Annotated in this window: 110 protein-coding genes and 2 tRNA genes (2 of these 112 running past the window's edge); 67 read left to right on the forward strand and 45 right to left on the reverse strand. The window is 71.5% G+C overall.

The window, feature by feature from the left end; genetic code table 11:
• Positions 1-2,173, reverse strand: partial view of a BTAD domain-containing putative transcriptional regulator gene (locus ACRAKI_RS01140; RefSeq protein WP_447005188.1) — the 5' portion only. The gene continues 1,085 nt to the left of window position 1, outside the view; the window shows 2,173 of its 3,258 coding nt (coding positions 1-2,173); the start codon lies at positions 2,171-2,173; its stop codon lies off the left edge, out of view.
• Between the two features lie 229 nt (positions 2,174-2,402).
• Between ACRAKI_RS01140 and ACRAKI_RS01145 the strand changes: the two genes are divergently transcribed.
• The 5 genes from ACRAKI_RS01145 to ACRAKI_RS01165 are packed head-to-tail and all read left to right on the forward strand — an operon-like array spanning position 2,403 to position 8,201.
• The gene (locus ACRAKI_RS01145) at positions 2,403-4,085 is read left to right on the forward strand and encodes an ABC transporter substrate-binding protein (RefSeq protein WP_447005189.1); all 1,683 of its coding nucleotides are present in this window, start codon (positions 2,403-2,405) and stop codon (positions 4,083-4,085) included.
• 37 nt (positions 4,086-4,122) lie between these two features.
• Entirely contained in the window at positions 4,123-5,127 is a 1,005-nt protein-coding gene (locus ACRAKI_RS01150; protein WP_447005190.1) for an ABC transporter permease, read from the forward strand.
• 6 nt (positions 5,128-5,133) lie between these two features.
• Entirely contained in the window at positions 5,134-6,066 is a 933-nt protein-coding gene (locus tag ACRAKI_RS01155) for an ABC transporter permease (RefSeq protein WP_447005191.1), read from the forward strand.
• Positions 6,067-6,069: 3 nt separating this feature from the next.
• The gene (locus tag ACRAKI_RS01160) at positions 6,070-7,065 is read left to right on the forward strand and encodes an ABC transporter ATP-binding protein (RefSeq protein ID WP_447005192.1); all 996 of its coding nucleotides are present in this window, start codon (positions 6,070-6,072) and stop codon (positions 7,063-7,065) included.
• Positions 7,062-8,201 (forward strand): ABC transporter ATP-binding protein, encoded by a 1,140-nt coding sequence (locus tag ACRAKI_RS01165; protein ID WP_447005193.1) that lies wholly within the window; start codon positions 7,062-7,064, stop codon positions 8,199-8,201. Before ACRAKI_RS01160 ends, ACRAKI_RS01165 begins: the two co-directional genes overlap by 4 nt.
• Before the next feature lie 419 nt (positions 8,202-8,620).
• Here the strand turns inward: ACRAKI_RS01165 and ACRAKI_RS01170 are convergent, their stop codons facing one another.
• On the reverse strand, positions 8,621-9,328 hold the full coding sequence (locus ACRAKI_RS01170) for an SDR family oxidoreductase (protein WP_447005194.1): 708 nt from the start codon (positions 9,326-9,328) through the stop codon (positions 8,621-8,623).
• Positions 9,329-9,448: 120 nt separating this feature from the next.
• Positions 9,449-10,024, reverse strand: a complete 576-nt coding sequence (locus tag ACRAKI_RS01175; RefSeq protein WP_447005195.1) for a TIGR03086 family metal-binding protein — start codon at positions 10,022-10,024, stop codon at positions 9,449-9,451.
• A 73-nt stretch (positions 10,025-10,097) separates the two neighbouring features.
• Between ACRAKI_RS01175 and ACRAKI_RS01180 the strand changes: the two genes are divergently transcribed.
• Positions 10,098-10,718 carry a TetR/AcrR family transcriptional regulator gene (locus ACRAKI_RS01180; RefSeq protein ID WP_447005196.1) on the forward strand — a complete coding sequence of 207 codons (621 nt, stop codon included), beginning with the start codon at positions 10,098-10,100 and terminating at the stop codon, positions 10,716-10,718.
• Here the strand turns inward: ACRAKI_RS01180 and ACRAKI_RS01185 are convergent.
• Positions 10,682-11,242, reverse strand: a complete 561-nt coding sequence (locus ACRAKI_RS01185) for a DedA family protein (protein WP_447005197.1) — start codon at positions 11,240-11,242, stop codon at positions 10,682-10,684. The two genes, ACRAKI_RS01180 and ACRAKI_RS01185, sit on opposite strands and share 37 nt — an antisense overlap.
• 372 nt (positions 11,243-11,614) lie before the next feature.
• Between ACRAKI_RS01185 and ACRAKI_RS01190 the strand changes: the two genes are divergently transcribed.
• The gene (locus tag ACRAKI_RS01190; protein ID WP_447008297.1) at positions 11,615-12,022 is read left to right on the forward strand and encodes a peptidase inhibitor family I36 protein; all 408 of its coding nucleotides are present in this window, start codon (positions 11,615-11,617) and stop codon (positions 12,020-12,022) included.
• Here ACRAKI_RS01190 and ACRAKI_RS01195 read toward each other — a convergent pair.
• On the reverse strand, positions 12,009-12,968 hold the full coding sequence (locus ACRAKI_RS01195; RefSeq protein WP_447005198.1) for a helix-turn-helix transcriptional regulator: 960 nt from the start codon (positions 12,966-12,968) through the stop codon (positions 12,009-12,011). The genes ACRAKI_RS01190 and ACRAKI_RS01195 overlap by 14 nt on opposite strands.
• 62 nt (positions 12,969-13,030) lie before the next feature.
• Between ACRAKI_RS01195 and ACRAKI_RS01200 the strand changes: the two genes are divergently transcribed.
• Positions 13,031-14,227 carry an epoxide hydrolase family protein gene (locus tag ACRAKI_RS01200; RefSeq protein WP_447005199.1) on the forward strand — a complete coding sequence of 399 codons (1,197 nt, stop codon included), beginning with the start codon at positions 13,031-13,033 and terminating at the stop codon, positions 14,225-14,227.
• A 74-nt stretch (positions 14,228-14,301) separates the two neighbouring features.
• Here ACRAKI_RS01200 and leuA read toward each other — a convergent pair whose 3' ends face one another.
• A complete protein-coding gene (leuA, locus tag ACRAKI_RS01205; protein WP_447005200.1) occupies positions 14,302-16,092 on the reverse strand; it encodes a 2-isopropylmalate synthase in 1,791 nt (596 codons plus the stop codon).
• 226 nt (positions 16,093-16,318) lie between these two features.
• Here leuA and ACRAKI_RS01210 point away from each other — a divergent pair, with 226 nt between their 5' ends.
• Entirely contained in the window at positions 16,319-16,618 is a 300-nt protein-coding gene (locus tag ACRAKI_RS01210; RefSeq protein ID WP_447005201.1) for a hypothetical protein, read from the forward strand.
• A gap of 53 nt (positions 16,619-16,671) precedes the next feature.
• On the opposite strand, the gene ACRAKI_RS01215 is transcribed toward ACRAKI_RS01210, so the two are convergent.
• Together ACRAKI_RS01215 and ACRAKI_RS01220 are read right to left on the reverse strand one after the other, a co-directional pair.
• The gene (locus ACRAKI_RS01215; RefSeq protein ID WP_447008298.1) at positions 16,672-17,241 is read right to left on the reverse strand and encodes a nitroreductase family protein; all 570 of its coding nucleotides are present in this window, start codon (positions 17,239-17,241) and stop codon (positions 16,672-16,674) included.
• Positions 17,241-18,440: a hypothetical protein gene (locus ACRAKI_RS01220; protein ID WP_447005202.1), complete on the reverse strand. Its 1,200-nt coding sequence runs from the start codon at positions 18,438-18,440 to the stop codon at positions 17,241-17,243. Before ACRAKI_RS01220 ends, ACRAKI_RS01215 begins: the two co-directional genes overlap by 1 nt.
• A gap of 101 nt (positions 18,441-18,541) precedes the next feature.
• Here ACRAKI_RS01220 and ACRAKI_RS01225 point away from each other — a divergent pair, with 101 nt between their 5' ends.
• From ACRAKI_RS01225 to ACRAKI_RS01235, 3 genes are read left to right on the forward strand one after another with little or no spacing between them, the layout of a single operon-like run.
• The gene (locus tag ACRAKI_RS01225) at positions 18,542-19,807 is read left to right on the forward strand and encodes an aspartate kinase (protein ID WP_447005203.1); all 1,266 of its coding nucleotides are present in this window, start codon (positions 18,542-18,544) and stop codon (positions 19,805-19,807) included.
• Positions 19,804-20,892: an aspartate-semialdehyde dehydrogenase gene (locus ACRAKI_RS01230; protein WP_447005204.1), complete on the forward strand. Its 1,089-nt coding sequence runs from the start codon at positions 19,804-19,806 to the stop codon at positions 20,890-20,892. The genes ACRAKI_RS01225 and ACRAKI_RS01230 overlap by 4 nt, the downstream gene beginning before the upstream one ends.
• 27 nt (positions 20,893-20,919) lie before the next feature.
• Positions 20,920-22,347 carry a gluconokinase gene (locus tag ACRAKI_RS01235; protein WP_447005205.1) on the forward strand — a complete coding sequence of 476 codons (1,428 nt, stop codon included), beginning with the start codon at positions 20,920-20,922 and terminating at the stop codon, positions 22,345-22,347.
• On the opposite strand, the gene ACRAKI_RS01240 is transcribed toward ACRAKI_RS01235, so the two are convergent.
• Positions 22,330-23,502, reverse strand: coding sequence for an MFS transporter (locus ACRAKI_RS01240; RefSeq protein WP_447005206.1), 1,173 nt, complete (start codon positions 23,500-23,502; stop codon positions 22,330-22,332). The genes ACRAKI_RS01235 and ACRAKI_RS01240 overlap by 18 nt on opposite strands.
• An 85-nt stretch (positions 23,503-23,587) precedes the next feature.
• Between ACRAKI_RS01240 and ACRAKI_RS01245 the strand changes: the two genes are divergently transcribed.
• Positions 23,588-24,019 (forward strand): Fur family transcriptional regulator, encoded by a 432-nt coding sequence (locus ACRAKI_RS01245; protein ID WP_447005207.1) that lies wholly within the window; start codon positions 23,588-23,590, stop codon positions 24,017-24,019.
• Positions 24,016-25,464, forward strand: coding sequence for a catalase (locus tag ACRAKI_RS01250; RefSeq protein WP_447005208.1), 1,449 nt, complete (start codon positions 24,016-24,018; stop codon positions 25,462-25,464). The genes ACRAKI_RS01245 and ACRAKI_RS01250 overlap by 4 nt, the downstream gene beginning before the upstream one ends.
• Before the next feature lie 84 nt (positions 25,465-25,548).
• On the opposite strand, the gene ACRAKI_RS01255 is transcribed toward ACRAKI_RS01250, so the two are convergent.
• The gene (locus ACRAKI_RS01255) at positions 25,549-26,631 is read right to left on the reverse strand and encodes an alpha/beta hydrolase (RefSeq protein ID WP_447005209.1); all 1,083 of its coding nucleotides are present in this window, start codon (positions 26,629-26,631) and stop codon (positions 25,549-25,551) included.
• Between the two features lie 80 nt (positions 26,632-26,711).
• On the opposite strand from ACRAKI_RS01255, the gene ACRAKI_RS01260 reads away from it, so the two are divergent.
• The 3 genes from ACRAKI_RS01260 (at position 26,712) to ACRAKI_RS01270 (ending at position 28,302) form a co-directional block, all read left to right on the forward strand.
• Positions 26,712-27,272, forward strand: coding sequence for an NADPH-dependent FMN reductase (locus tag ACRAKI_RS01260; protein ID WP_447005210.1), 561 nt, complete (start codon positions 26,712-26,714; stop codon positions 27,270-27,272).
• A 115-nt stretch (positions 27,273-27,387) separates the two neighbouring features.
• Positions 27,388-27,810 (forward strand): organic hydroperoxide resistance protein, encoded by a 423-nt coding sequence (locus ACRAKI_RS01265; protein ID WP_447005211.1) that lies wholly within the window; start codon positions 27,388-27,390, stop codon positions 27,808-27,810.
• Between the two features lie 15 nt (positions 27,811-27,825).
• On the forward strand, positions 27,826-28,302 hold the full coding sequence (locus ACRAKI_RS01270) for a Dps family protein (RefSeq protein ID WP_447005212.1): 477 nt from the start codon (positions 27,826-27,828) through the stop codon (positions 28,300-28,302).
• Between the two features lie 112 nt (positions 28,303-28,414).
• On the opposite strand, the gene ACRAKI_RS01275 is transcribed toward ACRAKI_RS01270, so the two are convergent.
• Together ACRAKI_RS01275 and ACRAKI_RS01280 are read right to left on the reverse strand one after the other, a co-directional pair.
• Complete coding sequence (locus tag ACRAKI_RS01275; protein WP_447005213.1) at positions 28,415-30,223, reverse strand: prolyl oligopeptidase family serine peptidase; 1,809 nt, start codon at positions 30,221-30,223, stop codon at positions 28,415-28,417.
• Entirely contained in the window at positions 30,220-31,026 is an 807-nt protein-coding gene (locus tag ACRAKI_RS01280; protein WP_447005214.1) for a class I SAM-dependent methyltransferase, read from the reverse strand. Before ACRAKI_RS01280 ends, ACRAKI_RS01275 begins: the two co-directional genes overlap by 4 nt.
• 244 nt (positions 31,027-31,270) lie before the next feature.
• Here ACRAKI_RS01280 and ACRAKI_RS01285 point away from each other — a divergent pair, with 244 nt between their 5' ends.
• The 3 genes from ACRAKI_RS01285 to ACRAKI_RS01295 all read left to right on the forward strand — a co-directional run bounded on the left by ACRAKI_RS01285 (position 31,271) and on the right by ACRAKI_RS01295 (position 33,676).
• Positions 31,271-31,471, forward strand: a complete 201-nt coding sequence (locus ACRAKI_RS01285) for a hypothetical protein (RefSeq protein ID WP_184927101.1) — start codon at positions 31,271-31,273, stop codon at positions 31,469-31,471.
• A gap of 778 nt (positions 31,472-32,249) precedes the next feature.
• Positions 32,250-32,609: a MerR family transcriptional regulator gene (locus tag ACRAKI_RS01290; protein ID WP_447005215.1), complete on the forward strand. Its 360-nt coding sequence runs from the start codon at positions 32,250-32,252 to the stop codon at positions 32,607-32,609.
• 443 nt (positions 32,610-33,052) lie between these two features.
• The gene (locus ACRAKI_RS01295; RefSeq protein ID WP_447005216.1) at positions 33,053-33,676 is read left to right on the forward strand and encodes a DUF6518 family protein; all 624 of its coding nucleotides are present in this window, start codon (positions 33,053-33,055) and stop codon (positions 33,674-33,676) included.
• 297 nt (positions 33,677-33,973) lie between these two features.
• Here ACRAKI_RS01295 and ACRAKI_RS01300 read toward each other — a convergent pair.
• Positions 33,974-34,047, reverse strand: a tRNA-Pro gene (locus tag ACRAKI_RS01300).
• Between the two features lie 23 nt (positions 34,048-34,070).
• Positions 34,071-35,030, reverse strand: coding sequence for a metallophosphoesterase (locus ACRAKI_RS01305; RefSeq protein WP_447005217.1), 960 nt, complete (start codon positions 35,028-35,030; stop codon positions 34,071-34,073).
• A 64-nt stretch (positions 35,031-35,094) separates the two neighbouring features.
• Here ACRAKI_RS01305 and ACRAKI_RS01310 point away from each other — a divergent pair, with 64 nt between their 5' ends.
• A complete protein-coding gene (locus ACRAKI_RS01310; protein ID WP_447005218.1) occupies positions 35,095-35,562 on the forward strand; it encodes a GatB/YqeY domain-containing protein in 468 nt (155 codons plus the stop codon).
• An 18-nt stretch (positions 35,563-35,580) separates the two neighbouring features.
• Here the strand turns inward: ACRAKI_RS01310 and ACRAKI_RS01315 are convergent, their stop codons facing one another.
• Complete coding sequence (locus tag ACRAKI_RS01315) at positions 35,581-36,009, reverse strand: hypothetical protein (protein WP_447005219.1); 429 nt, start codon at positions 36,007-36,009, stop codon at positions 35,581-35,583.
• A 144-nt stretch (positions 36,010-36,153) separates the two neighbouring features.
• The gene (locus tag ACRAKI_RS01320; protein ID WP_447005220.1) at positions 36,154-38,628 is read right to left on the reverse strand and encodes a transglycosylase domain-containing protein; all 2,475 of its coding nucleotides are present in this window, start codon (positions 38,626-38,628) and stop codon (positions 36,154-36,156) included.
• Between the two features lie 256 nt (positions 38,629-38,884).
• On the opposite strand from ACRAKI_RS01320, the gene ACRAKI_RS01325 reads away from it, so the two are divergent.
• Entirely contained in the window at positions 38,885-39,178 is a 294-nt protein-coding gene (locus ACRAKI_RS01325) for a WhiB family transcriptional regulator (RefSeq protein WP_033441945.1), read from the forward strand.
• Positions 39,179-39,247: 69 nt separating this feature from the next.
• On the opposite strand, the gene ACRAKI_RS01330 is transcribed toward ACRAKI_RS01325, so the two are convergent.
• From ACRAKI_RS01330 to ACRAKI_RS01340, 3 genes are read right to left on the reverse strand one after another with little or no spacing between them, the layout of a single operon-like run.
• The gene (locus ACRAKI_RS01330) at positions 39,248-40,363 is read right to left on the reverse strand and encodes an ArsA family ATPase (protein ID WP_447005221.1); all 1,116 of its coding nucleotides are present in this window, start codon (positions 40,361-40,363) and stop codon (positions 39,248-39,250) included.
• Positions 40,360-41,352 carry an ArsA-related P-loop ATPase gene (locus tag ACRAKI_RS01335; RefSeq protein ID WP_447005222.1) on the reverse strand — a complete coding sequence of 331 codons (993 nt, stop codon included), beginning with the start codon at positions 41,350-41,352 and terminating at the stop codon, positions 40,360-40,362. The genes ACRAKI_RS01330 and ACRAKI_RS01335 overlap by 4 nt, the downstream gene beginning before the upstream one ends.
• A gap of 55 nt (positions 41,353-41,407) precedes the next feature.
• Complete coding sequence (locus ACRAKI_RS01340) at positions 41,408-41,659, reverse strand: hypothetical protein (protein ID WP_447005223.1); 252 nt, start codon at positions 41,657-41,659, stop codon at positions 41,408-41,410.
• A 126-nt stretch (positions 41,660-41,785) separates the two neighbouring features.
• Here ACRAKI_RS01340 and ACRAKI_RS01345 point away from each other — a divergent pair, with 126 nt between their 5' ends.
• The 4 genes from ACRAKI_RS01345 to ACRAKI_RS01360 all read left to right on the forward strand — a co-directional run bounded on the left by ACRAKI_RS01345 (position 41,786) and on the right by ACRAKI_RS01360 (position 44,496).
• Positions 41,786-41,941, forward strand: coding sequence for a hypothetical protein (locus tag ACRAKI_RS01345; protein WP_106616451.1), 156 nt, complete (start codon positions 41,786-41,788; stop codon positions 41,939-41,941).
• Positions 41,938-42,396 carry a RidA family protein gene (locus ACRAKI_RS01350; protein WP_447005224.1) on the forward strand — a complete coding sequence of 153 codons (459 nt, stop codon included), beginning with the start codon at positions 41,938-41,940 and terminating at the stop codon, positions 42,394-42,396. Before ACRAKI_RS01345 ends, ACRAKI_RS01350 begins: the two co-directional genes overlap by 4 nt.
• Position 42,397: 1 nt before the next feature.
• Positions 42,398-43,000: a hypothetical protein gene (locus ACRAKI_RS01355; RefSeq protein WP_447005225.1), complete on the forward strand. Its 603-nt coding sequence runs from the start codon at positions 42,398-42,400 to the stop codon at positions 42,998-43,000.
• An 86-nt stretch (positions 43,001-43,086) separates the two neighbouring features.
• Entirely contained in the window at positions 43,087-44,496 is a 1,410-nt protein-coding gene (locus ACRAKI_RS01360; RefSeq protein ID WP_447005226.1) for a hypothetical protein, read from the forward strand.
• A 123-nt stretch (positions 44,497-44,619) separates the two neighbouring features.
• On the opposite strand, the gene ACRAKI_RS01365 is transcribed toward ACRAKI_RS01360, so the two are convergent.
• Positions 44,620-45,510 carry a Gfo/Idh/MocA family protein gene (locus ACRAKI_RS01365; RefSeq protein ID WP_447005227.1) on the reverse strand — a complete coding sequence of 297 codons (891 nt, stop codon included), beginning with the start codon at positions 45,508-45,510 and terminating at the stop codon, positions 44,620-44,622.
• Positions 45,511-45,527: 17 nt separating this feature from the next.
• The gene (locus ACRAKI_RS01370) at positions 45,528-45,884 is read right to left on the reverse strand and encodes a hypothetical protein (protein WP_447005228.1); all 357 of its coding nucleotides are present in this window, start codon (positions 45,882-45,884) and stop codon (positions 45,528-45,530) included.
• 28 nt (positions 45,885-45,912) lie between these two features.
• On the opposite strand from ACRAKI_RS01370, the gene ACRAKI_RS01375 reads away from it, so the two are divergent.
• Complete coding sequence (locus ACRAKI_RS01375; protein ID WP_447008299.1) at positions 45,913-46,719, forward strand: NUDIX hydrolase; 807 nt, start codon at positions 45,913-45,915, stop codon at positions 46,717-46,719.
• Positions 46,716-47,504: an MBL fold metallo-hydrolase gene (locus tag ACRAKI_RS01380; protein ID WP_447005229.1), complete on the forward strand. Its 789-nt coding sequence runs from the start codon at positions 46,716-46,718 to the stop codon at positions 47,502-47,504. Before ACRAKI_RS01375 ends, ACRAKI_RS01380 begins: the two co-directional genes overlap by 4 nt.
• 83 nt (positions 47,505-47,587) lie before the next feature.
• On the opposite strand, the gene dnaN is transcribed toward ACRAKI_RS01380, so the two are convergent.
• From dnaN to ACRAKI_RS01400, 4 genes are all read right to left on the reverse strand, one after another.
• Positions 47,588-48,691 (reverse strand): DNA polymerase III subunit beta, encoded by a 1,104-nt coding sequence (gene dnaN, locus ACRAKI_RS01385; protein WP_447005230.1) that lies wholly within the window; start codon positions 48,689-48,691, stop codon positions 47,588-47,590.
• A gap of 48 nt (positions 48,692-48,739) precedes the next feature.
• Complete coding sequence (locus ACRAKI_RS01390; protein WP_447005231.1) at positions 48,740-49,978, reverse strand: MFS transporter; 1,239 nt, start codon at positions 49,976-49,978, stop codon at positions 48,740-48,742.
• 436 nt (positions 49,979-50,414) lie between these two features.
• A complete protein-coding gene (locus ACRAKI_RS01395) occupies positions 50,415-51,089 on the reverse strand; it encodes a Crp/Fnr family transcriptional regulator (protein ID WP_033441932.1) in 675 nt (224 codons plus the stop codon).
• A gap of 201 nt (positions 51,090-51,290) precedes the next feature.
• Positions 51,291-51,542, reverse strand: coding sequence for a hypothetical protein (locus tag ACRAKI_RS01400; RefSeq protein ID WP_015097743.1), 252 nt, complete (start codon positions 51,540-51,542; stop codon positions 51,291-51,293).
• Positions 51,543-51,804: 262 nt separating this feature from the next.
• On the opposite strand from ACRAKI_RS01400, the gene nth reads away from it, so the two are divergent.
• The 4 genes from nth to ACRAKI_RS01420 are packed head-to-tail and all read left to right on the forward strand — an operon-like array spanning position 51,805 to position 55,014.
• Positions 51,805-52,572 carry an endonuclease III gene (nth, locus tag ACRAKI_RS01405; protein ID WP_447005232.1) on the forward strand — a complete coding sequence of 256 codons (768 nt, stop codon included), beginning with the start codon at positions 51,805-51,807 and terminating at the stop codon, positions 52,570-52,572.
• Positions 52,569-53,162, forward strand: a complete 594-nt coding sequence (locus ACRAKI_RS01410) for a TlpA family protein disulfide reductase (protein ID WP_447005233.1) — start codon at positions 52,569-52,571, stop codon at positions 53,160-53,162. The genes nth and ACRAKI_RS01410 overlap by 4 nt, the downstream gene beginning before the upstream one ends.
• Positions 53,159-53,830: an NUDIX hydrolase gene (locus ACRAKI_RS01415; protein WP_447005234.1), complete on the forward strand. Its 672-nt coding sequence runs from the start codon at positions 53,159-53,161 to the stop codon at positions 53,828-53,830. Before ACRAKI_RS01410 ends, ACRAKI_RS01415 begins: the two co-directional genes overlap by 4 nt.
• A complete protein-coding gene (locus ACRAKI_RS01420; protein WP_447005235.1) occupies positions 53,827-55,014 on the forward strand; it encodes a MarP family serine protease in 1,188 nt (395 codons plus the stop codon). The genes ACRAKI_RS01415 and ACRAKI_RS01420 overlap by 4 nt, the downstream gene beginning before the upstream one ends.
• A 34-nt stretch (positions 55,015-55,048) precedes the next feature.
• On the opposite strand, the gene ACRAKI_RS01425 is transcribed toward ACRAKI_RS01420, so the two are convergent.
• The 5 genes from ACRAKI_RS01425 to ACRAKI_RS01445 form a co-directional block, all read right to left on the reverse strand.
• Entirely contained in the window at positions 55,049-55,972 is a 924-nt protein-coding gene (locus ACRAKI_RS01425) for an alpha/beta fold hydrolase (RefSeq protein WP_447005236.1), read from the reverse strand.
• Positions 55,973-55,980: 8 nt separating this feature from the next.
• The gene (locus tag ACRAKI_RS01430) at positions 55,981-56,457 is read right to left on the reverse strand and encodes a phage holin family protein (protein WP_447005237.1); all 477 of its coding nucleotides are present in this window, start codon (positions 56,455-56,457) and stop codon (positions 55,981-55,983) included.
• A 79-nt stretch (positions 56,458-56,536) separates the two neighbouring features.
• Complete coding sequence (nhaA, locus tag ACRAKI_RS01435) at positions 56,537-57,736, reverse strand: Na+/H+ antiporter NhaA (RefSeq protein WP_447005238.1); 1,200 nt, start codon at positions 57,734-57,736, stop codon at positions 56,537-56,539.
• A gap of 124 nt (positions 57,737-57,860) precedes the next feature.
• Positions 57,861-59,837, reverse strand: coding sequence for an acetate--CoA ligase (gene acs, locus ACRAKI_RS01440; RefSeq protein ID WP_447005239.1), 1,977 nt, complete (start codon positions 59,835-59,837; stop codon positions 57,861-57,863).
• Between the two features lie 203 nt (positions 59,838-60,040).
• Entirely contained in the window at positions 60,041-60,610 is a 570-nt protein-coding gene (locus ACRAKI_RS01445; RefSeq protein ID WP_447005240.1) for a GNAT family N-acetyltransferase, read from the reverse strand.
• A gap of 93 nt (positions 60,611-60,703) precedes the next feature.
• Here ACRAKI_RS01445 and ACRAKI_RS01450 point away from each other — a divergent pair, with 93 nt between their 5' ends.
• Entirely contained in the window at positions 60,704-61,429 is a 726-nt protein-coding gene (locus ACRAKI_RS01450) for an oxidoreductase (protein WP_447005241.1), read from the forward strand.
• 41 nt (positions 61,430-61,470) lie between these two features.
• On the opposite strand, the gene kynU is transcribed toward ACRAKI_RS01450, so the two are convergent.
• Together kynU and ACRAKI_RS01460 are read right to left on the reverse strand one after the other, a co-directional pair.
• Positions 61,471-62,601, reverse strand: coding sequence for a kynureninase (kynU, locus tag ACRAKI_RS01455; protein WP_447005242.1), 1,131 nt, complete (start codon positions 62,599-62,601; stop codon positions 61,471-61,473).
• Positions 62,598-63,413 (reverse strand): tryptophan 2,3-dioxygenase, encoded by an 816-nt coding sequence (locus tag ACRAKI_RS01460; RefSeq protein WP_447005243.1) that lies wholly within the window; start codon positions 63,411-63,413, stop codon positions 62,598-62,600. Before ACRAKI_RS01460 ends, kynU begins: the two co-directional genes overlap by 4 nt.
• A gap of 106 nt (positions 63,414-63,519) precedes the next feature.
• On the opposite strand from ACRAKI_RS01460, the gene ACRAKI_RS01465 reads away from it, so the two are divergent.
• Positions 63,520-63,969 (forward strand): Lrp/AsnC family transcriptional regulator, encoded by a 450-nt coding sequence (locus tag ACRAKI_RS01465; RefSeq protein ID WP_447005244.1) that lies wholly within the window; start codon positions 63,520-63,522, stop codon positions 63,967-63,969.
• 48 nt (positions 63,970-64,017) lie between these two features.
• Here ACRAKI_RS01465 and murQ read toward each other — a convergent pair whose 3' ends face one another.
• The 6 genes from murQ to ACRAKI_RS01495 all read right to left on the reverse strand — a co-directional run bounded on the left by murQ (position 64,018) and on the right by ACRAKI_RS01495 (position 72,056).
• Positions 64,018-64,953, reverse strand: a complete 936-nt coding sequence (gene murQ, locus ACRAKI_RS01470) for an N-acetylmuramic acid 6-phosphate etherase (protein ID WP_447005245.1) — start codon at positions 64,951-64,953, stop codon at positions 64,018-64,020.
• Complete coding sequence (locus tag ACRAKI_RS01475; protein WP_447005246.1) at positions 64,950-65,867, reverse strand: MurR/RpiR family transcriptional regulator; 918 nt, start codon at positions 65,865-65,867, stop codon at positions 64,950-64,952. Before ACRAKI_RS01475 ends, murQ begins: the two co-directional genes overlap by 4 nt.
• A 108-nt stretch (positions 65,868-65,975) precedes the next feature.
• On the reverse strand, positions 65,976-67,643 hold the full coding sequence (locus ACRAKI_RS01480; protein WP_447005247.1) for a serine hydrolase: 1,668 nt from the start codon (positions 67,641-67,643) through the stop codon (positions 65,976-65,978).
• Between the two features lie 12 nt (positions 67,644-67,655).
• Entirely contained in the window at positions 67,656-68,924 is a 1,269-nt protein-coding gene (locus ACRAKI_RS01485; protein WP_447008300.1) for an exo-beta-N-acetylmuramidase NamZ family protein, read from the reverse strand.
• The gene (locus tag ACRAKI_RS01490) at positions 68,924-70,591 is read right to left on the reverse strand and encodes a glycoside hydrolase family 3 protein (RefSeq protein ID WP_447005248.1); all 1,668 of its coding nucleotides are present in this window, start codon (positions 70,589-70,591) and stop codon (positions 68,924-68,926) included. The genes ACRAKI_RS01485 and ACRAKI_RS01490 overlap by 1 nt, the downstream gene beginning before the upstream one ends.
• Positions 70,592-71,243: 652 nt before the next feature.
• Complete coding sequence (locus tag ACRAKI_RS01495) at positions 71,244-72,056, reverse strand: HAD-IB family hydrolase (protein ID WP_447005249.1); 813 nt, start codon at positions 72,054-72,056, stop codon at positions 71,244-71,246.
• Between the two features lie 491 nt (positions 72,057-72,547).
• Here ACRAKI_RS01495 and ssd point away from each other — a divergent pair, with 491 nt between their 5' ends.
• From ssd to ACRAKI_RS01540, 9 genes are all read left to right on the forward strand, one after another.
• Positions 72,548-73,606 (forward strand): septum site-determining protein Ssd, encoded by a 1,059-nt coding sequence (gene ssd / locus ACRAKI_RS01500; RefSeq protein ID WP_447005250.1) that lies wholly within the window; start codon positions 72,548-72,550, stop codon positions 73,604-73,606.
• A gap of 67 nt (positions 73,607-73,673) precedes the next feature.
• Positions 73,674-73,841 (forward strand): hypothetical protein, encoded by a 168-nt coding sequence (locus tag ACRAKI_RS01505; protein WP_447005251.1) that lies wholly within the window; start codon positions 73,674-73,676, stop codon positions 73,839-73,841.
• The gene (locus ACRAKI_RS01510) at positions 73,838-74,968 is read left to right on the forward strand and encodes a TadA family conjugal transfer-associated ATPase (RefSeq protein ID WP_447005252.1); all 1,131 of its coding nucleotides are present in this window, start codon (positions 73,838-73,840) and stop codon (positions 74,966-74,968) included. The genes ACRAKI_RS01505 and ACRAKI_RS01510 overlap by 4 nt, the downstream gene beginning before the upstream one ends.
• The gene (locus ACRAKI_RS01515) at positions 74,965-75,732 is read left to right on the forward strand and encodes a type II secretion system F family protein (RefSeq protein ID WP_447005253.1); all 768 of its coding nucleotides are present in this window, start codon (positions 74,965-74,967) and stop codon (positions 75,730-75,732) included. Before ACRAKI_RS01510 ends, ACRAKI_RS01515 begins: the two co-directional genes overlap by 4 nt.
• Positions 75,729-76,283 carry a type II secretion system F family protein gene (locus ACRAKI_RS01520; RefSeq protein ID WP_447005254.1) on the forward strand — a complete coding sequence of 185 codons (555 nt, stop codon included), beginning with the start codon at positions 75,729-75,731 and terminating at the stop codon, positions 76,281-76,283. Before ACRAKI_RS01515 ends, ACRAKI_RS01520 begins: the two co-directional genes overlap by 4 nt.
• 64 nt (positions 76,284-76,347) lie before the next feature.
• Positions 76,348-76,503 carry a DUF4244 domain-containing protein gene (locus tag ACRAKI_RS01525; RefSeq protein ID WP_447005255.1) on the forward strand — a complete coding sequence of 52 codons (156 nt, stop codon included), beginning with the start codon at positions 76,348-76,350 and terminating at the stop codon, positions 76,501-76,503.
• A complete protein-coding gene (locus ACRAKI_RS01530) occupies positions 76,500-76,841 on the forward strand; it encodes a TadE family type IV pilus minor pilin (RefSeq protein ID WP_447005256.1) in 342 nt (113 codons plus the stop codon). Before ACRAKI_RS01525 ends, ACRAKI_RS01530 begins: the two co-directional genes overlap by 4 nt.
• A 287-nt stretch (positions 76,842-77,128) precedes the next feature.
• Positions 77,129-77,461 (forward strand): Rv3654c family TadE-like protein, encoded by a 333-nt coding sequence (locus tag ACRAKI_RS01535; RefSeq protein WP_447005257.1) that lies wholly within the window; start codon positions 77,129-77,131, stop codon positions 77,459-77,461.
• Positions 77,462-77,726: 265 nt separating this feature from the next.
• Positions 77,727-78,350, forward strand: a complete 624-nt coding sequence (locus ACRAKI_RS01540) for a bifunctional DNA primase/polymerase (protein ID WP_447005258.1) — start codon at positions 77,727-77,729, stop codon at positions 78,348-78,350.
• Here the strand turns inward: ACRAKI_RS01540 and ACRAKI_RS01545 are convergent.
• The gene (locus tag ACRAKI_RS01545) at positions 78,320-80,743 is read right to left on the reverse strand and encodes a DEAD/DEAH box helicase (protein ID WP_447005259.1); all 2,424 of its coding nucleotides are present in this window, start codon (positions 80,741-80,743) and stop codon (positions 78,320-78,322) included. The genes ACRAKI_RS01540 and ACRAKI_RS01545 overlap by 31 nt on opposite strands.
• 270 nt (positions 80,744-81,013) lie before the next feature.
• On the opposite strand from ACRAKI_RS01545, the gene ACRAKI_RS01550 reads away from it, so the two are divergent.
• The 8 genes from ACRAKI_RS01550 to ACRAKI_RS01585 all read left to right on the forward strand — a co-directional run bounded on the left by ACRAKI_RS01550 (position 81,014) and on the right by ACRAKI_RS01585 (position 92,199).
• The gene (locus ACRAKI_RS01550) at positions 81,014-83,317 is read left to right on the forward strand and encodes a sodium-translocating pyrophosphatase (RefSeq protein WP_447005260.1); all 2,304 of its coding nucleotides are present in this window, start codon (positions 81,014-81,016) and stop codon (positions 83,315-83,317) included.
• A gap of 116 nt (positions 83,318-83,433) precedes the next feature.
• Positions 83,434-84,015: a hypothetical protein gene (locus ACRAKI_RS01555; protein WP_447005261.1), complete on the forward strand. Its 582-nt coding sequence runs from the start codon at positions 83,434-83,436 to the stop codon at positions 84,013-84,015.
• A gap of 41 nt (positions 84,016-84,056) precedes the next feature.
• Positions 84,057-84,680 (forward strand): hypothetical protein, encoded by a 624-nt coding sequence (locus tag ACRAKI_RS01560; RefSeq protein ID WP_447005262.1) that lies wholly within the window; start codon positions 84,057-84,059, stop codon positions 84,678-84,680.
• 102 nt (positions 84,681-84,782) lie between these two features.
• The gene (locus tag ACRAKI_RS01565) at positions 84,783-85,364 is read left to right on the forward strand and encodes a hypothetical protein (protein ID WP_447005263.1); all 582 of its coding nucleotides are present in this window, start codon (positions 84,783-84,785) and stop codon (positions 85,362-85,364) included.
• A 126-nt stretch (positions 85,365-85,490) separates the two neighbouring features.
• Positions 85,491-88,292: a type I DNA topoisomerase gene (gene topA, locus ACRAKI_RS01570; RefSeq protein WP_447005264.1), complete on the forward strand. Its 2,802-nt coding sequence runs from the start codon at positions 85,491-85,493 to the stop codon at positions 88,290-88,292.
• Positions 88,293-88,367: 75 nt separating this feature from the next.
• Complete coding sequence (locus ACRAKI_RS01575) at positions 88,368-88,865, forward strand: hypothetical protein (protein WP_447005265.1); 498 nt, start codon at positions 88,368-88,370, stop codon at positions 88,863-88,865.
• Between the two features lie 83 nt (positions 88,866-88,948).
• The gene (locus ACRAKI_RS01580) at positions 88,949-90,979 is read left to right on the forward strand and encodes a bifunctional MFS transporter/dTMP kinase (RefSeq protein ID WP_447005266.1); all 2,031 of its coding nucleotides are present in this window, start codon (positions 88,949-88,951) and stop codon (positions 90,977-90,979) included.
• Positions 90,980-90,999: 20 nt separating this feature from the next.
• On the forward strand, positions 91,000-92,199 hold the full coding sequence (locus ACRAKI_RS01585; RefSeq protein WP_447005267.1) for a DNA polymerase III subunit delta': 1,200 nt from the start codon (positions 91,000-91,002) through the stop codon (positions 92,197-92,199).
• A 75-nt stretch (positions 92,200-92,274) separates the two neighbouring features.
• Here ACRAKI_RS01585 and ACRAKI_RS01590 read toward each other — a convergent pair whose 3' ends face one another.
• Positions 92,275-93,879: a hypothetical protein gene (locus tag ACRAKI_RS01590; RefSeq protein ID WP_447005268.1), complete on the reverse strand. Its 1,605-nt coding sequence runs from the start codon at positions 93,877-93,879 to the stop codon at positions 92,275-92,277.
• 125 nt (positions 93,880-94,004) lie between these two features.
• On the opposite strand from ACRAKI_RS01590, the gene ACRAKI_RS01595 reads away from it, so the two are divergent.
• Positions 94,005-94,078: transfer RNA gene (locus ACRAKI_RS01595), tRNA-Thr, on the forward strand.
• A 197-nt stretch (positions 94,079-94,275) separates the two neighbouring features.
• The gene (locus ACRAKI_RS01600; protein ID WP_447005269.1) at positions 94,276-94,446 is read left to right on the forward strand and encodes a hypothetical protein; all 171 of its coding nucleotides are present in this window, start codon (positions 94,276-94,278) and stop codon (positions 94,444-94,446) included.
• Here ACRAKI_RS01600 and ACRAKI_RS01605 read toward each other — a convergent pair.
• The 3 genes from ACRAKI_RS01605 to ACRAKI_RS01615 are packed head-to-tail and all read right to left on the reverse strand — an operon-like array spanning position 94,433 to position 96,682.
• A complete protein-coding gene (locus ACRAKI_RS01605) occupies positions 94,433-95,383 on the reverse strand; it encodes a TIGR03617 family F420-dependent LLM class oxidoreductase (RefSeq protein WP_447005270.1) in 951 nt (316 codons plus the stop codon). The genes ACRAKI_RS01600 and ACRAKI_RS01605 overlap by 14 nt on opposite strands.
• 27 nt (positions 95,384-95,410) lie before the next feature.
• Positions 95,411-96,172: a thermonuclease family protein gene (locus tag ACRAKI_RS01610; RefSeq protein WP_447005271.1), complete on the reverse strand. Its 762-nt coding sequence runs from the start codon at positions 96,170-96,172 to the stop codon at positions 95,411-95,413.
• Positions 96,173-96,229: 57 nt separating this feature from the next.
• Positions 96,230-96,682 carry a DUF4442 domain-containing protein gene (locus tag ACRAKI_RS01615; RefSeq protein WP_447005272.1) on the reverse strand — a complete coding sequence of 151 codons (453 nt, stop codon included), beginning with the start codon at positions 96,680-96,682 and terminating at the stop codon, positions 96,230-96,232.
• A gap of 126 nt (positions 96,683-96,808) precedes the next feature.
• Here ACRAKI_RS01615 and ACRAKI_RS01620 point away from each other — a divergent pair, with 126 nt between their 5' ends.
• Positions 96,809-97,339: a MarR family winged helix-turn-helix transcriptional regulator gene (locus tag ACRAKI_RS01620; RefSeq protein WP_447005273.1), complete on the forward strand. Its 531-nt coding sequence runs from the start codon at positions 96,809-96,811 to the stop codon at positions 97,337-97,339.
• The gene (locus ACRAKI_RS01625; RefSeq protein ID WP_447005274.1) at positions 97,339-99,021 is read left to right on the forward strand and encodes an MDR family MFS transporter; all 1,683 of its coding nucleotides are present in this window, start codon (positions 97,339-97,341) and stop codon (positions 99,019-99,021) included. The genes ACRAKI_RS01620 and ACRAKI_RS01625 overlap by 1 nt, the downstream gene beginning before the upstream one ends.
• Positions 99,022-99,092: 71 nt before the next feature.
• Here ACRAKI_RS01625 and ACRAKI_RS01630 read toward each other — a convergent pair whose 3' ends face one another.
• On the reverse strand, positions 99,093-99,596 hold the full coding sequence (locus ACRAKI_RS01630) for an inorganic diphosphatase (protein WP_033443217.1): 504 nt from the start codon (positions 99,594-99,596) through the stop codon (positions 99,093-99,095).
• 115 nt (positions 99,597-99,711) lie between these two features.
• Here ACRAKI_RS01630 and dacB point away from each other — a divergent pair, with 115 nt between their 5' ends.
• The 4 genes from dacB to hpt all read left to right on the forward strand — a co-directional run bounded on the left by dacB (position 99,712) and on the right by hpt (position 103,946).
• Positions 99,712-101,319 carry a D-alanyl-D-alanine carboxypeptidase/D-alanyl-D-alanine endopeptidase gene (gene dacB, locus ACRAKI_RS01635; RefSeq protein WP_447005275.1) on the forward strand — a complete coding sequence of 536 codons (1,608 nt, stop codon included), beginning with the start codon at positions 99,712-99,714 and terminating at the stop codon, positions 101,317-101,319.
• 122 nt (positions 101,320-101,441) lie between these two features.
• A complete protein-coding gene (locus tag ACRAKI_RS01640) occupies positions 101,442-102,455 on the forward strand; it encodes a zinc-dependent metalloprotease (RefSeq protein WP_447005276.1) in 1,014 nt (337 codons plus the stop codon).
• Between the two features lie 10 nt (positions 102,456-102,465).
• The gene (tilS, locus tag ACRAKI_RS01645; protein WP_447005277.1) at positions 102,466-103,377 is read left to right on the forward strand and encodes a tRNA lysidine(34) synthetase TilS; all 912 of its coding nucleotides are present in this window, start codon (positions 102,466-102,468) and stop codon (positions 103,375-103,377) included.
• Between the two features lie 17 nt (positions 103,378-103,394).
• Positions 103,395-103,946 (forward strand): hypoxanthine phosphoribosyltransferase, encoded by a 552-nt coding sequence (gene hpt, locus ACRAKI_RS01650; protein ID WP_184929558.1) that lies wholly within the window; start codon positions 103,395-103,397, stop codon positions 103,944-103,946.
• Positions 103,947-104,061: 115 nt separating this feature from the next.
• On the opposite strand, the gene ACRAKI_RS01655 is transcribed toward hpt, so the two are convergent.
• On the reverse strand, positions 104,062-105,762 hold the full coding sequence (locus tag ACRAKI_RS01655; protein WP_447005278.1) for a substrate-binding and VWA domain-containing protein: 1,701 nt from the start codon (positions 105,760-105,762) through the stop codon (positions 104,062-104,064).
• A 419-nt stretch (positions 105,763-106,181) separates the two neighbouring features.
• Here ACRAKI_RS01655 and ftsH point away from each other — a divergent pair, with 419 nt between their 5' ends.
• The 8 genes in view from ftsH to ACRAKI_RS01695 are tightly spaced (at most 54 nt apart) and all read left to right on the forward strand, a layout consistent with a single transcriptional unit that may run on beyond the window.
• Positions 106,182-108,521 carry an ATP-dependent zinc metalloprotease FtsH gene (gene ftsH, locus ACRAKI_RS01660; protein ID WP_447005279.1) on the forward strand — a complete coding sequence of 780 codons (2,340 nt, stop codon included), beginning with the start codon at positions 106,182-106,184 and terminating at the stop codon, positions 108,519-108,521.
• 20 nt (positions 108,522-108,541) lie between these two features.
• Positions 108,542-109,165, forward strand: coding sequence for a GTP cyclohydrolase I FolE (folE, locus tag ACRAKI_RS01665; RefSeq protein ID WP_447008301.1), 624 nt, complete (start codon positions 108,542-108,544; stop codon positions 109,163-109,165).
• Between the two features lie 29 nt (positions 109,166-109,194).
• Positions 109,195-109,983, forward strand: coding sequence for a dihydropteroate synthase (gene folP / locus ACRAKI_RS01670; RefSeq protein ID WP_447008302.1), 789 nt, complete (start codon positions 109,195-109,197; stop codon positions 109,981-109,983).
• Between the two features lie 19 nt (positions 109,984-110,002).
• Positions 110,003-110,374: a dihydroneopterin aldolase gene (gene folB, locus ACRAKI_RS01675; RefSeq protein ID WP_447005280.1), complete on the forward strand. Its 372-nt coding sequence runs from the start codon at positions 110,003-110,005 to the stop codon at positions 110,372-110,374.
• Positions 110,367-110,852: a 2-amino-4-hydroxy-6-hydroxymethyldihydropteridine diphosphokinase gene (gene folK / locus ACRAKI_RS01680; protein ID WP_447005281.1), complete on the forward strand. Its 486-nt coding sequence runs from the start codon at positions 110,367-110,369 to the stop codon at positions 110,850-110,852. The genes folB and folK overlap by 8 nt, the downstream gene beginning before the upstream one ends.
• 49 nt (positions 110,853-110,901) lie before the next feature.
• The gene (locus tag ACRAKI_RS01685) at positions 110,902-111,558 is read left to right on the forward strand and encodes a maleylpyruvate isomerase family mycothiol-dependent enzyme (protein WP_447005282.1); all 657 of its coding nucleotides are present in this window, start codon (positions 110,902-110,904) and stop codon (positions 111,556-111,558) included.
• Between the two features lie 18 nt (positions 111,559-111,576).
• On the forward strand, positions 111,577-112,029 hold the full coding sequence (locus tag ACRAKI_RS01690; RefSeq protein ID WP_447005283.1) for a DUF3180 domain-containing protein: 453 nt from the start codon (positions 111,577-111,579) through the stop codon (positions 112,027-112,029).
• Between the two features lie 54 nt (positions 112,030-112,083).
• Positions 112,084-113,088 carry the 5' portion of a DUF6779 domain-containing protein gene (locus tag ACRAKI_RS01695; protein ID WP_447005284.1) on the forward strand. 816 nt of this gene lie beyond the right edge of the window, so the window shows 1,005 of its 1,821 coding nt (coding positions 1-1,005); the start codon lies at positions 112,084-112,086; its stop codon lies beyond the right edge, outside the window.

Here is a 113,088-nt window from a genome sequence, read left to right on the forward strand (position 1 = left end):
CCAGCGACGACAGCATCGCCACCTCGCCGACCGCGTCCTGGGCGGCCTGCGCCACGGCCAGCCCGGCCTTGGCGGTCGCCAGCCACTCGGCCGGCAGCCCGATCGTGTAGAAGTACCGCCGCAGCGCGTCGGCCAGCTGCCACACGTCGCGGTCGGGTTGCCGGTCGGCCGCGTGCACGACGAGCGCGACCAGGTTGCCCCGCTCGGCGTCCAGCCAGGCCAGCGCCTCCGCCGACGTGGAGAACAGGCGCGGCGTCACGCCCGCCACGACGTCCGTGCGCGGCAGCCTCAACAGGGTGCTCTTGAACGCGTCGGTGGCGTTGTCGACCGACCGGATGGACCAGTCCAGCAACCGCCGCGCGGCCTGGGCGCTCTCCGCCGGGTCCTCCTCGAACTGCCGCCGTTCGGCCGCGTAGTCCCGCAGCAGGTCGTGGAACTGGTAGCGGCCGGGCGCGTGGTTGTCCACCAGGTTCGCCGTGGCCAGCCGGTCGAGCCGACGCCGCGCGTCCTGCGTGGTCAGCCCGCCCAACGCCGCCGCGACGTCCGGCGTGATGTCGCCCGGCGCCAGCGACAGCAGCCGGAACAGCGACGCCAGCTCCGGCTTCAACGCCGTGTAGGACAGGTCGAACGCCGCGTGCACCGCGGCGCGCTCGTCGCCCTCCACGGCCAACGCCGCCAGCCGGTTGCCCGCCCGCAGCTCGTCCACGTACGACGCGATGGTGATCTCGGGTCGGGACAGCAGGTTCGCCGCCGCGATCCGCAGCGCCAGCGGTAGGTGCGCGCACAGCTCGGCCAGCTCGTCGGCCGCTTCCGACTGCGCCGCCACCACGTCGTCGCCGAGCATCCCGGCCAGCAGCGCCCGCGTCTCGGACCGGTCCAGCACGTCCAGCCGCACGTTCGACGCGGCGTGGCTCACGGCCAGCCCGCGCAGCGTGTCCCGGCTGGTCACCAGCACCGCGCACCCCGGCGAGCCGGGCAGCAGCGGCCGGATCTGCTCGGCGTTGGCCGCGTTGTCCAGCACCAGCAGCACCTGCTGGTCGGTCAGCCGGGACCGGAACATCGCCTCCTGCTCGTCCTGGTCCAGCGGCACGGACTCCGGCGGCACGCCCTGCGCCCGCAGGAACCGCGGCAGCACGTCCACCGCGCTCAACGGCGGGCCCTGGGCGTACCCGCGCAGGTTCACGTACAGCTGCCCGTCGGGGAAGTAGTGCCGCAGCTTGTGCGCCGCGTGCACCGCCAACGCCGTCTTGCCCACGCCCGGCGGCCCGGCCAGCGTCACCACCGGCACGCCCTGGGCCGTCCGCAGCAACGCCTCGATCAGCTGGACGGCCTGCTCACGGCCCACGAAGTCGCCGATGTCGGCGGGCAGCTGCGACGGCACCACCCGGTCGCGCCGGGCCGCCGCCGCGCCCTGCCCCACGTCGAGCGACTGCGCGCCGCCGAGCACCTGCTGGTGCACGCGCCGCAGCTCGTCGCCCGGGTCGATGCCCAGCTGCTCGGCCAGCAGCCCGCCGACCCGCCGGTACGCGGCGAGCGCGTCGGCCTGCCGCCCGGACCGGTACAGCGCGATCATCAGCTGCGACCACAGCCGCTCCCGCAGCGGGTGCTCGCTGGTCAGCCGGGACAGCTCGGGGATCAGCGCGGCGTGCCGGCCCAGCTCCAGGTCCACCTCGACCCGGCGCTCCTCCACGTGCAGCCGCCGCTCGCCGAGCCGCGGCACCTCGTCCCGGTGCAGCACCTCCGACGGCACGTCCACCAGCGCCGGCCCGCGCCACAGCGCCAGCGCCGCGGTGAAGATCGCCGACGCGGACTCCAGCCGGCCGGCGGCCCGTTCCCGCTCGCCCTCCTCGACCAGCCGCTCGAACCGCATCACGTCGATCGTGCGCTCGTCCACGTCGATCAGGTAGCCGTCGGGCACGGTGCGGATCGGCACGGCCGGTCCGAGCACCTGCCGAAGCCTCATCACGTAGGTCTGCAGCGTGCCGCGCGCCCGCGCGGGCGGCTCGGCGCCCCAGATGTGCTCCGCCAGCTCGTCGACCGACACGCCGGCCCCGGCGCGCATGAGCAAGGACACGAGGAGGGACCGCTGCCGGCCCGCCCGCACCATGATCTGTTCACCGTTGACAATGACTTGCAGCGGGCCGAGGACGCGGAACTCGACGACAGGGCTCACCGGCGACCTCCCCTCCGCACACGTGCAGTTTCTGTTGTCCGTTGTACAGCGTAGGAGCGCGTTTGCCCGATCGCCGGTGGTCACGTTGGGTCAGCGGAGATGAGCCGGCCGTATGAGAATGCTGATTCACGTGGCCGGATCGTGACCTGTGTTACGTCGGAAGGGTTGTGGTGACCGGTTAGGGTCCGTGACCACACCGTGAGATCCCGGATTTCCCTAGGGGTGTTTGATGGTTCATTCCCGAACGGCCCGACGCCGTTGGACGGCCGCGATCGGCCTGACCGGCGTCGCTGCGCTCGCACTGTCCGCTTGCGCTGAATCCGCGCGGACGGACGACCCGGGGGCCGGCCAGGTCGGTGGCACGCTCACCTTCGGTGCGGCAGGTGCTCCCAAGCTGTTCGACCCGTTCTACGCCACGGACGGCGAGACGTTCCGCGTCGCGCGCCAGATGTACGAGGGGCTCGTCGGCTTCAAGCCCGGAACCGCCGAGGTGGAGCCCGCCCTGGCGACCAAGTGGGACTCGTCCGAAGACGGCAAGACGTGGACGTTCACACTGAAAGAGAACGTGAAATTCCACGACGACACGGACTTCGACGCCGAAGCGGTGTGCTTCAACTTCGACCGCTGGTACAACCAGAAGGGCGCCGGTCAGTCCGACGCCGTTTCGCAGTACTGGCTGGACAACTTCGGTGGCTTCGCGGACACCCCCGACAAGCCGTCGCTCTTCAAGTCCTGCACGGCCAAGGACACGAAGACCGCGGTCGTCGAGCTGAACGAGGCGACGTCGCAGTTCCCGTCCGTCCTGGGCTTCACGTCGTTCTCGATGTCCAGCCCGGAAGCGCTGAAGAAGTACGAGGCGGACAACGTCGTCGCCGCCGGTGACAGCTTCACCTACCCGCCTTACGCCAACGAGCACCCGACCGGCACCGGACCGTTCAAGTTCGGCAAGTTCGACAAGGCGAACAACGTCGTCGAACTCGTCCGCAACGACAACTACCACGGCGCCAAGGCGAAGCTCGACAAGATCGTCTTCCGGATCATCCCGGACGAGACGGCGCGCAAGCAGGCGCTCGAGGCCGGCGACATCGACGGCTACGACCTGCCGAACGCGGCCGACTGGCCGGGTCTGAAGGAGAAGGGCTTCAACGTCGCGGTCCGCCCGGCGTTCAACGTCCTCTACCTGGGCATCAACCAGAAGAACAACCCGAAGCTCCAGGACCTCCGGGTCCGGCAGGCGCTGATGCACGCGCTGAACCGCGAGCAGCTGGTCAAGTCGCAGCTGCCCGAGGGCGCGTCGGTCGCCACCCAGTTCATGCCGAGCACGGTGGACGGCTACAACGAGGACCTCAAGGCCGTCGGCTACGACCCCGACAAGGCCAAGTCGCTGCTCGCCGAGGCCGGCGCGTCCGACCTGACGCTGAAGTTCTTCTGGCCGACCGAGGTCACCCGGCCGTACATGCCGAGCCCGAAGGACATCCAGGCCGCCATCGCCGGTGACCTGCAGAAGGTCGGCATCACGCTGGAGATCTCCTCCAAGCCGTGGAACGGCGGCTACCTGACCGACGTCGACCAGGGCGTGCCGGACCTGTTCATGCTGGGCTGGACCGGCGACAACGGCACCGCGCACAACTGGATCGGCACGTTCTTCGGCCGCCCCGACAACCGGTTCAACACCGGCGCGTCGCCGTGGGGCGCGGAACTGGCCGCCGAGCTGGGCAAGGCGAGCGCCGAGCCCGACGAGGACAAGCGCCGCGGCATGTACGAGGACCTGAACAAGAAGATCATGGAGGAGTACCTGCCCGCGATCCCGGTGTCGCACTCGCCGCCGGCGCTCGTGCTCAAGTCGGACATCAAGGGCGTCGTGCCCAGCCCGCTGACCGACGAGCGGTTCGGCCCGGCCAGCAAGGGCTGAGTCGCACAACTCCAGATAGAGACCACGGGGTAGCTCAATGCTCCGCTACACGATCCGACGGCTCATCCAGCTGATCGGCGTGGTGCTGGTGCTGTCCCTGCTGCTCTTCGCGTGGCTCCGCGCTCTCCCGGGAGGTCCGGTCTCGGCCCTCCTGGGGGAGCGCTCCACGCCGGAGAAGCGGGAGGCCCTCACCAAACAGCTCGGCTTGGACCAGCCGATCTTCGTCCAGTACTTCAAGTTCATGGGCCGTGCGCTGTCGGGGGACTTCGGCGTGTCCACGGGTGTGCAGCCCGGCGACGACGCTCTCGACATCTTCCTCCAGCGCTTTCCCGCGACCCTCGAACTGAGCTTCCTGGCGATCGTCATCGCCATCGCGCTCGGCATCCCCCTGGGGTACATGGCCGCGAAGCGCCGGGGTGGCTGGTTCGACAACCTCAGCGTCGGCGGCTCGCTGCTCGGCGTCGCCGTGCCGGTGTTCTTCCTGGCCTACGTGCTCAAGGACGTGCTGTCGTCCGCGCTGGGCCTGCCGACCGGTGGTCGCCAGGACGCGATCGACGCCACCCGGGTCACGGGCTTCTTCGTGCTCGACGGCGTGATCACCCAGGAGTGGGACGCGGCGCTGAACGCGCTGGAGCACCTGATCCTGCCCGCGATGGCGCTGGCCACCATCCCGTTCGCGGTGGTCTTCCGGATCACCCGGGCCGCCGTGCTCGACGTGCTCGACGAGGACTTCGTGCGCACCGCCGAGTCCAAGGGCCTCACCGCGCAGACCATCCGGCGCCGGCACGTGCTGCGCAACGCGATGCTGCCGGTCGTCACCACCATCGGCCTCCAGACCGGCGCGCTGCTGGCGGGCGCGGTGCTCACCGAGAAGGTGTTCGCCTTCGCCGGCGTCGGCGAGGCGCTGGCCCTCGGGTTCGAGAGACGCGACTACCCGGTGCTGCTGCTGCTGATCATCATGGCCACGGTCGTGTACGTGGTGGTCAACCTCCTGGTGGACCTCTCGTACGCGCTCATCGACCCGCGGATCAGGACGAGGTAGGCCGCGATGGTCACTCCTACTCGCAAAAAAGACCGAATCGACAAGCTGGCCGCGAGCGGTTCCGACGCGGGCGTGAGCCTCGCCGCGAGCGCGTGGCGGACGTTGCGCCGCAGCCCGGTGTTCCTCACCGGCGCCACCATCATCAGCCTGTTCGTGCTGGTGTCGCTGCTGTCGCCGTGGTTGGCGCCGCACGACCCGTCCGAGGCCATGCTGATCGACCAGGTCATCAAGGCGCGCAACCAGATCCCGCCGGTGCAGGACGGCCACCCGCTCGGTGGCGACCTCCAAGGCCGCGACTTCTTCTCCCGGCTGCTCATCGGCTCGCAGCAGACGCTGATCGTCGGCGTGCTGGCGACGCTGATCGGGCTGGTCGGCGGGTTGACGCTCGGCACGCTGGCGGGGGCGTTCGGCGGCTGGGTCGACTCGCTCGTCATGCGCCTGGTCGACGTCATGCTGTCGCTGCCCAGCCTGCTGCTGGCGTTCAGCATCAGCGCGATGTTCGCCCGGCCCAACCAGTACACCGTGATCGTGGCGGTGGCGGTGGTGCAGATCCCGGTGTTCGCCCGGCTGCTGCGCGGCTCGATGCTGGCCCAGCGGTCCAGCGACCACGTGCTGGCCGCGACCGCGCTGGGCGTGAAGCCGGGGGCCATCGTGTTCCGGCACATGCTGCCCAACTCGCTCGGCCCGGTGATCGTGCAGTCCACCCTGGTGCTGGCCACGGCCATCATCGACGCGGCGGCGCTGTCGTTCCTCGGCCTGGGCAACCCCGACGACCGGATCCCGGAGTGGGGTCAGATGCTCGGCGACGTGCAGACCGTCTTCGACACGCACCCCCAGCTGGCGTTCTGGCCGGCGGGCTGCATCATCGTCGTCGCCCTCGGCTTCACCCTGATGGGCGAAACGCTGCGTGAAGCCCTCGACCCCAAGAGCAGGCGGTGAGTCGTGCCACTCCTCGAAGTACGTGACCTCACCGTGGTTTTCGAGCGCAAGGGGGAGAAGCCCTTCACCGCCGTCGACCACGTGAGCTTCGACGTGGAGCCGGGCCAGACCGTCGGCCTGGTCGGCGAGTCGGGCTGCGGCAAGTCCGTGACGTCACTCGCGATCATGGGGTTGCTGCCCCGGCGCGGCGTGCGGGTGTCCGGCTCGGTGCGGTACGAAGGCGTGGACCTGCTGTCGCTGCCGGACCGCGAGATGCGCGACCGGCGCGGCCGCGACCTGGGCATGGTGTTCCAGGACCCGCTGTCCTCGCTGAACCCGGTGATCCCGATCGGCGTGCAGGTGACCGAGGTGCTGGAACGGCACCGGGACATGGCGCGCAAGAAGGCGATGCTGGAGGCGGCCGAGCTGCTGGACAAGGTCGGCATCCCCGACCCGTCCCGGCGGCTCACCGAGTACCCGCACCAGCTGTCCGGCGGTATGCGGCAGCGCGCGCTGATCGCCATCGCGTTGGCGTGCCGGCCCCGGCTGCTGATCGCGGACGAGCCGACGACGGCGCTGGACGTGACGATCCAGGCGCAGATCCTGGCGCTGCTGAAGGAACTGGTGCGCGACATGGGCACCGCGCTGGTCATGATCACGCACGACCTGGGAGTGGTCGCCGGCCTGTGCGACGAGGTCAACGTGCTCTACGCCGGGCGCGTGGTGGAGAAGGCGCACCGGCACGACCTGTTCGCCGCGCCCCGCCACCCGTACACGCACGGCCTGCTGGCTTCGATCCCGCGGCTCGACGCGCCCCGCGGGGAGAAGCTGAACCCGATCAGGGGTTCGGTGTCGGACAACATCCCGTGGACGGAGGGGTGCGCGTTCGCGCCCCGGTGCCCGAACAAGCTGGACGTGTGCGTGCAGGTGACGCCCGAGCAGGAGGACATCGGCGGCGGCCGGCTGCTGCGCTGCCACAACCCGGTGAAGCCGCCGGTGGTCGAGGAGGTGTCGGTGTGAGCACGGCTGTCACCCCCCAACCCGGGACCGCGGTCGACACGCTGGTGTCCGTCGAGGGCATCAAGGTGCACTTCCCGATCAAGCGGGGCGTCATCCTCGACCGCACGGTCGGCCACGTGTACGCGGTGGACGGCGTCGACCTCACGGTCCGGCGCGGCGAGACGTACGGCCTGGTCGGCGAGTCCGGCTGCGGCAAGTCCACCCTCGGGCGGGCGGTGCTGCGGCTGACCGACCCGACTGCGGGCCGGACCGTCTTCGACGGCACGGACCTCTCCACGCTCAAGGGCGAGGAACTGCGCCGGATGCGCCGCCGGATGCAGATGGTGTTCCAGGACCCGATGTCGTCCCTCGACCCCCGGCAGTCGGTGGAGTCGATCCTGGTCGAGGGCCTGCGGGCGCACGACCTGGACAAGGGCCGCGAGGAGACCGGCAAGCGCTTGCGCTCGCTGCTGTCGGCGGTCGGGCTGGCGACGACGTCGCTGCGCAAGTACCCGCACGAGTTCTCCGGCGGTCAGCGGCAGCGCATCGGCATCGCGCGGGCGCTGGCGGTCGAGCCGGACCTGATCATCGCCGACGAGCCGGTGTCCGCGCTGGACGTGTCGGTGCAGGCCCAGGTCGTGAACCTGCTGGAGGACCTGCAGGAGGAGTTCGGCCTCACCTACCTGGTGATCGCGCACGACCTGGCCGTGGTGCGGCACATCTCCGACCGGGTCGGCGTGATGTACCTGGGCGGGCTGGTGGAGGAGGCGACGTCGGACGCCCTCTACGCCGAGCCGCTGCACCCGTACACGAAGGCGTTGCTGTCGGCGATCCCCGTGCCCGACCCGGTGGTCGAGGACCGGCGGGAGCGGATCCTGCTCACCGGCGACCTGCCGTCACCGGCGAACCCGCCCCGGGGCTGCCGCTTCCACACCCGGTGCCCGTGGAAGCAGGCGACCCGGTGCGACACCGAGCGGCCGGAGATGCGCGAGGTGCTGCCCGGCCACAAGGTCGCGTGCCACTGGGCGGAGGACATCCGCGCGGGCAAGATCCGGCCGCACGCGGTCGAGGCCGTGGTGGTGGAGGAGGACGAGGGCATCTCGCCCGACATCCCGCTGGTCGGTCCGGCTTCCGTGACGGAGGCGATGAACCCGTAGTGGTCGGTCGGGGACGCCCGCTCGTGGCGTCCCCGACCTGCTTTCGGACGGTGACCGCCACCCGCTCGGTGCACCATGATCGGTGTCGTGGACCCGGTCCCAGGGGGGACGACGGCGCCGGGTGCCGCTGCGCGCTGACGGCTTCGTCGGCCGAGGGACCGCCGTCGACCTCGACCTGCTGGTGTGGGTGACCGCGACATCCCCGGAGGCGGTCGTCGGCGACTTCGCCCGCATCGCCGCCCGGCTGACCGGTGAGGGCGACGCCGACTCGGAGGTCGGGGCCCGCCGCCTGCTGGACTGCGCCGACCTCCTCGAAGACCGGCTGGGCGTGAGCGGGCCGGAACACCCGGCCACCCCGTCCGGCCCGGTGAGCGCGCAAGCGCGGGCTGGTCCCCGCGACGTTCCCCGGACCGGGCCGGTCAGACTCCGACGACCTGCGGGTAGAGCGTGCTCGGGTCGGCGGCGAGAGCGGCCTTCAGGGCGACGACCACCTCGTCCGCCAGCACCTCGATCCGGTCCGCCTCGACGCCGTCCAGCGCGGCGCGCACCACGTCGGCGGGGTCGTTCTTCGGCACGTCCAGGCTCGCCGTCATGTCCGTGTCGGTCGGCCCCAGGAGCAGGCCGGTGACCAGCGTGCCCTGCGCCGCCAGTTCCACCCTGACGCCGTTGGTGAGGCTCCACTGCGCCGCTTTCGCCGCGCTGTAGGCGGTGGCACCGTCGTAGGACACCCACGACATCGACGACAGCACGTTCAGGATCGCCCCTCCGCCGTTGGCGGCGAGCACGGGCGCGAACGCGCGGATCACGTCGAGCGTGCCGTAGAAGTTGGTGTCCATCTCCAGCCTGATCGCGGCCGGGTCGCCGGTGACGAGGTTCTCGCCGGTGATGACGCCCGCGTTGTTGACCAGCAGGGTGACGTCGGCGGCGGCGGTGGCGGCAGCAGCGACGGTGGCCGGGTCGGTGACGTCCAGCCGCAGCACCTCGACGCCGGGCAGGTCGACCAGGTCGGGGTTGCGCGCGGTCGCGTAGACCTTGGCCGCACCCCGTTCCAGCAGTTGTCGCGCGAAGTGCCGGCCGATGCCGCGGTTGGCCCCGGTGACCAGGGCCATCGAGTTGTCGATCTTCATGTGCGTTCCCCCCGGAATGTGTCGGTGATGCCAACCTAGCCGGCCCGGGGGTCGGGTGCGTGGCCGTCCGCGCCGGGGGCGCCTCCCCCTTGTCGAGACACCCCCGACGCGGTGATCGGGTTACGCGGACCAGGTCGGCGAGCGGCCGAGCAGGCCCACCAGCCGGTCCGTGATCGGCGCGTCCTCCGGCACGTCGACCGGCAGCGCGAACGCCGCTCCCGGCCCTCGGACGTCCGGCGTCGTCGGATAGTGCCGCGCCATGCGGTGGGCGGCCGTGGCGAGTTCGGCGTCGAGCGTGCTGTCGACGCCGAGGGCGCGGCGCAGGTCCCAGGCGTGCACCAGGTTGTCCACGAAGTGCGCGGCCACCAGCTCCTTGCCCCGGCGGAGGCCGTAGCCGGGGAACTCGGCTTCCCGCTCCAGCACGCCGTCGGCCCGGAACGCCTCGGTGGCCGCGTCGGTCGCCGCCCGGTAGGCGACGACCATGTCGTCGCTCGCCGGCGCCTCGACGGCGGTGCCGCGGACGCTCGCGGTGAACCCCAGCGTGGACTCGACCTGGTGGCGCAGCAGTTCGTAGACGGTCCAGCCGGCGCACGGCGTGGGCAGGTCCAGGTGGGGCTCCTCCAGGTCGGCCATGAGCTTCAGGTTCAGGTCGAGCGCCGAGCGGTTCAGGTCCAGGAGATCCACGTGCTCATCCACCCTTCTAGTTGTACGAACGATCGTACAATTAGTTTGCGGCTCGTCAAGGGGTCGAGGGCGCGAGGGGGATAGCGTGAGCGCTGTGAAGGTCGACGGACGGGTGGAGCGCGGCGAGCAGACGCGCCGGCTGATCCTGCGGCGGGCCGCGGAGATCGCGTCGGTGGAAGGGCTGGAGGGCCTGTCGATCGGGCGGCTGGCCACCGAGCTGGAGGTCAGCAAGAGCGGCGTGTTCGCGCACTTCGGGTCCAAGGAGGAGTTGCAGCTCGCGACCGTGCGCGCGGCGGCGGCGATCTTCGTGGCCCAGGTCGTGGAGCCGGCGCTCTCGCTGCCGCCGGGCCTGGCACGGCTGGAACGGCTGCTCGACGGCTGGCTGGCGTACTCGGAGAACCGGACGTTCCCGGGCGGGTGCTTCTTCTACGCCGTGCAGGCCGAGTTCGACGCCCGACCCGGACGGGTGCGTGACGCGATCGCCGGGTACGGGCGGCAGTGGAACGAGTACGTGCGCGAGACCGTCGCGACGATCCCGGAGGTGGCCGACCCGGACCAGGTGGCGTTCGAGCTGATCGCGTTCCTGGAGATGTCCAACGCGCAGTCCGTGCTGCACGACGACCCGAACGCGTACGCACGAGCCCGGGTCGCCGTGCGGAGATCGCTGGCTCAGGCGGGCACGGCGGCGTCCGCGACCCGGCGCTGAGCCGCTCTCACGGCCATCCCGATCGGCACGCTGACCAGCGTGGCGACCCCGAACGAGATCAGCGTGGCCACCAGCGGGTCACTGAAGATCCGGCCGCCGAAGTAGCCGAGCGTGGCCGTGTAGGCGCTCCACAGCCCGGCCCCCACCAGCGCGATCGGCGCGAACCGCCGCAGCGGCCACCGCAGCGACCCCGCCAGCACCGCCCCCACCAGCCCGCCGCCCGGCACGAACCGCACCGCCACCAGGATCGACTCGCCCCGCGTGGCCAGCCGGGACGCCGTCCACTCCACCACGGCGCGGGGACCGGGCCGCCGGCCGACCTTCGTGAGCGCCCGCATCCCGACGCTCCGCCCGACCCCGAAGTTGATCAGGTCGGACAGCGTGCAGCCGATCGTGGCCACCAGGACCACGGCGGGCAGCGGCAGGTCGCCGGACGCGGCCAGCACGCCACAACCGATCAACACGGCCTCCGTGGGCGCCAACGGCACCACGGCGACGAAGAACAGCACGACGAGCGCGGTCATGATCCGGGAAACGATACGGGGCCGCCGATCGTCTCCAACCTGTCGGTGTCTTCAGGATCCCTCCGGCCGGTGTCCGCGAATCCGCTGGTAGAGCGTCGATGCGCCGGTCGAGCGTGACGCCGGCCACGCCCTGTGCCCGCCCCGTCCACTCGACCGGGTGGTCGACGCCGGCGCAGGTGCGCCCAGTGGTGACGCCGTTGATCGCGGTGCTTTTCCGCGGTAATGGGGTGATGAATACTTTCGTATTCGCTCTTGTGTGTGACTGGTTGGAAGTCGTGCGCCGGAGGTACCGTCACCCGTGGATTTCGCCGCAAGTCGTCACAAGTCGTCGCTGTCGGCGGAATCGTGTCGACAAAGGGGAGGGTGATCTTCATGCGCATTACTTCGTCCACCGGCCGGCTGGTGAAACTGCTCGCTGCGGTCGGCATGGTCGCGTCGGGGGTGGTGGCGGCGGCACCTGCGGCTTCCGCGTCCACGCCGGCTGTGTCCACGCCGGCTGCGTCCACGCCGGCCGCGTGGAGTTGCAGCGCCAACTACATCTGCTTCTACACCGGCTCCGACGGCGGGGGGAAGCGGTGCCAGTACTCGCAGAGCAACGCCCAGGCGGACGAGATCTGCTCGTGGCACCTGGACAAGCCGCGTTCGGTCTGGAACCGGTCGGACAGTCGGGTGCACTATTACGCGAAGCACGATTTCAAGGACCGGATCGGCAGCACCGCGCCGGGTGACCGGGGGAATCTCGCGGGCACCTACAACATCAGGTCGATCAAATTCGGCTGATCGCGCCCAGGCAGCGGTCGGCGTGCTCGCGCAGCGCGTCGACCAACGCCGGCGGACCACTGGCCAGGGTGAAGTCGACGTCCACCGACGTGATCATCCAGACCAGGTCGCGGGCGGTCTCGGCGCCGACGTGCAGCAGGCAGGCGCGGTCGTCCACGGCCTCGACCACGCCCATGCCGGGCCAGATCCGGTCGGCCACGGCGTCCGCGGGCTCGTGCAGCCGGACGGTCGCCCGCACCGGCCACGCCCGTGACGACAGCCGGTGCTCCAGGTAGGCCGCCACGTCGCCGTCGGGTGGTTCGCGGGGTGCGAAGCGCGGGCCGTTCGGGGATCGCAGAGCCAACCGGTCCACGCGGAAGGTGCGCCAGTCGTCGCGGTCGGTGTCCCAGCCGACCAGGTACCAGTGCCGGCCGAAGCTGACCAGGCCGTGCGGCTGCACGGACCGCGTCGTGCCGCCGCCGCGCGGGCTCGTGTGGTCGAACCGCAGTGCCTCGTGCCGGCGGCAGGCGTCCGCGATGGCCATCAGCACGTCCGGGTCGACGCGCGGTCCGCCGACCCCGACCCGGGCGGTGGCCGAGCGCAGGGTGCCGACCCGGTGCCGCAGCCGCGCCGGCAGCACCTGTTCCAGCTTGGCCAGCGCCCGCAACGACGTCTCCTCGATCCCGGTGACCGAACCGCCGGCGGCCGTGCGCAGCCCGACCGCCACGGCCACCGCCTCGTCGTCCTCCAGCAGCAACGGCGGCAGCGACGCCCCCGCGCCCAACCGGTAGCCGGCCGTGCCCCGGGTGGCGTGCACCGGATAGCCCAGGCCGCGCAGCCGTTCGACGTCACGGCGGACCGTGCGCGTGGTGACGCCCAACCGCTCGGCGAGTTCCGCGCCGGACCAGTCGCGCCGGGTCTGCAACAGCGACAGCAGCCGGAGCAGCCGCGCGGACGTGTCCACCATCCGCCCAGCCTGCCCGACGGTTAGGACCGGAACCGTCCCGAGGGCTCCCTAGCGTCCGTGCCATGACAGAGCACGACATCCGCCCGTTCCGCATCGACGTCCCGCAGGAGCAGCTCGACGACCTGCACCGGCGGTTGGCCGACACCCGGTGGCCGGCCGAGCTGCCCGGCGTCGGCTGGAGCCGGGGCGTGCCGGTGGACTACCTGAAGGACCTCGCCGAGCACTGGCGCACCGGCTACGACTGGCGGGCGCACGAGGCGGCGATCAACGAGCACCCGCAGTACCTGGCCACCGTCGACGGGCAGGACGTGCACTTCCTGCACGTCCGCTCGCCCGAGCCAGGCGCCCTGCCCCTCGTGCTGCTGCACGGCTGGCCGGGCGGCGTGGTGGACTTCCTCGACGTCATCGGCCCCCTGTCCGACCCGCGCGCGCACGGCGGCGACCCGGCCGCGGCGTTCCACCTCGTCGTGCCGTCCCTGCCGGGTTTCGGCTTCTCCACCCCGCTGGCCGGTCCGGGCATGAACGCGGCGCGGATGGCCGGCGTGCTGGTCGAGCTCATGGCCGCGCTCGGGTACGAGCGGTACGGCGTCCACGGCTACGACACCGGTTCGTGGGTCGCCCCCGAGATGGGCGGGCAGGCGCCGGACCGGGTGGTCGGCGTCCACGTCAACGCGCTGCTCACGTTCCCGGTCGGCGCGGAGGGCGAGATGGACGGCCTGACGGAGGTGGAGCAGCGGCGGTGGGCGGCCGTGGAGAACTTCAACGACGGCTACCTGCAGTGCAACGCCAAGCGCCCGCAGACCGTGGCCTACGGGCTGCACGACTCGCCGGTCGGCCAGCTCGCGTGGATCGTGGAGAAGTTCAAGGAGCTGACCGATCCGGAGGACGGCCTGCCCGAGGACAGCGTCGACCGCGACCGCGTGCTGACCGACGTGTCGCTGTACTGGCTGACCGGCACGGCCGCGTCGGCGGCGCAGGTCTACTACGAGGAGATCTCCGCGAAGGCGGACGCGTGGAGCGACACGGGCGAGTGGTCGGGGAGCGGGCCCGCGACCGTGCCGACCGGTGTGCTCGTCTCGGCGCACGACGTGACGATCCGCCGTTGGGCCGAACGGGACCACAACGTGGTGCGCTGGACGGAACTGGACCGGGGCGGCCACTTCCTGGCGATGGAGCAGCCCGAGCTGCTGGTGGCCGACGTGCGCGAGTTCTTCGCCGACCTGCGCCGACCCGACCTGCGCCGACCCGACCTGCGCTGACCCGACCCGCGCTGACCCGACACAAGAGCTGGGGTCGCCTCGCCGCTGTGAACCGGCGAGGCGACCCGTCAGCCCTACCGGTTGGCGCGGTTGACGGCGGAGACCAGGGCGCGCAGCGACGCGGCCACGGTGGAGCTGTCGATCCCGACGCCCCACAGCACCCGGTCGGACACGGCGCACTCCAGGTAGGCCGCCGCACGGGCGTCGTCACCGGACGACATGGCGTGCTCGAAGTAGTCCAGCACGCGCACGTCGTACCCGACGGTCGCCAGGGCGTCCACGAACGCCGCGATCGGACCGTTGCCGCCGCCGGTGATCTCCTGCGCCTCGCCGTCCACCACGACCACGGCCTTGATCTTCTCGTGGCCGCTGCCGTCGCCGGACACCTTGTGCCGCAGCAGCTTCAGCGGCACGGTGCCGTCCAGGTACTCGTCCGAGAACGAGTCCCACATGTCCTTGGGGCTGATCTCCCCGCCCTGCGTGTCCGTGACCTCCTGGATGACCCGGGAGAACTCGACCTGCAGCCGGCGCGGCAGGTCCAGGTGGTGCTCGGACTTCATCAGGTACGCCACGCCGCCCTTGCCGGACTGCGAGTTGACCCGGATCACGGCCTCGTAGTTGCGGCCGACGTCCTTCGGGTCGATCGGCAGGTACGGGACCTCCCACGGGAACTCGTCCACGTGCTGCCCGGAGGCCTTGGCGGCGTCCTCCAGGGCTTCGAAGCCCTTCTTGATCGCGTCCTGGTGCGACCCCGAGAACGCGGTGAACACCAGGTCGCCGCCGTACGGGTGCCGCTCGGCCACCGGCAGCTGGTTGCAGTACTCGACCGTCCGCCGGATCTCGTCGATGTCCGAGAAGTCGATCTGCGGGTCGACGCCCTGGCTGAACATGTTCATGCCCAGCGTCACCAGGCACACGTTGCCGGTGCGCTCGCCGTTGCCGAACAGGCACCCCTCGATCCGGTCGGCGCCGGCCAGGTAGCCCAGCTCGGCCGCCGCCACACCGGTGCCCCGGTCGTTGTGCGGGTGCAGCGACAGGATGATCGACTCACGCCTGGCCAGGTTGCGCGACATCCACTCGATCGAGTCCGCGTACACGTTCGGCGTGGCCATCTCCACCGTCGCCGGCAGGTTGATGATCAGCGGCTTCGCGGGCGTCGGCCGGATGATCTCCGACACCGCGTCGCAGACCTCCAGCGCGTACGACAGCTCGGTCCCGGTGTACGACTCGGGCGAGTACTCGTACCGGAACTCGGTCTCCGGGTAGTCCTTCTCCTGCTCCAGCGCGAACGCGGCGGCGTCGGTGGCGATCTTCTTGATGCCCTCGCGGTCGGACTTGAACACGACCCGGCGCTGCAGGACCGACGTCGAGTTGTAGAAGTGCACGATCGCCTTGCCCGCGCCGCGCAGCGACTCGAACGTGCGGGTGATCAGCTCGGGGCGGCACTGGGTCAGCACCTGGATGGTGACGTCGGGCGGGATCGCGCCGTCCTCGATGATCTCGCGGACGAAGTCGAAGTCGGTCTGCGACGCGGCCGGGAACCCGACCTCGATCTCCTTGTAGCCCATCCGCACGAGCAGGTCGAACATCTTGCGCTTGCGCGCCGGCGACATGGGGTCGATCAGCGCCTGGTTGCCGTCACGCAGGTCGACGGCGCACCACAGCGGCGCCTTGGTGATCCGTTTCGCGGGCCACGTGCGGTCCGGTACGTCGACCGCCTCCACGACCTCGTGGAACGGCCGGTAGCGGTGGACCGGCATGGACGTGCCGCGCTGCGGGTTCCACGCGGGCTGGCCGGGGACGGGACGGGCCGGGGGCCGGATGCGGCTCGAACCGGAGGTGTACGCGTCGGGGCTCGTGCTCATGATCGGGGTGCTCCTGCTGCCGGGGACTGGAGACGACCGGCGGCAACGCTCGATCCCGCGACGGGGGGCCGGTCTGATCAGACCCCGTCACGGCGGCGAAGCAGGAGCGCACGTGCCATGCCGCACAGGTTAACCGGATTTCGGCGTGGTGTGGAACCGCACGCCCAGATGGTGGAACTTCACCCGTTAGAGTTTCACTCGATCGTGAAACGGGCACCTTCTTGACATGTCCAGATGGCGAACCTCAACGCGCAGCGGCAACTACACCGCTGCCCGAGTGATCCGCGGCGTCGGTGCCGTTTTCGCGGGCATCGAGGTGTTGTACATCCTCATGCTCCTCATCGGGGTGAACACCGCCAACGCGTTCTTCCGCTTCATCCAGCAGCTCGCGGAGCCGCTGGCACTCTTCTTCCCGGGGTTGTTCCAGACGGGCAACACCAAGCTCGACGTGTTTCTGAACTACGGTCTCGCGGCGGTTTTCTGGCTCGTTGTCGCAGGACTGCTGGCTCGCGTCGTAGCGCGCTGACCCCCCTCCGTCCCGGTCCCCGCCGCCGTCCCCCCTGCGGCGGGGACCGGGCGTCAGTCCGGAAAGGCCGGCCGGCCCCAACGACCCGCGAAGACGGTCTCGGTGAGCGGCTTGCGCACTCGTGGCCGACGCTCCCGCGCTTGCAGGTCCTCGGGCAGGTCCCCGACGTCCCCGAGCACGCCGACCGCGATCACGACCACCGGCCGCACGTCCTCCGGCAGCCCGAACGCCTCGCGCACCGCGTCCGGCGAGAACCCGCCCACCTGGTGCGTGACCAGGCCCAGCTCCACGGCCTGCAGCACCAGGTTCTGCACCGCCAGGCCCAGGCCGAACTCGGTGTTCGGCAGCGGCCCGCGCTCGTCCGACTCGGCCACCGCGCCCACCAGCAGCACCGAGGCCCGTCCCGCCCACGTCTGGTTACCGGGCCGCAGCGCCGTGAAGATGCGCTCGAACGTGTCATCGCCGCGGTAGCCGACCAGGAACCGGGCGGGTTGCGTGTTGCCGTGCGACGCCGCCCAGCGGGCCGCCTCCAGCAGCACGCGCACGGTCGGGGGCGAGACCTCCGCCGTGCCGTCGAACGCCCGCGGGCTCCAGCGCTTCGAGATCAACGGGTTGACGTCCATCAGATCGCGAACTGCCAAGCCGTGATGGCGTAGGCGCCGAACCACGCGCTGAACACCGACACGCCCACCAGCACCGCCACCACCGTCCCCGTCCGCCGCCGCGCCAACGCCAACGCCACCGGCAGGAGCAGCGTGAACGCCGGCACCAGCAGCCGTGCCTTCGAGTTCATCAGCCCGTTCGACCCGAGGTCCATGGCCAGCACGCCGGCGCCGTAGACGATGAGCGGCCACTCCAGCTTGTGCCGGATGCCCACCACCACCAGCGCCAGCGCCACCACCAGCAGCCACACCGTCGCCAGCTCCAGCACCGACCGTGGCTCGCCCAGGATGAGCAGCGCGAACTTCCACGTCGCCGCGCCGCCGTCGAAGCGGGAATCCCACCCGATCTGCTGAACGGCGAACCAGCCGTCCCACCGCCCGGTCAGCACCGCCACGTACGCCAGGTACCCGACCAGCCCGAGCGGCGCGACGAGCCCACCCACCCACGGCCGCCACCCGTCCCGCCGCTGCCACGCGGCCCAGGCCGCCGCCGCGCACACCGCCAGGACCAGCGCCGCCGCAGTCGGCCGCACCAGCCCCGCCGCCGCGCAGCACACCCCGGCCACCAGCCAGCGCCGCTCGACCACACCCACGAGCGACCAGACGGCGAGAGCGCAGAACGTCGCCTCGGAGTACGTCATCGACAGCACCACCGCCATCGGCGACGCCGCGAACAGCACCACCAGGACCAGCCCGGCCCGCCGCGACCCGCCCAGCACCCGCGAGCCCAGCCGGGCCAGCCCGTAGGCGCAGACCACACCGCTGACCAGGCTCACCGCGAACGCCGCGCCCACCACCGGCACGCCCGGCAGCCCGTCCACCCACCGCACCAGCGTCGGGTAGCCGGGGAAGAAGGCAAGGGGCGTCTCGGGCGACCGCCGCCCGAACGCGTCCACCAACCCGGCCGGGACGTCCGCGTAGCCGCCCTCGGCGATGCCCAGGAACCACTGCCCGTCCCACGACGTGAGCACGCCCGTGACGTCCTTGTCCCAGCGGGCCGCCATCAGCTGGAGCACGAGCAGCCCCAACTCCCGCACGACCAGGAAGAGGACGGCCGGCGCGAGCGCGGTCGTGACCCGGTGGCCGGCGAATCGCGCCATGCCGCCACGCGCGCGCGACGCGTCCCCGGGGTGCGCGTCAACGGCCTCAAGGGTGGACACGACGTCGAGAGTAGTGGGGGTCACGGTGACCGCTGTCCGGACCACGGGCCAGGTAGGGTGCCGGGCAAGCTGGGCTTTAAGCACCTGGGAGGAGTGGGTCTGTGGCGCTCGTCGTCCAGAAGTACGGCGGTTCCTCGGTCGGGAGCGCCGAGCGGATCAAACGGGTGGCCGAGCGCATCGTCGCGACCCGCAAAGCGGGCAACGACGTCGTCGTCGCCGTCTCCGCGATGGGCGACACGACCGACGAGCTGCTCGACCTTGCGCGCCAGGTGTCACCGGTGCCGCCCGCCCGCGAGATGGACATGCTGCTCACGTCCGGTGAGCGGATCTCCATGTCGCTGCTGGCGATGGCGATCAGTTCGCTGGGCGCCGAGGCGCGTTCTTACACCGGCTCGCAGGCCGGCGTGATCACCACGTCCGTGCACGGCAAGGCGCGCATCATCGACGTGACGCCGAGCCGCATCCAGGACGCGCTGTCCGAGGGCGCCATCGCGATCGTCGCGGGGTTCCAGGGCGTCAGCCAGGACAGCAAGGAGATCACCACGCTCGGCCGCGGCGGCACCGACACCACCGCGGTGGCGTTGGCGGCTGCCCTGAAGGCCGACGTCTGCGAGATCTACACCGACGTGGACGGCGTGTTCACCGCCGATCCGCGCATCGTGCCGAACGCCAAGCGGCTGGCGACCATCACCTACGAGGAGATGCTCGAAATGGCGGCGTGCGGGGCCAAGGTGCTCATGCTGCGCTGCGTCGAGTACGCCCGGCGGTACGGCGTTCCGGTGCACGTCCGATCTTCGTTCAGCAACAAGCCCGGGACCATCGTGTCCGGGTCAGTGGAGGACCTTACCGTGGAACAGGCGATGATCACCGGCGTCGCGCACGACCGGTCCGAGGCCAAGGTGACCGTGACCGCGGTGCCCGACCTCCCCGGCATGGCGGCGCGCATCTTCCGCGTCGTGGCCGAGGCGGAACTCGACATCGACATGGTCGTGCAGAACGTGTCCCAGGCCGTGTCCGGCCGCACCGACGTGACGTTCACCCTGCCGAAGGACGACGGGCCGCGCGCCGTGGCGGCGCTGGAGAAGGCGCGCGGGGAGATCGGCTTCGACCAGGTGCTCTACGACGACCACGTGGGCAAGGTGTCGCTGGTCGGCGCGGGCATGCGCTCGCACCCCGGTGTGATCGCGCAGTTCTGCGAGGCGCTCGCGTTGGCGGGCGTCAACATCGAGATCATCTCCACCTCGGAGATCCGGATCTCGGTCGTCTGCCGCGACACGCAGCTGGACGACGCCGTGCGGGCGCTGCACGACGCGTTCGAGCTGGGCGGCGACGAAGAGGCCGTGGTGTACGCGGGGAGTGGACGATGACGACGTCGGGTGCGGGTGTCCCGCGCATGCCGGTCCTGGCCCTGGTGGGAGCTACCGGTGCCGTCGGCACCGTCATGATCGACATCATCAACGGCCGGGAGTCCGTGCCGTGGGGTGAGATCCGGCTGATCGCGTCACCGCGCTCGGCGGGCAAGAAGATCACCGTGCGCGGCGAAGAGCTGACCGTGATCGCCCTGTCGGCCGAGGCGTTCGACGGCGTGGACGTGGCGATGTTCGACGTGCCGGACGAGGTGTCGGCCGAGTGGGCCCCGATCGCCGCCGCGCGCGGTGCGGTCGCGGTGGACAACTCGGGCGCGTTCCGGATGGACCCCGAGGTGCCGCTGGTGGTGCCCGAGGTGAACGCCGACCAGATCTCCGCGCGTCCCAAGGGGATCATCGCCAACCCGAACTGCACGACGCTGTCGATGATGGCCGCGCTCGGTGCGCTGCACCGGGAGTTCGGGCTGCGCGAGCTGGTCGTGGCGTCCTACCAGGCGGCGTCGGGCGGCGGGCAGTCGGCGATCGACCGGCTGTACGCGGAGGTCTCGGCGCTGGCGGGCAAGGAAGTCGGCGTGCGCGCGGGCGACGTGCGGGAGACGCTGGAGGCCGCCGGCCTGCCGGTGTCCGACTCGCCGTTCCCCGCGCCGTTGGCGCTGAACGTGGTGCCGTGGGCCGGGTCCTTGAAGGACGACGGGTGGACCAGCGAGGAGCTGAAGGTCCGCAACGAGTCGCGCAAGATCCTGGGCATCCCGGAGCTGAAGGTGTCCGCGACGTGCGTGCGCGTGCCCGTCGTGACGACGCACTCGCTGGCGGTGCACGCCACGTTCGCCCGCGAGGTGACGGTCGAGCAGGCGCACAAGCTGTTCGAGGAGCAGCCGTCGCTGGTGCTGGTGGACGACCCGGCGGAGCTGAGGTTCCCGACGCCGGCGGACGTCGTCGGCGGCGACCCGACCTACGTCGGCCGGGTGCGGCAGGCGCTGGACTTCCCGAACACGCTCGACTTCTTCGTGTGCGGTGACAACCTGCGCAAGGGCGCGGCGCTGAACACCTACGAGATCGCCGAAGAGCTGGTGACCCGACTGTAGGTGGCGGTGCCTGTAGGTTTTCGGCCTATGGCGGAGGTAGTGCTCGCGATCGACCTGGGGACGACGTCGACCAAGGTCATCGCGGTGGACCGGGACGCGGGCGTGGTGGCATCGGCGGAGTACGGCTACCCGATGCGCACCACGCCCTCCGGCGAGGCGACCCACGACCCGGTCGAGGTGTGGGGCGCGGCTCTCCGGGCGTTGCGCGAGGTCGCCTCGCAAGGGCTCGACGTGCGGGCGCTGTCGTTGACCGGCGCCATGCACACCCTCGTGGGTTTGGACGCCTTGGGCACGCCCGTCACGCCGTCCGTGTCGTGGGCGGACAACCGTGCGCAGGAGCAGACGGCGCGGCTGCGCGGCACCGCTGACGGCATCGCGTTGCACCGCGCGACCGGCACCCCGATCCACACCATGTCCCCGTTGGTGAAGCTCGCCTGGTTCCGCGACCACGGGTTCTCCGCCTCCCGGTGGTGCGGGCTGAAGGACTTCGTGGCGTTGAAGCTGACCGGGGTGCTGGCCACCGAGCACTCGTCGGGGTCGGCGACCGGCCTGATGGACATCGTGTCGCTGGACTGGCACCCGGACGCGTTGGCGTTCGCGGGCGTGCGCGCCGAGCAGTTGCCGTCGCTGCACGCTCCGGTGGACTCGCTGCCGTTGACCCTGGACGTCCCCGGGCTGTCCGCCGGCCTGCCGGTCGTGCTCGGCGGCGGTGACGGGCCGATGGCGAACCTCGGCGTCGGCGCGGTCGTGCCCGGGGTGGCGGCGGTGTCGCTGGGGACGAGCGGCGCGCTGCGGGTGGTGCGCTCCGAACCCGCCGTGGACGAGCGGGGACGGGTGTTCTGCTACGCCATCGCCGAAGGGCTGTGGGTGATCGGCGGAGCCGTCAGCAACGGCGGTGTGGTGGCGCAGTGGGCCGCCGAGACGTTCGGCGTCGAGGTGGGCGCGTTGCTGGACGAGGCCGCCGCGGTGCCCGTCGGCGCGGCCGGCGTGACGGCGCTGCCGTACCTGCTGGGCGAGCGCGCGCCGTGGTGGGACGCGGACGCGACGTCGGCGTTGATCGGGCTGCGGCGCGAGCACGGCCGGGCCGAGATCACCCGGGCGCTGGTCGAGGGCGTGTCGCAGCAGCTGGCGCTGGTGCTGGACGCGGTGCGCTCGGTCGCGGACGTGCACGCGGTGCGCGTGACCGGCGGCGCGTTCCGGAGCGACCTGTGGGCGACCGTGCTGGCGTCCGCGCTGGGCCTGGACCTCGAACTGGCCGACGACAGCGAGGGCTCGGGCGTCGGCGCGGCCCTGGTCGGCTGGCGGTCGCTCGGTGAGATCCCGTCGCTGACCGTCGCCGCCGACCTCGTGAAACCGGTCAAGACCGTCGCACCCGACCCCGGGGCGGTCCGCCACTACGCTCGCGCCCGCCCCGCCGTCGACCGCCTCTACCAGGCGCTACGCGACTTCGACTGACGCCTTCGCGCGGCGGCCGAGCACCACCGTGCCGGCCGAGACCAGCACCGCGCCGACACCCGCCACCGCGAAGCCCCACGCCGGTGACGAGAGGTCGATCACGAACCCGCTCACCGGTGCGCCCAACGCCACGCCGAGCGTGAACGCCGACCCTTGAAGGCCCATCGCCACACCGCGTGCGGACGCCGGGGCGTACTTCGTGATCGCCTCACCGGTCGCCGTGATCGTCGGCGCGCACAGGAAGTTCGTCGGGATCAACGCCAGCGCCAGCAGCCACGGCGACCAGTCGACCAAGCCGATCGGGATGGCCAGCACCCCCATCCCGCCCATCAGCGCCCACAGCGGCGGCACCCGGTTCAGGCCGCCGTAGAGGAACCCGCCGACCAGCGACGCCACGCACATCACCACGACCACCGCGCCCGTCCACGACGTGAGGCCCAGGTCGCGCATCACCGCCACGACCGCCACCTCGACGCCCGACAGCACGAACGTGGCACCGCCCGCGCTGATCAGCACGCCGAGCATCCGGCCGTCCAGCCACTCGCGGCGCGGCACCGGGATCCGGCTCTCGCCCTCGCTGCGGACCGGCGGGTCCACCACCCACAGGACCGCGCCGATCAGCACCATCGACACGCCGATCGTCCACATCGCGGTCCGGCTCGACGCCTGCGTGGTGAGCGCGACACCCAGCGCCGGGCCGGCCATGAACGCGACCTCCACGGCCATCGAGTCCATCGCCAACGCGGTGCGCCGGCGTTCGTCCGGCACGAGCGCGGTCAGGATCTGCCTGCCCAACGACATCACCGGCATCACGGTGGTCCCGGAGAGGAACGCCGTGACCAGCAGGAAGTCGTACGGCAGCAACGGCGCGACGAACCAGAAGACGCCCTCCGTCGCCATCGACAGCAGCAGCATCACCCGCAGGCCGCGCCGGTCGACCAGGTGGCCCATCAGCGGCGACCCCACCGCGATCCCGACCGTGCTGACCGCGCCGACCAGGCCGGATGCGCCGTAACCTCGATCCAGCGCGAGGAGGACGTGCAAGGTGACCGTCATGCCCGCGGCGGTCGCCGGCACCCGTGCCAACAGCATCAGCAGCATGAAGCCGGGCACGCGGGGTGTCCGGAGAACAGCCAGGTAGGGAGCGACGTTCACGCGCTTATCTTCACTGGGCAGGGCAACAGGTTTAACCGTTCGTTTTCTTGACTCATTCAAGAAAGAGTGATGGAGTGGTGCAGCCATGACCCCAGGACCACGCGAGCTGCTCAAGGACGCCGGACTGCGCGTCACCGCGCCCCGGATCGCGGTGCTCGAATGGCTCGCGGAACACCCCCACGCCACGGCCGACTCGGTCGCCGAAGGTGTGCGTGCCAGGTTGGGGTCCGTGTCGACGCAGGCCGTCTACGACGTGCTGCACGCGTGCGCGCGGGCCGGGTTGTTGCGCCGGATCGAACCCGCCGGACACCCGGCGCGGTACGAGACGAGGACCGGCGACAACCACCACCACCTCGTGTGCCGCGTGTGCGCGCGGACCGAGGACGTCGACTGCGTCCACGGCGCCGCGCCCTGCCTGGCGCCGTCGGACGCGGTCGGCTTCGCCGTGGACGAGGCCGAGGTCCTGTTCTGGGGGCTCTGCCCTGACTGCCGAAGAACTCAGAAGGAGCAAGCGTGACCGAAGCGCGTCACACCACCAACAACGCAGGCATCCCGGTCGCGAGCGACGACCACTCGCTGACCCTCGGGGCGAACGGCCCGATCCTGCTCCAGGACCACTACCTGATCGAGAAGAACGCCCAGTTCAACCGGGAGCGGGTGCCCGAGCGGGTCGTGCACGCCAAGGGTGGCGGGGCGTTCGGCTACTTCGAGACGACCGAGGACATCAGCCGCTACACCAAGGCGGCGCTGTTCCAGCCCGGTGTGAAGACCGAGGCGCTGCTGCGCTTCTCGACCGTCGCCGGCGAGATGGGTTCGCCCGACACGTGGCGCGACCCGCGCGGCTTCGCGCTGAAGTTCTACACGACGCAGGGCAACTACGACATCGTCGGCAACAACACGCCGGTGTTCTTCCTGCGCGACCCGATCAAGTTCCCGGACTTCATCCGCTCGCAGAAGCGCCGCGCCGACACCGGCCGCCGCGACCACGACATGCAGTGGGACTTCTGGACCCTCCAGCCGCAGACCGCGCACCAGGTCACGTGGCTGATGGGCGACCGGGGCATCCCGAAGACGTGGCGCCACCAGAACGGCTACGGCTCGCACACCTACCTGTGGGAGAACGCGGCCGGCGAGCGCTCCTGGGTGAAGTACCACTTCAAGACCGACCAGGGCATCGAGAACGTGACGTCGGAAGAGGCCGCCCGCATCGCCGGTGAGGACGCCGACGCGCACCGCGCCGACCTGTGGCACTCCATCGAGCGCGGCGAGTTCCCGTCGTGGACGCTGCACGTGCAGGTCATGCCGTACGAGGACGCGGCGACCTACCGCTTCAACCCGTTCGACCTGACCAAGGTGTGGCCGCACGCGGACTACCCGCTGATCAAGGTCGGCAAGCTGGTGCTGGACCGGAACCCGGCGGACTACTTCGCCGAGATCGAGCAGGCCGCGTTCGAGCCGACGAACCTGGTGCCCGGCATCGGCACGTCGCCGGACAAGATGCTGATCGGCCGGATCTTCTCGTACCCGGACGCGCACCGGTACCGGATCGGCACGAACTACAACGAGCTCCCGGTGAACCGGCCGAAGTCGCCGGTGAACTCGTACTCCAAGGACGGCGCGATGCGTTCCGCCAACGCCGCCGACCCGGTGTACGCGCCCAACTCGTACGGCGGCCCCCACGCGGCCGGTGCGGCGGCGGGTGAGGTGGCGTCGTCGTACGGCGTCGAGGACGCGGTCACCCGTTCCGCGTACAGGCTGCACGCGGAGGACGACGACTTCGGCCAGGCCGGCACCCTGATCCGCGAGGTGATGGACGAGGCGCAGCGCGAGCGCCTGGTGCAGACCGTGATCGGGCACGCGTCGAACGGCGTGTCCGAGCCCGTGCTGGAGCGCGTCTTCGAGTACTGGCGCGACATCGACAAGGAGACCGGCGACAAGATCGCCGCCGCCTTCGGCAGGTGATCGAGCTCCACCCCTGACCGGGCCGCCCGTCCTCACGGGTGGCCCGGTTTCGCCTAACCCGTAGGCCGAGCGCTATCCGGCAGGTCAGGCGGTCTCGGGGATGTCCTGGCGGGTGTTGGCCAGCGCCAGCCCGGTGCGCAACGACCCGACCGCCTCCGCCACCGCCTCCCGGAACACGCCGCCGACGCCGAGGATGTTCGCGTACCCGTGGAACAGCCCGGCGTGCCGCCGCAGCACCACCGGCACCCCCTGCCGGGCCAGCTTCTCCGCGAACGCCTCGCCCTCGTCCCGCAACGGGTCGAACCCCGCGGTCGCCAGGTACGTCGGCGGCAGCCCGCTCAGGTCCTCCGCCAGCAGCACCGACAACCGGGGATCGGTGTGCGCCTCGCGCGACGGCACGTAGTGGTCCAGGAACCAGTCCATCTTCTCGTCGGTCAGGAAGAACCCGTTGCCGAACAGGTCCCGCGACCGCCGCCGCACCGACGCGTCCACCGCCGGGTAGAACAGCAGCAGGAACACCGGCTTCACCGCACCCGCGTGCAACGCCGTGACGGCCGCCAGGTTGCCGCCCGCGCTGTCGCCGCCCAGCGCGATGCGGTGCGGGTCGATCCCCAGCTCGGACGCGTGCGACACGGCGTACTCGAACGCGGCCTGCGCGTCGTCCGCCGCCGCCGGGAACGGGTGCTCGGGCGCGAGCCGGTAGTCCGCCGACAGCACCCGCACCCCGCCTTCGAGGGCGAGGAACCGGCACAGGTTGTCGTGGCTGTCCAGGTCGCCGCTGACCCACCCGCCACCGTGGTAGAAGACCAGCAGCGGCGACCCCGTGGCCAGGCCGGTCGGTTCGTAGAACCGCGCCCCGACGGCATGGCCGCCGACGCCGTCCAGCGACAGCGACCGCACCGCCACGCCGCCGATCACCGGACCGCACACCAGCGCGTTGCTGCGGGTCAGCGCGAGGCGGTTCGCGGCGGGCGTGGTCGTCCGCCAGTCCTCACCGCTGAGCTGCTGCAGCCTCAGCAGCAACTGCGCCTCAGGGTGCAGCCGCTGGCCGTCCAGCGTGATCGGGCGGCCGGCGATCAGCCTGCGCAGCGGCGCGGGCAGGCCGAACGCGAAGCGGAGGGCGCCGGCGAGGACACCGGGAGGGATCGAGTCGGCGAGCTTCGACATGCGCCGTACGTTACTTGCCGGTAGGTCCGGAGGCGAGGGACTGGACCTCCAGATAGCTGGAGGTGGCAGGATCGGAAACCATGACGGTCACCGTGGTGGGCATCGGCGGGTCCCTCCGCCCCAACTCGCAGTCCGAACGCGCGATGAGGATCGTGCTGGAGGGCGCGGCCGACGCGGGCGCCGAAGTCGTCGAGATCGCGGGGCCCGACCTGGTGCTGCCCTTCTACGACCCGTCCGACCCCGAACGGCCGGACAACGCCCGCCGGCTCGTCGACGCCCTGCGCCACGCGGGCGGTGTGGTGCTCGTCTCACCCGGCTACCACGGCACGGTGTCCGGCCTGGTCAAGAACGCCTTGGACTACGTCGAGGACATGCGTGGCGACGAGCGCCCGTACCTGGACGGCCGGGCCGTCGGCTGCGTCGCGGCGGCCCAGGGCTGGCAGGCGTCCGTGACGACGCTGACGGCGTTGCGCTCGATCGTGCACGCCCTGCGCGGTTGGCCCACCCCGCTGGGCGCGGCGGTGAACTCGCGCGAGGTCGTGTTCGACCCGGACGGCGGGTGCTCGATGCCGTCCGTGGCCGACCAACTGCGCACGATCGGGCGACAGGTGACCGAGTTCGCCGTGTCGAGGGCGGGCTGAGCGGGTACCTGTCCGGGTGGCGTGAGCTGCCACACCACCTGGGTGTGGTTCGGCTTCGGCCGGGTGTTGGGGTGGTCGTCAGGCCCTTCCTCCAGCTCGAAGGAGTGCGTTCACCATGCAGGTGCTCTACACGGCGGAAGCCGTCGCAGTCGGGGACGGTCGCAACGGCGAGGTCCGCTCCTCCGACGGGGTGATCGACGAGCAGCTGTCCACGCCCAAGGAGCTGGGTGGACCGGGCGGTGACAAGACCAACCCGGAGCAGCTGTTCGCGGCCGGGTACGCGGCGTGCTTCCACAGCGCGCTGAAGGTCGCCGCGAGGCAGACCAAGGCGACGATCGGCGAGACGACCGTCACCGCGAAGGTCGGCCTCGGCTCCAACGGCAGCGACGGCTTCCAGCTGGCCGTGGAGCTGGCGACGCACATCCCCGGTGTGGAGCAGGCCGTGGCCGAGCAGCTCGTGGCCGCAGCGCACCGGATCTGCCCGTACTCCAACGCCACCCGCGGCAACATCGAGGTGGCTCTCACGACCACCGTCTGAAGGAGGCGTCAGACCATGAGCAAGTCTCCGATCACCAGCCCGCTGACCGAGTCCGACAGGGCGTCGGTGGGCACGGTCCTCCAGGCCACCCTGGTCGACCTGATCGACCTGTCCTTGGTGGCCAAGCAGGCGCACTGGAACGTCGTCGGCAAGAACTTCCGCAGCGTGCACCTCCAGCTGGACGAGCTGGTGACCACCGCGCGCACGTACACCGACGAGGTCGCCGAACGCGCCGCCGCGCTGGGCGTCTCGCCCGACGGCAAGGCGCGGACGGTCGCCGACGGCTCCGGCGTGCCGGACTTCCCCGGCGGCTGGCTGAAGGAGGAGCAGGTGATCGCGGCCGTGGTGACCGCGCTGGGTGAGCTGATCCAGCGGCTGCGCGGCCGGATCGACGAGACGGACAAGTCCGACCTGGTCACCCAGGACCTGCTGATCGAGATCACCAAGGCGTTCGAGCAGGCGCACTGGATGTGGCAGGCGCAGCAGGCCTGAGCCGGCCCGCACGACGCGGAGGGGCCACCGGGAGATCCCGGTGGCCCCTGGCCGGTCACCGGCCCACCGCACCGGCCCGGTTACCGCAGTCGGTCGGTCGCAGCACCTGCGGTCACAGCACGCGCTGCACGAACGCGACCTCGGCGGCCGTCTGCCGGATCGTCTCCGCCACCACCAGCGAGCCGTGCCCGGCGTCGTACCGGTACACCTCGTACGTCGCGCTCCGCGCGGCCAGCCGGTCCAGGTAGTTGTCGATCTGCCGGATCGGGCAGCGCGGGTCGTTCTCTCCCGCCAGCACCAGCACCGGCGCGCGCACCGCGTCCACGTAGGTCAGCGGCGAGCACTCGCGGTACCGGTCGGGCAGCTCCTCCGGCGACCCGCCGAACAGCGCCCGGTCGAACGCCCGCAGCGGCTCCATCTCGTCCTCGTACGCGGCCAGGTAGTCCGCCACCGGCACGCCCGCGACCCCGGCCGCCCACAGCTCCGGCTGCGTCCCGAGCGCCAGCAGCGACAGGTAACCGCCCCACGACGCGCCGTTGACCACGCACTTCGCCGGGTCGGCGAACCCCGATCCCACGGCCCAGTCGTGCACCGCGGCCACGTCCTCCAGCTCGGTCAGCCCCGGCCGGCCCTCGATCGCGTCACGCCACTTCGAGCCGTACCCGGTGGACCCGCGGTAGTTCACGTGCACCACGGCGAACCCCGCGTCCAACCACACCGCGCGGTAGGCGGAGAACCGGTCCTCGTCCGCCGCGTGCGGGCCTCCGTGCAGGTGGAACACGGTCGGCAGCGGGCCGTCGGGCGCGCCTTCCGGACGGGCCACCAGCGCGTGCACGTCGCCCACGAACACGTCGGTCAGGTCGACCGACTGGGGCGCCTTGTGGCCGGGCGGCTCCAGCAGCACGCGGTCGTCACCGTCCGCGCCGAGCACACGCACCACACCGGGCCGCGCGGCCGACGACCACGAGTACTCCACCGCGCCGTCCGGACGCACGCCCGCGTTACCGACCGTCCCGTGCGCGGTGTCCAGCGTGGACAGCTCGTTGGTGGCGAGGTCGTAGCGGTGCAGGGTGTTCCGCGCCTGGAACGTGTGCACGACGAGCAGCGACCGGGCGTCCGGGTACCAGTCGGCGCTGATCTCGCCGGGCAGGTCGACCACGACCTCGGTCTCGGTGTCCGCCGCGACGTCCCAGATCAGCAACTCGTCCTTGCCGCGCCGCTCGTGCCCGACGAGCAGCCGGTTGTCGCCGCGCACCGGGCTGAACGCGATCGCGTCCAGACCCTTGCCGGGGCCGTCCCACTTCTCGGCGACCTTCTCGCCGGACGGCGTCACCACGCGCAGCGCGGCGTGCCGGTTGTCGCCGTGCTCCGAGTGCGACAGCACGACCAGCGTCTCGTCCTTGGACAGCGCGGACACGCCGCCGTCGTTCTCGTGCGCGTAGATCACCTCGGCCGGCCCGCCGTCGCGCGAGACGTACACCGTGGTGCCGTCGTCGGAGGACGTGCCGACCGCGACGACCTCGTGCCCGATCTCCAGCCCCGCCGGGTACCCGGCCGGCACGCCGTCCACGGCGGGCTTCGCGTCACCGGCGGGCGCGAACGGCTCGCTGACCCACGTGCCGAACTCGTCGCCGTCGGTGTCGGCGAACCACCAGATGGCCAGGCCGTCCGGGCTCAGCGTGCCGTGCGACGTGCCGTTCGGGCGGTCGGTGACCTTGCGGTGGGTGTCGGTGGCGCGGTCCCAGGCGTAGATCTCCCACACGCCGCTCGAGTTCGACAGGTACAGGCTGCGGTCCGGCGCGTCGTCGGCCCAGCCGGGCAGGCTCACCCGGGGTGCGGTGAAGCGGGCCCTCCAGCGGGCCTCGGCCTCGGGGTCGGCGAACAGCGGGTCGGGCACTTCGGCGGTCGGGTGCGTCGTCACCCCCCCGATCCTGCCGGCTTTCGGGCGGTGACCAGGAAGTAGTCGGCGAGGCCGCGCCCGACGGCCCGGATCCAGTTGCGGCCCCACCCGTCCGGGTGCTCGGTCAGCGCTACCCACTTGTCGAAGCCCGCCCAGACGTGCTCGCCGATGGAGCGAGCGGTGACGTCGGCGAACCCGGCCGCACACAGGTCGCGCAGCACGTCGTCGATCCGGTGGGCCAGGTCCAGACCGGAGGAGAACGTCTTCAGCAGCTCGGCCAGTCGGGGGCCGGCGTCGCCGGTCCTGGTGAAGAACGTGGTGACGGCGACCCGGCCGCCCGGCGCGAGCACGCGTGCGGCCTCGTGCGCGAACCCCGGGACGTCCTCGAAGTGCTGGGCGGCCTCGACGGACAGCAGGGCGTCGAACGAGAGGTCGGGGAACGGGAGGTCGTCGGACGAGCCCCGGGCTAAGGCCACGCGCGGGTCGTCGTTGGCCTCGGTTGCCCGCGCGACCTGTTCCGGCATCAGGTCGACGCCGCGGACCTGCGCCGGGTCGCGGTGGAGGACGCGCCGGGTGCCCACCCCGCGTCCGGAACCGACTTCGAGCACCCGGTCGTCCGGCCCGATCTCCAGCGCGTCCAGGACCACGTCGTACAGGGCTTCCTGGGACGCGATCCGGTGCTCGACGGTCAGGTCGCCGTCCAGCGGGATGTCCGCCCAGTAGCCGAAGTTGATGAAGCCGCCGGCGAAGAGCGGCTTGGCGCCGAGGTCGCCCGTGCCGTACGTCCGCCGCCGCAGTGCCGCGCGTTCCGCCTGGTCTCCCATGCTCCGATCATGGCCGGGCCACGTCGGGGGACGCGGGTCCGGAGGCGCGATCACCCACGATGTCTCGTTACGGAACGTGACTTGAATCGTCAACCTTCACCTGGTTGGGTGAGTCGTACCGGTCGGACGTACGCGTGATCAGCGCTGCTGCGGAATTAAGCAACAGCGAGGAGTAGTTCGTAACGTCCTCGTTCGTCCGAACGAATCACGGGTTACACGCGGGTGGCACAGGGAGGTCTGACCGATGATCGAGAACACGGTTCGGCAGGGCGGTCGCGTCGGGTGCACGGACGCCCTGGGTCGTCGGCGGACGCTGGAGGTGACCCTCACCGAGGAGGGCAACATCTGCATCCACACCCCGCCCGGTGAGTCGGCCAAGCTCGACTGGCAGGAAGTCGGCGAACTCCTCCGCCGCCTGGCCGAACTCCGACCGCACGTGAAGTGACTTCCTGACCTCGCGGCCCGGAGGGTGGAGACACCCGCCGAGGCCGCTTCGTCATGTCCTGGCCAGCTGGGCACACCTCTGCGTCCGCCCAGTCCGGCTCTGCGCCCTCTGTGCCCCGTTCTGCGGCCGCTGCGGCGCCCGCTGTGCCCCCCCCTGCACGCCTCCGCGTCCTCCGTCGTCCCCCGCGACCGCGAGGCGTTCTCCCGTCTGCGCAGGTCAGAAGACGAAGCCACTCGGACGAGTAAATCTATGATCGCTGGAGTAGACATTCGCACGCGGCTGTGTGTAGTGTTCTCCTTGTACGAGAGAGAACGTCCGGTTGGCACGGGAGATGACGAACTACCCGTGACGCAGGGTGAGTCGGCACGTGAAGTACCGGGAACGCAACAGGTTTGTGCGAGACAGCAGTACGCGAGTCCGGAGTCGACCTACCGCGCGTGAAGTGGCAGGACGGTCAGGCGCGCAGGAGCCGATCAGTGGAAGGGGTTCCCGCACGGTGGCCGAGCAGTGCAAGGAAGTCGGTATCCAGAGGAGAAGGGACGGGTTTTACACCATCGGATCGCCTGCCTCGAGCTGAAGTCGAGCCGGGCGGGTACCGCAGTCCAGCACGATGGGAAGGTGGTCTCCGGTTACGCAAGCGCGATCCACGCAGTCTCCGCAGCTCGTGCGGATGACGCGGACACGGTAAACCGGCCTCACGGCCGGGTGGTGGGAACCCATAACCCCGGGGCCCCGGTGCCAGCAATGGCGCCGGGGCCCCTCGTGGCGCGGAGGTGCGATGACCCCAGGGATGAACGAGCCGCATGCTGCGGCTGACAAGTTCGAAGACGACCACTACCCCGCCTACACGATGGGCAGAGCCGCGGAGATGCTCGGCACCACGCCGGGATTCCTGCGCAGCCTGGACGAGGCGAAGCTGATCGAGCCGCAGCGCTCGTCAGGCGGCCACCGCCGCTACTCCCGGTCCCAACTCCGGTTGGCCGCCCGGGTCAGGGAACTGGTCGACCAGGGCACCGGCCTCGACGCCGCGTGCCGGATCGTCACCCTGGAGGACCAGCTCCAGGAAGCCAAGAGCCTCAACGAGCAGAACCGACCGCCCGCACCCGACCAGCCGTACCCACCGCTGCGGGGCGTGTGACCCGAACGGGAGGACCTGTCCGAGGAGGCTCTCGGGCAGGTCTGGACAACCGGGCACGCCGCTGGTGCGAGTGTCCGGAGCGTTCGATCACCGATGCTCCTCCCGGCCTTCCCGCGAAGCGCGATTGCGCGCTGCGGCTGGTGGGGTGCTTGCTGTCAGGGGAGGTGAACGGTCGTCAGGAGGCTCGCGTCCCCTGAGCCTGGCGACCGTGTCGAGGTCGACGCCGTGGCAGCTCTTGCCCGCCTCGTCCAGCACCTGGTCTAGGAACGCGTTCGCGCCGCTGGGACGCGGGTGGGTTGCGCCGGGGTCCGCTCGATGTCCCGTCCACGTGTCGACCGGTAAGCCATCAGAATCGCGATGAGGCACGCGGTCCCCTCCATGGTGTTCGCCACTGGCTGAGCTCGCGATGCGATCCACGTATACACACTATGTATAGTGCACGCATGGTGACACAATCTTCACCCGTCCGTCGCACAGCGTTGCGCGACCCCCTGGTCGTGGTGTCCGTCGGAGTGATCTGTGGTCTGTTGACCAACCTGGGACAGGGTTTGCTCCCGGGTGCCCTGAATCAACTCGCGAACTCCGGCGCCGTGTGGACGGTGTTGGCGTTCGCCGCCGGCGCGTGGTCGTCACGACGGGGCTTGGCAGCCGGGGTCGTCGGCGGTCTGTGCGCCGAGGTCGGACTGGTGGTCGGCTACTACGGGTATGCCGAGATCGGTCGCGACGGCATGGGGGAGTGGTTCTGGCCGGTCGTGTGGTTGGTGATGGCGCTCGTCGCCGGTCCGCTGTTCGGGACGGCCGGCGCGTGGTGGCGGCACGGCCGTCGCCCGGTCCTGCGCGTCACCGGCTTGGCCCTGCTCGCCGGGGTTTTCGGTGCGGAGGGCCTGCACTACGCACTGGTCCTGCAGTACTCCGTTCAGGCATGGGCGTGTGCGGCTTTGTTCGCCGTCGTCCCACTCCTGGCCCGGACCACCTCGGAGCGCATCGCCACCTTGGTCGCCGCCGCGGCGCTCGCACCGCTCGGCTACGCCATCGTGATGGTCACGCTCGGCGGGCTCAGCGCTTGACGGGGTGCTGAACGCCTTCGACTGGTACGACAACCGATGGCCTGACGGCGGGCTCGGCCACGTCTCGCCCGTCGTGCGCGAAGCCGCCTGCTACCGCGAACACGAGCCAGTCCCCGGTGGCGCGATCAACCGGGTCGGCCAGGTCCCGCTCGCCACCAAGCGCACGGCGCACGCACTCCACGCGGCGCGTTCACCCGGGTCGTACGAGACCACGACCTTCTCCCAAGGCACACCGCAACATGCGTCAGGCCCCGTCCACATCTACTGTGGACGGGGCCTGACCTGCATTTACCGGTGTCGGGGTGACAGGATTTGAACCTGCGACCTCTTCGTCCCGAACGAAGCGCGCTACCAAACTGCGCCACACCCCGCTTACGATCGAACGAGGAGAACTCTACCTGACGTTCCCGCCCACTCCGAACCGGGTACCCCTTTCCGTGTCGGACTGGCTCTGACCTGCGTCGACGGGGCGGGGGACCAAGGTCAGGAGGCTCGCCTCCGGCGGGCACGCGAAGCGCACCGGCGCGTACGGCGACGTCCCCAAACCAGCGGACACGTTCAGCCACATGTGTGAACCCCACCGCGACACGCCACGGGCGCGCGAGCGGTCCAGGTCGCAGTTCGTGACGATAGCGCCGTAGCCCGGGATGCGCAGCTGGCCGCCGTGCGTGTGGCCCGCGAGCACCAGGTCGTACTCGTCCGCCGCGAACGGGTCCAGGACGCGCGGCTCCGGGGAGTGCGTGACCCCGAGACGAAGACCCGCCGGCGGGACGGGACCGGCGATCTCGTCGTAGCGGTCCCGCTTGAGGTGCGGGTCGTCCAGCCCGGCGGCGAAGACCTCCACGCCGTTCACCTCGAACCGGCGGCGCACGTGGGTCAGGTCCAGCCAGCCCCGCTCGATCATCGCCGCGCGCAGGTCCCGCCACGGCAGCGGGATGCCGTGCACCCGCTTCGTCTTCGCCGAGGGCAGCAGGTAGCGGACCGGGTTCTTGGGGCGCGGCGCGTAGTAGTCGTTGCTGCCGAACACGAACACGCCGGGACGCGCCAGCAGCGGGCCGAGGGCGCGGACGACGGCGGGCACGGCCTGCTTGTGCGCGAGGTTGTCCCCGGTGTTCACCACTAGGTCCGGCTCCAGCTCGTCGAGCGCGGCGACCCAGCGCTGCTTCGACTTCTGGTCCGGCATCATGTGCAGGTCCGACAGGTGGAGCACCCGCAGCGGGGACGAACCGGGCGCGAGCACCGGCACCGTCGCCTCGCGCAACGTCCACCGCCTGCGCTCGATGCCCGCCGCGTAGGCGAGCGTGGCGGCACCCAGGGCGGTCGTGGCAAGCAGCGTTCGGCCGAGCGTGTTCACGTGGTCGAGAGTAGGGGGTTGACCGATTCGGGGTGCGACGGGCTTCCCGGTACCGTTCCGGCTCATGGCGGAGCTGAAGGCGCGGTTGCAGGCTGATCTGACGGCGGCGATCAAGAACCGGGAGACCGTTCGGGCGGGCGCGCTGCGGATGACGCTGGCCGCCCTCACGACCGAAGAGGTCTCCGGCAAGAGCGCGCGTGAGCTGAGCGACGAAGAGGTGCTGAAGGTCATCACCCGTGAGGTGAAGAAGCGCAAGGAGGCCGCGGAGGCGTTCGCGGGCGCCGGGCGGACCGAGCAGGCCGAGCTGGAGCGGGCCGAGTCCACGGTGCTGGAGGCCTACCTGCCGGCGCAGCTCGACGACGCCGAACTGGCGACGCTCGTCGACGCCGCCATCGAGCAGGTCGCCGAGCAGCTCGGTGAACGGCCCGGCCAGCGGCAGATGGGCCAGGTCATGAAGGTCGTCAACGCCGGGGTCGCCGGGCGCGCCGACGGTGGCCGGGTCGCCGCGGCGGTCAAGGCGAAGCTGGTCTAGTCCACGCCGGGTCGGCTGTCAGCAGGCCCCTCCGTCCCGGCGGGTCACCGCGGCGGTCGCGGGGGAGACCTCGTTGACCGAGCACAGCGTGACCGTCGTGTCGTTGGCGAGCAGGCCGCTCGCGTAGCCGCGCACGTCGAACGTGAGCACGACGCGGTCGGGGTCCCGGCTCACCGCCACCAGCGGGTGGCGCGCCCGGTCCAGGGCCTCGACCTCGGCGTCGTCCAGCCCGCCGTCGGCGACTGCGGCGCGCAGGTCGTCCACGAGCCGGTCCGCGGCCCGGTTCGCGGACGCCTCCGCGACCTCCCGGGCACGGTCCGAAGCGTGGCGCGTGGCGACGAAGTACCAGGTCAGCGCGACACCGATGACGAGCAGGACCCCGGCGAGCGCCCACCGCGACACCACGGTGAGCGCCCACCCGAGGTCCCGTCCACGGGAACCGGTCATGACCCTTGATAGCCGATCCCACCCGGCGTCCGCCGCATCAGCTGCCGGGTGACCCGCGGCGCTGGGCGCGCGTCGGGGTGGAACCCTCCCGGTGGACGCACGGGTTCTCGCTCGCCGGCGCGCCGAGTCCGCGGACCGGACGACCTATCTGGTGGGCTCCGTGGGCAGGGTGATGTGCGGTGGGCCGCCGGGACGGCCGGGTTCACCGGGCTGGTTCGGCGGACCCGGGTCCGGGTTGCCCGGGGCCGGCGTCTCGGTGGTGGTCGGCTCGACCGGCTGCGGAGGCGGGACGTAGCCGGACGAGACCAGCAGCGTCACCACCGTGCCGCGCAGCGCGCTACCGCGCGGCGTCTGGCTGACGACCTGGCCCTTGCGCTGCGGCGAGTTGCGGGTATGCACGGACACCTTGTACCCGGCCTGCTCCAACGTGCGGGTCGCGTCGTTCACGTCGCGCCCCACCACGTCCGGGATGCGGATCTCGGACCCGCCCTTGACGTAGCGCTCCTCCACCGGCGGCAACCCGCGCACCGGCAGTCCGTCGTGGATCTTGGTCATCGTGTCGAACCACGTCCGCGCGGGCACGGTGCCGCCGTAGATGTTGCCCTTCGCGCACAACCTGGGCGGCCCGTCGTCGACGCAGATGCCGCGCGGCTCGACGCCGTCGTTGAACGTCTGCACCGCACCGGCGAAGTCCGGCGTCGCGCCCATGAACGCGGCCGACTTGAACTCCTCCGTCGTCCCGGTCTTGCCGATCATCGGCCGCGCCCAGTCGAACTGCTTCGCCGCGCGCGCCGCGGTGCCGCCGCCCGTGTCGTCCTTGGACATCCCGGCCGCCAGCCCGTTCGCCAATGGCTCGGCCACCACCTGCTCGCACGGGGCTTCGTTGACCTCGACCGGTTTGCCGTCGCGGTCCAGCACCCGGCCGATGGGCGACGGCGGGCACCACACCCCGCCGCTCATGATCGTGGCCGCCACGTTCGCCAGCTCCAGCGTGCTCACCGGCGCCGGGCTCAGCGTGAAGGAGGCGTTGCCGCCGTTGGACTTGTAGAACTCGGTCTGCGAGATCCGCAGCTCCTTGTTCTTCGCCTTCGGGTCCGGCCGCACGCCCGCGATGTTCGTCGCCATCGTCTCGCGCATCCCCAGCCGGGACGCCATGTCCACCACCGGGTCCATGCCCAGCTGCTCCTCCAGGATCACGAAACCCGTGTTGGGGGAGGTCTGCAACGCCGTCTGCAACGACATCTGCGGCGGGTACCGCGAGTTCTCGTTGCCCAGGCAGTACCAGCGCGTGTTCGGCTCGCCCGTGGGCGGGCACTTGTCCCCGCCGCCCTTGAACACCCTCGACACGTACGTGGTGGGCGTGGCCATCGTGCTCTCGATGCCCATGCCCTTCTCCAGCGCCGCCGCCGCCGTGAAGACCTTGTAGACCGACCCGGCGCCGAACTTGTTCTCCACCCCGGACGGCAGGTCGAACTGGGTCTGGTACTGGTCCGCCTTCAACCCGTAGTCCCGGTTCGCCACCAGCGCCACGACCTCGTGCCGCTCCTTGCCCGGCCGCACGACGGCCATCGCGTTCGCGAGCCCCTCGGTGGACTTCGCGACCTGAGCCTCCGCCGCGAGCTTGGCGTGCTGGGTGATCGCGCGGTCCAAAGTGGTCTGGATCGTGTACCCGCCGGTCTTCAGCTGCTCCAGGCTGAAACCGTTGCGCTCCAGGTAGTTCAGCACGTACGAGCAGAAGAACCCGTGCTCCGGCCCCGCGCCGACGCACCCGCTCGTCGGCGTGCGCACCGGCGACGCCAACCCCAGCGGCTCCAGCTTCGCGGCGTCGGCCGCGTCCCGGGACAGCTTGTCGTTCTCGACCATCTTGTCGATCACCTGGTTGCGCCGCGACAGCGCCTTCTCCGGGAACACCTCCGGGTTCAGCGCGGACGGGCTGTTGACCATGCCCGCGAGCATCGCCGACTGCGACACGGTCAACTTGTCCGGCGTGGTCTCGAAGTACGCCTGGGACGCCGCGGCGATGCCGTAGACGGTCGAGCCGAACGGCACCACGTTCAGGTAGCGGGCGAGGATTTCCTCCTTGCCCAGTTTGCGTTCCAGTTGCAATGAGATGCGCGCTTCACGGGCTTTTCGCGCAACTGTCTGCTCTTGGGCCTTTTGTTGTTCGACCTTGTTGTTCCGGGCCACCACGTGCACGAGGTAGTTCTTCACGTATTGCTGCGTCAGCGTGGAAGCACCCTGCGTGACGGTGCCGCTGAACTGGTTGGTCAGACCGGCGCGGATCGTGCCCCGCCAGTCGACGCCCTGGTGTTCGTAGAAGCGGCGGTCCTCCACCGAGACCAGGGCGGCCTTCATGGTGGGGGAGATCTTCTCCGGCGGCACGAGCACGCGGTACTGGTCGTACAGGTAGGCGATCGGCGCGCCGTCCTTGTCCGTGATCGTGGAGATCAACGGCGGGTCGGTGCTGACCAGGTCCGCGGAGATGCTGTCGACCGTGTCGCTGGCTCTGTTCGACACCACCCCGAGCGCACCCACGACAGGGAACAGCATGCCTGCCAGCAGGACTCCCGCCAGCAGACACAGTCCGAGCAGTTTCAGCACGCCGTTCCGGGCTCGCATGCAGGTCAGCGTACGCGGCACCCGAACAGGTGATCCGGACCGCGCACAGTTGATTACACAGGATGAGTACTCGTACTCAAGACAGGTAACAGGTGGGCAACCCAGGCTTGGAGGTGGAACCAGAAGGCTCTACAGTCCGTCACTGTCCAAGACAGCAGCCGACGGCGCGACCACTCGATGGTGAGCCTACGGCATCCGCGGCAGGGGTGTGGCGGATTTAGGAAGTCTGGGCACTGTGTGAACTGAGGTGGGGGCTATGCAGCAGGGGGATTGGCGTATCAAGGCTTCGTGCCGTGACGAAGAGCCGGATCAGCTCTTCGTCCGGGGCGCGGAGCAGCGCAAGGCCAAGGTGGTGTGCCTGGGATGCCCGGTGCGCACCGAGTGCCTCGCCGAGGCCTTGGACAACCGGATCGAGTTCGGTGTCTGGGGCGGAATGACGGAGCGTGAGAGGCGGGCGCTGCTGCGGCGTCGCCCGGACGTCACCTCCTGGATCGAGCTCCTGGACACCGCGCGCCAGGAGCACCACCACGAGGAGTCCAAGGTCGGTTAGGCCAGGTCAGGCCTAGTTCAGGCCGGACCAGACCCGGGCACGGCGGCACGCTGCCGCGCGATCTGCCCGCTACTCGCCCGCCAGTCGCCGACCGATCTCGTGCAGACCGTCCAGGTCGTGCACGTCGGTCGGCAGCGCGGGCACACCGATCAGCGGAACACCGGGGTGCGCGCGGGTGAACCGCGCGAGCAGTCGCTTCTCCCGATCGGCGACCGCGACGCGATCCGCGTGCACCCTCAACACCGCGGCGGCCAGCGGGGCGTCTCCACTGCGCTCCAGCCGGTCCGCCGCCGCCAACGCGCCGGGTGCGGGCAAGGGGGCCAGCACCGGGTGCGTCCGGTTCGCCACCAGACCGGTCAACGGCATCCGCTCCGCGCTCAACCGCTCCACGAAGTAGCTGGCTTCGCGCAACGCGTCCGGTTCGGCCGCCGCGACCACCAGGAATCCCGTGCCGGGTGATCGCAGCAGCTCGTAGGTGGCCTGGGCGCGTTGCCGGAAGCCGCCGAACATGCCGTCGAACGCCTGCACGAACATCGAGGCGTCGTGCAGCAGCTGGCCGCCGACGACCGTCGACACGACCTTGGTGAACACGCCGAAGCCCGCGCCGACGACCTTGCGGATGCCGCGCCCGCCCGCCCGCGCCGGCGCCGACAGCACCCGGATGAGCTTGCCGTCCAGCACCGTCGACAGCCGCTGCGGCGCGTCCAGGAAGTCCAGCGCCGACCGGCTCGGCGGCGTGTCCACGATCACCAGGTCCCACTCGTCCCGCTCCACGAGCTGGCCCAGCTTCTCCATCGCCATGTACTCCTGCGTGCCGGAGAACGACGTGGAGATCGTCTGGTAGAACGGGTTCGCCAGGATCTGCTCGGCCCGCTCGCGGCCGGCGTGCTGCCACACCATGTCGTCGAACGTGCGGCGCATGTCGAGCATCATCGCGTGCAGCTCGCCCTTGAAACCCTCCACGTCGACGCGCCGCGGCTGGTTGTCGAGCTCGCGCAGGCCGAGCGACTGGGCGAGCCGGCGCGCCGGGTCGATGGTCAGCACGACGACCCGCCGGCCGCGTTCCGCCGCGCGCACGCCCAGCGCCGCCGCCGTCGTCGTCTTGCCCACGCCACCCGAGCCGCAGCACACCAGCACCCGCGTCTCCGGGTTGTCCAGCAGCGCGTCCACGTCCAGCCGGTTCACCGCACACCCCGCGCGACCAGCACCTCGGCCAGGTCGTAGACCGCGGCCACGTCCACCCCTTCGGGCAGGTCCGGCAGCTCCAGCGTCGGCAGGTCCGCCTCCGTCAGCTTCTCCTTCGCCCGCTCCTCCATCCGCAGCCGCGCGGCGTGCTCCACGGTCTGCTCGACCAGCCCGTCCAGCACGTCCTCGTCGAAGTCGAGGCCCGAGGCCTCCAGCCCGGCGCGCACCCGGCCGACGTCGATCCGGCCCTCCGCCGCCGCCGCCACCGACCGCGCGGGCAGCCGCGGCGGGCTGACGCGGTTCACGAACACCGCGCCCGGCCTCAGGTCCGCCGCGTCCAGGTCGGCCACCGCGTCCAACGTCTCGCGCACCGGCATCTCCTCCAGCAGCGCCACCAGGTGCACCGTCGTGTCACCGGAGTGCAGCAGCTTCACCACGCCCTCGCTCTGGCCCTTGATCGGGCCGACCTTCGCCAGGTCGGCCATGCCGCGCGTGACGTCCAGGAACCGCACCACCCGCCCGGTCGGCGGCGCGTCGAGCACGACCGCGTCGTACTCGTGCCGCCCGTTCTGGCCCACGCGGCGCACGCACTCCTTGAGCTTGCCGGTGAGCAGCACGTCCCGCAGGCCCGGCGCGATGGTGGTGGCGAACTCGATCGCACCCATCCTGCGCAGCGTCCGACCCGCGAAGCCGAGGTTGTAGAACATCTCGAGGTACTCGAGCAGCGCCGCCTCCGGGTCCATGGCGAGCGCGCGCACCTCGCCGCCACCGGGCGCGGACGCGATCCGCTCCTCGGCGTACGGCAGTGGCGGGCGGTCGAACAGCTGGGCGATGCCCTGCCGGTCCTCCACCTCCACCAGCAGCACCCGCCGGCCTCCGGTGGCCAGTGCCACCGCCAGCGCCGCGGCGACCGTCGTCTTGCCGGTCCCGCCTTTGCCCGTCACCACGTGCAGTCGCGCTCTGGTGAGTTCGTCGGTCCAGCCGTTCACCAGAGCAGCCTATGCGGGCCGCCCTGAGACCCGCTGGCCACACTGCCGGCGGAGGTCAGTCCATCATCGTGACGAACACCACCGCGATGGCCGTCGCCGCGACGATGCCCCACGCCACCACCGAGGGCAGCACGTACGCGATCAGCGCCGCGATCACCGCGACCACCACCGCGCCGACCACCAGCGCCCGCACCACGTCGTACCGCCGCGCCCCCTTGCGATCCCGCGCCTGCGCCATCCCGACCAGGATCATCACCAGCCCGCCCAGCAGGAACGCGCTGGTGGCGACGACCCGCCACGTCTCCACCTGGTCAAGCTAGCGCCGGGTGACCGCCCCGTCACCCGCCGACGCCGTGGTTCACCTGCATCCCCTCACACGAATGGGGGTACTCGACCGGGTGCCCCGATCCCGCCTCCCGCTAGGCTGCGCCCCATGCAGAAGTGGGAGTACGCGACCGTCCCGCTGTTGATCCACGCCACCAAGGCGATCCTGGATCAGTGGGGCGACGACGGTTGGGAGTTGGTCACCGTTCTGCCGAACCCGAGCGGCGAGCAGCACGTCGCCTACCTGAAGCGGCCCAAGGCATGAGCTGGACGGCGCGCCTCGCGGAACTGGGCATCGAACTGCCCGAGGTCGCGGCTCCGCTCGCGGCGTACGTGCCGGCGAACCGCAGCGGGCAGTACGTCTACACGTCGGGCCAGCTGCCGTTCGTCGAGGGCGTGCTCGCGGCCACCGGCAAGGTCGGCGGCGACATCAGCCCCGAAGAGGCCAAGGCGCACGCCCGCACGTGCGGGCTGAACGCGCTGGCCGCCGTGCACGCGCTCGTGGGCATCGACTCCGTCGTCCGCGTCGTCAAGGTGGTCGGCTTCGTCGCCTCCGCCGAGGGCTTCACCGGCCAGCCCGCCGTGCTCAACGGCACGTCCGAGCTCCTGGGCGAGGTGTTCGGCGAAGCCGGGAAGCACGCCAGGTCCGCGGTCGGCGTGTCCGAGCTGCCCCTGGGCGCCCCGGTCGAGGTGGAGCTGATCGTCGAGATCGGGGAGTGAGATGTCCGACACGTGCCACGAGCTGCTGCTGAGGCTGGCCGGGCGGCTCCCCGACGACGTCCTCTGGCGGTTCCGCGACTGGGCCGCGACGGACGCCATCGTGGTGCTCGCACGCACCCTGCCGCGCACGCTGCTGCACGACCGGGTCGGCTTGACCGACCACGAGCAGCGGCTGCTGGCGGACGCCCTCGTGCCGCACGGGGCCGACCGGTCCACGATCAGTTCGGTCAAAGGGCTGGACGAACTGCCCGAATCCGGCTACACCTTCTCCCCGGAATCACCCGATCGGGTGCTGATGAGTGATTCCGCGACCGTGGTGCTCGGAGCGACCTTGCGAGGACGCCTCGGGGTCGGCGAAGTCCGGTCCTCGTGGCGGCTGGGCGGGGACGGACCCAGGCGGCTCATCCTGGTGACCGCCTCGACCGGGGAAGTCCGGCTGACCGGTGAGCTCCAGCGCGTGCTGCGGGCGCTCGGTGAGCACGACCCGTGTGTCGAGGTACTGCCCGCCGGATTGGACCTGCCGCCCTACCACCGGGCGGCGTTGGCGGCATCGGAGCTGGTGTGCGCCGGCGCTGACGCCGACGGGCACCTGGTGCCCGTATAGAGCTCGGCGCTCCCGCGCGGGCCGGAAGGAGAACAGGCGTGACGAACGACGGAGTGGGACTCCCCGTCCGTTTACACGACCTCCTGTTGGCGCTGGCCGGACGCGTCGACGACGACGCGTTGACCCAGGCTCGGGAGCTGCTGGCCGTAGCGGAGCTGGACAGAGCCGTCGAGCTCGTCGTCGGCTGCCTGCTCGCCGGGCGCATCCCGGTGTCGCCGGAGGAGCGCCACGAGATCGGCTGGCTGCTCGGCGAGGTCCGCTCGGACCGCGCGCTGGCGGACCGGCTGTTCGCGGTCGAGCGCGTGCCGGCGGTCAGGCACCGGTTCACCGTCGAGTCCGACCCGGCCGACCGCCTCGGCGAGGTGCTGGGCAAGACCGTGTCGGTGCTGCCGGACGTGCGCGGCGTGCGCGCCACGTGGCGGTCCAGCCCGGCCGGCGCGACACCCGGACCACTGCCGCAGCGCGTCGTCCTCGTGGACATCGGCCCGTCGGGATTCGCGCCCGCCACCGCCTACCGGGTGGACACCGTGCTGCGCAAGGCCGGCATCCGGGCGGCGGTCGAGGTGCTGACCGTCGGCACGCCGCTCAACGAGTACCACGCGGCAGCCGTCACCACGGCCCGCGAGGTGTTCTTCTCGTCCGGGTCGACAAGCCCGCAGCCACCACCCGACTCCGCCGCCTGGTTCGACGGTGAAGTGCGGGACCAGGCACCGGTGGTAGAGCCGGAACCGGTGCCTGTCGAACCGCAGAACGGCTCCAAGTCACGTCGGGCGCGCGCCGAGTCGTACGAGGGCGCCCAGCCGTTCCCACCCAAACCGGTGAGGCGGCTGCCGGTGCGCGAACCGGTCGAGGCCGTTCACGTGGACGACGTGGACGGCGTCCGGGTCGACGACCGAGCCGAGAGCGCGCACTCCGAGAACGCGCATGCCGACGTCCGCGCTGACGTTCGCGGCGACACACGTGCTGACGACGTTCGCGGTGGCGTTCGTGGTGACGTGCGGTCCGACGTTCGCGGTGACGACGTGCGCGCTGACGACGTGCGGGTCGAGGAGCCGCGCGCCGAGGACGTGCGCATCGAGGCCGCGCAGGAGTTCCAAGCCGCGCAGGAGTTCCAAGCCGGGCAGGAGTTCCCAGCCGTGCACGGGTTCCAGGAGGCTCCCGCCGAGCCGCCGTCCGCGGTCGAGCAGCCCCCGCCCGCCGCTTCGCCGGCGTTCGCGTTCGCCTTCCCGGACGACCACCCGTTGTCGCGGGCCGAGGTCACCACCGAACTCGGCCCCGAGGACCTGGCGATGCTCCAGGCGGCGTTGGCGGACGGGAAGGCCCCGGCCCCCGTGCAGCTGCCGCCGACCGTGGACGCCAAGCTCAGCGACCGGGAACGGGCGTTGCTGCAGCAGCTGCACGAGGAGCTGGCGCAGCGCGAGCAGCAGGCGTGGCCGGCCGGGCCCGAGTTCGTGAACGGCGTGCCCAAGCCGTCCAACGGCAAGTACCAGGGCTAGCCGCCCCGGAAGTCCGTCACCGGCTCGAATCCCGTCACCGGCTCGGCCCTGGCATCCGCTCTCCGCGGACGCCAGGGCCGAGCTGCTTCCCGCTCCGGCGGCGGACGGCCCGGTGGTCGGGCTTCAGGCCTCCGACTTGCGCCTGGCCAGGTCGATGATCCGCTGCAGGTGCAGGCCGCGGCGGACGTCCAGCGGGTGCTCGGTCGTGCCGCTGTCGACCATCGCCACGAAGTCGTCCAGCAGGTTCGTGAAGCACTGCTGCGCCGTCGTGCCGCGGTCGGCCAGCACGCGGTGGCCGTGCTCGCCGTACACGATCACCTCGGCGATGCCCGGGTTCAGCGGCAACGTCATGGTCATCGTGGCCACGCTCGTCGCGCCGCCCTCGTGCTGGAACACGATCTGCCACAGGCCGTGCTCGGACTGGTGGGCCGAGATGACGTCGGTGATCGTGCCCAGGGTGGCGTCCAGCAGGTCGAACGCGTGCGGGCCGATGTCGTCCAGCGGGCCGCGCTCGTGCCGCCACGGCGAGTTCGAGAACGGGCCGCCGAGGAGGGCGCCGGTCAGCCACCGCGCGCTGCCGCCGACCCAGCCACCGGCTTCGGCGAGCTGGTCCAGCTGCTCGCGGGTCTCCGGGGCGAACCTCTTCGTGAGCACGACGAGGGACGCGACGCCGTTGCGCTCCACGGCGTCGGCGAGGCGTTCCGCGTCCTTGAGCGTGCCCGCGATCGGCTTCTCCAGGATCAGGTGCTTGCCCAGCTCGGCCGCCTTGGTGGCGATCTCCGCCTGCACGTCCGGCGGCACCGCGAACGCGACCGCGTCGACCTGGTCCAGCAGCTCCTCTGGGCTCTTCGCGACGGTCGCGCCGTGAATCCCGGCGAGTTCGGAGGCCGCTTCCTCCCGGCGGGCCCAGATGGTGGTCAGGCGGGTGCCCGGGTGATCGGCGATGCAGGGTGCGTGCACCATGGTCGCCCACGGGCCGGCACCGATGAGTCCTACGCGCAGCTGTTCGTCCACTCGGCCCATCCTGCCTTTCATCGGCCGCCGATGTAAGTCGATTCGGGCACGAAGATGCGGCCGCCGTTGTCGAACCGCAGTTCCACGCCACCTGGTTGGCGATCGACCTCGGGCGTGGTGTCCCAGCCACCCGGGATCGGGACGTCGTGCCCGTAGTCCGGCGTCCGGCCCAGCCAGACCTCGTGCTCGACGCTGCCGAGCAGGCTGGAGCGCTTCTTGACGTAGACGTTCGGGGTGCCCTCGTCCGTGCTGGTCGTCGTGTAGGTGGGCCAGAAGAGCGCCAACGCGGCCGTCGCGGTCAGGACGGTGCCGACGATCCCGCCCACGACGAAGAGCAGGACGTTGACCAGACAGCCCGTTTTCTTGGTGTCCACGGGGAGAGATCCTCGCCGTAGGCTCGGGATCGTGCGCGAGCTTCCGAAGGAATTGGTGTTGCCGGCGGGTTCGGTCCCGGAGGGGTTCACCGGGCCGCCCGTCGAGCCGCGCGACGCCGCGACGGTGGCGTTGGTGCGGGACGGTGCGGCGGGGATCGAGGCGTTCCTGCTGCGACGGGTGGCCGGGATGGCGTTCGCGGGCGGGATGACCGTGTTCCCCGGCGGCGGGGTCGACCAGCGGGACGCGGACACGTCGGTGGCGTGGAGCGGGCCCGAGCCGTCGTGGTGGGCTTCGCGGTTCGGGTGCTCGGTGGACCTCGCGACGGCGCTGGTGTGCGCGGCCGTGCGGGAGACGTTCGAGGAGTCCGGGGTGCTGCTGGCCGGGCCGTCGGCGTCATCGGTGGTGGCCGATACCGCCGGGTTCGCGGCGGCGCGGGCGGCGTTGGTGGCGCGGGAGTTGTCGTTGGCGCAGTTCTTGGCGGTGGAGGGCTTGGTGCTGCGGGCGGACCTGCTGCGGCCGTGGGCGAACTGGGTGACGCCCGAAGAGGAGCCGAGGCGGTACGACACCCGGTTCTTCGTGGCGGTGCTGCCGGAGGGGCAGCGGGCGGACGGGGCGACGACCGAGGCTTCGGACGCGGAGTGGCAGCGGCCGGTGGACGCGCTGGAGGACTGGAAGGCCGGGCGACGGGCGTTGATGCCGCCCACTTGGGTGACGTTGGCGGAGTTGGACGACTCGGGGACGGTCGCTGCGGTGCTGGACGAGGAACGGGCTGTGTCGAAGGTCGTGCCGAAGGTGGTTCGGGACGGCGACGTGCTGCGGGTGGTCGTGCCGTGAGCGGGTTGGCCTATGGGGTGTTGCGGCAGGTCACGCCCACGGCGGCGGTGTTGCTGGCGGAGAACCCCGGCGTGATGACGTTGGACGGGACGAACACGTGGGTGCTGCGGGCGCCCGGGTCGTCGTCGTGCGTCGTGGTCGATCCCGGCCCGTTGGATGCGGCGCACCTGACCCGGATCGCCGGCCAGGCGCCGGTGGAGGTCGTGCTCCTCACGCATGGTCACCCAGACCACTCGGACGGGGCGCAGGCGTTCGGGCGACAGGTGGACGCGCCGGTGCGCTCCGTGGACCCGGCGTTCCGGCTGGGCGGTCAGGGTCTGGAGGACGGTGAGGTGATCGAGGCGGCCGGGCTGTCGATCCGCGTCCTGTCGACGCCTGGCCACACGGCCGACTCGGTGTGCTTCCGGCTGGACGACGCCGTGCTGACCGGTGACACCGTGCTGGGGCGCGGCACGACGGTCGTGGCGCACCCGGACGGGAAGCTGGGCGACTACCTCGCGTCGTTGCGCCTGCTCGCGTCGTTGCCGCCGAACACGATCGGGCTACCCGGCCACGGCCCCGAACTGCCGGACGTCGTGGCCGCCGCCACTGGGTACCTGGGCCACCGCGAGCACCGTCTGGCGCAGGTCAAGGCGGCGGTGGAGCAGCTCAGCAGCGGGCAAGCGGGCACGCCTACCTCACGCCAGGTGGTCGAGCTGGTGTACGCCGACGTCGACCGTTCCCTGTGGCCGGCCGCCGAGTGGTCCGTCCGGGCACAGCTGGAGTACCTGCTCCACAACCCCTGACGCCCAGCCGTGGCTCCTCCCGGCTGGACGCCGCCCGGAGGTGTTCACCGGCCGGCATCCCGCACGGACGCCGGCCGCCCGGCTCAGGAGACCGTGCGCAGCGGCACCACCAGGTACGTCAGCTCCACCCCGTCGTCCCCCGCCTTCGACGTCAGCACCGTGGACCGCAGCCCGTCCTGGATCCGCAGCTCGACCCGCCGCCCACCGAACGCCCTCAGCGCATCGGCCAGGTACTTCGCCTGGAACGTCTTCGTCACCCTGTTCCCGTCGATCGTCGCTTTGACCGACTCCTCCGACTCGCCGCTCTGCGGATCACTGCCGCGCACCCGCAGCTCGCCGTCGTCCACCTGGATCGTCACCGACCCGTGCGGACCGGCGTAGGGGACCGCTCGGCGGACCGCGCCCGCCAGCACGTCCGCTTCCACCAACACCGTGCTGTCGATGACCGCCTCCAGCAGCTTTCGCACTCGATCGTCGGGGAACGGGGCCGCCAGCAGCGCCGTGCTCACGCTCCCGCCCGCCCATGACAGGGCGATGCGGTCGGCATCGGCGTGCACCGTCACCTCGGCATCGCGCTCCGGCTGCCTGGACGCCTCGGCCAGCACCACCGCGGGCGCCAGGACGTCCAGCTCGCCTGTCGGCACCCACGGTAGCGAAGCGAACGCCATGCGATAACGATCGGTGGCGATCAACTCCAGCCGGCCGCCGGCGCCGTGGATGCGAACGCCGGTGAACACCGGGAGCGCGTCGTCCTTGGAAGCAGCACTGGACACGGGGGTCAGCGCTGCCGTCAGGGTGCGCGCGGGCAGGGAACCGAGAGCGGGTGGCAGCGGTGGGATGCCCGGGTGGGACGCGAGGTCCAGCAGGGGGAGGGCGAAGCGGGCGGTGGACGTACGCACGGCCAGGCGCGAACCCTCCACCACCAGTCTGACCCGGGGGTCGTCCAGGCCGCGCAGGGTGTCGGCGAGCGGTTTGGCCGGCACGACGACCGCGCCGTCCGTGTGCACCGTGGCCGGGCGCGTCAGGCGGACGGCGTGTTCTCGATCACTGCCCGCCAAGGTGACGCCCCGCGCGTCCGCGCGCAGCACCAGCCCGGCCAGCACCGGGTCGTACACCCGCGACGGCAGGAGGCGGGCGACGTCGGCGGCGGCGGCGGCCAGGTCGGCCGTGGTGGCGGTCAGGTCCATGTCGGAGACGCTAGACCCGACCACCGACAATTCCGGCGAACGTGCACGTCAGGGGGACACCAAGGCGACTTCGTCCTGCTTCGGCAGCGGCACGCCGGCCGCCACCGTCCCGCGGAACGCCCACACCAGGACCGCGATCACCAACCCGGACACCGCCGCCGCGACGAACGCCGGACCCGTCCCGTACGTCTCGACCAGCTGCCCGCTCGCCGACTGCCCGATCGCCAACCCCACGGTCACCGCCGTCACCACCCAGCCGAACGCCTCGGTGGCCGTCCCGGCGGGCGCCACCTGCTCGATCGCGGCCGAGTGGGCAGTGGCCTGCGGCGTGATCAACGTGCCCACCACGAGCAGCGCGGCGCCCAGGCCGATCAGCCCGGTGGGCACCGCGAGCAGCAGCGACAGCAGCGCGAACCCGCCGAGCAGCACCGGCAAGCGAACGTGCATCGCCCGGGGGAAGGGCCTCAGCGAGTACAGGACGCCGAACAGCACCGAGCTCACCGACCACAGGCTCAGCAGCAGCCCGCCCACGCCGACGTGACCGGCCTGCGCCGCGGCAGCGGGCACGGCCACCTCGATGAACCCGATCGTCATGCCGAAGCCCAACGCCGCCAACGCCACCGTGCGCATGCCGGGGGACGCCAGCGCCCCGAGCAGGCTCCGGATCCTCGGCGACGGACGAACCCCGCGCACGGTCGGGTCGAGGGCGAACCAGAGCGCACCGAGGACCATCGACCCCGCGCCGATCACCAGACCAGTGCCCGCCCACGGCGCCGTCACCAGCAGCCCGGCCAGACCGGGGCCGAGGATGAAGAACACCTCCATGCTGATCGCCTCGTAGGCGAACCCGGCCAGCCGCGTCGGCCCGGCGGGCAGCACGTGCGCCCACAGCGCGCGGGACGCGGAGCCGACCATCGGTTCGGTGAGCCCGACCGCGAACGCCATGGGCACCAGCACGGCCAGCGCCACACCGGCCTCGATCGCGCCGATCGCCAACGTCACGAACACCACGAACAGCGCCACCGCGGTGAGCAGCGGGCGCGTCGGCCCGTGCCGGTCCATCAACCTGCCCTGCACGATCGACCCGACCGCGACACCCACCAGCGACGACGCCGACACCAGACCCGCCGCGGCGAACGAACCGGTCTCCCGCTGCACGTACAGCAGCAGCGACAGGCCGACCATCGCGATCGGCAGGCGGGCGAGCAGCGACGCGACCACGGGGCCGCGCATGCCGGGCGTGGTCAGGGCAGCGCGGTAGTCGGAGAGGTGGGCAGAGTGGGACATGCGTACCAGTATGCACGCACTGGTACGGCCGTACCAATCATTTTCGGTGAAGTGCCAGTGGGGTTCGTCACCGGCCCCGGTGCGTCCAAGGCCTGGGCAGTGCGTTGCGGTTCGGTTACAACACTGGGATGACTGGGTGAAACCCAACGGCAAAACCGCTGAACAGAGGCCCCTTGAGGGTGAACGGGCTTGAGTCGGCGGGGAGGTGGCGTGCGATCGTTGAGGTAGCAACCGCTGTCGGCGCGGCTCGACGGGGAAACCCGTTTCGGTCGCCGTCGCAGCGGGAACCCAAACCTCCTTCCGGTGCCACGAGGGTCGGGGCCTGCGGGCGCCGGAGGTGTGGAATGCGCGGTCTGTCGGGGGATGGGCCGCGCGACAGCAAGACCGGTGCGCCGCGTCGGGGGCGGCGCCCGGTCTTGCTGTGTTCCCCCTGGGTCTAGCGGGCGCGGCGAGCCAGCCGCTCCGGGTCCAGGATCAGCACGCTCTTGCCCTCCAGCCGGAGCCAACCGCGGTGGGCGAAGTCGGCCAGGGCCTTGTTCACCGTCTCACGCGAGGCGCCGACGAACTGGGCGATCTCCTCCTGCGTGAGGTCGTGGGTGACCCGCAGCAGACCGGCTTCCTGGCTGCCGAAGCGCTGCGCGAGCTGCAACAACGCCTTCGCCACTCGGCCCGGCACGTCGGTGAAGATCAAGTCGGCCAGCATGGAGTTCGTCCGGCGCAGCCTGCGGGCCAAGGCCCTCAGCAGCTGCTCGGCGATCTCCGGCCGGTTGGTGATCCACTGCCGCAGCGCGGGGCGGTCCATGCTGACCGCGCGCACTTCGGTCACCGTGGTCGCGGTGGACGTGCGCGGACCGGGGTCGAAGATCGACAACTCGCCGAACATGTCCGACGGCCCGAAGATCCCCAAGAGGTTCTCCCGCCCGTCCGGCGACTTCCGGCCGATCTTCACCTTGCCGGATTGGATGATGTAGAGCCGGTCACCCGGCTCGCCTTCCGCGAAGATCACGTGGCCGCGCGGGAACTCGACAGACTCCAGCGTCTGCGCCAGTGCCTCCGCTGCGGCCTGTTCGACCCCCTGGAAAATGCCCGCGCGGGCCAGGGTCTCGTCCACCTCGTCCCTCCTGTCGAGACGCGGCGGCATGGTTGAGCGTGTTCCGCCTTCTGGCGGATCAGCGCCTGCCGCCGATCACTGAGTGCAGTCTAAGGGCTGTGGTCTGGATCGCCTTTCGGCGCGCCGTTCCACCGCAGCCCGGACAGCCCGATAAGGCCCGCCGGGGGTTGACCCCGTGGGCCTCGCCGGTCCTTGCCCCGCTTAGCGGCGGGTTCGCCGCTGGCGCAGGTTCCTGGCACGACCGCCCAGCCTGCGCAGCCGGAACAGTTCCAGCGCGCGGCCGATGCCGTGCCCGTAGAGCGCCCTGACCTCGTCGGGGCGCGCCGACTCCAGGAACTCCTCGACCTCGTCCTCCTGCACGGCGACGTGCCGGAGGCGAGCTTCAACGCGCTCCATGAAGAGCGCGAAGAACATGATCACGATCGGAACGGCGATGACGAACCAGGCAGTCATGATGGCTCCGATCTTTGCGCATCCGGTTCGGCGCGCGGTCAAGGGGGGTCACTCTGGCGTGTCGGTTCGTGATCGTCCGGCGGGTGCTCCTAGGACGTGCGCGGTGCGCTGCCGGTTGCTTGCCCTTGATCGTGCGGCACCAAACAGCCTGTCGCCGGGTGGATCGGGCCGACCTCCCCCGGACGGGGGTGGACGCCCGGGACGGCGACTTCCGGACGGCCGAGCGGCCGTCCACCGCGCGGTGGCGATTAACCTGGGCGGCATGGCGAAGAGCGCGGTGAAGCGGCCGGAGACGAGGCTGGGGCTGGTCCGCCGGGCGCGACGCATGGTGCGGGTCCTCGGTGAGGGTTACCCCGACGCGCACTGCGAACTGGACTTCGCCGATCCGCTGCAGCTCCTGGTCGCCGTCGTGCTCTCCGCCCAGACCACCGACGTCCGGGTGAACTCCGTCACGCCCGCGCTGTTCCGCCGCTACCGCACCGCTGCCGACTACGCGTCGGCCGACCGCGCCGAGTTGGAAGAGCTGATCAGGCCGACCGGCTTCTACCGCAACAAGGCGACATCCCTGATCGGCTTGGGATCCGCGCTGGTGGAACGGTTCGGCGGCGAGGTGCCCGGCAACCTCAAGGACCTGGTGACGTTGCCGGGAGTGGGTCGCAAGACCGCGAACGTGGTGCTGGGCGACGCGTTCGGCGTGCCGGGGATCACGGTCGACACGCACTTCGGCCGGCTCGTCCGCCGCTGGGGCTGGACCGAGGAGGAGGACCCGGTCAAGGTCGAGCACGTCGTCGGCGCGCTGGTCGAGCGCAAGGACTGGACCCTGCTCTCGCACCGCACGATCTTCCACGGCCGCCGCGTCTGCCACGCCCGCACGCCGGCGTGCGGCGCGTGCCTGCTGGCGCCGCAGTGCCCGTCCTACGGCATCGGCCAGGTCGACCCGGTCAAGGCGCAGAAGCTGGTCAAGGGCGAGGAAGCGCCGCACCTGATCGAGCTGGCCGAGCGGGTGCGGGCCGGGGAGAAGCCGGCGTGAGCGCCGGAGCGCGGTGGGCCGTCGTCGTCCTGGTGCTGGCGGTGGCGGGCGCCGTCGCGCTGTGGCCGCGCTCACCCGAGGCCGACCGGGCCGTGCCCACCCGGACCGCGCCGACCGCGGACCTGGGCGCCGTACGCGACCAGGCCGCACTGCGACCGTGCTCCCGAGAGGACGATGGCCGAGGGCCGCAGGCGTTGCGCGGCGTCATGGTCACGTGCCTCGGCGACGGCCGGGAGGTGGACGTGGCGTCCGCCGTGCCGGGCCGGGTTCTGGTGAACTTCTGGGCGACGTGGTGCGTTCCCTGTCACGAGGAGCTGAAGGTCCTGGACGCCTACGCGCAGCAGCCGGGGGCGGTGTCGGTGGTGACGGTCCTGGTGGAGAGCAAGGAGGCTGACGGTCTGGAGCTGTTGGCGAAACTCGGCGTGCGCCTGCCGTCCGTCTTCCACCCGGACGACGGCGTGCGCAAGGCCATGCGCGTGCCGCCGAGGCTTCCGGTGAGCTACGTCACCGGTGCGGACGGATCACTGACCGAGGTCGTCGACCCGGTGGTGTTCACGTCGGTCGACCAGGTGCGCGAGGTGGTCGGATGACGGCCCTCGTCGATCCGGACGGCGTGCCGGAGTGGATGGCCGGCTTGGTCAAGGCCACCGCGGACATCGACGCCCGCACGTTCACGCGCATCTCGCCGCCGCCGGACGGCACCGGCCGGCCCGCCGCGGTGCTGATGCTGTTCGGCGATGGCGAGGCGGGCCCGGACGTGCTGCTGCTGCGCCGCGCCGAAACCCTCGGCTCGCACCCCGGCCAGGTCGCCTTCCCCGGCGGCGCGGCCGACCCGACCGACGACGGACCGGTGGACACGGCGCTGCGCGAGGCGTACGAGGAGACCGGCGTGCTGCGCGAAGGCGTCCGGCCGGTGGCCACGCTGCCGCAGCTGTACGTGCCGGTGTCCGGGTTCGTCGTCACGCCGGTGCTGGCGCACTGGGACGAGCCGTCGCCCGTCGCGCCGGTCGACCCCGGCGAGACCGCCGCCGTGGCCCGGGTGCCGATCTCGCACCTGGCCGACCCGGCGAACCGGTTCCGGGTGAGCCACCCGTCCGGTTACGTCGGGCCGGCGTTCGCCGCGCCGGGGATGCTGGTGTGGGGCTTCACCGCCGGTCTGCTCAACGGGCTGCTCGCCCTGGGCGGCTGGGAACGGCCGTGGGACACCGCGGACGTGCGCGACCTCGACCTGGCCTTGCGTGCGACGGAGGTTCCGTGAACTGGGTTGACCTCCTCGTGCTGGCGCTCGCCGCCATCGCCGCCATGTCGGGCGCCCGCCAGGGAATGGTCGTCGCGCTGCCCGCGTTCGTCGGGGTGCTCATCGGCCTGGTCCTCGGCACCCAGCTCGCACCGCTGGTGGTGGCCCAGTTCGAGAACGTGGTGACCAAGGTCGTGTTCGCCGTCGGCATCGTGGTGCTGCTGGTGGCGTTGGGCGAGACGCTGGGCGTGTACGTCGGCCGGAGCATCAAGCCGCGGGTCAACTCCAGTCCGCTGCGCGGGGTGGACAACGCGCTGGGCGCGATCGTGCAGGGCGCGGTGGTGTTCGTGGTGGCGTGGATGATCGCGTTGCCGCTGACCATGGTCGCGGGCCTGCCGTCGCTGGCCAAGGCGCTGAACCAGTCGGTGATCCTGTCCACGGTGGACGACACCATGCCGCAGGCGGCGCGGACGTTGGCCGACGACCTGCAGAACCTGTTCGACGTGTCCGGGTTCCCGGCCGCGGTGGACCCGTTCAACCAGATGCCGCTGAAGGAGGTCGGCCCACCGGACCCGGCGCTGAGCGGGAACCCGATCGTGCAGCAGCTGCGGCCCAGCGTGCTGAAGGTGCGCGGGCGCGCGCCGTCGTGCTCCCGTGCGTTGGAGGGCACCGGATTCGTCATCGCGCCCGAGCGGGTCATGACCAACGCGCACGTCGTCGCGGGCACCACCGAGGTCACGGTGGAGGTCGGGCTCGGGCAGTTCGACGCCACGGTCGTGCACTACGACCCGCAGACGGACATCGCGATCCTCGCCGTGCCGGACCTGCAGGCCGTGCCGCTGGAGTTCCGCACCGACGAGATCGCGCAGGGCGAGGACGGGATCGTGCTCGGCTACCCGCTGGACGGCCCGTACACGGCGTCCGAGGCGCGGGTCCGGGAGCGGATCCCGATGCTGCGGGGACCGGACATCTACGACGCGCAGACGGTGACGCGGGACGTGTACACGGTGCGGGCGAAGGTGCGCAGCGGCAACTCCGGCGGCCCGCTGGTCGACCCGCAGGGCCGGGTGATGGGCGTGGTGTTCGGCGCGGCCGTGGACGACCAGGAGACCGGTTTCGTGCTGACCGCGCAGGAAGTCGAGCAGGAGGTGGCGCAGGCCCGGACGATGGTGCGGCGCGCGTCCACCCAGACGTGCGCGTCCTGATCGGACCGGCGTCCAGATCGGAGCTGTGTCCTGATCAGACCTTGGCCAGGAAGTCGATGACGATCCGGCTCGTGGTCTGCGGCGCTTCCTGGTGCGGGAAGTGGCCGACCTCCGGCACCACCCGGTACGACGAGCGGGCGCCCGTCCAGCTGGCGGAATCGGACGCCGTCGTCTCCAGCATCACCGGGTCGAGCGCGCCCTGGACCTGGAGCACGGGCACCTCCAGCCGGCGGTCGACGGCCTCGGCGAACCGGCGGCCGTCGCTGCGCAGCTGGGACCGCACCGCCCAGCGGAAGTACTCCATCGAGCTGTGCGCGACACCCTGCACCAGGACCGCCTCCCGGTTGCGCCGCACCACCTCGTCGAACTCGGTCGAGACCGTCCACTTCGGACCGCCCCACTTGCCGAGCAGGCCGCCGACCGCCGCGCCGCCGTCCCTGGTCAGCCACCGCTCGGGGTACAGCGGGAGCTGGAACCGGAACAGGTGCGCGCTGGCCCGGCCCTGGCGGCGCGGGTGGCGGCGGATCGCACGGCGCAGGGCCAGCGGGTGCGGGGCGGACACGGCGGTCACCGAGTAGACCAGGCGGGGGTGCATGGCGCCGACCGTCCACGCCAGCATGCCGCCCCACGCGTGCCCGACGAGGTGCGCGCGCGGTTCGCCGAGCGCCTTCACCAGGCCCGCGATGTCACCGGCCAGCGTGAACCCGTCGTACCCGCGCGGTGGTTTGTCGGAGTCGCCGTAGCCGCGCAGGTCCACGGCCACCGCCCGGTACCCCGCCTCGGCGATCGCGACCAGTTGGTGCCGCCACGACCACCAGAACTCCGGGAAACCGTGCAGCAGCAGCACGAGCGGGCCTTCGCCCAGCTCGGCGACGTGCAGGCGGATGCCGTTCGCGGACACGTCGCGGTGCGCCCAGGGACCGGGCACCCGAGCGGTCGACGGGTCGGGCAGCCGCACGGCGCGGCTCAGTGGCCTTCGCCGCGGCGGCGGAGGGCCGCGACGGTGTCCTTGGCCGAGTCGATCGTCCGCTGTGGCGCCCGCAACCGCTTCATCTTCCGCACCCCGAGGATGGTGAACAGCACCGCGGTGAGGATCATGAGCACGAACACGGTCAGGAACGACAGCGACACCGGCCAGCCGAACAGGTCGTGGAACATGTAGGCCAGGGCCATGAAGCCGAAGACGGAGCTGAACAGCAGCACCGCCAGCGCGAGGATGAAGTAGACGCTCCCCTTCACGCCCTTCTTGATCTCGCCGGCCACCTCGGACTTGGCGAGCTCGACCTCGGCCCTGACCAACGTCGACAGGTGGGCCGTCGCATCGCGCACCAAGCCGCCGATGGACGTTTCCTCCGCGATCTTGACCGCGCTCTCCGCGGTCAACGGGATCGACGGAACAGGTGGCAGTCCGCTGCCGTTGGTGTTCTCCCGAGCGCTGGTCACCGGCTCATCGTGCCATGCACCGCCCACCGGGGCTCCACGACTGGCTGATCTCTGCGGATCTCCGTCGATCCGGGCCGGCTCAGTCGACCTCGTCGGCGCGTTGGTGCACCCGGCTGCGCCGCACCAGCAGCACCGCGGCCAGCAGGGAAGCCGCCAACGACGCCAGCAGCACGGCCGCCTTCGCCTGTTCCGCGGCGGCGCCGTCCAGCGCGAGGTCGGAGATCAGCAGGCTCACGGTGAACCCGACACCGCCGAGCATGGCGACCGCGACGATGTCCAGCGGCCCGACTCCCTTCGGCCAGACCGCGGCCTTGAACAGCACCGCCAACGCCGACGCGCCGACGATGCCGATCAGCTTGCCCACCACCAGACCCAGCATCACGCCCAGCGCCAGCCGGTCGGTGAACAGCGCGCCCAACGCCTCGCCGTTCACCGGCACACCGGCGGCGAACAGCGCGAACACCGGCACCGCCACGCCCGCCGACCACGGCTGCAACCGGTGCTCCAGCCGCAGCGCGGGCGCCTCGTGCTCGTACGGGTCCTTGCGCACGCGGGTCAGGAGGGCCAGCGCGACGCCCGCGATGGTGGCGTGCACCCCCGCCGCGTGCACGGCGGCCCACGTGGCGAGCGCGATCGGGACGTACAGCCAGGGTGTCGTGACCCGCTTGTGCTGGAGGTACGCGTACAGCGCCATCAGCGCCACCGCCGCAGCCGCCGCCATGAGGTTGAACGTCGCGGTGAACAGCACCGCGATCAGCACGATCGCGCCCAGGTCGTCCACCACGGCCAGGCTGAGCAGGAACAGGCGCAGGCTGTTCGGCAGGCCGGACGCGGTGATCGCCAGCACGCCCAGCGCGAACGCGATGTCCGTGGCCACCGGGATCGCCCACGCCCGTTCGATGCCCGGCTCGCCCCAGCCGACGCCGATCGCGATCGCCGCGGGCACGACCATGCCGCCGACCGCGGCCACCACCGGCAGTGTCGCCGCCTTGAGGTTGTTCAGCTCGCCGACCACGAGCTCGCGCTTGAGCTCGAGCCCGGCGACGAAGAAGAAGATCGCGAGGAGCCCGTCCTTGGCCCAGTCGCCGACGCTCAGGCTCAGGTGCAGCGACTCAGGGCCGATGTGGAAGTCGCGCAGGGCCGTGTAGGAGCCCGACAGCGGAGTGTTGGCCCAGATCAACGCCACGGCGGTGGCGGCCAGGAGGATCATCCCGCCGACCGTCTCGGTGCGCAGGTAGCGCGCGAACTCGGTGGCGGCGTTCTTCTTGCGGTTGATCAAGATCCACTCCGGTGCGTCGGGTACGGCTCATCCTCGTGCCGACCAGGCTTCCCGGCTCACCTCGGCGACCCTAGCAACGCGAAAGGGGTGTCCACCACCCGGTGGGCACCCCTCGCGTTCCTGCTCAGTCCTCCGAAGCCCCCGAGTTGAGGCCCTTGGAGATGAGATCCATCACCGACGAGTCCGCGAGCGTGGTGACGTCGCCGACCTGCCGGTTCTCCGCCACGTCGCGCAGCAGCCGGCGCATGATCTTGCCCGAGCGCGTCTTCGGCAGCTCCGGCACGACCATGATCTGCCGCGGCTTCGCGATCGGGCCGATCTCCTTGGCCACGTGGTCGCGCAGCGCCTTGATCGCCGCCGCGCCGTCCGAGCCCTCCGCCGCGCCGCCGCGCAGGATCACGAACGCCACGATGCCCTGGCCGGTGGTGGGGTCGGTCGCGCCGACCACCGCCGCCTCGGCCACCGTCGGGTGCGACACCAGCGCGGACTCGACCTCGGTGGTGGAGATCCGGTGCCCGGACACGTTCATCACGTCGTCCACCCGGCCGAGCAGCCAGATGTCGCCGTCCGCGTCGTACTTCGCGCCGTCACCGGCGAAGTAGAAGCCCTGGTCGGCGAACCGCGACCAGTACGTGTCGCGGTAGCGCTGCTCGTCGCCCCAGATGCCGCGCAGCATCCCCGGCCACGGCTGGTCGAGCACCAGGTAGCCGCCGCCGCCATGGGGGACCTCGTTGCCCTGGTCGTCCACGACCTTCGCGCCGATGCCGGGCAGCGGGCGCTGCGCCGAACCGGGCTTGGCGGTCGTCGCGCCGGGCAGCGGGGAGATCATGATCGCGCCGGTCTCGGTCTGCCACCAGGTGTCCACGACGGGCGTCTTGCCCGCGCCGATGGTCTCCCGGTACCAGATCCACGCCTCCGGGTTGATCGGCTCGCCGACGCTGCCGAGCACGCGCAGCGACGACAGGTCGTACTTCGCCGGGATGTCCGCGCCCCACTTCATGAACGTGCGGATCAGCGTCGGCGCGGTGTAGTAGATCGACACGCCGTACTTCTGCACGATCTCCCAGTGGCGCCCCTCGTGCGGCGTGTTGGGCGTGCCCTCGTAGACGACCTGCGTGACGCGGTTGGACAGCGGGCCGTACACGATGTAGCTGTGGCCGGTGACCCAGCCGATGTCGGCGGTGCACCAGTAGACGTCGGTGTCCGGCTTGAGGTCGAACACGTTGTAGTGCGTGTACGACGCCTGGGTGAGGTAGCCGCCCGAGGTGTGCAGGATGCCCTTGGGGTTACCCGTGGTGCCCGACGTGTAGAGGATGAACAGCGGGTGCTCGGAGTCGAACGCCTCCGGCGTGTGCTGGTCGGACTGGCGGTCGACGAGGTCGTGCCACCAGAGGTCGCGCCCCTCGGTCCAGTCCACGTCGCTGCTCGTGCGCTTGACGACGAGGACGTGCTCGACGCTCTTCGCCTTCGACACGGCCTCGTCCACGGCGGGCTTGAGCGCCGCCGGGTTGCCGCGCCGGTACTGGCCGTCGGTGGTGATCACCAGCTTGGCCTGGGAGTCCTCGATGCGGGTCCGCAGCGCCTCGGCGGAGAAGCCGCCGAACACCACGCTGTGCATCGCGCCGACGCGCGCGCACGCGAGCATGGAGAAGATGGCCTCGGGCACCATCGGCATGTAGATGGCGACCCGGTCCTCCGCACCGACACCCAGCTCGACCAGGGCGTTGGCCGCCTTGGACACCTCGCGCTGGAGTTCGGCGTAGGTGATGGCGCGGCTGTCGCCGGGCTCACCCTCCCAGTGGATGGCGACCTGGTCGCCGTGGCCGGACTCGACGTGCCGGTCGACGCAGTTGTAGGCGACGTTGAGCTTGCCGCCGATGAACCACTTGGCGAACGGGGCGTTCGACCAGTCGAGGACCTGGTCCCACTTGGTGTCCCAGGACAGCCGCTCGGCCTGCTTCGCCCAGAACGCCTCGCGGTCGGCGCTCGCCTCCTCGTACAGCGCGGCGGTCGCGTTGGCCTGCGCGGCGAACTCCTCGCTGGGCGGGAACGTCCTGTGCTCGGTCGACAGGTTGTCCAGGGCGGCTTGCGGCTCTGTCATGGTGGGCGGACCTCCTGAATCCGTGGGGGTGCGGCACTGACCGTAGTGCGATTCAGGTCACTGCGCACCCAAAAGGTTCAGACCAATTTCGGCCGATTTCGAAACGCGTGGGTAACTGTGTAACCCGTGGCACGCCCGCTGACCACCGCGATTCCGCCGAACGACACCTAGGTTGCGACCAGCGGCACTTCGCGTGACTCGCGTCACGTGGTCAGAGCCGCCTCCGCGGCCGGCCACTCGGCCGCCGTCATCGAGTACACGACGGTGTCGCGCAGGGTCCCGTCCGGCCGGACGCGGTGCACCCGGAGGACGCCTTCGCGAGTCGCGCCGAGGCGTTCGATGGCGCGCTGGGACCGTTCGTTGCGGAGGTCCGTGTGCCAGCCGACGCGCAGCGCGCCCAAGTCCTCGAAGGCTCGTCGGAGCAGGAGGAGCTTGGCGTCGGTGTTGAGGGCGGTGCGCTGCCAACGCGTGCCGATCCAGGTGTGGCCGATGTAGAGGCCGCGGTGCTGCGGGTCGATCTCGTAGTACGACGTGGTGCCGGCGACCTCGTTCGTGCGCGCGTCGACCTGGGCCCACGCGAGGCGGGTCGGGTCGGCGAGGCTCTGCCCGATGTACGCCCGGGTGTCCTCGACGGTGGCCGGCTGCGGGGTGTTGAACCAGGTCCAGACCTCGGGGTCCTTGCCCGCCTCGTGCAGGCCCTCGGCGTGGTCGGGGGCGAGGGGTTCGAGGCGGACGTGGTCGCCGGTGAGCACGGGGCGGTCGTACCAGTTCATGCCCCGGACGGTAATGGGGTGTAGTGGCTATTTCAGATAGCCAGTTCAAGGTTGTTTCACGATGCCACTTACCGGCGAGTAGTGTTCTGCGTCGTGACCGATCCGCTTGCCCCGCTGCTGGACCTGCCCGGTGTGGCCGACGCCGTCGCCGCCGCTCGTGACGCCGTGTTCCAGGTGCACCGGCACCGGGTGAACCTGCGCGGCTGGGCGACCACCGCGGCCGAGGCTTCCGTGCGTGCCGCCCGTGCGTCGGCGGCGTTGGACGGCGGGCCGACGGCCATCCCCTCCGACGGGTCGGTGACCGATCCCGTGCTGGCCGGTGCGCTGCGGGTGGCGGAGGCGCTGGGCGTGGTGCTGCCGACGTGGCAGCGGGCACCGTTGCAGGCGTTGGCGCGGTTGCACGTGCTGGCGGGGGCGGACCTGGGCGGCGAGCTGGGCCGGCCGCGCGCCGAGCCCGGCATGTCCGAGCGGCTGGACCTGCTGGCGAACCTCGTCGCCGGCGGCACGTCGGTCCCCGGTCCGGTGCTGGTGGCGGTGGTGCACGGCGAGCTGATGTCGTTGGCGCCGTTCGAGACGGCCAACGGCGTGGTCGCCCGTGCCGCGTCCCGCCTGGCCTCGATCGCCACCGGTCTGGACCCGAAGTCCTTGGGCGTTCCCGAGGTGACGTGCCTGCGCCGTCAGAACGACTACGCCGTCGCCCTGCACGGCTTCTCCACCGGCGACCCCGAAGGCGTCACCCGCTGGCTCCTGTTCTGGTGCGAAGCCCTCGAAGCCGGCGCCCGTGAAGCCCGCGGCATCGCCGACGCCGCCACCCCCTGACCCCGCGTGAGTCCTGCGTTCTGGACGTAGGGCTCACGGGGTCAGAGGAGGGTCTTCAGGGTGGCGGCGGCGCGTTCGGCGTCGTCGAAGGTGTTGTAGAGCGGGGCGAAGCCGAAGCGGAGCACGTCGGGCGGGCGGTGGTCGCCGATGACCTGGTGCTCGATCAGCTGGGCGATGATCCGCTTCGCCTCCGGGTGCCGGAACGAGACCTGGTGCCCGCGCCACTCGTCCCGCGGGGTGATCAGCTCAAGGCCCGGCAGGCCGTCCACCAGCGAGATGAAGTGCGAGGTCAGGCGCAGCCCTTTGGCCCGCACGTCGGCCAGGTCCACGTCGTCCCAGACGTCCAGGGCGGCGTCCAGCGCGAGCATCGAGATGATGTCCGGCGTGCCGACCCGGGCCCGGGACACGCCCGGGTCGGGTGTGTACTCCGGCGACATCGCGAACGGCACCTCGTGGCCCGTCCACCCGGTCAACGGCTGGTCGAACACGGGCTGCCCGGCCTTCGGCACGTAGATGAACGCGGGCGAGCCCGGACCGCCGTTGAGGAACTTGTACGTGCAGCCCACCGCCAGGTCGACGCCGAGCGCGTCCAGCTCGATCGGCAGCACGCCCGCGCTGTGGCACAGGTCCCACACGACCTTCGCGCCCACCGCGTGCACCTGCTCCGTCAGCCGCGCCATGTCCAGCAGCCGGCCCGTCCGGTAGTCGACGTGGTTCAGCAGCACGACCGCCGTCGTGTCCCGCAGGTCCAGGTCCTCCGGCGGCGCCGCCCGCAACGCGAGACCCGTCAGCTCCGACACCGACCGCGCGATGTACCCGTCGGTCGGGAACGTGCCCTCGTCCACGACGATCTCCGTGCGGTCGGTGTTGCGCACCGCCCCCATCAGCGCCTTGAACAGGTTCACGCTGGTCGAGTCCGCCACGACGACCTGGCCCGGCGCGGCGCCGATCAGCCGCCCGACCCGGTTGCCGACCCGTTCCGGCGCCTCCCACCAGCCCTCGGACCAGCTCCGGATGAGCCGCCGGCCCCACTGGTTGCGCACCACGTCCTGCACCCGTTCGGCGACGACCTTCGGCGGCGCGCCCAGCGAGTTGCCGTCGAGGTACACCACGTCGTCATCGAGGTCGAACAGGTCGCGGGTGTGCGCCAACGGGTCGGTCATCTGCGTCATACGTGACTCCTGGCCGTCCACAGCTCGGGGAAGACAGAGCGTTGCGTGCGCTTCTCCAGCCACGCAACCCCCGCCGAGCCGCCGGTTCCGGTTTTCGCGCCCATCGAACGGCGCGTGGCGAGCAGGTGGTCGTAGCGCCAGCGGGCGAACTCCTCGGCGATGTCGGTCAGCGCCTCGCCGAGTTCGAGCAGGTCGCGCGACCCGTTGCGGTAGATCTCCGCCCACACGGCCTCCACGTCGGCGTTCGGCTCGTACGGCCGGCTGACGTCGCGTTCCAGCACGTGGGACGGGATCGGCAGGTCCTGGCGGTGCAGGAAGCCGAGCACGTCGTCGTACAGGCTCGGCTCGTTGAGCAGCTTCTCCAGCGCGTCGTGCTGCTGCGGCACGGCGCGGTGCGGCACGAGCATCGACCGGGACTTCTCGCCGAGCAGGAACTCCACCTCGCGGTACCGGCCGGACTGGAAGCCCGAGCCCTCACCGAGGGCGTCGCGGAACGAGTTGAACTCGGCCGGCGTCATCCGGGCGATCGGCCGCCACGCCGCGTTGAGGGCCTGCATGTGCAGGTCGCTGCGGCGCAGGGTGCGGATCGCGGCACGCACGTCGTCGGCGCGCAGTTCCTTCTTGGCGTGCCGCCACTCGAAGCACAGCAGGCCGAAGTACAGCTCCATGACCTGCGTGATCACCAGGAACGACATCTCACGCGGGTCTTCGGACCACTGCTGTTGCAGCGAGTGCAGCACGGAGGCGTGCACGTAGTCCTCGTAGGGAGTCGTGCCGCCGAAGTCGAGTTTGGGTGCGACCGGGCAAGTCATGCCTTCATCATGACCGGGCGTTCGAGTGATCTGAATGGCCGACGGCCAGTGTTTGACCATGAAGTTCTTACGACCGAAAGGCAATGGGCGAGGTAGCTTTGCGGTTGTGAGCACTGAACTGGATCACGTGGATTGGGCCTTGTTGGAGGCCCTCCAGGAGGACGCCCGGCTGTCGTACAACGAGCTGGCACGGCGCGTGCACGTCTCGCCGCCGACGGTCGCGCAGCGCGTGCGGCGGCTGGAGAACGCGGGCGTCATCACCGGCTACCGCGCGACCGTGGACCCCACGGCGGTGGGGCGGTCGGTGGTCGCCCTGGTCCGGATGAAGTGCTACGGGCCGCGGTGCATCACGGTGCACCCGGAGCTGCTGGACGACTGCCCCGAGGTGGTCGAGGTGGTGCGGCTGACCGGCGACATCTGCTCGGTGGTGAAGGCCGTGACCACGTCGATCAGCGAGTTGGAACGGCTCCTGGTGCGGCTGGGCGGCTACGGCGAGACGTCCAGCGCGATGGTGCTGTCGACGCCCATCCCGTGGCGACCGGTGCTGCCCGGCTGAGTGATGGCCGGCTGAGTGATGCCCGGCTGGGTGATGCCCGGCCGGCCTTCAGCCGGTCACGCCCGGTGTCAGTTGGCCGAGCGCGTGCCGGACGTGCCCCTGGGTGCGTTCCAACGCCTCCGCAGCGCGCGCTGCCGGCACGTTGGCCAGCAGGTGCACCAAGGCCACCTTCAGGTCACCGCCCGCGTCGGCCAACGCGGTCGTGCACTCCGACTCGCCGAGACCCGTCGCCTCACGCAGGATGCGCACGGTCCGGCCGCGCAGCTTCGCGTTGGTGGCCCGCATCGACACCATCAGGTTCGAGTACGTGCGGCCGAGCCGGACCATCACGGCGGTGGAGAACGATGTCAGCACCAGCTTCTGCGAGGTGCCCGCCTTCATCCGGGTGGACCCGGCGATCGCCTCCGGGCCGGTGTCGACCGCGATCAGCACGTCCACGTCGACGGGCGCCGGCGCGGTCGTGTTGTTGGACACGAGGACCGTGTGCGCGCCCATCGTGCGGGCCTCTTCCAGCGCGGCCACCACGAACGGCGTGCGACCGGACGCCGTGACGCCCAGCACGAGGTCGCCGGCAGCGGCGTGGCGGCGGATCTCGGCGGCGCCGTCGGACGCCTGGTCCTCCACGTCCTCCACGGCGTTGACCAGGGCGTCCCTGCCGCCCGCGTGGTGGGCGACGAACCAGTCCGGCGGCGCGTTGAACGTCGGCACCAGCTCGGCGGCGTCGAGCGTGGCCAGCCGGCCGGACGTGCCCGCGCCGACGTAGTGCACCCGTCCACCCGCGCGCAGCGCGCCGACGGCGAGGTCCGCCGCACGGGCCAGCTCCGGCAGCACGGCCGCGACCGCGTCCGGGACCAGCCGGTCCTCGGCGTTGATCAGGCGGAGCACCTCCAGCGTGGAGAGCCGGTCGATGTCCTGGGTCCGCTGGTTCCTGGCCTCGGTGGGGGATTCCACGCGGACCGCGACATCGTGCCGGGGCGGCGTCATTTACCGGACTCCCGGCGTCGCCTGCCGTCGGGCCGCGCGCCGAGGCGATGCCCGGCCACCGCGTCGTACGTCGCTTCGAGGGCCATCTTGGCGCTGTCCACGTGCCGCTGGGCGACACCGATGAACAGGCAGTCGATCACGGTCAGCTGGGCGATCCGGCTCGCCATCGCGCCCGAGCGGAACGTGGTCTCGCGGGCCGCCGTGGTCAGCACGTGGTCGGAGACCTCGCTGATCGGCGACCGCGGGAAGTTGGTCAGCGCCACCGTGGTCGCGCCGTGCTCCTTGGCCACCCGCAGCGCCTCGACCGTCTCCGACGTGGAGCCGGTGTGCGAGATGCCGACCGCCACGTCCGCCTTGGTCAGCACGGCCGCGGACGTGAGGGCGATGTGCGTGTCGTTCCACGCGAAGCAGATACGCCCTATCCGGTGCAGCTTCTGCTGGAGGTCGAACGCCACGAAAGCGCTCGCGCCGAAGCCGTAGACGTCCACCCGGCCCGCGGCGGCGACCGCCTCGACCACCGCTTCCAGCGTTTCCACGTTCAGCTGCTCGGCGGTCTCCTCGACCGCTCGAGCGTCCGCGAACGCCACTTTGCCCACCACCTGACGCAGGTCGTCGCCCGGGCCGATGTCTCCGCCCAGGTCGCGGTCGGGGCGCATCGACGTGCGGGCCGTATCGGCCGCAAGCGCTATGCGCAGCTCGGGGTAGCCGCCGACACCGATCGCCTTGCAGAACCGGGTCACCGTTGTCTCGCTGGTGCCCGCGGCCTCCGCGACCTCGGTGATGCTCCGGTGTGCGACGGTCGCCGGGTTTTCCAGCACGACCTTGGCGACCCGCTGTTCCGCGCGGGCGAGGCCCGGCAGGAGCGAGCGGATCTTGACCAGAGGGCTGGAGTCGGCGGTACTTTCGGTGGACACGTGGGAAACTTACTAACCGCTCAACGTAGGGTCAACGTAGGGTCGGCCTAACTCACCCCAAACGTGACCCGATCTCACCATTTGGTGGATCATGCGGTCGGCCTGTCACTAACGGTCCGCGGCCCGCCACCCCTCGGCGAGCAAACCCGCTGGTTCGCGCTCCGCGTCGAGTGCCACGCCCTGGTCGTCGGTGATCCGCACGGCGTCCACGTACACACCGCGCCCGTCGTAACCCGTGCCCCGGACGTACCGCCAGCGGTACTGCACCGCCGACGCCGCCTCGACCTGGACCTTGTGCCACCGCCGCTGCCCGTAGCCGGCCAACACCTGGACATCGCGCCAAGTGACGCCGTCGTCAGTCGCCTCGACCACGACCTTCTCGCCCGGGTCCAGGTCGACGAACGCCCAGAACGACAACCGCTGCGTCTCGGACCGCTGCGGGAGGTCGCGCGTGGTCAGCGTGCCGCCGTTCGCGTCGGGCGTCCACGCCGTGTCGTGCCGAGGCCTGACCGCCAGCGCCTTCGCCAGGCCGTCGGCCACCACCCGCCGGGCCGGGTTGATCGAGCCCCACCTGCGGCTCGGGTGCACCCGGTTGGTCAGCAGGATCGCGATCGACCGCGACAACGGGTCCAGCACCAGCGTGGTGCCCGTGTACCCGGTGTGCCCGGCCGCCTTGGGCGACGTCAGCGCGCCCATGTACCAACGCTGGTCCAGCTCGAAGCCGAGGCCGTGCGCGTTGCCGGGGAACGCCTGGTTGAAGTCGGTGAGCATCAGCTCGACGGTGCCCTCGTCCAGGATGCGGCCACCCGCGTGCACGCCGCCGTTGAGGATCGCCTGGCCGAGCACGGCCAGGTCGCGCGCGGTGGAGAAGACGCCCGCGTGACCCGCGACCCCGCCCAGCGACCAGGCGTTCTCGTCGTGCACCGTGCCGCGGATGATGCCCCGGCCCGCCTGGTACTCGGTGGCCGCGATCCGGTCGAGCTTCGCCGCCGGCGGGTTGTAGCCGGTGTCCACGAGGCCGAGCGGCGCGGTGATGTCGTCGCGGACGAGCTCGTCCAGCTTCTTGCCGGACCACTTCTCGGCCAGCAGGCCGAGCGTGATCAGGTTCAGGTCGGAGTACACGTACGTGGTGCCCGGCGCGCTGCGCGGCTTCGTGTCCATCACGGCTTTGACCCGGGACGAGACGTCCGGGTACTGCGACCACAGCGGCAGCCACGCCACCAGGCCGGACGTGTGCGTGAGCAGCTGCCGGACGGTGATCGACTCCTTGCCGTTCACGCCGAACTCCGGCAGGTGCCGGGCCACCGGGTCGTCCAGCTCGAACCGGCCCTGCTCGTGCTGCCGCATCACCACGATCGAGGTGAACAGCTTGGAGATGGACGCCAGGTCGAAGATCGTGTCCCGGGCCATCGGCACGCGCTCGGCCTCGGGCAGCTCGGTGCCCGCCCCGTCGGAGTAGCGGACCGCCCAGCCCGTCGGCTCGTGCGTGACCACGACGCCGTCGTGCGCCAACAAGGTGACGGCGCCCGCGAACAGCGGGTGGCCGGTCGGGTCCTGGCCAGGAGAAGCGGACACGGTGTAGCGCTGGACCCGCGCCAGGGCGGCGTCCAGCGGGTTCGGGTCGAGTCCCACGTGCTCAGGGGTACCCGGTCGCAGCACGCTGCTCGACCAACCTTCGTGCGGCTGGTCGAAGCGGGCCTCGCGGCCCTCGGCGTGCGCCGGAAGGGTGACGGTCACGGCCAGGGCGGTCGCGATCAGCAGGGCAGGGATGCGCATCGCTGTCTCCCTCTACCGGTAGCTCAGGTAAGGCGCGCGGGTGCGTTCGAACGCGGCCAGTTCGGCGGCCCAGGCCCCGACGACCTCGTCGGTGCCCGCGCCCGCGTCGACCATGCGGCGCAGCCGGTCGGAGCCGCTGAGCTTGTCGATGTAGTGGTCCGGGCGCCACGCGAAGACCTGCGGGTAGCGGGCCTTCGCCGCGACGATCATGGCGACCGCGGTGCGGGGCGCGTCGAAGCTGTGCGGGTCGGTGAGGTGCAGGGTCACCCCGGCGCACAGCTTGTTCGCGAACTTGTTGAACGTCGGCGTGAAGTACGTCTCGCGGAACCGGACGCCGGGCAGGCCCAGCGCGTTGAGGTCCTCGGCCCAGCGCCAGTCCAGGCCCGGCGCGCCGATCGTCTCGAACGGTCGGGTGGTGCCGCGGCCCTCGGAGAACACGAGCCCTTCGAACAGGCACGTGCCGGGGTAGACCAGGGCGGTGTCGTGCGTGGGCACGTTCGGGCTCGGCGGCACCCACGGCAGGCCGGAGTGCAGGTCGCTGCGCTTCCAGCCCTTCACGTCGACCACTTCGAGGCTGCTCACCCGGCCGCCGTCGGTGGGCAGGAACTCTCCGTCGAACAGGCGCGCCAGCTCGCCGATCGTCATGCCGTGCTGCTGGACGATCGGCTTGCGGCCGACGAAGGTCGCGTGGGCCGGGTCGAGCTGCGGGCCGCGGGCCGTGCCGCCGACCGGGTTGGGGCGGTCGAGCACGACGAACCGCGTGCCGGTCGCGGCGGCGGCCTGCATGACCGCGTACATGGTCCAGATGTAGGTGTAGAAGCGCGCGCCGATGTCCGCGATGTCGAACACGAGCGTGTCGACGCCCGACTTGGCGACCATGTCGGCGATCTTGGCGACGTTCGCGCCGTAGGTGTCGTAGACCGGGATGCCGGTGCGCGGGTCGAGGTAGTTGCCCTCCGAGCCGCCGGCCTGGGCCGTGCCGCGGAAGCCGTGCTCGGGCCCGAACGCGGCCTTCGGAGCCAGGCCGGCGGCCACCATCGAGTCCACGATGTGCGTGTGGTCGCGCAGCACGCCGGTCGGGTTGGTGACCACGCCGACCTCGTGGCCCGCGAACCGCCGCCAGCCGTCCTCGGCCAGCTGCTCCGCGCCGGTGTGGACGGTGCGCGGGCGGTCCGGGTGGTAGGGGTTGTCCGTGCTCGCGGCGCTCTCGCCGGCGAGCGCGCCGAGCGCCGGTACCGCGAGTGCCCCTGCGGTGAGGAAGTGCCTGCGGTCCATCGCGATCACCAGTCCAAGCCGTGGCCGAAGGGGTACGGGGTCGGTCCGGGCACCGCGACCGGCAGCCTGCCCGCCGGGGCCACCTCACCGGTGATCACCCGGGCCAGCGATTCCATCGAGCCCGCGCCGTAGGAGTAGGTGGCGAGCCACGTCGGCGCGGCGGTGTGCGCCACGTCGTACGGGTTCCGCACGGCCACCGCGACGACCGGTTTGCCGGTGGCCAGGAGCCTCGTCAGCAGGGCCTGCTGCGCGGGCTGGCCGGACAGCGCGTTGGTGAGCACCACGACCACGTCCGCGTTGGCCGCGGCCTGGACGACGGCGGTGGTCTGGGCTTGCGTCGGCGCGGCGCCGGTGGGCATCGCGTTGCCGCCCAGGACGGTGGCCAGGGTGCGGGTCGTCGTCTCACCCCAGCCGGTGACCAGCGCGGCGGTCGGCTTGGCCGCCAGCGGCAGCACGCCCGCGTCGTTGCGCACGGCGGTGATGGTGCGGTCGGTGATGCGCCGTGCGGCGGCCAGGTGCTCCGGCGTGCCGAGGGCGGCGTCGACCTGGTCGAGGTCCACCTGCCGGCCGTTCAGCATGCCTCGCAGGAACTTCATCCGCAGCACCCGCAGCACGCTCTGGTCGATCCGCTCCTCGGTCAGCTCGCCGCTGCGCACGGCCGCGAGGACGCTGTCGAACGCCTCCTGCAGCTTGACCGGCATCAGCAGCTGGTCGACGCCGGCTTTCAGGGCCAGCACGGGGATCTCGGTGTCCGGGTGGAGCTGCCGCACGCCCGCCATGGCGAGCGAGTCGGTGATGATCACGCCGTCGTAGCCCAGGTCTTCGCGCAGCAGGTCGAGGACCGGCTTCGACAGCGTCGCCGGCTCACCCGACGGGTCGATCTTCGGCATCCGGATGTGCGCGGTCATGATCGAGTCGATGCCCGCGGCGATGGCGGCCTGGAACGGCGGTGCGTCCAGCTCGCGCCACTCGTCGGCGGTGCGGTCGACCTTCGGCAGCGTGGTGTGGCTGTCCTCGGCCGTGTCGCCGTGACCGGGGAAGTGCTTGGCGGTGGCGCTGACCGCGTGCGGCGACAGGAAGCGGCCCTGGTAGCCGCGGACCTGAGCGGCGGTCAACCGGGCCGCCAGCGCCGGGTCGCCGGAGTACGACCGGACGCCGATCACCGGGTTCTGCGGGTTCGAGTTGACGTCCGCGTCCGGCGCGAAGTTCTGGTTGATGCCCATGGCGCGCAGCTCGCGGGCGGTGATCGCGGCGGCCTGCTCGGCGTCCTCGGCGCTGCGGCCGGCGCCCAGTGCCATGTTGCCGGGGAACTGGGTCGCGGGCGGCCCGATCCGGGTGACGATGCCCATCTCCTGGTCGACGGAGATGGCCAGGGGGATGTCGCTCGCCCGCTGGAGGCCGTTGGAGAGCGCGGCGATCTGACGTGGCGTGTCGATGTTGTCGTAGCTGGTGTTGTTGAAGTAGATGACCCCGCCCGGCTGGAACTTCGCCACCACGTCGGCCGGGGTGGCCACCCCGAAGTCCCGCACGTTGCCGGGGTGCGCCTCGTCCGGCGACTGGCCGTGCAGGTAGGTGACGAACAGCTGGCCGACCTTCTGCTCCAGCGACATGCCCCGGAGCAGGGCGGTGACGTTCCGGGCCTGGTCCGGCGCCGCTTGCGCCGGTGTTGCCACTGCTGTCACTGCGGAAGCCGCGGCCAAGGCGACGGCGACGAGCGGACGGAGCACTGCGGCCTCCCCACTGGGAATCTTCCACCACCAAGTGGTGCGGTTCGCAAGTTACCCACGTCACTGTGGTGGGTCAACGGGTCGCGTTCGGTGGTCATTGTGCTGAGGGGCACCGACAGTTCCGGCGGTTCGGGCGTCACCCGATCGGGCGTTGTTCGCGGCGGTTCGGCCTGAAAGGGGTCGGCGGGTCGGTGGAATCGGCAGCACAAAGACGGTGAGGCCCCTCGTGAGGGGCCCCACCGTCGTCAGCGCGGGCTTGCGAGTTACCAAGCGTGCAACTCGTGTCGTATCACCATGGCCTCGGCGTCCGGCGTCCCGGTACGCAGGCCCTAGACGACAAGCCTCCCGCGGCGTGCTGCGCGTGGGTGTCTCGAAGTCCGCGCACGGAGCTCTGCCGGGGTGGACGCCGCTTCTCTTCCGCTTCGTCCCTGGCCGACCCGAGGTCCGCACTTCCTTTGTAGTAGGTGTTCGGCGTCACAGCAAGGGCTCGATGGGGTGCACCGGTCAAGCGACGTTCAGTAGCGGAAAAGCTTTTGTGACAGGGGTTTCGCGTTCCCGCGCGCTGCCGGTACCGCTGACCGGGGCAAGGCCGGGTGAATCAGCTCCGGCGCCGCCGGCGCAGGCCGTACCAGGCCACGCCCGCGGCCGTCGCGGCGCCGAGACCGATCGCGGTGACGGCCACCGCGGTGCCCGACGGGCGGGGGATGCGGGCGCGCAGGGACACCGGGTCGGAGAACGTCAGCGACGGCCACCCGCGCTGCACCGCGACCTTGCGCAGCGCGCGGTCCGGGTTGACCGCGGTGGGGTGGCCGACGGCCTCCAGCAGCGGCAGGTCGCTGATCGAGTCGGAGTACGCGTAGCAGCGGGCCAGGTCGTAGTCGTGCTGCTCGGCGAGCTGCTTGACGGCGATGGCCTTGTTCTCGCCGGCGCAGTAGAAGTCGATCTCGCCCGAGTAGCGGCCGTCGGCGACGACCATCCGCGTGCCGACGCTGTGCGTGGCGCCGACCATGGTGGAAATGGGGGCGACCAGCTCCTCGCCCGAAGCGGACACCACGACCACGTCGTGGCCTTCGGTCTGGTGGTCGGTGATGAGCTGGGTCGCTTCTTTGTAGACGAGGGGGTCGACGATGTCGTGCAGCGTCTCCTCGACGATCGAGCGCACCTGCTCGGCGTCCCACCCCTGGCAGAGCGCGGTGATGTGCGAGCGCATCCGCTCCATCTGGTCGGCGTCGGCGCCCGCCAGCATGAAGACGAACTGCGCGTAGGCGCTCTTGAGCACCGCACGCCGGTTGATCAGGCCCTCTTGGAAGAAGGGCCGGCTGAACGCCAGCGTGCTCGACTTGGCGATGATGGTCTTGTCCAGGTCGAAGAACGCGGCGACTCGACTGCCTTCGGTGGCGTGCTCGGTCACCGGTCCAGCTTAAGGCTGGGCAGCCGGTACCCACCGCCCGCACTAGTTCGCCTCTTTACGAACTGAGTGTGCGGTCGCCGAAATTTCCGTGTCCCTCTAACGTGAAGACACGCAAGACCGTGTCTCGTGGGGATACAGTAGACGCGTCCGGCTCGACCGGACAGGTTCAGTCCGACCCCCCGGGACTGAACCAATGACGACCCCCGTCCCTCCCCCCTGGCGGGGGTCGTCCCATGTCCGGAGTCGGTTTCACCGGGCTGTCGCGCTGGACATCCGCGCACTTGCACCCCTTCTTGCATCACCGCCCGATCTTGTTTCGCCGTGCCCGCGTCCGGCGCGCGCCCTGACCGCGACGGCGCATTCGCACCCTCTCTCGCGACGTCCGGTTGTCCACAGGCCCTCCGGTTGTCCACAACTCGATCATGAACCGTTGTGTCCTTCCTCACCGCTCGACACCGTGGCACCCGTAGATCCACGACGGGGAGTGCGCGATGAAGCGACCGGTGGCCTTGGTGGCCGAAGCGGTTCTGGTGGACGAAGTCCTGCACGCGGCGGCGGTTGTCGGCTGCGAGGTGGAGCGCGTGGTCGACGTGACGGCGTTGCGCGGCCGTTGGCACGGCGCGCCGGTGGTGGTGCTGGACGAAGAGGCCGTGATCGCGTGCGCGGCGGCGGGGTTCCCGCGCAGACCGGGTGTTCACGTCGTCGGTGCGGGTCCACCCGATCCGGGGACGTGGCGGCGTGCGCTGGCGTTGGGCGCGGAGCAGGTGTTGGAGCTGCCGGGCGACCAGGACCGGCTGCGGGCGCTGCTGGCCGACGCGGCGGAGGGTGATCCGGCCGGTGCCGGCAGGGTGCTGGCCGTCCTCGGTGCGCGTGGTGGCGCCGGTGCGTCGGTGCTGGCGGTGGCCGTGGGTCAGGCCGTGCTGTCCGCCGGCGGTCACGGGCTGCTGGTCGACTGCGACCCGTTGGGCGGTGGGCTGGACCTGACGCTCGGCGCGGAGCGGCAGGAAGGGCTGCGGTGGCCGACGTTGCAGCTGACCGGTGGCCGGGTTCCGGCCGCCGCGCTCCGTTCGGCGCTGCCCGGTCGCACGGCCGGGCACGGCAGCCTGACCGTGCTGTCCTGCGGCCGGACGGGTCCGGGGCCCGAGCCGGACGCCGTGGTGGCGGTGATCGAGGCGGGCCGGCGTGCCGGTGGCACGGTCGTGTGCGACGTGCCGCGCCAGCTGACCGGTGCGGCGTGCGCGGCGCTCGACCGGGCCGACCTGGCGGTGCTGGTGGTGCCCGCGGACGTGAAGGCCTGCATGGCGGCCAAGACGCTGGTCGACCAGACCGGTGAGCGCGGGGTGGAGCTGCGAGCGGTCGTGCGGGGGCCGGCGCCGGGCGGGTTGTCCACCGCGCAGGTGGTGGAGGCGGTCGGTGTTCCGCTGCTGACCGCCATGCGTCCGGAGCCGAGGCTGGCGACGGCCCTGGACGAGGGCCGCTTCCCCGGGACCGGTCGCGGGCCGTTGGCGAAGGCGGCCCGGGAAGTCCTGGCGGTGCTCCATGACGTGTGATCCCCGGCCGACCTTGAAGCGGCATCCCGCGTTCCGGCCGGTGCCGGCGTTCCGGACGTGCCGCCCGGTGCTGCTGACGACCCTCCTCCTCGCCGAACTGTCCCTCGCCGATCGGCCGCTGCTCGCTTCGCGCGTTCCCGCGGAGGCGTTGGTCGACGCGGCGCAAGAGGTGTTGGCGGTGCGTGCCAGTGCTTCTCGTGTGCCGCAAGGTGTTGTGGAAGGGGGCGGACCGTGAACGATCTCGTGGAACGCGTCCGGCAGCGCCTGGCCAACGGGCGTGCCGATCTCACGTCGGCGGCCGTCGCGGCGGCGGTGCGGGGCGAGGCCGGCGGGGTGCTGGGTGATGAGGACGTCCAACGCGCCCTCACCGTGCTGCGCCGGGAGTTCGTCGGCGCCGGCCCGCTCGAACCGCTGCTGAGCGACCCGGACACGACCGACGTCCTGGTCACCGGGCCTGACCAGGTCTGGGTCGACGGCCTGACCGGCCTGCGCCGCACGGACGTCACGTTCCCCGACGAAGCCGCCGTGCGCAGACTCGCCCAACGGCTCGCGGTGGCCGCCGGGCGGCGGTTGGACGACGCCGCGCCGTACGTCGACGGGTGGCTGCCCGGTTCGGTCCGGCTGCACGCCGTGCTGCCGCCGATCGCGCCGCTGACGTGCCTGTCGTTGCGCGTCCTCCGTCCGGCCGTGCACGACCTGGACGCGCTGCGCGCCTGCGGCACGTTCGACCAGCCGACCGCCGACCTGCTCCGGGCGATCGTGGTGTCCCGGCAGGCGTTCCTGGTGGTCGGCGGCACGGGGTCGGGCAAGACAACGCTCCTGGCCGCCTTGCTGGGCTGCGTGCCGCACCACGAGCGGGTGGTGTGCGTGGAGGACGCCGGGGAGCTCCAGCCCGACCACCCGCAGGTCGTCCGGCTGGTGGCGCGCGGCCCGAACGTCGAGGGCGCGGGCGAGGTGACGATGCGGGACCTGGTCCGGCAGGCGTTGCGGATGCGTCCCGACCGGATCGTGGTCGGGGAGGTCCGGGGCGCGGAGGTGTGCGAGCTGCTGTCGTCCTTGAACACGGGGCACGACGGGGGTGCGGGCACGTTGCACGCGAACTCGCCGGCCGAGGTCCCGGCCCGGCTGGAGGCGTTGGCCGCGCTCGGCGGGCTCGACCGGCACGCGTTGCACAGCCAGCTCGCGGCGGCGGTGAAGATCGTGCTGCACATGCGCCGTGCGGCTGACGGCACGCGACACCTGGCCGAGGTGGGTGTGCTGGAACGGCGGTCCGGTGAGCTGGTCGTGCGGCCGGCGTGGCGGCACGACGGTGGGCGGCCGGAAGCCGGCGGTGTGCTCAAGTCCCTGGTGGGGCTGCCATGAGCTTCCTGGTGCTGGCCATCGCGCTGCTGGTCCTGCCGTCGTCGGCCGCTCGGCGCCGCCTGGTGGGGTTCCGGCGAGGGCCGACACCGACGTGGAGGCGGCCGAGAGCCAACCAACCGCTCGCCGTCCTGGCCGGTGCGGGTCTGGGCGTCCTGGCGGGAGTGGGCGGGGCGATCGCGGGCGCGTTGCTGGCCGCGACGGTCTGGCGCAGCTACCGGGAAGCGATCGGGCAGCGCGACCACCTCAAGACGTCCACGGCGCTGGCCGACGGACTGAACGCGTTCGTCGCCGAGCTGCGTTCGGGTGCTCATCCGGCCAAGGCCGCAGTCGGTGCGGCCGAGGACGCGGAGCCACCGGCGACGGAGGTCCTGCGGGCGATCGCGGCGACGTCGGATCGCGGCGGGGATGTGGAGGCGGCGCTCGCGGAGTTCCCGGACGCGCACCACCTGGCGCGTGCGTGGCGGCTGTCTGCGGTGCACGGCGTGCCGTTGGCCGAGGTGTTGGACGCAGTGCGGCGAGACCTGGACCGGCGCAGTGCGTTCGCCAGGCAGGTGCACGCCCGCATGGCCGGACCGAGAGCCGGCGCGGCGGTACTGGCCGGTCTGCCGCTCTTCGGCGTGGTGCTCGGCGAACTGGGCGGTGCGGGACCACTGGCCGTGCTGACCGGCACCACGCCGGGGCAGGTGCTGTTGGTGGCCGGGGCGGTGCTGATCTGTGCCGGGTTGCGCTGGAGCGGTCGGTTGACGAGGCACGTGATCGCATGAGCCTGCTGGTGTTGGCCTTGGCGCTGCTCGTGTTCCCGCCGCCACCGAAGGCTGCGTCGAGGCTGAAGCCGAAGCGGGTGCGACAGCCCGAGGTGAAACCGGGGCCGCCCGATCCGTTCGCGCAGGCGGCGACCTGGGACCTGCTGGCCGCTGCCCTCCGAGCGGGCCTGCCGGTGGCGGGGGCGCTGCACGCCGTGCTGGCGGGCGTGCCACCCGGGCCGGCCGAACGCCTCCGGGAGGTGGTCGACCTGCTGACGTTGGGCGCCGACCCGGTGGACGCGTGGGCCAAGGCCCTCGACCACCCGGACACCGCGCCGCTGGCCAGAGCGGCACGCCGCACCGCGCGTTCGGGGGCGGCCCTGGCCGGTGCGGCGGCGGACCTGGCCACGGAGGCGCGGGCGAAGGTGTCCGACCAGGCCGAGGCCCGCGCGCAACGTGCAGCCGTGCTCGTGGCGGGGCCGTTGGCCCTGTGCTTCCTGCCGGCGTTCCTGTGCCTGGGCGTCCTGCCCGTGGTCATCGGGCTCATCGGCAACGTCAGCAGGACCTGGTGACGATCCACAGCAGACAGGAGTGCGGAAAATGCTGGTGCGCAAGAGGTTCTCGAATGTCAGTGTGATGTCGGACGACAGTGGGATGTCGACGGTGGAGTACGCGATCGGCACCCTCGCGGCGGCCGGGTTCGCCATGCTCCTGTACTCGGTGATCACCGGCGACTGGACGCTCGGCCTTCTCCAAGGACTGGTGCAACGGGCTTTCACGGTGAACGTGTGAAAGGCGTGCCGGCGGACGACCGGGGTGGGGTGACCGTCGAGGCGGCGGTGGCGGTGTGCGGGCTGGTCGCCGTCCTGGCGCTCGGGCTCGCGGCCGTCATGGCGGTGGTGGGGCAGCTCCAGTGCACCGACGCGGCACGGGAGGCGGCCCGGTTGGTGGCTCGTGGCGATGACGCGCGGGCCGACCGCGTGGCCGGGGAGATCGCGCCTCGAGGAGCGCGGTGGGCGATCCGAAGAGAGGGCGACACGGCCTGGGTCGAGGTCACCGCCTCACGCCTCGGCGTGCAGCTGCGGGCCCGCGCCTACGCCGTGCTGGAGCCGGGAGTGGCCAGTGGGTGACCGGGCTTCGGCGGCTGCGGGGGCCGCAGCGGCCGGTGGGTGACCGGGATCGGTGGGTGTGGTGGCGGGGCGGCCAACGGGCAACGGGCAACGGGGTCGGAGTGTGCGAAGCCGCGAGTGGTCGGTGGGTGGCTGGATCGGGGTGTGCGGAGCCGCGACCGGCCGGTGGGTGACCGGGTCCGGGTGTGGAGTCGGGAGGCGGTGGGTGACAGCGGTTCGAGGTTCATGGTGTCGGGAGTGGTTGGTGGATGACCGTGGTCCGGCGTGTGTGGAGGTGGGAGGGGCCGGTGGGTGACAGGGGGTCGGCGTCGGTCGTGGCCGTGGCTGTCGCGGGCGTGTGGTTCGCGTTGGTGGTGGTCGGCGTGCGGCTGGGGGAGGCGGTCGTGAGCAGGCACCAGGTGGCCGCGGCGGCTGATCTTGGGGCGTTGGCGGCGGCCGGGCAGTTGGTGTCCGGGGCCGACGAGGCCTGTGGACGGGCGGCGTGGGTGGTCGGGCGGATGGGCGGTCGACTGGCTGAGTGCCAGGTCACGGGCTGGGAGGTGACCGTGACGGTGGTCGGCGAGGCCTCGGTGTTCGGCGCGCCCAGTGCGCGGGCGAGGGCAGGCCCGACTGAAGAATGACCCCGGTCGGCCGCGACGAACGGTTGTCCGTCGGCGGTGAGCGGACTCACACGACCGCAGTTTCGCGGCTTCACGGTGGGTGAACGGCTCCTCCACCGTTCTGCTCTCCACCCCCTGGCCCCGCGCTCACCGGGCCACATCGACCAGTTATCGACAGCCGGTTACCAAGACCCCCGGTCATGTCGTTAGTTCAAGTGAGACACCGACACGGTGTCGAACAACACACGACACGGTGTCGTTGATCGCAAGCAGGAGGCGACGAAAGATGGAGTGGTCGGATAGCTGGCGCGGGGCCTTCCGCATCGAGCTGCGCGCAGAGGCGGTCAACCTCGCGTGGCACGGGTGGCCTGTGCTGCCGGGCACCTATCCGGCGGGCGAGCAGTGGGCCGGGCGCGACGGGGTCGAGGACGACGGCCCGGCGCCGGTGCACCACGACTGGCAGGAGCGCATCGGCACCAAGGCGGAGCAGGTCGCCACCTGGTGGACGGGTCACTCCTACAGCATCCTGCTGGCCACCGGTCACGGCGTGGACGCCATCGAGGTGAGCGCCGACCTCGGCCGCCGCGCCGCCGTCGAGCTGCGCGCCACCGGCATCCCGGTGCCGATCGTGGCGACCCCGGCGGGCCGCTGGATGTTCCTGGTCGCCTCGGACGCGACCACGGCGACCACGGCGACGGACGCCGGGATCGACGCGGACGTCCGGCACTACGGCAAGGGCGAGTACGTCCCGCTGCCGCCGAGCCCCTGCGACGTCGGCGTCGTGCACTGGCGGGTCAAGCCGCAGATCTGCGCGTGGCAGCTGCCGCACGCGAGCGTGGTCCGGGACGCCCTCGTCCAGGCCGCGAACCCCACCCCCGACTACGGCTTGGTCGCCGCCGACCGGTCGTGATCGACGTGGCCGTGCCGGACGTCGTGGATCTTCTCCCCGACCACCCCGAGCACGACGTCCAGCACGGCCACCCCGCCCGCCTTGTCCAGCGGATCGTTGCCGTTCCCGCACTTCGGCGACTGCACGCAGGACGGGCACCCGGCCGGACACGCGCAAGCAGCGATGGCCTCCCTAGTAGCGACCAACCACGGGACTACCGCGTCGAACCCGCGGTCGGCGAACCCGGCTCCTCCGGGATGACCGTCGTGCACGAACACCGTCGCCTCCCCGGTGTCCTGGTGCAACGCGGTCGAGACTCCGCCGATGTCCCACCGGTCACAGGTCGCGAAGAGCGGTAGCAGGCCGATCGCCGCGTGTTCGGCGGCATGCAGTGCGCCGGGGACGCGCGCCGGAGTCAGACCGGCGCCCCCCGGCGCACTGCCCAGCGAGTCCGTGTTCAGCGAGTCCGCGCCCAGTGGGTCCGCGCCCAGCAGTTCGGCCGACACCGTGTACCAGACCGCCCGCGTCACCAGCGTCTGCGCGGGCAGCGCCAGCGGCACCGAGTCGACCACCTGACCGGACGGCAGCTTCCGCAGGTACCCGACGACCTGCGAGGTCACCTCCACCTCGCCGAGGCACACCGTCACCCCGTCGAACGACCTCTGCTCCAGCACCCGCACCACCGTGATGTCCTTGGTGTCACGGGCCGTCGTGGTCCAGTCCGGCTTCTCCGCGTGCACCAGCGCGATACCGCTGTCCAAGTCCAGGTGGTCCACCACGTACGACTCGCCCTGGTGCAGGTAGACGGCGCCGGAGTGCACCTGCCAGCACGCCGAGCCGTGGTCGACCGTGCCGAGCATCCGCCCCGAATCGGCCTCCACCACCACGACCTGCTCGCCGCCGGACCCGCGGATGTCCACGTCGCCGTGCGGCCGGTCGTGTGAGGTCCAGTACCAGCCGTTCGGCCGCCGCCGCAGCACCCGCCGCGCCACCATGTCCTCGACCACCGCGAGCGCCGCGTCACCGCCGAACGAGGCCAGCGACTCGGGCGTCAGCGGCAGCTCCGCCGCCGCGCACGCCAGGTGCGGCTCCAGCACGTACGGGTTCGTCGGGTCCAGCACCGTCGCCTCGACCGGCTTGTCCAGCACCGCCGACGGGTTGTGCACGAGGTACGTGTCCAACGGGTCGTCCCGCGCCACGAACACCACCAGCGCGTCCGTGTCCTCCGTCCGCCCCGCCCGCCCGGCCTGCTGCCAGAACGACGCCAGCGTGCCGGGGAACCCGGCCACCACCACGGCGTCCAGCCCGACGATGTCGACGCCCAGCTCCAACGCGTTCGTCGTGGCGACACCCAGCAGCTCGCCCGACGACAGCGCGCGCTCCAGCGCCCGCCGCTCCTCCGGCAGGTACCCGCCGCGATAGGCCGCGACCCGCGAAGCGAGCGATGGGTCGACCTCCGCCAGCAGCCGCCGAGCGCCCAGCGCGGTCAGCTCCGCGCCCACCCGTGACCGCACGAACGCCAGCGACCGCGCGCCCTCCACCACCAGCTCGGCCAGGATCCGCGCCGTCTCCGCACCCGCCGACCGGCGCACCGGCGCGCCGTTCTCGCCCTCCAGCTCCGCCAGCAGCGGCGGCTCCCACAGCGCCACGGTCCGGCCGGCGCGCGGCGACCCGTCCTCCGTCACCGCCGCGCACGGCAGCCCCAGCAGCGCCGAGGCCGACGCCTCCGGGTCGGCCACCGTCGCCGACGCCAGCACGAACACCGGGTCCGCGCCGTACCGCTGGGCGACCCGCCGCAGCCGCCGCAGCAACAACGCCACGTGCGATCCGAAAACGCCCCGGTACGTGTGACATTCGTCGACCACGACGTACGACAGCCGGCGCAGGAACCTGATCCACCGGGCGTGGTTCGGCAGCACGCCGCGGTGGAGCATGTCCGGGTTGCTGAACACCCAGTTGGCGTGCGCCCGCACCCAATCGCGTTCCGCCATCGGGGTGTCGCCGTCGAACGAGGCGGCCCGGACACCCGGCACGCCCAACGAGTCCACCGATCTCAACTGGTCCGCACCCAACGCCTTGGTCGGCGAGAGGTACAGCGCCGTTGACTTCGGATCAACTGTCAACGCGCTCAGCACCGGCATTTGGTACGCCAGTGATTTGCCCGACGCGGTGCCCGTCGCCACCACGACGTGTGATCCCGACCACGCCAGCGAGGCGGCCTCCGCCTGGTGCCGCCACGGCTCGGGCACACCCCGTTCCACCAGCGCGGACACCACCGGAGGCGCGGCCCACGACGGCCACGGGACGGGTTGCGCCAAGCGCGCAGGCTGGTCCTCGACGTGCGTCAACGGCGATTCGCCCACCGGAACTCCGGCGACGACCCGGTCCAGCAAACGACGTCCCTGGTTCGCCACGGGGCGCAGCTTCGCACACCGCGCCGACAGCGCCGGCGCTCATGGCCGGGCCCCGGCTCGCGGTCGTGGAAACTGCCGGTGTGGATAACGGTGTGTGCACGGATCGGGACTCCTCGTTGCCTACTTGCGGTCTATGAATAGACTCCGCCGCTATCGCATCCAATGAGGGGTGCATCACGTTGTGTCGGGGTTAGACAGTCGCGTGAGTGACCCGCCCCACACCGCGGGGTGGCCCTGCCATTGGGCTTGGAAAACTCACCAGGAGGACGGATGTCCCGGCATTTCCTCGCGGAGGGCCTAGAGCTCTCCGGAGGTGATCGCGGCCTCGTGGCCGTGATCGCCGCGGTCGCCCTGGCTGCCCTGGCCGTGGGCTATGTGCTGCTCCGGGAGGTACTGGCCGCGGGCCAGGGCACCTCCAAGATGCAGGACATCGCCAAGGCGGTCCAAGAGGGCGCAGCGGCCTACCTCAACCGGCAGTTCCGAACGCTCGGCATCTTCGTCGTCATCGTGTTCGTGCTGCTGTTCGCGCTGCCGGCCGAGGACGCGGGTGAGCGCATCGGCAGGTCGCTGTTCTTCATCGTCGGCGCGGTGTTCTCCGCGATCATCGGCTACCTGGGCATGTGGCTGTCGACCCGCGCGAACGTGCGCGTCGCCAGCGCCGCCAGGGAGACCGGTGGCCGGGAGAAGGCCATGCGGATCGCGTTCCGCACCGGTGGCGCGGTCGGCATGTTCACCGTCGGGCTCGGCTTGTTCGGCGCGGCCCTGGTCGTGTTCGTCTACGTCGGCCAGGCGCCGCGGGTGCTGGAGGGCTTCGGCTTCGGCGCCGCCCTGCTCGCCATGTTCATGCGGGTCGGCGGCGGCATCTTCACCAAGGCCGCCGACGTCGGCGCGGACCTGGTCGGCAAGGTCGAGCAGGGCATCCCGGAGGACGACCCGCGCAACGCGGCGACCATCGCGGACAACGTGGGCGACAACGTCGGCGACTGCGCCGGCATGGCCGCGGACCTCTTCGAGTCCTACGCCGTCACGCTGGTGGCGTCGCTGATCCTCGGCACCGCCGCGTTCGGCGCGAAGGGCCTGCTGTTCCCGCTGATCGTCCCGGCGATCGGCGTGATCACGGCGGTCATCGGCGTCTACATCACCAGCGCCAGGACCGGCGAGAACGGCCTCACCGCGATCAACCGGTCGTTCTACATCTCGGCGGTGATCTCGGCGGTGCTGTGCACCATCGCCGCGTTCGTGTACCTGCCGAGCTCGTTCGCGGGTCTCGTGGGCGTGTCCGAGGACGTCGCGGCGACCAGCGGCAACCCGGCCCTCATCGCGTCCGTCGCCGTGATCATCGGCATCGTGCTGGCGGGTGTCATCCTGTGGCTGACCGGCTACTACACCGGCACCGAGCACAAGCCGGTCAAGGAGGTCGGCCGCACCTCGCTCACCGGCGCGGCGACCGTCATCCTGTCCGGCATCTCGGTCGGCTTCGAGTCGGCGGTCTACACCGCGCTGGTCATCGGCGGCGCGGTCTACGGCGCGTTCCTGCTGTCCGGCTCGGTGGTCGTGGCGCTGTTCGCGGTCGCGCTGGCCGGCTGCGGCCTGCTGACCACGGTCGGCGTCATCGTGGCCATGGACACGTTCGGCCCGGTCTCCGACAACGCGCAGGGCATCGCCGAGATGTCCGGCGACGTGGACGGCGAGGGCGCGCAGATCCTCACCGAGCTGGACGCGGTGGGCAACACCACCAAGGCCATCACCAAGGGCATCGCGATCGCCACCGCGGTGCTGGCCGCGACCGCGCTGTTCGGCTCCTACAAGGACGCCATCGACAAGGCGCTGGCCGACGTCCAGGTGGCCGTCGGCGACACGCCGATCTCGTTCACCAACGTGGTGTTCAGCCCGAACGTGCTGGTCGGCCTGATCATCGGCGCGGCCGTCGTGTTCATGTTCTCCGGCCTCGCGGTCAACGCGGTCACCCGTGCGGCGGGCGCGATCGTGTTCGAGGTGCGCCGCCAGTTCCGCGAGAACCCCGGCATCATGGACGGCACGGTCAAGCCCGAGTACGGCCGCGTGGTGGACATCTGCACGAAGGACTCGCTGCGCGAGCTGGCCACCCCCGGCCTCCTCGCGGTGATGGCGCCCATCGCGGTGGGCTTCGGCCTCGGTGTCGGCCCGCTGGCCGGCTACCTGGCCGGCGCGATCGCCACCGGCACCCTGATGGCGGTGTTCCTGGCCAACTCCGGTGGCGCCTGGGACAACGCGAAGAAGCTCGTCGAGGACGGCAACCACGGCGGCAAGGGCTCCGAAGCCCACGCCGCGACCGTCATCGGCGACACGGTCGGCGACCCGTTCAAGGACACCGCCGGTCCGGCCATCAACCCGCTGATCAAGGTGATGAACCTGGTCGCGGTGCTGATCGCGCCCGCGATCGTCGGGTTCTCGGTCGGCGCGGAGGCGTCGGCCGGCATCCGGTACGCGATCGCGTTCGTCGCCGTGGCGGTCATCGTGGCGGCCGTCGTCGTGTCCAAGCGGCGCGGCACGGCCATCGCGGACGCCCCTGCGGAGGCCACCACCTCCGCGTGAGCCCGCGGTGAAGGCGGGGCGTCCCCGGTCGGGGGGCGTCCCGCCTTCGCTTGGTCGGGGTAGGCCGACTGGGTGCACACTGGACGGGGATGAACAGGACTGTTGGGAGCACCCTGATGAGACTTCTGCCGCTGGTCGCCGCGACCGCGCTGGTCGTGGCGGTGACCGGGTGCGGGTCCGGGGGTGACTCCTCCGCGCCCACGACGTCGTCCTCCGCGCCGTCCGACGCCGCGGCCGTGGAGTACATGGACAAGGTGTGCACGGCCGCGGCGTCGTTCGCCTCGGTGCAGAAGACGCCGCCGAGCCTGGACTCGAACGACCCGGCGAAGCTCAAGGCCGAGATGGGCACGTACATGGGCCAGATGGCCGACGCGTTCACCCAGACCGCGACCAGGCTGCGCGGGATCGGGCCGTCTCCGGTGGCCGGTGGTGACGAGCAGGTGGAGAAGATGGCGGCGACGTTCACCGACATCGCGAAGAACTTCACCGACGCGAAGGCGGCCATCGAGGCGGCGGACGCGAACGATCCCGTGGGCGGGTTGCAGGCGGCCGGTGAGGCCATCACGCGGTTGGACGACTTCGTCGCGCCACTGAAGCAGTTGGAGGCGTCCCCGGAGCTGTCCGACGCGGCCAGGAAGGCGCCGAACTGCCAGGACCTGCGAACGGTCACGCCGTCCGAACCCGCACCGACCTCGTAGTAGGTTGCCCTTCGGTTTTTCCACTTCCTCCGGGGGGATCTGTGCAGCACAGCGTGAAGTACCGGGCCGGGCTGGCCGGTGTGTTCGCGGCGGTTCTCGTCACCGCCGCGTGCGGTGGTGGCGGGACGTCGTCGTCCGGCACCTCGACGACGTCCGCCACGACCACGACCACGACGCCGGCGGCCGACGCCGACCCCGTCAAGTGGACCGGCACGTTCTGCGAGGGCATCAGCCCGACGATCGAGGGCGTGATGACCCTCCTCAAGACCATGTTCGAGGGCGGCGCGGAGGACCCGGCCGTGCAGAAGGCCGCGCTGCTCGACTACAGCGGCAAGGCCGGCAAGTCGCTGTCGGAGGCGGGCGAGAAGCTGGACGACCTCGGCGCGCCGTCGGCGGACGCGCAGGAGCTGCACGACGAGCTGGTCACGTTCTTCACCGACTCGGGCAAGACGCTGAACGAGGTCAACGCCGAGCTGGAGAAGCTCGACCCGGCCGACCCCGAGTTCTCGGCCAAGCTGGAGAAGCTGGGCGGCGACCAGGCCGACCCGTCCAAGCTCCAGGAGCAGATCAAGAGGCTCCAGGAGGACCCGGAGCTCGCCGCGGCGTTCAAGCAGGCGCCGGAGTGCGTGGCGATGGCCGAGACGATGAAGGGCCTCGGCGGCTGACCTGCGGTCGAGGTGCGCTGAGGCGCCTGAGGCGGTGGGGGCAGCCGGTTCAGCCCTTCGGGGCCTGGCCGTGGTCGAACGTGTGTTCTACGCTGCCTGTCCGTGGGGCAACTGTCCTTCTTCTCGGCCGAGGCGAGACAGCCTTGCGTCGGTGACCTGGCGGGCCTGCTGTGCGGGCCCGGCCAGGCGCTGGGCTTCGCCCGCGGCCGGGCGGCCAGGGTGTCGGTGACCGTCGACACCCCGGCTCGCGCGGCGGCTGTGGCGGCGGCGCTGGCCGAGCGCGGAGTGCAGGCCAGGACCGATCCGGACGAAGCCGGGTCCGTGCAGGTCACCACCGCTTTCCGGACCGACCTGACCGGCCTGGCCGGGCAGTGGCTGGACGGTTGCCGCAAGGTCGTCCCCGCCGGTTTCACGCTCGACGGCGGCGCGTTGCGGCTGTGGGCGCTCGCGTCCGGGCGCTGGGTGGAGACCGGGTACTTCCTCGGCCTCGACCCGGAATCACCCGGCACCCACGAAGCGTTGCGAAAAGCGTTGGCCACGTCGGGCCTCCCCTCGACACTCTGGACCGGGAAAGAGGGGGGACCGGCGCTGCGCGTCGTCGGCAGGCGGCGGCTCGAACGGCTCGCCGAGCTGGTCGGACGTGCGCCGAGGGGCGTTGCCGAGCGCACCTGGCCGGCTGCGTAGCGCGTCCTCCTGACGGAAGATCAGGCACAGTTGTGTCACCCTGTCCCGACCAGGGCTGCCCAGCGGCGACAAAGGACAGTGCACACTGGCGGGTCGGGACACAGTGTTCGAAGAGAGCGGGACGGCGTGGCTGGATCGACACGGGCGAGGAAGACAAACGGGGGATCAGCGAGCGGAAATCGACGGTTGGTGATCGTCGAGTCGCCCGCGAAGGCGCGGAAGATCGCGTCGTACCTCGGCAGCGACTTCGTCGTGGAGTCATCCAAGGGGCACATCCGGGACCTCCCCCGGGGAGCGGCCGACGTGCCCGCGAAGTACAAGGGCATGCCGTGGGCGCGCCTCGGCGTCGACGTGGACCACGACTTCGAGCCCCTGTACGTCGTCACGCCGGACAAGAAGGCGACCGTCGCGGAGCTGAAAGAGCTGCTCAAGGACGTCGACGAGCTCTACCTCGCGACAGACGGCGACCGCGAGGGCGAGGCCATCGCCTGGCACCTGCTGGACACGCTGAAGCCGAAGGTCCCGGTCCGGCGGATGGTGTTCCACGAGATCACCGAGCCCGCGATCCTCGCCGCCGCCGCGAACCCGCGCGACCTGGACCAGGACCTGGTCGACGCCCAGGAGACCCGCCGCATCCTCGACCGCCTCTACGGCTACGAGGTCAGCCCGGTGCTGTGGAAGAAGGTCATGCCGAAGCTCTCGGCGGGCCGGGTGCAGTCCGTGGCGACCAGGATCGTGGTCGAGCGCGAGCGCGAGCGGATGAAGTTCGTCACCGCCTCGTACTGGGACGTCTCGGCGACCATGGACGCGGGCGAGGAGGCCTCGCCGCGCACGTTCGGCGCCCGCCTGATCGCGGTCGACGGCACCCGCCTCGCCTCGGGCCGCGACTTCGGCTCCGACGGCCGGCTGAAGGCCGGTTCGGAAGTCCGGGTGCTGGACGAGGCCCAGGCGAGGGCCATCGCCGACGGCCTGGTCAACGCCACCATGAAGGTCTCCTCGGTCGAGGAGAAGCCGTACACCCGCAAGCCGTACGCGCCGTTCATGACGTCCACGCTCCAGCAGGAGGCGGGCCGCAAGCTGCGCTTCTCCGCGGACCGCACCATGCGCACGGCGCAGAAGTTGTACGAGAACGGCTACATCACCTACATGCGCACCGACAGCACGACGCTGTCGGAGACGGCGATCTCGGCGGCCCGCGCGCAGGCCACCGAGCTGTACGGCGCGCAGTACGTGGCCAAGGAGCCCCGCCAGTACACCCGCAAGGTCAAGAACGCGCAGGAGGCCCACGAAGCCATCCGCCCGGCCGGCGAGGTGTTCCGCACCCCCGGCGAGGTGGCCCGCGAGCTGGAGTCGGACGAGTTCAAGCTGTACGAGCTGATCTGGCAGCGCACGATTGCCTGCCAGATGGCCGACGCGCGCGGCAACACGACGTCGATCCGGATCTCCGGCACGACCCAGGCCACCCGACCGGGTGGAGCTCCCGGCTCCGCCGGGGCCGGCGGCGAGGCGGTCACCTTCGCCACCTCCGGCCGCACGATCACGTTCGCCGGCTTCCTCAAGGCGTACGTGGAGACGGTCGACTCGGAGGCCGGCGGCGAGTCCGACGACGCCGAGTCCCGGCTCCCGCTGCTGGTCAAGGACCAGGAGCTGCTGGCGGCGGAGCTGTCCGCGGACGGCCACTCGACGTCGCCGCCCCCGCGCTTCACCGAGGCCAGCCTGATCAAGACGATGGAAGAGCTGGGCATCGGCCGGCCCTCCACCTACGCCTCGATCATCAGCACCGTCCAGGACCGCGGCTACGTGTGGAAGAAGGGCTCCGCCCTCGTCCCGTCGTGGGTGGCGTTCGCCGTGGTCGGGCTGCTGGAGCAGCACTTCGGCCGGTTGGTGGACTACGACTTCACGGCGGCCCTGGAGGACGAGCTCGACGGCATCGCCGCCGGCCGCCAGGAGCGGACCACGTGGCTGTCCGGGTTCTACTTCGGCGGCAACGTCGGTCCGGAGTCGTCGGTCGGCCGGTCCGGCGGGCTGAAGAAGCTGGTCGGCTCCAGCGTCGAGGCGATCGACGCCCGCGAGGTCAACTCGATCCCGCTGTTCCCCGACCTGGAGGGCCGCACGGTCTTCGTCCGGGTCGGCCGGTACGGACCGTACCTGGAGCGCGAGGTCGAGGGGCCGGACGGCGGGGTCAGCGCGCAGCGCGCGAACCTGCCCGACGACATGCCGCCGGACGAGCTGAACCGCGAGATCGCGGAGAAGCTGTTCTCGACCCCGCAGGAGGGTCGTTCGCTGGGCAACGACCCGGTGACCGGGCACGAGATCGTGGCCAAGGAAGGCCGGTTCGGGCCGTACGTGACCGAGGTGCTGCCGGAGGCCCCGGAGGGCACGAAGAAGCCGCCGAAGCCGCGCACCGGCTCGCTGTTCAAGTCGATGTCGCTGGACACGGTCACGCTGGACGACGCGCTGAAGCTGCTCTCGCTGCCGCGCGTGGTCGGCAAGGACCCGGAGACCGGCGCGGAGATCACGGCGCAGAACGGCCGGTACGGGCCCTACCTGAAGAAGGGCACCGACTCGCGGTCGCTGACCAGCGAGGACCAGCTGTTCACGGTGACCCTCGACGAGGCGCTGAAGATCTACGCCGAGCCGAAGAAGCGGGGCCGGGCCGCCGCCGCGCCGCCGTTGAAGGAGCTGGGCGAGGACCCGGTGTCCGGCAAGCCGATGGTGGTCAAGGAGGGCCGGTTCGGCCCGTACGTGACCGACGGCGAGACGAACGCGTCGCTGCGCAAGTCGGACAGCGTCGAGGGCCTGTCCGACGAACGGGCGGCCGAGCTGCTGGCCGAGAAGCGGGCCAAGGGTCCGACGACGAAGAAGAAGGCTCCGGCGGCGAAGAAGCCGGCGGCGCGGAAGAAGGCTCCGGCCAAGACCAAGAGCTAGCGGAGGTGGGCGGTGGACGATTTCGGCGCTGGTCCAGTGGGCCGGGACGGAACGGAGGCCCCACCGCCCCCGCGCGTGTTCGAGGACCCGCTCGCGGGCCTGGTGACGGGCGAGCAGCCCTACCGGCGTGAGGCCGTGGCGCCGATCGTCGTGCCGTCGTTGACGCCTCCGCAGCCGCCGAGCGCGCCGTACGTCCCGTCTGCCCGCGGTCCGGTTCGTGGTCCGGCCCGCGCGCAGCGACCCGCCCAGCCGAACCGATCCGCTCAGCCGAACCGACCCGTCCCGTCGCGTCGGCCTGCCCGGTCACAGCGCCCCGTCGAGTCGTACGAGCCCGCCCAGTCGCACGTCGCGAACCCGTACGCGTTCGTGCGGGACCCGCCGGGTCGGCAGGTCGCGCCCAGGCAGCCCGGCCCACCCCGCCGTCAACCCGTGCGGGCGGGAGCGGGACAACAAGCGCCGAAGTTGAACAAGAGCAGCCTGATCGGGTGCTTGGTGGCGCTGGCGGCGGTGAGCGGGCTGTTGTTCAACGTGGTGCGTGAGATCATCCAGGCTGCGGTCGACTTGCTGAAGTGATCTCACTTTGGTCACCCGAATGGCGGCTGCGGTCATGAGGGTGAATAGGCACGGCTACCCTTACGTCCTGCACATCGGCGGGGGTGAGCACAATCCAAGACGGCGGCGCAGCGGCTTCGACCAGCCACCGGATTCGCAGCGTGTTGGCGATCCGGCCGTTCCGCAGGCTGTGGGGTGTCACCTACCTGTGCAGCGTTGGTGACTGGCTGTCACTGCTCGCGTTGACCGGCCTCGTCCGGCAGATGCTGAACGAGAGCTACCAGTGGCAGAGCTTCTCGCTCAGCCTGGTGGTGCTCACGCAGCTGCTCCCCGGCATCCTGTTCGCCCCGCTGGGCGGAGTGCTGGCGGACCGGTTCGACCGCCGCAAGATCATGGTCGCCTGCGACGTGCTGCGCGGTGGCCTGTTCATCTCGATCGCCCTGGTCGGCACCGCGTGGTGGCTGTTCGTGGCGAACTTCCTGGTCGGCTGCTGCGCCATGCTGTGGATCCCGGCCAAGGACTCGGCGGTGCCGAACCTGCTGCGCCGGCCGGACCAGGTGGAGACGGCCAACCAGCTCGGCCTGGTGATGACCTACGGCATCGCGGTCATCTCCGGCGCGGGCCTGTACGCGATCATCTCCGGCATCCCGGGCTACCTGAACGTGCAGAGCTCGGACCTGGAGTTCCGGATCGCCACGATCGCGGTCATGGTCAACGGCGCGCTGTACCTGACCGCGGCGCTGCTGGTCGCCACCCGCGTCCCGGAGCTGTCCGGCCGGATGGCGCCCGTCAACCGGGGGCGAGCGGACGGCGGTGCGCCCGGCTTCTTCGCCATGCTGCGCGACGGAATGCGGTTCGCGGCCCGCACACCGCTGGTCCGCGGCCTGGTCATCGGCATGATCGGCGCGTTCGCCGCGGCCGGCGCGGTGATCGGCACGGCACCGCTCTACGCGGACTCGCTGCTCGGCGGCGAGTCGACGTTCGGCCTGCTGTTCGTCGCCGTGTTCACCGGTCTGGCGATCGGCATGGGGACCGCGCCGCGAATGGCCCGGCGGCTGCCCTACGACCGGCTGTTCGGCGTCACGATCGTGGTCGCCGGCATGAGCCTGGTGGTGGTCGCGTTCGCGCCCCACCTGTGGGTGGCCCTGGTCGCGGTGGCGTTCGTCGGCGCGTCGGCCGGCACGGCGTTCCTGACCGGCCTGACCATCGTGGGCTCGCGGGTCGAGGACGCGATGCGCGGCCGGACGGTGGCCCTGCTCCAGTCCCTGCTCAAGATCGTGCTCGGGGCCGCCGCCGCCGCCGCGCCGCTGCTGGTGTCGCTGGTGCAGAAGCGCACGATCACCGTCTTCAACCACCCGATGCAGGTGGACGGGACCCGGCCGGTGCTGTTCGGCGCGGCGCTGATCGCCGCGCTGCTCGGGCTGATCGCCTACCGGCAGATGGACGACCGGCGCACCGAGCCGCTGTTCCACGACCTGCTCTCGGCGCTGCGCGGGCGGGCGCGGCGGACCACCGGCGTGCTGATCGCCGTCGAGGGCGACACCCGGCAGGACACGTCCGTGCAGGCCAGGAGGCTGGCCGAGGCGTTGCGCGAGACCGGCCGCCAGGTGGTGCTCGCGTCCGACCCGGACCTCGACGAGCAGCGGCTGCGCAACCTGCTGTCCACCGCCGACCTGGCCGGGGTGCGGGCGCACGCGCTGGTCGCCGCCGCGGTGCGGGCGGACGTGGTGGAGCGCGAGGTGCGGCCGGCGTTGGCCGAAGGCCTGCTGGTCGTCATGGAGCGGTACGTCGACAGCCCGCTGGCGCACTTCAGCGCGGCCGGCACGCTGGAGCCGCGGGAGATGGAGGGCCTGGTCGACTGGGCCACCGGACGACTGCGGCCGGACGTGACCGTGCTGCTGGACCGGATGCCGTCCGAGGTGCGGGCGGCCGGCGGCACGCTGGAGACGGTCGAGCACCACTGGCGGGTGCAGAAGCTGCTGACGGACATGGCGTCGGCCGACCCGGAGCGGTACGTCGTGGTCGACGCGGACGGGCCCGAGGACGAGGTGGCCGAACGGGTGCGGGCGGCGGTGGTGCCGCTGCTCGCGCGGCGGGCGGGGATGCCGCCGAAGCCGGTGGCCGAGACGTCCTGACGGATCGGTACGGTCGCCTGGTGAACCGTGGTGTGTGGGGCGACGTCGTCGGTCAGCCCGAGGCGGTCGCGGTGCTGTCGGCGGCGGCGGAGGCCGCCGCGTCGATCGTGGCGGGGGGTACGCCCGCGCCGGGCGCGATGACGCACGCGTGGCTGTTCACCGGGCCGCCCGGTTCGGGGCGTTCGGTGGCGGCACGGGCGTTCGCCGCCGCGTTGCAGTGCATCACCGCCGACGACCGGCCTGGCTGCGGCGGGTGCCCCGGTTGCCACACCGCCCTGGCGGGCACCCACGCCGACGTGCGGGTGGTCTCGCCCGAGGGCTTGTCGATCTCGGTCGGCGAGATGCGGGCGCTGGTGCAGGTGTCCGCGCGCCGGCCGACGTCCGGGCGGTGGCAGGTGGTGATCATCACCGACGCCGACCGGCTCACCGAGGGCGCGGCCAACGCGCTGCTCAAGGCGGTGGAGGAGCCGCCGGACCGGACCGTGTTCCTGCTGTGCGCGCCATCGGACCACCCGGAGGACGTGTCGGTGACCATCCGGTCCCGGTGCCGGATCGTCTCGTTGGCCACGCCCCGGGTCGCCGCGATCGCGTCGGCGCTGGAGTACGAGGGCGTGGCGCCGGAGGTGGCGTCGTGGGCCGCTTCGGTGTGCGGCGGGCACGTGGGGCGCGCGCGGCGGTTGGCCACGGACGAGCAGGCGCGGGCACGGCGCGAGGCGGTGTTGCGGATCCCGCTGGCACTGCGGCGTCCGGCGGACATCTTCACGTGCGCCGACCAGCTCGTGTCGGCGGCCGAGGGTGATGCCGTGGCCGCCAACGAGGGCCGTGACCTGGCCGAGCGCGAGGCGATGGAAATGGCCATGGGGGCCGGCGGCACGGGCAAGGGGACGGCCGCCGCGACCCGTGGCGCCAAGGGCGCGTTGAAGGAACTGGAGAAGCGGCAGAAGTCGAGGGCGACCCGGACCCAGCGCGATTCGCTGGACCAGGCGCTGGTCGACCTGGCCGCGTTCTACCGGGACGTGCTGGTGACGGCGTCCGGCGCGCCGGCCGTGCTGAACCACCCGGACCGGGCGGAGGACGCCCGTTCGGCCGCGGCGGCGTGGACCCCGGAGTCGACGTTGCGCCGGCTGGAGGCGGTGCTGAACTGCCGGACCGCGCTGGAGCTGAACGTGAAGCCGCGGATCGCCGTCGAAGCCATGCTCACCACGCTCCAGCGCGGCTGACGCCGACCGGAGCACCCGCCCAGAACGTGTCCGCCCAGAACGTGTCCGCCCAGCACGTGTCCGCCCGGCACGGGCTCACCCGGCGGGCGGCGGCTCGGTCGGTGCGGCGGTCGGGGACTTGACCGGACGTCGGCGGGCGGGTGCGGGCAGGGCGGCCACCACGACGACACCGATCAGCAGCAGGGCCGTGCCGGTCCAGAAGATCGGGATCGTCTTGTACGCGGCGTTCGTGTAGGCCAGCGGCTGGTCCTGCCGCGGCGGCGCCGGCTGGCCACCACCCCCCGGCGGGGCCTGCGCCGGAGCGCAGACCACGCCGCCGTTCGGGGCGGCCGCGCGCACGATCTGCTCACCCAGGGACACCTGTGCCAGCGCCGACGGCAGGTTCGGCAGCCCGAGGGCATCGGTCGGCAGCAGCTGGAGGTCGAGCAGGCGCGCGGTCGCCCCGAGCATGTACCCCTTGATGGTGGGACCGCCCTGCTGGAGCGGACCGTCGATCACCATGTCCTTCTGGTTGAGCTGGGCGATCTGCAACCGCAGCACGCCGATGTCGAGCAGCGGCAGGCCTTGGGCCAGGTCGCCGACGAGCGGCAGCTCCTGACCCGGGGCGACGCCGATGGGGACGTCCAGCTTCGGGTTGGCCGCGTCGAGCGTGCCCAGCTCCCTGCCGCCCTGGGTGACGCGGAGGACCGGCGCGGTGTACGTGATGCCGGACGTGGCCTCGTCGCCCGTGGAGAGCGCGACCAGCGTCGGCCGGCTGACCACGTCGATGCGGATCTCCCCGGCCGTGCCCGCGAGGAGGCGGACGCTCGCGGCCTGGAGCGTGGACGTGGACCGGACGGCCTTGTTCGCGCTGCCGGGGAGGTCGACCAGTTCGACGGTCGAGTGCGCGCTGAGCGTCTCCGGGAGGCTGAGCAGCGAGCCGGTCGCGCCGCTGTCGGGGCTGCCGGAGAGCAGGCCGCCGAGTTGGCTGAGCGGCGCGCTGAGCTGCTTGACGCTGTCGATCAGGGACTGCTTGGCGGCGTCGTCCAGCTTCGGCGTGTCACCGGTGAGCATGCCGGTGAGGTCGGGGGAGCTGGGCAGGGTCGGGATGGCGTTGAGCACGCTGAGGGTCGCGACGGAGGTCTTGGCGTCCGCTAGCGGCTGCACGCACGGGCCCAGCTCGTCGTCCCAGCGGGCGTGCACGCTGCCGTTGAGGAGACCGACCTTGAGCAGGGTGTCGAGCGGTGTGGCGGGCGGCGTCAGGCCACCCGTGATCGGGGCCGCGTTGTCCGGTGACGCGGTCTGCACCAGCGTGCCGGGTGTCTGCGGCGCGCGGCCCTGCACCGCGAAACCCATCGGCGACGCCTGCGCCACCGCCCGCTCGTACGCCAGGAACGCCTCGGTGTTGGCCTGGGCCGACGCCAGCCCGACCCCGATCTCCGCGGCCGACTGCTTGGGCAGCTGCTCGCCGAAACCGGGCAGGACCGTGCTGGTCGTGGTCGAGTCCGGGGCGATCCTCACCACGGCCAACCCGGTGCCGGCGTCCCCGATCGCGTGGGCCTGGGTGGTCGGCCCGGCGGACACCGGCGGCTGGGCCGGGTCACGCGGTCCGGGCACCGGCGTCGTCGACGGCTGGGCGGACGCGGGAGCGGCGCAGAGCGCGACCAGCACGGCGGCGGCGGGCAGGGCCATCAGGCGCATGTGGTCGGACCTCCAGGACAGCGGCGTCATCGGTGCGGCGCCCGCGTGAGCCCCGTCACTCCTCGTCCAACGAGCCGGCCCCCCGTCGGTGACGGCTGAACCTTCAGCTATAGTTGTCGCGTCTCGCCGCCTTAGCTCAGTCGGCCAGAGCAGCTCACTCGTAATGAGCAGGTCATCGGTTCGATTCCGATAGGCGGCTCCGCGGGACAGGGGCCAGGTCGGTATTTCCGACCTGGCCCCTTCTTCTTTGGCTGCGCCTCTCGGGCGGGCCGCTCACCGCAATGTTGCGCCGTGGGTAGTCGAACGGCGTCGAACGACTGCTCCATCGGAGTGACCTTTTCACCATTGGCGTCAGTCGTGGGCGACCGTGTCGTTGCCACCCTGGAGGTGAGGGCGATGGTCACGATGATCGTGTCGACGGTGCTGGCGTTGCCGTTGGCCGTGCTCGCGGCGCGGGTGGGGCGCCGGCGGTGGGTGCGCCGGCGGACCGTGGCGAGGGTCCGGGCGGAGTTGTTCCGGCACTGGGTCCGCGAAGAGCCGAGCGGGCGGTTCCTCATCCGGTCCTGACGACGGGGGCCGCGATCCTGGTGATCACGTCGCCGTACCGGCGGATCAGCTCGGCCTTCGCCGCCGCGGGCGTGCCCACGACGGCGAAGGCGTCCAGGACCTCGTCGGTGACGGCGGCGGCCATGTCGTCCCACAGCTGCCGCCGCGACATGCGGTGCAGTTCCTCGTGCAGCTCGCCCCACCCGTGCAGGTCGAGCACCTTGCGGTAAGCGGGCGTCGAGCCGTAGAACGCGATCTGGCGACGCACCTCGGCGACGGCCGCCTCATCGCACGCCACCAGCGACGGGCCGCTGACCTCCAGGCCCGCCAACGGCTTCCCGGCCTTCGCCCGGCCCCGTGCCAACGCCGGCAGCGTCACCTCGCGCAGGTAGCGCTCGGTGGTGAAGTTGTGGCACAGGAACCCGTCCGCCACCTCGCCCGCGACCTCGGTCATCAGCTCGCCGACACCCGCCAGCCACACCATGGGCGCGCCGTGCGGGTTCGGGCCCGGCGAGAAGAACGGTGTCATCAACGTGTGCGTGTAGAACTCGCCGCGGAACCTCAGCCGCTCGTCGGTGGCCCAGCTGTGCCAGATGGCGCGCAACGCCAGCACGAACTCGCGCATCCGCGCGGCCGGTCGTGACCACGGCATGCCGAAGCGCTTGGTGATGTGCGCTTCGACCTGCGAGCCCAGGCCCAGGTTGAACCGGCCGCCGGACAGCAGCTGGAGGTCGTTCGCCTGCATGGCCGTGCTCATCGGGTTGCGCGCGAACGCCACCGCGATCGCCGTGCCCAGGTCGACCCGCTCCACCTGTCCGGCCACCACGCCGAGCGCGAGGAACGGGTCGTGCCGGGTCTCCGCCAGCCAGAAGCCGTCGCACCCCTCGGCCTCCGCCGCGCGGGCGGCGTCGACCACGGTCGTCGGGTCGTACGCGATCTCCAGCCGGTCCACCTTCATGGGGACGGTTCTACTACTCCCGGCCGCCTACTTGTCGCAGGCCGTGCCGTCGCCGTCCCGGTCGAGACCGGAGCGGTAGCCGGGCTGACCGGCGTGCAGCGGCGCCTTGCCCGCGGCCCGGACGGCGTCGCAGTTGGCGTAGTGGACGGCGGCCGGCTGCTCGGGCTGCGGCGCGGGCTGCACGGGTTGCGGCGCGGGCGCGGTGTGCACCGGCGGCGGCGCAGGCGCGACGGTGTCCGCGCCGGAGCACGGCGCGCCCCACAGGCCGAGCCCGGTGGACTTCGCGGCGTCCTGGGCCGCGACGAGTGCGGCGGTTGCGCCGGAATCGGCCCGAGCCATGCCCTGGCCCAGCACGTGCACGGCCACGTCGACGCCGTCCGGCAGCAGCACCGTGCCGCCGACGACCTGCAAGTCCTTGCCCGCCAGTGCGGTCTTGAGGAAGTCGACCGCGGACGCGGCCCAGCACTCGCCGGGCTGCGCGAGGCCGGCCAGCTGCACCCGTCCGCCACCGGACACGGTGACCGTGCGCCCGTCGACGACTTCCGCGACCCGCACGGCGGGGGGAGTGGTCGTGGTCGGGGCGGTGGTGGTCACCGGGGTGTCGGTCACCGACGCGGTGGACGGCGTGGTCGTGCCGCCCGCCGCGTCGGGCTTGGCGGGATCTTCACCCGAACAGGCGGCACCGACGAAGAACAGGATCACCACCACGGCGGCGGCGGTGATGACGATCCGGCGCTCGGCGGCAAGCCGGCGCCAGGAGTCCAACGGCCCTGCGGGAGAAGCTGCCATGAACGCCTCATCGCAGGCGTACGCCGGGTGTTACCTGTGTCACCGCGAAGAGCCCTGTCAGCGGTTCGGCCGGAGGGTCCACACGACGGTCATCTCCCCGGTCGTCACGCCCTCCGCGTTCGTGATGGTCACGCTCACCGGGAACTCGGGCCGCGTGCCCGACTCCAGCTCGGCCACCACGTCCGCCGCGGGCCGTCCCAGCACGGCCTCGGCGCGCAGCGGCCCGAGCGCGAGCTTCTTGTAGGCGATCTCCGACCGCACGACCAGGGGCGTGGCCTTGGCCATGTGCGCGCTGAACGCGGCGATCACCACGGCGCCGGACGCGGTCTCCGCGACGCCGAACATCATCGCCGCGTGCGGACCGCCCACGTGGTTGCGCAGGTCCTCGCGGTCCGGCAGTTCGGCGACCACCCGATCGGCCGCCACCTCGGGGAACTCGACGCCCACGGTCTTCACCCAGGGCACGGTCTGCTTCATGGCGTCCGCGACGAACGAGTAGTCAGTGCTCATGCCGGCGATGCTACCGGCCGGTAACCACGAGACGCGAGTCACCGGAAATCCGTTTGCCCCGACCTCTCGCCAGGTGCATGCTTGTACTCAGCAACTAGTTGGTTAACGCAAGCAACGGAGTGTGTGATGGTGACCCCGACCAGTGACCGGCCGGTGGCCGACCCGCCGACGGCCGATCACATCGTGCTGGCCGACCGGCTGGGCATGGCGCTGGTCCGGATGCACAAGATGCACGCCTGCGTCGCCGCGCACATGAGCAAGTCCGGCATGGACAAGGCCTCGTTCGTGCTGCTGGCCAACCTCAACCAGATGGGGCCGTCGCGGGCCGGCGCGCTGGCGGAGGCCGTCTTCTCCGACCCGTCCACGGTCAGCCGCCAGGTGGCGACGCTGGTCAAGGACGGCCTGGTGGAACGCCGGGCGGACCCGGAGGACGGCCGCGCGAGCGTGCTGGCCGTGACCGAGGCGGGCGCCCGCCTGCTCCACGAACGCCGGGCGAAGCGCAACGAGACGCTCGCCCGCCTGTTCACGGACTGGCCGGCCGACGAGCGGACGCGGTTCATCGAGTACTTCGAGCGCTTCGTGGGGGACTACGAGAAGGCGCTGCCGGAATTCATCGCCGAGAGCGGACTCGGGCCGCGCTCCGAAGGGGAGACATGATGTCGGAGACGACAACCCGAGCGGACGCGCCGCCACCCGGCGCCGCCCTGCTCACCCACCGGCAGATCCTGACCATCCTGTCGGGCCTGCTGCTGGGGCTGTTCCTGGCCGCGTTGGACCAGATGATCGTGGCCACCGCCATGAAGACCATCGCGGACGAGCTGCACGGCCAGACCCTGCAGGCGTGGGCGACCACCGCCTACCTGATCACCGCGACGATCTCCACGCCGCTGTACGGCAAGCTGTCCGACATCTTCGGCCGCAAGCCGATGTACCTGACCGCGATCTCGCTGTTCCTGCTGGGCTCGCTGCTCTGCGGCATCGCCGACTCGATGTACGAGCTCGCCGCGTTCCGCGCGGTGCAGGGCCTCGGCGCCGGTGGCCTGATGTCGCTGGCCATGGCGATCCTCGCGGACATCACGTCACCGCGTGAGCGCAGCCGCTACGCGGGCTACTTCATGGCCGTCTTCGGCGTCTCCAGCGTCGCCGGCCCGGTCGTCGGCGGTCTGTTCGCCGGCATGGAGTCGTTCCTCGGCACGGCCGGCTGGCGCTGGGTGTTCCTGATCAACGTGCCGATCGCGCTGATCGCGCTGGTCGTGGTGGCCAAGGTGCTGAACATCCCGCACCAGCGGGTGAACCACCGGATCGACTTCGCCGGCGCCGCCCTGCTCACCGTCGGCCTGGTGCCGCTGCTCGTCGTGGCCGAGCAGGGCCGCGAGTGGGGGTGGGCGTCGGGCACCTCGATCGCCCTGTACGTCGTCGGCGTGCTCGGCCTGATCGGGTTCGTGCTCGTCCAGCAGCGCATGGGCGACGAGGCGCTGCTGCCGCTGCGGCTGTTCAAGAGCCACACGTTCTCGCTCGGCAACCTGCTCAACTTCGTGCTCGGCGTCGGGATGTTCGGCGGCATGGTCTCGTTGCCGCTGTACCTCCAGATCGTCAAGGGCTACTCGGCGACCGAGTCCGGCCTGATGATGCTGCCGCTGACGCTGGGGATCATGATGGCGGCGGCCACGAGCGGCATCCTGACCGCCAAGACCGGCCGCTACAAGGTGTTCCCGGTCGTCGGGTTCGGCGTGATGACCGCGGTGCTGATGCTGTTCAGCACGGTCGGCACCGACACGCCGATCTACCAGCCGCTGGTGCTGATGCTGTTCATGGGCATCGGTCTGGGCCTGTGCATGCAGACCCTCCAGGTGGCCATCCAGAACGACTCCGAGCCGCGCGACATGGGCGTGGCGACCTCGTCGGTCACGTTCTTCCGCCAGATCGGCGGCACGGTCGGCGCCGCGGTGTTCCTGTCGATCCTGTTCAGCACGGTCGGCGAGAAGATCGGCGACGGGCTGCGCACGGCGGCCGGCAACCCGGACTTCCAGGCCGCGCTGGCCCGGCCGGAGAACCGCGAGTTCGCCGCCGGCCTGCAGAGCGGCACGGCCTTCGACCTGGACAACACCGAGTTCCTGACCACGCTCGACCCGGTGCTGGTCCGGCCGTTCCTGGACGGCTTCTCCGGGTCGATCGACCTCGTGTTCATGGTGGGCGGGCTGGTCACGCTGGTCGGCTTCGTGGCGATCTGGTTCCTGCGCGAGCAGCCGCTGTCCACCCGTTCGGGTTTGGAGCGGGTGAAGGACGCCGAGGCGGCCAGGGAAGGCAAGGACGAGTCCGCGCCGATCACGACGCCCTGACGCCCACGCGGTCGGTCACACGGAAGAGGCCCGCTCCCCGATCGGGGGGCGGGCCTCTTCGACGGTTCCGGTCAGTGCTCTTCGCCGCGCGCCACGGCGTCCTTCAGGCGCTGGTACGAACGGACGATCTCGGCCTCGGCCTCGGTGCGGCCGACCCAGGTCGCGCCCTCGACGCTCTTGCCGGGCTCCAGGTCCTTGTAGACCTCGAAGAAGTGCTGGATCTCCAGCCGGTAGAACTCGTTCAGGTGGTGGATGTCGCGCAGGTGCTCGGACCGCGGGTCCTCGGCCGGGACGCAGAGCAGCTTGTCGTCGCCGCCCTTCTCGTCGGTCATCCGGAACATGCCGATCGCGCGCGACTTGATCAAGCAGCCCGGGAACGTCGGCTCCTGGACGATCACGAGCGCGTCGAGGGGGTCGCCGTCCTCACCGAGCGTGTCGTCGACGAAGCCGTAGTCCGCCGGGTACTGAGTGGCCGTGAACAGGGTCCGGTCGAGCCGGATGCGTCCCGTCTTGTGGTCCATCTCGTACTTGTTGCGGACCCCCTTGGGGATCTCGATGGTGACGTCGAACTCCACTGCGCGGTCCTCGCTCGTCTTCGCCGTTCGTTACGCCACTAGTGTGGACTACGACGTCTCGTCAACCCCTTGCCGAGGGTGTGACGTTGCCCGTACTCGACCGCGGAGGACTCACGTGCCCGACGAGCCATCGTGGCCGGTCGTCGACGACGACGAGGTCGACCGCGAGCCGCCGACGGTGCAGGTCAGACAACCTGACCCGGCGACCATGCGAATCCCGGTGCCGAAGCCCGCACGGATCCCGCCGAGGCCCTTCACGCCTCCTCCGGCGGTCCGGCCGGAGCCGGCGACCGAGATCAAGTCGGAACCTGAACCGGTCCCTGAACCGATCACGGAAAGTGAAGCGCCGCCGGCCCGCCGGGGCCGGAAGCCGTTCGTGCTCGGTGCGGCGGCACTCCTCGTGGTCGCCCTCGCCGGCACGGCGGTCGCCGGCACCCGGATGGGGTGGTTCGAGACCACGCCGGTGCCGACGACGCCCGCCCCGCTGCCGCCGGCGCCGGTGGCGTTGGCCATGAAGGGCGTCGGGGCGGACGGCAAGGCGCCCACGGCCGCCGGGGTGCGGGCGGTGCTGGCCGGACCGGTGGCGAACGACATGCTGGACCCGGTGACCGGCGTCGTGGTCGACCCGGTGACCGGCACGGCGCTGTGGAACCAGGGCGAGACGTCGCCGCAGACGCCCGCGTCCACGATCAAGGTGCTCACCGCGGCGGCTGCGCTGCTCGCGCTCGACCACACCGAACGCCTGTCGACCACCGTCGTGCAGGGGCCGCAGCCGGGCACCGTGGTGCTGGTCGGCGGCGGTGACCCGACGCTGTCGTCCCTGCCCGCCGGTCAGACCACGGTGTACCCCGGCGCGGCGACGCTCGACGAGCTGGCCGCGCAGGTGAGCGCCGCCGGGCCGGTGACCAGGGTGCTGTACGACGTGTCGCGGTACGCGGGTCCGGGGATGGCGCCCGGCTGGGACCCCGCCGACGTGCCCGCCGGGTACGTCTCGCCGATCGAGCCGGTGATGCTGGACGGTGGCCGGGGTGACCCGGTGAAGCGCGACACGCCGCGCACGTCCACCCCGGCCGCGACGGCCGCGCAGGCGTTGGCGCAACGGCTCGGTGTGACGGAGGTGGCCGCCGGGACGGCCCCGTCCGGCGCGAAGGTCCTCGGCGAGGTGAAGTCCGCGCCGATGGGCCGGCTGGTCGAGAACATGATGCAGATCTCGGACAACGTGCTGTCGGAGACGATCGCGCGCGAGGTGGCGAAGGCGCGGGGCGCGGAGCCGTCGTTCGCGGGTGCGGCGAAGGCGGTGCGGGACGTGCTGACCGAGCACGGGTTCGACCTGTCGACGGCCACCATCGTGGACGGCAGCGGGCTCTCGCCGAACGACAAGCTGCCCGCGAAGCTGCTGGCGGACGTCCTCGTGGCGGCGGCCAAGCCGGACGCCTCCGACGCGAGGACGGCGAAGCTGCGCCCGCTCCTGACGGCCCTGCCGGTGGCGGGCGGCAGCGGCACGCTGGAGGGTCGCTACGCGGAGCAGGGCGCGGTCGGGCGCGGCTGGGTCCGGGCCAAGACCGGCACGCTGACCGCCGTGAACTCCCTCGCCGGAGTGGTCCTGGACGCCGACGGCCGGCTGCTCGTGTTCGCCTTCATGTCGCTCAGCCCGGACTCCACGTCCGCCGTGCGCGGCGCCTTGGACGAGATGGCCGCCTCCCTCCGGACGTGCGGCTGCTAGCGCGTCCTGAGCGACGAACCCGGGTGTTCCCGAGGTGGGACTCGCGCGTTCCGGGCGTAGGGCTCATCGGGTGCGGCTGCGGAGGTGTTGTCCGCACGGTCCCCGCAGGTAGCGTCAGGAGGGTGAACCCGGCGACGCAGGACCGCAGTGCCCCGGTCGATTGGGCCCTGGCCGTCACCACGGCGACCAGGCTCGTCCGCCCCGGCCCGATCGTGCCCAGAGCCGAGGCGGACATCGCCGTGCACCGGCTCCGCGAGCAGGCCGTGGACGCCGAGGTGCACGTCCGCGAGCACACCGGCCTCGGTCACGGCCTGCCGCTCAAGCGCGGCGAGGTCGTCGACCGGCCCGCGTGGGTGCGCGCCGCCGTGCGTGGGCTCTCCGCCCTGACCGACGACGCGATGCCGAAGCAGTCGGGCGCGTTCAGCGGCGTGCTGGCGGGCACGGCGGGTGTCCAGGCGGGCGTCGTCATCGCGTTCCTCAGCGGCCGGGTGCTCGGCCAGTACGACCCGTTCTCGGAGGGCGGCCGGCTGCTCCTCGTCGCACCGAACATCGTCGGCGCCCAGCGCTCCCTCGACGTGTCCGGCGAGGACTTCGGCATGTGGGTCTGCCTGCACGAAGGCACCCACCGACTCCAGTTCACCGCCGTGCCGTGGCTGGCCGGGCACTTCGCCGGCCTGGTCGCGGACCTGCTCGGCAGCATGGACGAGAGCTCCGCGCCACGCCTGCGCGACCTGCCGAAGCGGCTCCGCGAGTCCGGTGGCCTGATCGAACTCCTGCAGAACCCCGCCCAGCGCGAGGTGCTCGACCGGCTCATCGCGCTGTCGACCCTGCTGGAGGGCCACGCCGACCACGTGATGGACGCGGTCGGCCCGGACGTCGTGCCGTCGGTCCGCGTCATCCGCGAACGCTTCACCGCCCGTCGCCAGGGCGGCGGCATCCTGGACCGGATGCTGCGCACCCTGCTCGGCGTCGAGGCCAAGGTCCGCCAGTACGCGGAGGGCGCGGCGTTCACCGGGCACGTGGTCGACGCGGTCGGCATGGAGCGCTTCAACACCGTCTGGATCAGCCCCGACACCCTTCCCACGCGCGCCGAGATCGCCGACCCGGCCGGGTGGCTGCGCCGCGTCCAGCCGTGAGCGCGGAGCGGTGAACGGCCCGCTGTCCGAAGTCCGCACCGCGGTCAAGCGCTTCCTGGCCGAGCACCGGCCGGAGCAGGTCGCGGTGGCCGTGAGCGGGGGCGCGGACTCGCTCGCCCTGGCCGCGGTGACGGCAGGTCTGACCGACGCGTCCGCCGTCGTGGTCGACCACGGCCTGCAACCCGGCTCCGCCGACATCGCCGAACGGGCCGCCCGCACGTGCCGCGCCCTGGGCCTGGCCGCCGAGGTTCGGCGGGTCGACGTCACCGGACCGGGTGGACCCGAAGCCGCCGCCCGCAAGGCCAGGTACGCGGCCCTGCGGCCGGAACGCGGCCTGGTCCTGCTCGGCCACACCAGGGACGACCAGGCCGAGACGGTCCTGCTCGGCCTGGGCCGCGGCTCCGGCCCGCGCAGCATCGCCGGCATGCGCCCGCACGACCCGCCGTGGGGCCGTCCGCTCCTGCGCGTCTCAAGGGACACGACCGCCGCCGCCTGCGACGAGCTGGGCCTGACGCCGTGGAGCGACCCGCACAACGAGGACCCGCGCTACACCAGGGTCCGCCTGCGCCGTGAAGTCCTCCCGCTGCTCGAAGACGTCCTCCAGGGCGGTGTCGCCGACGCCCTCGCCCGCACCGCTGCCCACCTGCGGGAGGACAACGACGCGCTGGACGAGCTGGCCGAGGCGTTCGACGGCGACTGCCGCTCGGTGGACGACGTCGGCCGGTTGCCCACCGCGCTCCGCCGCCGCGTCCTGCGCCGCTGGCTGCTCCGCGAGAACGTGCCCGAGTTGTCCGACTCGCACCTGCGCCGGGTGGACGCCCTGGTGAACGAGTGGCGAGGTCAAGGCGGTGTGTGGTTGCCCGGCGGCTTTGTGGCACGGCGCGCGCATGGCAGGCTGCGAGTGGAACCAGTGCAGTCATGACAAAAGGGGAACCGTCCGTGTACGACGGCGACATCAGTTCCGTGCTCATCACCGAGCAGGAGATCAGCGACAAGGTCACCGAACTGGCCAACAAGGTCGCGGCTGACTACCCGGCCGACGGAACGAACGACCTGGTGCTGATCACCGTGCTCAAGGGCGCGGTGATGTTCATGACCGACCTGGCCAGGGCGCTGCCGGTGCCGGTCCAGCTGGAGTTCATGGCGGTGAGCTCCTACGGCTCGTCCACCTCGTCCTCCGGCGTGGTGCGCATCCTGAAGGACCTCGACCGCGACATCGCGGACCGCGACGTGATCATCGTCGAGGACATCATCGACTCCGGCCTGACCCTGTCGTGGCTGCTGAAGAACCTGGCGTCGCGCAAGCCGCGGTCGCTGGAGGTGTGCACGCTGCTGCGCAAGCCGGACGCGGTGAAGGTCGAGGTGCCGGTGCGGTACGTCGGGTTCGAGATCCCGAACGAGTTCGTGGTCGGCTACGGCCTCGACTACGCCGAGCGCTACCGCGACCTGCCGTACATCGGCACGCTGGACCCGAAGGTCTACTCCAGCTGACACGCCGACGGGGCGGCCCCTGCGAAAGGGGCTGCCCCGTTCGCGCAAGAAGGCCACCCCGTCCGCGCGGTCGACTTCCAGGCGACCGAGCCGCCATCCGCGGAGCAGGGGCCGTCTAACAACTCGGCCGGCAGCGCCGTTGTGAGATGGCGTCCAGCAGCACGCCGCGGATGTCCTCCGGCTCCAACGCCTGGTAGGCCTTGCCGCCGGTGGCGTCGGCCAGCTGCCGCAGCGCGTCCATGTCGGCGTCACGACCCAGCCCGACCATGATCAGCGGCACCGGTCGGGCCGGGTCCGCCTCCCGCTTCAGCGTGGCCAGCAGGCTGGGCAGGTCGATGCTGGAGATGTCGTCGTTGCTGCCGTCGGTGAACAGCGTCACCGAGTTGATCATCGCCGGTTCGTAGGTCTCCTGCATGTGCCGGAACGCGGCCAGCGCCGTGTCGTTCAAGGCCGTGCCGCCGCCGACCAGCGCGGGCAGGCTCCCCGCGCCCTTCTGCAGCTGCGCCCGGCGGGTCGCGCCGGCGATCGGCTCGCCCAGCGGCCCGACCGGCACCAGCTCGATCCAGTCGTTCGGCGGCTTCTTGTCCGTGGAGAACGCCCACAGGCCGATCTCCGACGTGTCGGGCAGCATGGCCAGCGCGGTCAGCGCCGCCTCCTTGGCCGCGTCCACCCTGGTCTGGCCGTTGCTCATCTTCTCGGCCATCGAGCCGGACACGTCCAGCACGGCCAGCATCCGGGTGTCCAGGCTGACCGCGCCCCACGTGCGCAGCAGCTCGGAGACCTGGTCCGGGTCCGGCGTCTTCAGCACGGCCACGTCGGCGCCGCGCAGGCCGTCCTTCTCGTTCGTCCAGCCGTCCGGCGCGATGCCGTCCGGCGTGCGGAAGCCCGCCTCGGCGAACCGCTGGGCGGTCCGCTCGGTGCGCAACGCCCGCTCGAAACCCACCGCGGCCTCGGCGATGCCTTCCTGCTCGCCTGTCCGGGTGACACGTACGACCGGGTAGTCGAACGCGACCGTGCCCTCTTCGGGGTAGGAGGCGACGACCCGGCGCGACCCGGCGGTCCGGTTCGCGGCCAGCACGGACTGCTCCGAAGCGGTGAACACCGGCGCGTTCTCCGCGCCCTGCACGACCTTGCCGAACGCGTCCCGCACGGACGGCAGCGCGTCCCGGCCGACTCGCAGGAGGGCGCCGATCAGCTCGGGCTTCGGCGTGCCGTCCGGGTTGCCGAGCTGCGCGCGGATGACCGCCAGCGTGGCCAGGCCCTCGGTGGACGTGGTCGGGTCGCTCAGCGCCACGGTCACCTTGGGGTCGAGCAGCTTCGCCCAGCTCACCGGCGTGATCGGCCAGCCGAGCGGGCTCATCGCCTGCTCCGACCCCGCGATCACCACGGGCGACGAGGCCAGCGGGCCGAGGATGTCCAGCCTGGGCGCGTCCTCACCCTGGTCACCGGCCTGGCGCTGGCTCTCGGCGGCCCACATCGACGAGTCCGGGATCCACAGCGCGGGCGGGTTGATCCGGGCGGTGGGCAGGTCGTAGGAGACGTCGGCCGCGCCGCGCGCCTCGACCAGCACCTGCACGCACCTGCCGTCCACCACCGGCTGGGTGCCCTGGTAGTCGTCGGCGGCGCCGCGCACCACTTCCTCGACCGCCGGGGTGACCGCGATCTTGAGCGGTAGGGTGCCCTTGCACTCCGGGCCGCTGGTGGCCTTCAGCGCCACCACCGTGACGCCGGCGGCGGCGATGACGCCGAGCAGCGCGCCGAGGGGCAGGACGAGGCGGCGGAAGCGACCGGGCCGGTCCGGGTTGCCAGCTGACATGCTTCGTACCTTTGGTCGGGTGTTCACCCTTCCGGGTGGGCGAAAGACACGGGTGGTTGCCGAGGATGACACGGACCACTCTTGTGACAAACACTCGTGTTCTAAGTCACCCGTGTGGCCCTGTCATCGTCGCTACCTGCAGCTAATGGGCTACGCCTGGTGAGAGTTACGGCGTCGATCCCGCTCCGGTTCATGCTCGTTCCGGCGATCCGGGCGCACCCGCTTGACCTGGGAGCCGTGTCCGCAGTCACCCCGGGAACACCGGGCGGCCCCCGCCCGTTGGTCCGGCAAGACGCGACAGGGCCCGCACGCGGAGCGCTCCGCCCGCACCGTGGGCGGTAGGCTGGTCGGACGGGTGTGCCCGTCTGCGCCCGTCGACAAGTCAGGGAGGGTCGAGGCCGCCCGCCGGCCGTAAGTGCATGGACCGCAAGCGCCTGCTTCGCAACCCGCTGCTGTGGATCGTGGCGGTGTTGGTGCTCTTTTACGCCTTCAGCGTGCTCTTCGACGAGAACCGGGGTTACACCCCGATCAAGACGTCCCAGGCGCTGCAACAGATCCGGGACGGCAACGTCAAGGAAGCCACGATCGAGGACAAGGAGCAGCTCCTCAAGCTCACCCTCAACGACGGGGTGACCGTCGAGGGCGGCAACCGCGTGCGCGCCCAGTTCCCGGCGAGCTCCACGGACGAGATCTTCACCTTCCTCGACCAGGCGGAGAACAAGCCCGTCGTCGAGACCAAGGTCACGCAGGACTCGTTCCTGATGCAGATGCTGCTGTACATGATCCCGCTGGGTCTGCTCCTCATCCTGCTGATGTGGATGATGAACAACTCGCAGGGCGGCGGCAACCGGGTCCTCAACTTCGGCAAGTCCAAGGCGAAGCAGCTGTCCAAGGACATGCCCAAGACGACGTTCTCCGACGTCGCGGGCGCCGAAGAGGCCGTCGAAGAGCTCTACGAGATCAAGGACTTCCTGCAGAACCCCGGCCGCTACCAGGCCCTCGGCGCGAAGATCCCGAAGGGCGTGCTGCTGTACGGCCCGCCCGGCACCGGCAAGACGCTGCTGGCGCGCGCCGTGGCCGGTGAGGCCGGTGTGCCGTTCTACTCGATCTCCGGCTCGGACTTCGTGGAGATGTTCGTCGGCGTCGGCGCCTCGCGCGTCCGGGACCTGTTCGAGCAGGCCAAGCAGAACGCACCCTGCATCATCTTCGTGGACGAGATCGACGCCGTCGGCCGGCACCGCGGCGCCGGCATGGGCGGCGGGCACGACGAGCGCGAGCAGACGCTCAACCAGCTGCTCGTCGAGATGGACGGCTTCGACTCGCGCGGCGGGATCATCCTGATCGCGGCGACGAACCGGCCCGACATCCTCGACCCGGCCCTGCTGCGCCCCGGCCGGTTCGACCGGCAGATCCCGGTGTCCGCGCCGGACCTGAAGGGCCGCAAGCAGATCCTCCACGTGCACGCCAAGGGCAAGCCGTTGGCGCCCGAGGCGGACCTGGACGGCCTGGCCAAGCGCACCGTCGGCTTCTCCGGCGCGGACCTGGCCAACGTGGTCAACGAGGCCGCGCTGCTGACCGCGCGCAAGAACGGCACGGTCATCACCAGCGTCGAGCTGGAGGAGTCCGTCGACCGGGTGATCGGCGGTCCGGCCCGCAAGAGCCGGATCATCTCCGAGAAGGAGAAGAAGATCACCGCGTACCACGAGGCCGGGCACGCCCTGGCCGCGTGGGCCATGCCGGACATCGACCCGGTCTACAAGGTCACGATCCTGGCCCGCGGCCGGACGGGTGGTCACACCCTGTCCGTGCCCGAGGAGGACAAGGACCTGATGACCAGGTCGGAGATGATCGCCCGGCTGGTGTTCGCGCTGGGCGGCCGCTCCGCCGAGGAGCTCGTGTTCCACGAGCCGACCACGGGCGCGTCCAACGACATCGAGCAGGCGACCAAGATCGCCCGGGCGATGGTCACCGAGTACGGCATGTCCGCCCGGCTCGGCGCGGTCAAGTACGGCCAGGAGCAGGGCGAGCCGTTCCTCGGCCGCACGGCGGGCCGGCAGGCCGACTACTCGCTCGAAGTCGCGCACGAGATCGACGAGGAAGTCCGCGAGCTGATCGAGGCCGCGCACACCGAGGCGTACGAGGTGCTCAACACGTACCGCGACGTGCTCGACGCGCTGACGCTGGAGCTGATCGAGAAGGAGACCCTGCACCAGAAGGAACTGGAGCGGATCTTCGCCGCGGTCGAGAAGCGCCCGCGGATCACCAAGTTCAACGAGTTCGGCAACCGCACCCCGTCCACCAGGCCGCCGGTCAAGACCCCGGCGGAGCTGGCCAAGGAGCGCGGCGAGCCGTGGCCGCCAGCGATCGAGGACACCCTGGACGACACGCGCGTCCGGGACGCGGCGCCGACGCCGCCGAACGGCAACGGGGCGCCGCAGCAGCCGGGGCCGTACCAGCAGCCGCAGCCGGGGCAGTACCAGCCGCAGCCCTACCAGCAGCCGTACCAGCCCCAGCAGCCGTACCCGCAGCAGCCGCAACCCCAGCAGCCGTACCCGCAGCAGCCGCAACCCCAGCAGCAGCCGCAGCCGTACCCGCCGCAGCACCCGTCGTCCGGTCCGCCGAACTACGGAGCGCCCCCCGGCTGGACCCCGGCCACGGCGCCCGGCGGCGCCCCGCAGCCACCCCAGTGGAAGCCGGAGCCGACGGACGCGGAAGCCGGCAAGAGGTCCTTCGACGCGGACCCGGACAACCGCACGTGACCGAGATCGACCGCACCTCGATCGACCAGGCCGGCCTCTCCGGAAACGGGGGGGCCGGTCTCGCGCGCCGGCCTTTCGACCAGAAGCGCGCCGAGGCCGCGGTGCGTGAGCTGCTGCTCGCGTGCGGTGAGGACGCGGACCGCGAAGGTCTGCGGGACACCCCGGCTCGGGTCGCGCGGGCGTACCGGGAGCTGTTCGCCGGCCTCTACACCGATCCGGACAGCGTGCTGGCGAAGACGTTCGACGAGAGCCACGAGGAGTTGGTGCTGGTCACCGACATCCCGATGTTCTCGTTCTGCGAGCACCACCTGCTGCCGTTCCACGGTGTCGCCCACGTCGGGTACATCCCGAACGAGCACGGTCGGGTGACGGGCCTGTCCAAGATCGCCCGGCTGGTCGACCTGTACGCCAAGCGGCCCCAGGTGCAGGAGCGACTGACGTCTCAGGTGGCGGACGCTCTGGTGCGCCGGCTCGAACCGCGCGGCGTGATCGTCGTGGTCGAGGCCGAGCACCTGTGCATGGGCATGCGCGGCGTGCGCAAGCCGGGCTCCCGGACCACGACGTCGGCCGTGCGCGGTCAGCTGCGCAGCTCGGCGTCATCGCGGGCGGAGGCCATCGAGCTGATCAGGGGACGTCTGCGGTGAGCGTCCCCAGGCCGGGGCACTGCGTGGTGATGGGCGTCCTGAACGTCACCCCGGACTCGTTCTCGGACGGCGGCCGGTACCTCGACGTGGACGACGCGGTGGCGCACGGCGTGGCCATGTTCCGGCGCGGCGCCGACCTGGTGGACGTCGGCGGCGAGTCCACCCGTCCCGGCGCGTCGCGGGTGTCGGCCCCGGTGGAGGCCGCCCGGGTGGCGCCGGTGATCCGGGCGCTGGTCGCGGAGGGCGTGCCGGTCAGCGTGGACACCACACGGGCCGAGGTGGCGTCGGCCGCGCTGGAGGCGGGCGCGTCGATCGTGAACGACGTGTCCGGCGGCCTGGCCGACCCCGGTATGGCGTCCCTGGTGGCGTCGGCGGGCGTGCCCTACGTGCTGATGCACTGGCGCGGGCACAGCAGGCGGATGGACCAGCTGGCCGTGTACGACGACGTGGTGGGCGAGGTGCGGGACGAGCTGTGCCGCCAGGTGGACGCCGCGCTGGCCGCCGGTGTGGCGTCGGACGACGTCATCCTCGACCCCGGGCTGGGGTTCGCGAAGAACGCCACGCACAACTGGCAGCTGCTGAACCGGTTGGACGTGCTGCTGGAGCTGGGATTCCCGGTGCTGGTCGGCGCGTCCCGCAAACGTTTCCTCGGCACCCTGCTGGAGGACCGCGCGCCCGACGGCCGCGAGAACGCGACCGCGGCGGTGTCCGCGTTGGCGGCGTTCACCGGCGCGTGGGGGGTGCGGGTGCACGACGTGGACCGGTCGTTGGACGCGGTGGCCGTGGCGGGGGCGTGGAGGCGGGGACGTGCCGACTGACGGAGGTGGCCCAGCGGAGGTGGCCGGGACTTCCGACCGGATCTCGCTGACGGGCCTGCGGGTCCGCGGGTTCCACGGCGTGTTCGAGCACGAGAAGCGGGACGGCCAGGACTTCCTGGTGGACGTCACCGCGTGGCTGGACCTGTCCCGGGCGGCGGCGACCGACGACCTGCGCGAGACGCTGCACTACGGCGAGCTGGCCGAGCGCGCGGCGGCGATCGTGGCGGGCGGGCCGTACGACCTGATCGAGACGGTGGCGGGCAAGGTCGCCGACGAGGTGATGACGGACCTGCGCGTGCGGGCGGTCGAGGTGACGGTGCACAAGCCGTCCGCGCCGATCGCCCTGGCGTTCGCCGACGTGTCCGTGACGATCCGGCGCACCCGTGACTAGGGCGGTGCTGTCGCTCGGCTCGAACCTGGGCGACCGGCTGGGGCACCTGCGGATGGCGGTGGACGGGTTCGCCGACGTGCTGGTGGCGGTGTCGCCGGTGTACGAGACCGCGCCGTGGGGCGTGACCGACCAGGACGACTTCCTCAACGCGGTGCTGGTCGTCTCCGGTCACGTGGACGAGTGGGGCTGGCTGCGGCGTGGCCAGGCCCTGGAACAGGCCGCCGGACGGGTGCGCGAGCGTCGTTGGGGGCCGCGCACGCTGGACGTGGACGTGGTCGCGGTGGACGGCGTGCGGTCCACCGACCCCGAACTGCTGCTGCCCCATCCGGGGGCGCACGAACGGGCGTCGGTGCTGGCGCCGTGGCTGGACGTGGAGCCGGACGCCGTCGTGCCGGGGCACGGCCCGGTGCGCGACCTGCTGGCCGGACTCGACCTCGGCGGGGTCACCCGGAGGGCCGACCTGTCGCTGACCGGGTAGCGCTGCGGCGCGTGCTTGGTGGGGTTAGCGTGGGCGCGGAGGTGGCGCGATGAGCAACGCGATCACTTACGACGCGGCGCGGCGGCGGATCATCAGCCTGGTCACCGGCGGCGATCCCGACGCGCCGGTCGAGGCCTGTCCCGGGTGGACGGTCAAGGACGTGGTCGCGCACCTCGCCGGAGGGCTCGGGGACTTCACCGAGGGCCGGCTCGAAGGGGTCGAGGACGGCTCGTGGGGCGAGCGGCAGGTCCGCGACCGGCGCGACCGGAGCACGGGCGACTTGCTGGTCGAGTGGGAGCGGAACTTCCAGATCGCCGAAGGGCTGTTCGACTCGCCGATGGGCGCGGTGCTGATCGCGGAGATCATCTCCCACGAGCACGACATCCGCACGGCCCTGGGACAGCCCGGCGAACGGGACAACGTGGCGGTGCGCGCGGCGTTGACGCGGCCGTTGCAGGACGTCGACCAGCGGATGCGGGCGCGGCACCTGGCCGCGCTGCGGATCACGCTGGAGCACGGTGACCGCGTGCTGGGCGAGGGCGATCCGGCGGGCGTGCTGCGGACGTCGTCGTTCGAGCTGCTGCGGGTCCTGGGCGGACGGCGCAACGAAGAGCAGGTGCGGGCGCTGGACTGGGACACCGATCCCGGGCCGTGGCTGGAGGTGCTGCCCGTGCTCGGCAGGCGCGACACCGCCCTGGCCGAGTAGTTCGGGGACGATGGTGGGGTGAGGTTCACCAAACCCCGTGACCTGCTGGCCGCCGGACTCGTCGCGGGCCTGCTCGCGCACCTGCTGATCCGACTCTCCTACGACACGCTGCCACCGCTGCCGACGTTCGCCGGCTTCACCCTGCTCGTGATCGCCATCGTCAACCTGTGGCTGGGTTTCTCGCTGCGCGCGAGGATCCTGCGCAAGCGCGGCGCGCGGCCGGTCGAGCCGCTGACCGCCGCACGTGCCGTGGCGTTCGCCAAGGCGTCGTCGCTGGTCGGCGCGATCATGCTCGGGGGGTGGGCGGGCGTGCTGATCTACGTGCTGCCGGCGCGCGGCCGGTTCGAGGCGGCCGACAACGACATCGTCACCGGGATCGTCGGGAGCTTCTGCGCAGCGCTGCTGATCGCCGCCGCGCTGTGGCTGGAACGCTGCTGCAAGACGCCGGACGAACCGCATCTCGACCGGTGACCGCCGAATGGGGGCGAGGTCTCAATCGGATAACTGACCGGTACGGTAGGCGCCATGACCGGGCGAGGCGCGTCGGACGATGACGAGCACCAGGATCACGGTCGTGGCTCCGGGCGACTACTGCTGGTAGCGGCATTGGCGCTCGCACTCGGGGCCGCGGCGGTGCTGGTGCTGAGCGACAACGCCCGCTGGCTGCGGCTGGCCGTGGTCGCCGCGCTGTGGGCCGCGCTGGTCGGCGCGTTCCTCGCGGCCCGCTACCGCAAGCAGGTCGCGGAGCGCGCGGACGAGGTGGCGGACCTCCAGTCGGTGTACGAGCTGGAGCTGGAACGCGAGGTCGCCGCCCGGCGCGAGTACGAGCTGGAGGTCGAGGCCGAGACCCGCAAGCGGGTGCAGGAGGAGGCCAGGGAGGACCTGGAGGCGTTGCGCGGTGAGCTGCGCACCCTGCGGGAGAACCTGGAAGCGCTCCTCGGCGGTGAGGTGCTGGTCGAACGGGTGGCGCTGCGCGCCGAGTCGACCCGGATGCGCGCCCTGTCCGACCACTCCCGGTTGATGGCGGTGGGCGACAAGCGGGTCATCACCGCCGGGCCCGCCGTGCCGGTCGCGCCGAAGGCCGCGGAGAAGCCGCAGAACGACCGCACCGAGTTGATCGAGCGGGTCACCGTCGACACGTCGCGCAAGGACCAGGTTCGGCGTCCCGAACCGACCCGCCCCGAGCCCGCCCGACGCGAGCAGGCCCAGCCGGCGCGCCGCGAGCCCGCCCGTGCCAACGCCCAGCCCCGCCCGACGCCGCCCGTGGTGGTGCGGCGGGAGCCTGCGAAGCAGGAGCCGACGGAACGGGCGAACCGGGACGTGGCGGCGCGGCTGACCTCGCCGGCGGCGCCTCCCGGTCGTCCGGCGGAGCCCGCCGAGCGGTCGCGGGCGGCCGAGCCGTCGAAGACCGAGCACACCGTGCAGCGGCGCAGCCGGGTGGCCGAGCGGACCGAGATGATCAGCCGGGAGGCGTTGGCCGACGAGCCGGCACGGAGACCCGCGCCCGGACGTCCGGAGGGCGGCGGCGAG

The organism is Saccharothrix isguenensis (genome assembly GCF_052936305.1).

Bases quoted from the DNA above. Each gene is read 5' to 3' on its own strand.
- ACRAKI_RS01320 (WP_447005220.1), bottom strand. From the start codon at position 38,628: ATGCGAGCCCGGAACGGCGTGCTGAAACTGCTCGGACTGTGTCTGCTG.
- ACRAKI_RS01245 (WP_447005207.1), top strand. From the start codon at position 23,588: ATGACCCCAGGACCACGCGAGCTGCTCAAGGACGCCGGACTGCGCGTC.
- ACRAKI_RS01260 (WP_447005210.1), top strand. From the start codon at position 26,712: ATGACGGTCACCGTGGTGGGCATCGGCGGGTCCCTCCGCCCCAACTCG.
- ACRAKI_RS01620 (WP_447005273.1), top strand. From the start codon at position 96,809: ATGGTGACCCCGACCAGTGACCGGCCGGTGGCCGACCCGCCGACGGCC.
- ACRAKI_RS01185 (WP_447005197.1), bottom strand. From the start codon at position 11,242: ATGACCGCGCTCGTCGTGCTGTTCTTCGTCGCCGTGGTGCCGTTGGCG.
- ACRAKI_RS01610 (WP_447005271.1), bottom strand. From the start codon at position 96,172: ATGGCAGCTTCTCCCGCAGGGCCGTTGGACTCCTGGCGCCGGCTTGCC.
- ACRAKI_RS01325 (WP_033441945.1), top strand. From the start codon at position 38,885: ATGCAGCAGGGGGATTGGCGTATCAAGGCTTCGTGCCGTGACGAAGAG.
- ACRAKI_RS01625 (WP_447005274.1), top strand. From the start codon at position 97,339: ATGTCGGAGACGACAACCCGAGCGGACGCGCCGCCACCCGGCGCCGCC.
- ACRAKI_RS01605 (WP_447005270.1), bottom strand. From the start codon at position 95,383: ATGAAGGTGGACCGGCTGGAGATCGCGTACGACCCGACGACCGTGGTC.
- ACRAKI_RS01150 (WP_447005190.1), top strand. From the start codon at position 4,123: ATGCTCCGCTACACGATCCGACGGCTCATCCAGCTGATCGGCGTGGTG.
- ACRAKI_RS01460 (WP_447005243.1), bottom strand. From the start codon at position 63,413: ATGACTTGCCCGGTCGCACCCAAACTCGACTTCGGCGGCACGACTCCC.
- ACRAKI_RS01190 (WP_447008297.1), top strand. From the start codon at position 11,615: ATGCGCATTACTTCGTCCACCGGCCGGCTGGTGAAACTGCTCGCTGCG.
- ACRAKI_RS01285 (WP_184927101.1), top strand. From the start codon at position 31,271: ATGATCGAGAACACGGTTCGGCAGGGCGGTCGCGTCGGGTGCACGGAC.
- ACRAKI_RS01230 (WP_447005204.1), top strand. From the start codon at position 19,804: ATGACGACGTCGGGTGCGGGTGTCCCGCGCATGCCGGTCCTGGCCCTG.
- ACRAKI_RS01415 (WP_447005234.1), top strand. From the start codon at position 53,159: ATGACGGCCCTCGTCGATCCGGACGGCGTGCCGGAGTGGATGGCCGGC.
- nth (WP_447005232.1), top strand. From the start codon at position 51,805: ATGGCGAAGAGCGCGGTGAAGCGGCCGGAGACGAGGCTGGGGCTGGTC.
- ACRAKI_RS01295 (WP_447005216.1), top strand. From the start codon at position 33,053: ATGGTGACACAATCTTCACCCGTCCGTCGCACAGCGTTGCGCGACCCC.
- murQ (WP_447005245.1), bottom strand. From the start codon at position 64,953: ATGACGCCGCCCCGGCACGATGTCGCGGTCCGCGTGGAATCCCCCACC.
- ACRAKI_RS01525 (WP_447005255.1), top strand. From the start codon at position 76,348: ATGTCGGACGACAGTGGGATGTCGACGGTGGAGTACGCGATCGGCACC.
- ACRAKI_RS01200 (WP_447005199.1), top strand. From the start codon at position 13,031: ATGACAGAGCACGACATCCGCCCGTTCCGCATCGACGTCCCGCAGGAG.
- ACRAKI_RS01215 (WP_447008298.1), bottom strand. From the start codon at position 17,241: ATGGACGTCAACCCGTTGATCTCGAAGCGCTGGAGCCCGCGGGCGTTC.
- ACRAKI_RS01445 (WP_447005240.1), bottom strand. From the start codon at position 60,610: ATGAACTGGTACGACCGCCCCGTGCTCACCGGCGACCACGTCCGCCTC.
- ACRAKI_RS01615 (WP_447005272.1), bottom strand. From the start codon at position 96,682: ATGAGCACTGACTACTCGTTCGTCGCGGACGCCATGAAGCAGACCGTG.
- ACRAKI_RS01315 (WP_447005219.1), bottom strand. From the start codon at position 36,009: ATGACCGGTTCCCGTGGACGGGACCTCGGGTGGGCGCTCACCGTGGTG.
- ssd (WP_447005250.1), top strand. From the start codon at position 72,548: ATGAAGCGACCGGTGGCCTTGGTGGCCGAAGCGGTTCTGGTGGACGAA.
- ACRAKI_RS01280 (WP_447005214.1), bottom strand. From the start codon at position 31,026: ATGGGAGACCAGGCGGAACGCGCGGCACTGCGGCGGCGGACGTACGGC.
- ACRAKI_RS01355 (WP_447005225.1), top strand. From the start codon at position 42,398: ATGTCCGACACGTGCCACGAGCTGCTGCTGAGGCTGGCCGGGCGGCTC.
- ACRAKI_RS01345 (WP_106616451.1), top strand. From the start codon at position 41,786: ATGCAGAAGTGGGAGTACGCGACCGTCCCGCTGTTGATCCACGCCACC.
- folP (WP_447008302.1), top strand. From the start codon at position 109,195: ATGGGCGTCCTGAACGTCACCCCGGACTCGTTCTCGGACGGCGGCCGG.
- ACRAKI_RS01685 (WP_447005282.1), top strand. From the start codon at position 110,902: ATGAGCAACGCGATCACTTACGACGCGGCGCGGCGGCGGATCATCAGC.
- ACRAKI_RS01590 (WP_447005268.1), bottom strand. From the start codon at position 93,879: ATGCGCCTGATGGCCCTGCCCGCCGCCGCCGTGCTGGTCGCGCTCTGC.
- ACRAKI_RS01290 (WP_447005215.1), top strand. From the start codon at position 32,250: ATGACCCCAGGGATGAACGAGCCGCATGCTGCGGCTGACAAGTTCGAA.
- ACRAKI_RS01265 (WP_447005211.1), top strand. From the start codon at position 27,388: ATGCAGGTGCTCTACACGGCGGAAGCCGTCGCAGTCGGGGACGGTCGC.
- ACRAKI_RS01210 (WP_447005201.1), top strand. From the start codon at position 16,319: ATGTCCAGATGGCGAACCTCAACGCGCAGCGGCAACTACACCGCTGCC.
- ACRAKI_RS01390 (WP_447005231.1), bottom strand. From the start codon at position 49,978: ATGTCCCACTCTGCCCACCTCTCCGACTACCGCGCTGCCCTGACCACG.
- ACRAKI_RS01195 (WP_447005198.1), bottom strand. From the start codon at position 12,968: ATGGTGGACACGTCCGCGCGGCTGCTCCGGCTGCTGTCGCTGTTGCAG.
- ACRAKI_RS01655 (WP_447005278.1), bottom strand. From the start codon at position 105,762: ATGTCAGCTGGCAACCCGGACCGGCCCGGTCGCTTCCGCCGCCTCGTC.
- ACRAKI_RS01515 (WP_447005253.1), top strand. From the start codon at position 74,965: ATGAGCTTCCTGGTGCTGGCCATCGCGCTGCTGGTCCTGCCGTCGTCG.
- ACRAKI_RS01310 (WP_447005218.1), top strand. From the start codon at position 35,095: ATGGCGGAGCTGAAGGCGCGGTTGCAGGCTGATCTGACGGCGGCGATC.
- ACRAKI_RS01155 (WP_447005191.1), top strand. From the start codon at position 5,134: ATGGTCACTCCTACTCGCAAAAAAGACCGAATCGACAAGCTGGCCGCG.
- ACRAKI_RS01255 (WP_447005209.1), bottom strand. From the start codon at position 26,631: ATGTCGAAGCTCGCCGACTCGATCCCTCCCGGTGTCCTCGCCGGCGCC.
- ACRAKI_RS01480 (WP_447005247.1), bottom strand. From the start codon at position 67,643: ATGCGCATCCCTGCCCTGCTGATCGCGACCGCCCTGGCCGTGACCGTC.
- ACRAKI_RS01600 (WP_447005269.1), top strand. From the start codon at position 94,276: ATGGTCACGATGATCGTGTCGACGGTGCTGGCGTTGCCGTTGGCCGTG.
- ACRAKI_RS01145 (WP_447005189.1), top strand. From the start codon at position 2,403: ATGGTTCATTCCCGAACGGCCCGACGCCGTTGGACGGCCGCGATCGGC.
- ACRAKI_RS01270 (WP_447005212.1), top strand. From the start codon at position 27,826: ATGAGCAAGTCTCCGATCACCAGCCCGCTGACCGAGTCCGACAGGGCG.
- ACRAKI_RS01540 (WP_447005258.1), top strand. From the start codon at position 77,727: ATGGAGTGGTCGGATAGCTGGCGCGGGGCCTTCCGCATCGAGCTGCGC.
- acs (WP_447005239.1), bottom strand. From the start codon at position 59,837: ATGACAGAGCCGCAAGCCGCCCTGGACAACCTGTCGACCGAGCACAGG.
- ACRAKI_RS01170 (WP_447005194.1), bottom strand. From the start codon at position 9,328: ATGAAGATCGACAACTCGATGGCCCTGGTCACCGGGGCCAACCGCGGC.
- ACRAKI_RS01235 (WP_447005205.1), top strand. From the start codon at position 20,920: ATGGCGGAGGTAGTGCTCGCGATCGACCTGGGGACGACGTCGACCAAG.
- ACRAKI_RS01550 (WP_447005260.1), top strand. From the start codon at position 81,014: ATGTCCCGGCATTTCCTCGCGGAGGGCCTAGAGCTCTCCGGAGGTGAT.
- ftsH (WP_447005279.1), top strand. From the start codon at position 106,182: ATGGACCGCAAGCGCCTGCTTCGCAACCCGCTGCTGTGGATCGTGGCG.
- leuA (WP_447005200.1), bottom strand. From the start codon at position 16,092: ATGAGCACGAGCCCCGACGCGTACACCTCCGGTTCGAGCCGCATCCGG.
- ACRAKI_RS01350 (WP_447005224.1), top strand. From the start codon at position 41,938: ATGAGCTGGACGGCGCGCCTCGCGGAACTGGGCATCGAACTGCCCGAG.
- ACRAKI_RS01400 (WP_015097743.1), bottom strand. From the start codon at position 51,542: ATGACTGCCTGGTTCGTCATCGCCGTTCCGATCGTGATCATGTTCTTC.
- ACRAKI_RS01520 (WP_447005254.1), top strand. From the start codon at position 75,729: ATGAGCCTGCTGGTGTTGGCCTTGGCGCTGCTCGTGTTCCCGCCGCCA.
- kynU (WP_447005242.1), bottom strand. From the start codon at position 62,601: ATGACGCAGATGACCGACCCGTTGGCGCACACCCGCGACCTGTTCGAC.
- ACRAKI_RS01555 (WP_447005261.1), top strand. From the start codon at position 83,434: ATGAGACTTCTGCCGCTGGTCGCCGCGACCGCGCTGGTCGTGGCGGTG.
- dnaN (WP_447005230.1), bottom strand. From the start codon at position 48,691: ATGGACCTGACCGCCACCACGGCCGACCTGGCCGCCGCCGCCGCCGAC.